We start from the raw sequence: 113863 nt of genomic DNA, 5'->3' as shown, positions 1-113863 counted from the left end.
TGCCAGGGGCGGCGACGAAGCCGTAGCCGTGGGTGTAGACGAGATGCTTGTTGATCCAGTTGTTCTGCTGGGCGGGCGGGCCCGTCAGCTCGCGCACCGCGACGACGTGGTCGCGGGGCACGGGGCCGACGCCCTTGTAGCGGTCGACGTCGAGCTGGGTGGGGAAGTCGTAGAAGCCGCGGATGCGCTGCTTCTGCTGGTAGGTCTTGGCGACCAGGTTGGGGTCGAGCAGCCGGACGCCCGACACGGAGACGTCGCCGTCGGCGGTCACCTTGCTGGGGTCGGACTGCGCGGAGTAGGGGATGACCTCGCTGCCCGCCACGCCGTAGGCGTCGCGGGTGGCCGCGATGTTCCGGCCGATGTAGGTCGCCTCGCGCTGCTGCTGGTTGGGCTTGACCTGGAACTGCTCGACCAGCGCCGGGTAGACGCCGCCGATCAGGATGGCCGACAGGACCAGCAGGCCGAAGGAGACGCCGGGAAGCATGCCGCCGGGCCGTACGACGCCGGCGAAGAACAGCGCGGCGCAGATCAGCGCGATGATCGCGAGGATCGTCTTGGCCGGCAGCACGGCGCTGACGTCGGTGTAGGAGGCGCCGTTGACGAAGCCCCGGTCGGAGAAGACCAGGCCGTAGCGGTCGACCCAGTAGGCGACCGCCTTCAGCAGCACGAAGACGCCCAGCAGCACCGACAGGTGCACGCGGGCGGCGCGCGAGGCGTGGACGCCGGGCGACTGCAGCCGGAACCCGCCGTACAGGTAGTGCGTGATCGCCGCCATGATGATCGCGATGATCACCGCGGTGAACAGGAAGTTCAGCACCATCCTGATGAACGGGTAGTCGAAGGTGAAGAAGGAGATGTCCAGGCCGAACAGCGCGTCCGTCTTGCCGAACCGGGTGCCGTTGGCGTACTGGAGCCACGTCTTCCACTGCCCGGCGAACGACGAGCCCGCGAACAGCGCGAGCACGGCCATGCCGATGATGAAGATCAGCTTGCGGTGGGGGTCGAGCGCCAGCCGGTAGCGGTCAGCGCCGCTGCCCCCGCCGAACATGGCGGGACCGAACATCGGACGCATCCTGAAGGCCAGCAGCATGTTGCCGCCGACGATGCCTGCCATCAGCAGCGCGCCCACCACGAACAGCCCGATCTCGGTCAGCAGCACACCCGAGAACACGGAGGTGGCCTTGACCGAGTCGAACCAGAGGTAGTCGGTGTAGATGCCCGAGAACAGGAAGAAGAACGCCACGATCGCCACCAACGCGATCGCGACGGGAAGAAGCAGTCGCGGTCGGCGGGGCAAACGCATCCCCCGACCGGGTCCTGGGGTCCGGAATGCCAAGGCCAACCCCTCGTCGTGATGAACAAACGGTCCGTGATTGGCAACCTACACCGGCTCGGGAGAGCTGACGAAGGATGCCGTACGGCTAACGCTCGAGGACCCGGGAAAGTTCATCCCGCAGAGCAGGAAGGCACCTCGCCCTTGCCCGACCTGATCGCGTCGAGCGCCTGCATCGCACCGTGGAGCGTCTCCGCCTTCACCAGCCGCAGCCCGTCGGGGGCCGCCTTGACGGCCTCGGCGCAGTTGTCGGCCGGGGTGAGGAAGACCGTCGCGCCGGAGTTCTTGGCGCCGACCATCTTCTGCGCGATGCCGCCGATGCCGCCGACCTTGCCGTCGGGGGTGATGGTGCCGGTGCCGGCGATCGACTTGCCGCCGGTCAGCTCGCCGGGGGTGAGCTTGTCGATGATGCCGAGGGCGAACATCATGCCGGCGCTCGGCCCGCCGACGTCGCCGACGCTGATGCTCACCTTGAACGGGAACTTGTACTTGGCCTGCATGACGATGCCGACCATCGCGGTGCCCTGCTTACCGGCGACGGAGGTGACGGTGACGTCCTGCGGCTTGCCGTCCCTGATGACGCCGAAGACGATCTCGTCGCCCGGCTTGTGCGCCTTGACGGCCGCGGCGACCTGATCGACCGCGGTGACCGGCTTGCCGTCGACGGTGCGGATCTCGTCGGACGGCTTGAGCCTGCCCGCCGCCGGCGCGGTCTTCTCCACCGACAGGACGGTGGGCACCATGGAGTAGTCGATCTTCAACTCGGTCAGGGCCGCGGCGGTCGCGTTGTCCTGCGAGTTGGTCATCTCCGCGGTGTTCTCCTGCTCGACCTCCTCGGCCGTCTGCTCGCGCGGGAAGATCGACTCCTCGGGAACGACGGCGGTGGTGGGGTCGACCCAGCCGCGCAGCGCGGTCAGCAGGTCGGGCCTGGCCTGGGGGCCACCCTGGTAGGAGACCGTGACGAGGCTCAGCGTGCCGCTCGTCGGGTAGGTCTGCCGGTCGCTGATCGTGATGACCGGCTTGTTGTCGACGGAGCCGATCGTGTTCTCGGTGGGCCCCGGGCTCAGCACGACGTACGGCACCGTCACCCAGGCGCCGGAGATGCCGAGTGCGAGCACCAGGAAACCGGCCACCAGCAGGGTGAGTGCGCGTCGTGACATGGCCATGAGCTTATTCGCAGGCGCCGACCCACTCGGCCGACCCGTCGGCGAACACCTGGTGTTTCCAGATGGGCACCTCGGCCTTCAGGTCGTCGATCAGCCTGCGGGACGCCGCGAACGCCTCCGCCCGGTGCGGGCACGCCACCGCGACGATCACCGCGATGTCGCCCAGCTCCAGGTCGCCGACCCGGTGGACGGCCGCGAGCGCCGTCACGGGGAAGTCTGCGGCCACCTTCTCGGCCACGCGCCTCAGCTCGTCGACCGCGCCGGGGTGGGCGGAGTACGACAGCCGCGTCACCGCCTTGCCGTGGTCCTGCTCGCGGACGGTGCCGACGAACAGCGCGGTGCCGCCGGCGGCGTGGGAGCCCACGGCGGTGAACACCTCCTCGACCGACAGCGGGGTGTCGCGAATGTCCAGCAACCGAATCACGCTCAGAGCCTACGCTTCTTTCGCACCTGCCTGACGATGGCCGCGGTGCCGATCACCGCGACGGTGGCGCCGGCCGCGGTGAGCGTGGCCTCCTTGACCGGCAGTCGCCTGCCGACCACGGTGGTCCTGTTCTCGCGCAGCTCCAGCAGTTGCTCCAGGGCGGCCTCGTTGGTCCACGCGGGCTTCCAGCCCGCCTGGCGCAGGCTCGCGCAGTCGACCACCCAGGGGTAGACGACGTAGTGGAGGTCCGTCGCGGGGGCCGGGGTGATGCCGAGGCGGTGCAGGCGCTGCGCCGTACCGAAGGTGATGCCGGCGGGCAGCTCGAAGCCGCGGATGCCGGACAGCTCCTCGACCTTCTCGTGCTCCAGCCAGCCCTCGGAGCCGACGGCGACCACGCCGGTGACCAGACCCCTGGCGGCCAGTTCCAGGGCCGAGACCAGGTCGTCGACGTGGCAGAACTGCCAGCGCGGCGAGCAGCCCTTGACCTTGAGCAGCCGGGGCGACTCGAAGTGCCTGGTGATGACGGTGTCGATGCCGGGCCCGACGATCGCCGCGGGGCGCAGCACGGTCACCTCGAGCCCCGGATGGCTGCGCGAGGCCCTGCGCACCAGCGACTCGATCTCGAGGTGGTCGCCGACCACGCCGGTGTCGGGCTCGGCGGCGACCGCGGCGTCTTCGGCCAGCGGCACCTCGTTGTCGGGCGCCGCGCCGTAGACCATGGCGCTGGTGACCAGCACCACACGGCGCACGCGCGCGGCCGCGCTGGCGGTCAGCACCGTCTGGGCGGCGCGCAGGTTGTAGGCGCGCCGCTCGGCGGGATCGGAGTCGAGCCCGTAGTCACCGGCCAGGTGAACCAGCACGTCGATGTCGGAGATCCGGTTCGCCAAGAGCGGATCTCGCACGTCGATCACCCGCCAGGTGACGTCCTGGACGTCGCCGCGCTCCTCGTCGATGGCCACCACCCTGCGGAAATCCGCGTTGGTGGCGAGCTTCGCGACGAGCTCGCGGCCGATGCCTGAGGACGCGCCGGTGACGGCGACGACTGGTTGGCGCGGGCGTTTCGAGGTAGGCACCAGGTCCTCACTTTGCACTGATCCGCCGCAGGACGACTAACGTGGCGGTTGTGGACTCCTCCATCCTGCACGAGGTAACGCGGTGACTGACCTGCCAGGTCGCGAAAACGACCCCAACGACAACCCGTTCGCCATGTTCGGCAACCCTGAGCAGATGGCTCAGGCGATGCGCCAGTTCGCCGACATGCTCTCGGCGCCGCAGGGCTCAGGCCCTGTAAACTGGGACATGGCCAAGAACATCGCCCGCCACGCGGTGGTCGCGGACGGCGATCCGAGCGTGATGGAGGGTGAACGCCGGCAGATCGTCGACGCTCTCCAGCTCGCCGACCTGTGGCTGAACGAGGCCACCGCGCTGCCCAGCGGGGTGTCCAACCCGCAGGCGTGGAGCCGTTCGGAGTGGATCGAGAACACGATCCCCGTCTGGCGCAAGCTGTGCGAGCCGATCGCCGAGCGCATGGTCGAGACCATGGGCGGCACGATCGGCGGCGCCGACCTGCCGCCGGAGGCCCAGCAGATGGCCGCCCAGCTCGGCCCGCTCATGGGCATGATGAAGCAGATGGGCGGCATGATGGTCGGCCAGCAGATCGGCCAGGCCATCGGCTCGCTGGCGCGCGAGGTGATCGGCACGACCGACATCGGCCTGCCGCTGTCCGACACCGCCGCGCTGCTGCCCGGCGGCATCGCCGCCTTCAGCAGCGGCCTGGAGCTGCCCTCCGACGAGATCAGGCTCTACCTGGCGCTGCGCGAGGCCGCCCACCACCGGCTGTTCCAGCACGTGCCGTGGCTGCGCGCGCACCTGCTCGGCGCGGTCGAGGAGTACGCCAGAGGCATCACGCTCGACACCTCCGCCCTGGAGGAGCAGATCCGCGGCCTCGACATCAGCAACCCGCAGGCCCTCCAGGAGGCGCTGAGCGGCGGCGCGCTGCTCAAGCCCGAGGAGACCGAGCGGCAGAAGGCCGCCGTGGCGCGGCTGGAGACCATGCTGGCGCTGGTCGAGGGCTGGGTCGCGACCGTGGTCGACGCCGCCGCCGAGGGCAAGCTGCCGTCCGCGGGCGCGCTGGCCGAGACGGTACGGCGGCGCCGCGCGACGGGCGGGCCCGCCGAGACGACGTTCGGCACACTCGTCGGCCTGGAGCTGCGGCCCAGGCGGCTGCGCGAGGCCGCGGCGCTGTGGCAGGCCGTGGTCGCCGACCGGGGGATCGACGGGCGCGACGCGATCTGGGCGCACCCCGACCTCATGCCGACGGCCGACGACCTCGACGCTCCCGACACCTTCGTGAAGGGCGAGGCGGCCTGGGACATCTCCAAGCTCGAGGACGGCGACGCTTGACCCTCCACCGCGACGCGGTAGCCGTACTCACGGGCTGGAAGGCCCCCACGGAAGCCGAGGAGGAGCTCAGGCGCGAGTTCCTCGAACACCTGCGGCGGCATCCCGACGCCATGACCCGCGGCTGCGCGCCCGGGCACCTGACGGGCACCACCGCCGTGCTGTCGCACGACGGCGCCCGCGTGCTGCTCACGCTGCACCCGAAGGCGGGCATGTGGCTGCCGATGGGCGGCCACTGCGAGTCCTACGACGGCTCGCTGGCCGGGGTCGCGCTGCGCGAGGCCACGGAGGAGTCGGGGATCGCGGGCCTCCGGTTGCTGCCCGGGCCGCTCGCGCTCGACCGGCACAAGGTGTGGTGCCACCCGCCGCACAGCTGGCACCTCGACGTGGAGTACGCGGCCGTCGCCCCCGAGGGAGCCGAGGCTGTGATGAGCGACGAGTCGCTCGACCTGCGGTGGTTCCCCGTGGACGACATCCCCGAGCTGTCCGACGAGGCCACGAGGCTGCTGGCCAGGCGGGGCCGCGACGTTCTCACGGCGACTTCACGCCCTCTCGGTTAGAGTCCCCTCACACAGGGGGGTTATGTGGACATGGTCGGCGGCTCGATCGTGACGCCCGCGCGTCGCGCCTTCCCGTTCAGGACACTCGCGTGGATCGCGGTCATCCCCTTCCTCCTGTGGGCGGCTGCCCGGGTCGGCGGGCTCGAACAAGGCTCGATCACCACGCAGCTCATGACGGCCACGCCGTACGCGGCCGCGGGTTCCGTGGTCCCGCTCCTGCTCGCGCTGGCCTCCCGCAACCGCGCGGCCTGCGCGGTCGCCCTGGTCACGACGGCCGCCCTGGGCTTCAGCGTGCTGCCCAGGGCTCTCGGTACGGCGGACGCCACCGCGGGCAGGCCGCTCAGGGTACTTACCCTGAACCTGCTGTTCGGCGAGGCGGAGGCGGCACCGGTGGTCGAGCTGGTGCGGCGGCTGAACCCCGACGTCCTGTCCACGCAGGAGCTCACGCCCGACGCGGTCGAGCGGCTCGACGCGGCGGGGTTGAAGGACGTGATGCCGTACCGGGTGCTGGAGGCCGAGTACGGCCCGGGCGGCAGCGGCCTCTACGCGAAGTACCCGCTGACGCAGGTGTGGGACCAGGCTCCGCCGATCGGCAACAACATGCCGCTGGCCGTGCTGGCCTTGCCCGGCGGCAAGCCCGTCCAGCTGATGGCCGTGCATCCCGTTCCGCCGCTCGGCCCGCAGGTCCGGGATTGGAACGCTGCACTGCGGGCACTGCCCGCCGCCTCGGGCGACGTGGTGCGGGTGCTGGCGGGCGACTTCAACGCCAGTCTCGACCACGCGGCGATGCGCGAGCTGCTCGGCCGGGGCTACAAGGACGCGGCCGACGAGGTCGGACAGGGTCTGGTGCCGACGTGGCCGGCCAACAAGCGGATCCCGCCGGTCATCACGATCGACCACGTGCTCGTCGACTCGCGGGCGGGCGTGCGCGAGGTCAGCGTGCACACCATGCCGGGCACCGATCACCGGGCGGTCTTCGCCGGTCTCACCGTGCCGTGAGTGCCCTGGTGTTGTCCCAGCCTTCCAGGGCGGGGTCGAGGCGGTCGAGGTCCGCTCTGGCGCGCAGGCGGTGCCAGCCGGGGGTGGTGGCGACCATGCGGCGGCCGGGGGCCTGGGCGCGCAGCTGCTTCACCGGGTCGTCGGCGTCTAGGTCGGGGTCGGCCCAGCCGGGGAAGGGAAGAGTGGCCGCTACGGCGACGGCGCCGCCCTGCTCGGCGGGACAGACGGTCAGCGCGGCCCGGCCGAGTTCACGGAACAGCTTTCCGATGAGCAGGGGCGGGAGATCGGGGGCGTCTCCACTCACAATCGCCGCTTGATCAGCATTTATCGCCTTGAAGATGTCCTTCAGCGGCGTGTCCTCATTTATCGGGATAATGTCCGTACCGGGCCACAAAAGATGATCCAAAGCGGGAACGCTCGTGACGAGGACCGGTGTGACGAGTTCGAGGCCCGCGACGATCTCGTAGGTGTCCTCGACTATGGCTTCCAGGAACTCGCGAGGATCGCCGGGCGCGGCATTCGCCATGCTTTGCCGTACCAGAACGGCGACGACTCGGGTCAACACTCCTCCGGTGTGGTGCTGGCGGCGGCGGAGAAACCTTCGAGGAAACCGCGCGCCCGCTCAGCCTTGGGATACTGTTCGACCAGTGCCCAGAAATCGGGCCCGTGGCTCGGCACCAGCAGGTGCACGAGTTCGTGGATGATGACGTAGTTGATGACCCACTCGGGCAGCCCCCTGAGCCGGGTCGAGATCCTGATCGTGCCGCTGTCGGGGGTGCACGAGCCCCACCTGTGCTGCTGGTTGTCGACCCAGCGGACGCTCACCGGCTGCGCCTTGCCGTCAAGGTACCTCGCCGACAGCTCGACGGCCTTCTCGAGCAGTCCTTCGTCCGTCGGACGTCGCCGTTGCTCCTTGGCCGCCAGCCGATCGAGCATCCGGCTCACCCATTCGTCCGCGTCCTCGCCGCTCAGCCACGCGGGCAGGAGCACGATCGTCTTGTCGCCGTCGCGGTACGCGGAGACCGTACGCCGGCGACGAGAACTTCGACGGACCTCGACTCTCTCGGGGGACACATATGCACGTTAGCCGACTATGACGAAATTCCACAGGGGGTGAGCCGCTGTTTTCGCTGGTCAGCATGATTAAGAGCCGGTGAATTTGGGCACCCGCCTTTCCCGATGCGCGGCGAGGCCTTCAAGCATGTCGTTCGAGGTCATCGTGACCGGCTGGGCCAGCGCCTCCCATTTGAGCGCTTCATCGAGGTCATTGTGCGCGGTCTTGAGGGCAATTTTGGTCAGCCGCGTCGCGATCGGAGCGTTCGCCGCGACGCTTCTCGCGATCTCGAGAGTTTCCCGGAGAAGATCCGCCTTCGGGAACGCGCGGTTGATGAGCCCTTCGCGCGCGGCCTCCGCGCCGCTGATGGTCCTGCCGGTCAGCAGGAGTTCCCGCGCGAGGTTGAGCCCTCCTCTGCTCGGCAGCAGATACGTGGCGGCCATGCCGGGGTGCAGGCCGAGCGTGGTGAACGGGGCCAGGAGCTTGGCGTCGTCGGCGGCGTAGACGAGATCGCACGCCAGCGCCACGCACAGGCCCGCGCCGACGGCCGGGCCGTTGACCGCGGCGATCGTGGGGATCTCCAGCTGGGCGATCGACAGCCAGGTGCGGTAGAAGGCGAGCATCCGGTCGCGGAGCGCGGGAACCGTCTCGTCGCCCCGCTCGGCCAGCCATGACAGGTCGCCGCCCGAGGAGAAGGCGCTGCCCTCGCCGGTGACCACCACGCAGCGGGCCTCCCTGTCGGCGGCGAGCGCGGCGACCGTCTCGGCCCATGCGGCGGTCATGCCGTCGGTCATGGAGTTGCGGCGGTCGGGGCGGTTGAGGGTGAGCAGGACGACACCGTCGTCGTGCCGGTCGATCAAGAGCTCGTTCATTGGGAGAGAGTATCCACAGCCGTCCGCGGGCCCGGCGCCGGTTATCCACAGGCGGCGGGAAACCCCTCCACGATCATGCTCCCCGGTGGGAATCTTGCGCGCCATGAGGCCACGTGTGAAACCCGTCCTGCGCCGGATCCTCCGCGACGAGCGCACCCTCCAGTTCGGCGTGCATCCGCGCAGCGCCGTCCTGGTGAGCGATCTCGCGCCGTCGGTGAAGCGGTGGCTCGACCGGCTCGACGGGACGAGGGAGATCGAACAGGTGCTGCGGGAGGCGGCCACGGCGGGGCTGTCGCAGGAGGGCGCCCGGTCGCTGCTCGACACGCTCACGGCCAGAGGGGTGCTCGACGACGCGGCCGTGCGGCCGTCGCCGCTGGCGCGGCTCACGCTGGCCGAGCGCGACCGGCTGCGGCCCGACCTCGACGCGCTGGACGTGGCCGCCACGACGCCCGGCGGCGCGCTGGCGACGATGCGGCGGCGGCGTGAGGCGCGCGTGCGGGTCTACGGTGCGGGGCGGGTGGGGGCGCAGATCGTCGCGCTGCTGGCGGCCTCGGGGGTGGGGCAGCTGCGGGTGATCGACCCGGAGCCGGCCCGGCCCGAGGATCTGGTGCCGGGCGGGCTCGGCTGGACGGAGCTGGGGATGTCGCGGGAGGCGGGCGCGGTCGCGGTGGCCAGGCGGATCACCGCCGGGCGTGCCTGTGTCCCCGTGCCTGCGGTGGCTCCCGTCGACTGCGGCTGCGCTTCGGGAGTGATCGCTTCGGGAGTGATCGCTTCGGATGCCGGAGCGATGGCTTCGGATGTGGGGGCGCGCGGCACGGAGGGGCGCGGCACGGGAGCGCCGGGGGCCCCTTCCGGACGCGGACCGAGGGCGGGTGAGTCGGGGAGGCGCGGCCCGGAATCCCCGGCGCAGGCGGGGGCGCATCGGACCGCAGTGTGCGCGTGCGGGCGGGGGTCCTCGGCCGGTGCCCGGGCGCATGAGGCGGAGTCCTCGGCCGGTGCGAGGGCGCGTGGGGCGGAGTCCTCGGCCGGTGCGAGGGCGCGTGGGGCGGAGTCCTCGGTCGGCGCCCGGGCGCGTGGGGCGGAGTCGTCGGTGGGTGTGGGGGTGTGCGAGGCGGAGTCGTCGGTGGATGCCCGCGCGGGCGGGCCGCACCTGTCCGACGGCTCGCAACGGCCGGATCTCGTCGTGCTGGCGCCCGTCGGGCCACTCGACGCGGTGCTGGTGTCCGAACTGGTCGCCATGAGGATCCCGCACCTGCTCGCGGCCGCCTTCGAGGGCCACGGCTCCGTCGGTCCTTTGGTACTGCCGGGCGAGACCTCGTGCCTGCACTGCCTGGACCTCGCGCGGCGCGACCGTGACCCTGCGTGGCCGATCGTCACCGCCCGGCTCGGCGGATTCCCCGCCGGTGAGATCGCCTGCGGTTCCGCACTGTCCTCGCTGGTCGCGGCGGCGGCGACCGGCCATGCGCTTGCTCATGTCGACGGTCGGAGCAGCGCTGTGACAAACGGCACAATGGATGTTTTGCCTGATTGGCGGTGGAAGCGCCGATCCTGGACAGTGCATCCACAATGTCGTTGCTGGCGAAACGACCTAGGTGCGCTAACAATGGTCGAGCCGGGCTCTTGCCATTGACGGGCCACACGCAAGGCCTGGCGCCCCATCAGGCCGGGACCACGAAGGGGGGAAGCGCCGTCCCAACAGGGACGTCGCGCGTCATGGTGAGTGATCTTCCGCGCCGCGCCGTAGCGCGCTCCGCCAAGCTGGCGACCCTTCCGCTCGGGTTCGCCGGCCGTACCGTCATGGGCCTCGGCAAGCGGATCGGCGGACGGCCCGCCGAGCTGGTCGCCCAGGAGATCCAGCAGCGCACCGCCGAGCAGATCTTCAAGGTGCTGGGGGAGCTCAAGGGCGGGGCGATGAAGCTCGGCCAGGCGCTGTCCATCTTCGAGGCGGCGCTGCCGCCCGAGATCGTCGGCCCCTACCGCGCGACCCTCACCAAGCTGCAGGACTCCGCTCCCCCGCTGCCCGCCGCCACCGTCCACCAGGTGCTGACCGAGCAGCTGGGCGACGACTGGCGCGACCACTTCCGGTCCTTCGACGACCGGCCGACCGCCGCCGCCTCGATCGGGCAGGTCCACAAGGCGGTCTGGCACGACGGCAGGACGGTCGCCGTCAAGATCCAGTATCCCGGTGCGGGCAAGGCGCTGCTCGGCGACTTCGCCCAGATGGCCCGCCTCGGCAAGCTGTTCGGGGCGCTGCTGCCCGGGCTCGACATCAAGGCCGTCCTGGCCGAGCTGCGCGAACGCATCGCCGAGGAGCTCGACTACCTGCGCGAGGCCGAGGCGCAGCACGCCTTCGCGCAGGCGTTCGCCGACGACTCCGACTTCTACGTGCCCGACGTCGTGGCGGCCAACGAGCAGGTGCTGGTCACCGAGTGGATGGACGGCACGCCGCTGTCACGCATCATCACCGACGGCACCAAGGAGGAGCGCGACAAGGCGGGACTGCTGTTCGTGCGGTTCCTGTTCTGCTCCCCCGCCCGCGTCGCCATGCTCCACGCCGACCCGCACCCCGGCAACTTCCGCATGCTGCCGGACGGCAGGCTCGGCGTCCTCGACTTCGGCGCGGTCAACCGGATGCCCGACGGCTACCCCACGGTGTTCGGGCAGCTGACCCGCATCTTCAACCAGGGCGACATGGACGCCGTGGTCACCGGGCTGCGTGACGAGGGCTTCATCCAGGAGCACATCGAGATCGATGTCGAGGCGCTGCGCGGCTTCCTGGCCCCCTACGTGGAGCCGACAGCGGTCGAGGAGTTCACGTTCAGCAGGGAGTGGCTGCAGGCGCAGGCGGCCAGTGCCACCGACCTGCGCCCGACGAACGTGATCAGGCAGCTCAACCTGCCGGTCTCGTACGTGTTGATTCACCGGGTGCACGCGGCGGGGGTGGGGGTGCTGTGCCAGCTCGGCACGACGGCCCGCTTTCGAGACGAGGTCATCAGGTGGGTCCCGGGCTTCGCCGACGAGGCCGTCAGCTGACACCTGCCCGCCGTACTGGCCTGCCAGGTTTCACCCGCACCCGCCGCACCCAAGTCCCCCTGCCCGCGCGGGGAGCGGCCGGGATGCCCGGAGGTCCGATGGGTGAGGGCCCGGGACAGCCGAAAGGCCGGGTGCATCGTGTGCACCCGGCCTTTCACGTGAGGTCAGACCGTGAGATCCTCCGCCGGCGGCAGGATCTCACGACCTAGCCCTGGGCGATGAGAGCCTTGCGCAGCCGGTCGTTGGCCCGCTGCAGGTCACGCCGCGCGCGCTGGACGCGCTTGAAGCGGGACACCATCCGGTACTCCTCGGCCTCCTTGTGGAGGGTTTGTATTCGGTCATTGACCAGTTCTTGATAGATATACGGCATTTCAAAGCTCCTGCCAGGGATGATGCTCATCGGATGTCTCGGCTTTCTGTGGTGCGGTGGATGTGAGGTTTCAGGCAGCGACCGGGTGCTTGCGCGGACGCCCGCGAGGCCGCTTACGGGGAACGATCGTTCCCCGGAGGATGAGCTCGCCGCCCCAGACGCCCCACGGCTCCTCGCGCTCGAGCGCGCGGGCCAGGCAGGCCTTCTGGATGGGGCAGCCGCCGCAGAGCGTCTTCGCGAACTCGACGTCTTCGGGCGACTCGGCGAACCACAGGTCGGGGTCGGTACGACAGGGGATCTTGGCTTCGTCGATCAGGTCCATGATCGTCTGGGCCCCCATCTGCTGTCTCCTTCGGTTGTTCTTGGTCTGGTACCTCGTGGGTCGGGGGATCACGGACAAACAAGAAGGCCGCGGATCCTGTCTGCGGATCCGCGGCCTGGGGGCTTGACTGCCGGTCAGGTTATGACCGGGTCATCCCTCCAGGGTTGCGGACCGCGCAGTCCACCCTTGGTGATCTGAGGGGTCGGCACGTCGGCGCCCGCGACGTAGGCGGGGGCGCCCTGGGCAACGGCTGCGCCGTAGCCTGCGTGGAACACGAGCTGGCTACGGGCAGACTTGTCCCGTCGGACCTTGGCCAGGCCACTGGCGAGCCTGACCGAGTCACGGCATGCGGAAGCGAGCCACTGCGTGGCCGACATTTCAGTCATGTTCCTCACCGGGGCTCACCTCCATCTGTGATCGTCGGACAGGACCGTCCGACTCGCTTGACCATGACCCTAAACCGGAAAGCCGGGAAGGGGCAACACATTTTCCACCTGCGGTGTTACGAGTCTGCCACGCGAATCATGCACTCCTGAACCACCGACACCGCCAGGTCTCCCGACGAGGTGAACATCTGACCCCGCGCCAGGCCGCGCGCCCCTCCCGACCATGGGGACTCCTGAGCGTAGAGCAGCCACTCGTCGGCCCTGAAGGGACGGTGGAACCACATGGCGTGGTCGAGCGAGGCGCCGCTGACGTTCGAGGCACCCCAGGCGAGTCCGTGAGCCAGGAGGACGGTGTCGACGAGCGTGAAGTCGGAGGCGTACGCGGCCAGGACGACGTGCAGCAGCGGGTCGTCAGGAAGGTCGGCGTCGTAGCGGAACCACACGTTGTTCTCGGCGCTGCGCAGCGACGGATCCTTGTAGGCCTCCCAGGTCAGCGGCGAGACGTAGCGGGCGTCGACCGGCCGGGGGCGGGCCAGCCACTCCTTCCACTGCGAGTCGTCGCCCACGAGCTCCAGCATGCGCGACTGGAACGTCGGCAACGTCTCAGGCGCCTGGACCTGCGGCATCACCGCGGCCTGATGGTGGACGCCCTCCTCATGGATGTGGAACGAGGCGGACATCGTGAAGATCGCCTTGCCGTGCTGGACGGCGACGACCCGGCGGGTAGTGAAGGACCTGCCGTCCCTGACCCGCTCGACGTTGTAGACGATCGGGATCGACGGGTCGCCGGGGCGGATGAAGTAGGCGTGCAGGGAGTGCACGTTGCGGTCCTTGGGGACGGTACGGCCCGCGGCGACGAGCGCCTGCGCCGCGACCTGGCCGCCGAAGACCCGTTGGATGCGCTCTTCGGGGCTCCGCCCGCGGAAGATGTCGAGCTCGATCTGCTCCAGGTCGAGCAGGTCGAGCAGCTCCTTGAGCGCTTCGTTCACGATGGGTCCCTCCTATGGCTGAAGCCATCCCAACCTAGTGTGACGAGACCGGTGCCGTGGCAGTGCCCCGGGGCATCCCCATCCCAACCCCATGCCTCGAACCGGCCTTCGCGACCGGACGGCGCCTTGGAGGCGCGGGACCGGCCTTCTCCTGTGGCGAGCCGTTTCCCCGTGGCGAGCCCTTCCGTGGTACGCCCTTCCGTGGTGAAGGGTGTGGTGAGCGTGCCGTCCTGACGTCGAAACGCGGGTCTGTGGACGTGCGTGACCGGTCTCCCGGAGGGAGGGAGGGGCCAGTCACCTCCTGCGGTGCAGGTCCGGCCCTGTGGGCGTCCCAAGGGCGGAGGTGCGTGGCTCTCGGCGGGTGAGCGGCCTCCTGCGGGCGAGCCACTGACCGTCTTGTGTGGGGAAGGTCACGGGACCGTCCGGGCGATGAGGTCAGGCGGGGTCAGCGGGGTCAGGTGTGGGTGCGGCAGATGTCGAGGACGGCGGCGCCGTACCGGTCGAGTTTGACCTTCCCGATCCCCGCGATCGACAGCAGTTCCTGCTCGCTGCGCGGCGCCCGTTCGGCGATGGCCTGAAGGGTGACGTCGGTGAACACCACGTACGGCGGCACCTTCCCCTCCTTGGCCGTCGCCGTGCGCCACGCCTTCAGCGCCTCCAGCAGCGCCTCGTCGTAGTCGGACGGGCAGGTGGCGCACCGGCCCAGCTTCTGCTCGGCCGCGGCCACCAGCGTCTTGCCGCACACCCGGCAGTTGACCGGCGCGGCGACCGAGCGCCGGGGCCCGGCGGTAGCCGTACCGGGGGATGAGGAGGAGCGAGGGGGCCGCCCGGTGAGGCCGTCGAGGAAACGGGAGGGGCGGCGGCCCTTGCGCCCGCCGGGTGCCCGGGCCAGGGCCCAGGACAGGCCGAGGTGCTCGCGGGCGCGGGTGATGCCGACGTAGAGGAGGCGGCGTTCCTCCTCGATCTGTTCGGGTGTCTCGGCGTAGATGATCGGCATCATCCCGTCGGTCAGCCCGACGAGGAACACCGCGTCCCATTCCAGACCCTTGGCCGCGTGGAGGGAGGCGAGGGTGACGCCCTCGACCGGCGGCGCGTGCTGTTCGGTGGCGCGGCGTTCGAGTTCGGTGACGAGGGCGGGCAGGTCGCCGCCCTCGGCGGCCATGTCCTCGGCCAGGTCGGCGAGGGCGCGCAGCGACTCCCACTCCTCGCGGGCCTTGCCGCCGCCGGGCGGGACGGGGGTGAGGCCGATGCCGCCCAGGATGCTGTGAACCTCCTGCGCCAGGGGCTCGCCCGAGGCGGAGCGGGCCGCGCCGCGCAGCAGGACCACCGCCCGCCGTACCTCGGGACGCTCGAAGAAGCGGTCGGCGCCGCGCACGAGGTACGGGATGCCGGCCTTGGCGAGGGCTTCCTCGTAGGCCTCGGACTGGGCGTTGACGCGGAACAGGACGGCGATCTCCCTGGGCGGCACCCCCTTGTCGATCAGTTTCCTGATCGCGCGGGCGATGCCGGCGGCCTCGGCGGGCTCGTCGTCGTGCTCGGTGAACGTGGGCGCGGGACCCTGGGGGCGCTGGGCGACGAGATCGAGGCGGTGGGGGCTCCTGGCCTTGGCGATCACGAGGTTGGCCAGGCCGACGACCTCGGGCGTGGAGCGGTAGTCGCGGACGAGCTTGATCACCGAGGCGTTCGGGTACTCCACGGCGAACCCGGTGAGATAGCGGGGGGTCGCGCCGGTGAAGGAGTAGATCGTCTGGTTCGGGTCGCCGACCACGCACAGGTCGTCGCGCCCGCCGAGCCAGGTGTCGAGCAGGAGCTTCTGCAGCGGGTTGACGTCCTGGTACTCGTCGACGACGAAGTAGCGGTACTGCTGGCGGATCTGGTGGGCGACGTCGGCGTGCTCGGTCATCACCGCGGCGGTCAGCTCGAGGATCGTCTCGAAGTCGACCAGGTGACGCTCGCGGCGCAGCCGTTCGTAGGCCTCGTAGAGGGCGGCGATCTCGTCGGCGGGGGCGGGCGGTGAGCGGTGGGCCTTGGCCGCGGCGGCGACGTAGTCCTCGGGGCCGATCTGGGTGACCTTGGCCCACTCGATCTCCGATGCGATGTCGCGCAGCTCCGAGCGGTCGCGGCCACGGCGGATCTGCCGGGAGGCCTCGACGAGCAGCGGCAGCTTCGACTCGATCACCGCCGGCGCGGATCCGCCGATCACCTTGGGCCAGAAGTAGGTGAGCTGGCGCAGCGCGGCGGCGTGGAAGGTGCGCGCCTGCACGCCCGGCGCGCCGAGCCGGCGCAGCCGCTGCCGCAGCTCGCCTGCCGCCCGTGTGGTGAAGGTCACCGCGAGCACGCCCTGCGCGTCGACCACCCCGGTGTGCACGGCGTGGGCGATGCGGTGGGTGATCGCTCTGGTCTTGCCGGTGCCGGCCCCGGCGAGCACGCAGACCGGGCCGCGGACGGCCTCGGCCACGGCGCGCTGCTCAGGGTCGAGCCCGGCCAGAACGTCGTCGCCTGTCATCACATGAAACATCCTCGCAGCAGGTGGCGGGGGCCTGCGCCATTCTGGCAACATGCCGCCGTCACCTGTTTCTTCATCGCTGAGATGCGAAAAGTAGGTCATTTCCCCCACAATGGGGCCCGACCGAATCATGGGGAAAGGAAGGCCCGTGCGAGCTGCGGTGATCGCGAGTGTTCTCGCTGCCGTCGCGTTGATCCCAGGAGCGGCGCACGCGTCGAAGGATCCGTCCCCCTCGTACGGCGACGCGCTGGGCGGCACGACGTTCGAGACCGTCTCGTACGGCCCCGGCAAGCGCCAGGCCATGGACATCTGGTGGACGCCTGACTACTCCAAGCACCCCGCGGTCTTCCTCATCCACGGCGGCTGGTGGTCGGGCGGCGACAAGAAGTACATGACCGAGATCACCCGCAGCTACGTCGAGCTCGGCTACACGGTCTTCAACCTCAACTACCGGCTGTCCACCGAGGCGCCCTGGCCGGCGCAGCGCACCGACGCCTTCGACGCCATCGCCACCGCCCGCAGGCACGCCGAGCGCTGGAACTTCGACCCCAACAACTACGTGGTCGTCGGCTTCTCCGCGGGCGGCCACATCGCCGCCGCCGTCGGCACGTACGGCGACGGCACCCTCCAGGGCCTCAAGGGCGTCGTCGGCGTCTCGCCCGTGATCTCGCCGCTGCGCGCCTACACCGACGGCGCCGACTCCACCGACCCCAACCGCGTCAAGCTGCGCGACGCCGCCATCAGGCTGGCGGGCGGCTGCGAGCCCAAGGGCAAGTGCTCGCGCGTGTGGGCCTCGATGGAGGTGCCGTGGCACGCCAGCAAGAAGGACGCGCCGATGCTGACCGTGCACTCCGACGACGAGTTCGTGCCCGCGGCGCAGAGCCTGCTGCTGAAGGACATGCTCGGCCAGGTCGGGGTGGAGATGACGGTCTTCACCGAGCCCGGCATCTCGCACAGCGCGCCGCTGTACCGGGAGCCGGGGGTCGCCGAGCGCGTGCAGAAGTGGATCGAGGAGCGACTGTCGAGCTGACCCGGGGATTACCCGCGCCCTCCAGGTTGTTGCGCTTTTTGGCCTTCATTTGAACCCGGAAGGATTGCTTCATGGCGCTCACCGTCTACACCACCACCTGGTGCGGTCCCTGCAAGCGGCTCAAGAGCCAGCTCACCCGCGAGGGCATCGCTTACGAAACGGTCGACATCGAGCGCGACCCCGCCGCGGCGGAGTTCGTGATGAGCGTCAACAACGGCAACCAGACCGTTCCGACTGTGGTTTTTCCCGACGGGACGGCGGTCACCAACCCCTCGGTGAACGAGGTGAAGGCCCGCCTCGCGGCGATGGTCTGAGCAGGTACGGCGGGCCCCGCCCCGAGCGGGGCCCATCCGAGATTCCTAGAGCGGCGTGAGAGGCGCGGGATAAGCGCCGGTCCGTCCATCGGTCAGCAGCCACGGCTCGTGGACGAGCGTCGCGGGCAGGCCGGCCAGCTCGGGCACGTACCGGCGGACGTACTCCCCTTCGGGGTCGAACCGCCTGGCCTGCCGCAGCGGGTTGAACGTGCGGTTGGGTCGCGTGTCGTTGCCGGTGCCCGCGACCCACTGCCAGTTGCCCGCGTTGTTGGCCACGTCGCCGTCCAGGAGCAGCTCGAAGAAGTGCTCGTAGCCCACCCGCCAGTCGACGCGCAGGTGTTTGACGAGGTAGGCGGCCGTGATCAGGCGGGCGCGGTTGTGCATCCAGCCCTCGGCGAGCAGCTGTCGCATGCCCGCGTCGACGATCGGCACTCCCGTCATGCCCTCGCGCCAGGCCTGCTCGGCGTCCTTGTCGGAGCGCCACGCCGTGCCGCGCGGCCGGTAGTCGCGCCGGTTCAGGTCGGGGAAGGCGCAGGCCACCTGGTGGTGGAAGTCTCGCCAGCACAGTTGCCGGACGAAGTCCTCGTTGCCGTATCCGGCCAGCTCCAGCGGTGACAGGCAGCCGAACCGCAGGTACGGGCTGAGCCTGGAGGTGCCGTCGCCCGCCAGGTCGTCGTGCAGGCCGGCGTAGTCGTCCAGCGAGCGACGCGTCCAGGCGCGCATCCTCTCCCTCGCCGCCGTCTCGCCGCCCTTGATCCCCCCGTACGGCACGCCGCGCGGGATCGGGCCCGCCGGCAGCCCCTCGGGGGTCGGGACGGCGCGGGGTGTCTGGGCCGCCTGCCGTCGTGGCGCCTGCGACCAGGCCCGCCAGTAGGGGGTGAAGACGCGGTAGTGGTCGCCGTCACCCGAGGGGCGCAGCAGGCCGGGCGGCACGACGGTCACGCCGGGGAAGTGCCTGACCTCGATCGGTTCCCTCGCGAACCGCTCGCGCCTGCGGCGGGCGAGCGAGCTGACGTCGGCGCTCATGAAGACGGCTGTGGCCGACGTCTCGCGGGCCAGGCGCATGGTTTCGGCGACGGTGTCGCCCTGCCGTACGAGGAGGTCGCCGCCGCGGGCGCGCAGCGAGTCGCGCAGGTCCCGCAGGCAGTCGGACAGGAAGGCGGCGCGGCGGCCCGAGGGCACGGCGGGGTCGCGCACGAACAGCGGCACCACCCGCCGGGCCTGCGCGCAGGCGGCGGCCAGCGCCGGGTGGTCGCGGACCCTGAGGTCCCTGGTGAAGAGCACGATGACGGTGTCCATCGCCCAGGTATTCGAGGGCCGCCGCCCCGTGGTTGCGACCGGGGGGCGGCCGATCCGCCACAATGTCGGGATCGGCGCGCATGAGCGGGGCGAACTGCCCGAGGAGGAGCCTGGGTACGGCATCGGCGCCGTCTCCAGGCGGCTCGGCGTGCCCGCGCCCACCCTGCGAACCTGGAACCTGCGGTACGGCATCGGCCCCAGCAGGCGCAGTCCGGGCGGCCATCGCCGCTACGACGCGGGGGACCTGCTGCGGCTGGCGGAGATGAGCCGGCTGATCCGCGAGGGCGTCGCACCCGCCGACGCCGCCCGCCAGGCCCTCCGCCTCACCGTCACGCCGGGCGACGTGGCCGGCCCGCCTGCCGTACCGGAGGCTGGTACGCCGCGGGCCGAGAGCCCTGGCACTCCGGTGGCGGCCCCTGGGCCGGTGCCCACGGCGGCGATGCTGGCGCGGGCGGCCCAGGCGCTCGACGGGCGGGCCGTGGCCGAGGGCGTCGGGACCGCGCTGGCCCGGCACGGGGTGGTGTGGACCTGGGAACGGCTGGTCCGCCCCGTCTTCACGGCGATCTCCCGCAGGCAGGCGGAGACGGGCGCGGGCATCGACGTCGAGCACCTGTTCTCCGACCGGCTGCTGGCCGCTCTCTCCCCGCTGGTCGAGCGTCCCGCCCGGCCCGTGAACGCGCGGCCGGTGCTGCTGGCCTGCGCGGCGGAGGAGCAGCACAGCCTGCCCGTCTACGTGCTGGCCGCCGCGCTCACCGTCGACCGGCGGGTGGAGACGCGGGTGCTGGGCGCCCGCACGCCGTATCCCGCGCTGGGGGACGCGATGCGCCGCCTCGGTCCTTCGGTGGTCTTCGTCTGGTCGCAGCAGTCCTCGACCGGTGACCCCGCCCCGCTGGCGGGGTTGCCGGCGGTCCGCCCGCCCCCCGGGATCGTCGTCGGCGGGCCGGGGTGGGGCGGGGCGCTGCCCGCCAGGGTCACCAGGGTGACCTCGCTGGAGGAGGCCATCACGGTGATCGCCGGCGCCGCCGGCTGATCTCCCTCCGCTTGGTTGCACGGCCGCCCGCGGCGGAGGTTGAATGAGTTTTGAATAAGTTATCTCTCAGGGAGGCTTTCTCATGGAGGCGCTCGCCGAGTGCTACCGAACCCATGCCTCACTGGTCCGCTGCTACCTGCGCCGCCTCGTGCCGGCGCAGGACATCGACGACGTCACCCAGGTGGTGTTCACCGAGGTGTGGCGGTCCAGGCACCGATACGACCCGGCCAGGAGCCTGACGACGTGGGTCCTCGGCATCGCCCACAAGCGGGCCGTCGACCACCTGCGCGCCCGGCGCGTCCCCACGGTCTCGCTGGAGGCCGTCGGCGAGCCCGAGGGGTCCGACGGCAGGGCCGACGGCGACTCCCTCGCCGACCGCGACCTGGTCCGCCGGGCGCTGGCCGAACTGCCCGCGCCGCAGCGCGAGGCCATCGAACTGGCCTACTACGGCGACCTGAGCCAGCGGGAGATCGCCGAACGGCTGCGCGTCCCGCTCGGCACCGTCAAGGCCCGTACGGCACGCGGCCTGCACCGCCTCTCGACCCTCCTGGCGGCGGCATGACGACCGTCAGGCCCAGGATCGCCGTCTCCAGCTGCCTGCTGGGCGATCCCGTCAGGTTCAACGGCGGGCACAGCCGCGACCGGTTCCTGTCGGGCGCCCTCGACCCCTTCGTGGACTGGGTGCGGATCTGCCCGGAGATGGAAGCCGGGCTCGGCGCCCCGCGCGAGACGCTCAGGCTGGAGCGCTCACCGGACGGCCCGCGGCTGGTGACCCGGACGACCGGCGTCGACCTCACCGACCGCATGACCGCCCTGGCCAGGGCCCGCAGCGCCGGGCTCGACGTCGACGGGTACGTCTTCAAGTCCAGGAGCCCCAGCTGCGGCGTCCACGGCATCCCGCTGTACCCCGAGGGCGGCGGGAAGCCCGTCGGCAAGCGCAACCGGGGCCTCTTCGCCGCCGTCGTGATGGACTCCCGTCCCGAGCTGCCCGTCGAGGACGAGGGGCGGCTGAACGACGACCTGCTCAGGGAGAGCTTCGTGGAACGCGTCTTCGCCCACGCCAGGCTGCGCGAGCTGCTGGAGGGCGGCTGGCGGCCCGCCGACCTGGTCGCCTTCCACGCCAGGCACAAGATGCAGATACTCGCCCACGACCCGGCCCGGTACCGGGAGGCGGGGCGTCTGGTGGCGGGAGCGGGCGTGCGGCCCAGGGAGGAGCTGGGCGCCGCCTACGCCGCGGCCTTCCGCGCGGCGCTGGCCACGAAGGCCACCGTGGGCAGGAACGTCAACGTGCTGCAGCACTGCATGGGGATGGTCGAGCTGGACCGGGCCAGGCGTGCGGACCTGGTCGAGGTCATCGGGTCGTACCAGGCGGGCAGGGTGCCGCTGAGCGTCCCCGCGACGCTGCTGCGGCATCACGCGCGCGGCGAGCCGGCCGCCTCCTACGTCAGGGAGCAGACCTACTTCCTGCCGTTCCCCGAGGAACTGCGCCTGCGCAACCACGTGCCCGCGTGACGCGGCGGCCGGCGCCGGGCTCGCCCGGACCGCCGGGCCAGGTCACCAGTCGCCGGTCAGGTGGTCGCCGTACCAGGTCTCGATCAGGCGGCGGGCGATGGAGACGGGCGGCGGGAGCCGTACCTCGCCACTTCGCAGGGCGGCCAGCAGTTCGGCGCGGGAGAACCAGCGGGCCTCGGCGATCTCGTCGGCGTCGCAGACCACCTCGGTGCCGATGGCCCTGGCGAAGAAGCCCAGCATGAGGCTGCGGGGGAAGGGCCACGGCTGGCTGCCCAGGTAGCGCGGGTCGACGACGGTGATGCCGACCTCCTCGGCCACCTCGCGGACGACCGCGTGCTCCAGCGACTCCCCGGGCTCCACGAACCCGGCCAGGATCGACAGCCGCCCCTCCGGCCACTGCGGGCCGCGGGCGAGCAGGCAGCGGTCGTGCTCGTCGCGGACCAGCATGATGACCGCCGGGTCCACCCTCGGGAAGTGCTGGCTGCCGTCCTCGGGGCAGACGCGGATGTGCCCGCCCGCCTCGACCTTCGTACGGCTGCCGCACCGCGGACAGAACTCGTGCGTGGTGTGCCAGGCCTCCAGCGCGACCGCGTAGACGAGCAGGCCCGCGTCACGGTCGCCCAGAAGCGCCCCGGCCTGGCGCAGGCCCGCGGGGAACGGCTCACCCTCGGGGGTGTCGCCCAGGCCCAGCGGGCTCACGACGCGGCCGTTGGTGTCGGCCGTGGCGAACCCCGGCAGCGGCGCGGCGACCGCGAAGTAGGCGACGCCGTGCTCGACGCCGAGCAGGTAGCGCTCGCCCTCGGGCGCCTCCCGCGTGGTGTACAGGATCACCTCGACCTGGTCACCCGCGCGCCTGACGAGGGTGTGGCCGTCGCTGACGAGCAGCACCCTGCTCGTCGGGTCCGCCCACGCCTTGGCGAGCCAGTCGGCGTCGCCACGCAGCAGGGCCGACCTGTCGATCGTGCCGCGCGCGAGGAGCAGGGGCCCCAGCAGCTGCTCTTCTGCGGTCGTCTCCACGCGCCACTTCCTCCCCGGAATTCGATGCCATCTTATGACGGTCGGTTGACCGTGACAGGACGCGGGGCGCCCGGCGCGTGAACGTCCGGAGGCCCTTGTGTCAGGCAGCGTAGACCACCAGGTTGTCGCGGTGGCCGCGGCTCTTCTCGTCGAACACGAGCGAGTAGGAGCGGAGATGACTCTCATACAGGGCGATTACGCTGTCCGTGCCGCATCATGATCTCCACCACGCTAGGATCTGCCGAGTTAGGTTAGCCTTACCTGAGCCCGGGGGTGCCACGCGTTGCGGCTCTACATGACCGCTGCCAAACCGACCGACTCGGTGACCGACGGTTTCCTGCCCGCGGCCCGCGCGCTGGGCTGCGACGTCACGATCCTCACCGACCGGCCGGAGCAACACCCTGACGCCATCGCGTGCGACGTGTGGGATCCACGGGCGGTGATCGACACGATCGCCCACCACCACCGGCCGGACGCGATCTTCTCCAACTCCGATCACCTGCAGATGGAGACCGCGCTGGCGGCGGAGTACTTCGGCCTGCCGGGCAAGGACTGGCGGGCGTGCCTGGCGGCCAAGAACAAGGCGCTGACCCGCCGCAGGCTCGCCCAGGCGGGAGTGGAGAAGGTCTGGTCCGTACGGCTGGCCCCCGGCGACCCCGTGCCGGGCCGCGTGCCGTACCCGGTGGTGGTGAAGCCGCGCGAGGGGGTGGCCAGCGAGAACGTCATGCTGGTCGAGCGCGACCTGGAGCGGGCGATCGCCGGGCTGAGAGACCTCCCGCTGGTCGTCGAGGAGTACCTGGAGGGGCCGCTGCGCACGCTGGAGACGCTCGGCGACGGCGCCACGACGCGGGTGCTCGGCGGGTTCGCGACCACGCTCGGGCCGCTGCCGCACTTCGTGGAGGAGCGGCTGGACTGGGCGCCGGAGGCCGACCCGCACGTGCTGCGGGCGCTGGAGGCGCTGGGCGTCGGGTTCGGGGCGTGCCACACCGAGTACGTGGTCACCGCGCGGGGTCCCAGGATCGTCGAGGTGAACTACCGGGTCATCGGCGACCACTGCGACTTCCTGCTGGCCGACATCCTCGGCGTGCCGCTGTTCGAGTGGATCCTGCGGGTGCACCTGGGTGAGCCGGTTCCCGAGGTTCCGGCCGCCGCCGGTCACGGGTGCGCGGTCAGCGTGGTGGCCGACAGATCGGGCGTGGTCGTCGAGGCGCCGCCCGCCTTCGAAGGGGACGGGTTGTGGCACAGGCCGCTCAGAAGCGTGGGCGACAGGGTGGAGCTCACCAACACCAACCGCGACTACCTGGGCGTGATCAGGGCGGTCGGGCCCTCGGCGGAGAAGGTCGAGGCGGCCGTCGGGTCGTTCATGGAACGGCACCCGTGGGTGATCGGATGAGGCGGCGCGAGCCGTACCTGGCCAGGAGGATCCTCGACGCGCTGCTGCGGGAGGACTACGGCGACCTGGCCAAGCGGGTCACCAGGAGCAAGGAGGGCGTGGCGCTGCTGCTGGCCGACGGCAGGCGGGTACGGCTGGCGCCCGGCCTGCTCTTCCAGGACTTCGTGGTCGCCGACGACGAGCTGCTCGGTCTCGAGCAGGTGCTCAACACGCTCCAGGAGATCGCCGACCCCGCCGACGCCGAGGGTGTGGCGGCCTTCTTCGACGAGTGCGTGGAGGCCCTGCACGCGCTCGAACTGCACGACGAGCACCGGCCGCGCATCACGGGCAGGCGGCTGGCCGACTACGAGGCGCTCGCCGCCTTCGTCGACCATCCCGTCTACCCGACGGCGCGGGCGCGGGCCGGCCTGTCGGACGAGGAACTGCTGGCCTACGCCCCCGAGTTCGCGCCCTCCTTCGAGCTGCGCTGGGCGTGGGTGCCGCGGTCCGATGTGACGGGCGCGGCCACGCAGTGGGGGCCGCAGGAGGGCGGCGCGGTGCTGATGCCCGTCCATCCGCTGAGCGTGGGCGCCCTGCCGCCGCGGGCCCGCCTGGCGCACGGCGGCCCGCGGATCACGGTCAGGCCGACGCTGTCGATGCGGACCGTGCAGCTCGACGACCGCACCCAGCTGAAGCTGCCGCTGCCCACCAGCACGCTCGGCCGCCGCAACCGCCGCTCGATCAAGCCGTCGACGCTGGCCGACGGCGCGTCCGCCGAACGGCTGCTGCGCGCCCTGGCCGACCCCGGCATCCTGCTCGCCGACGAGCAGACCTACGCCCACGCGGGCCACGAGTACCTCGGCTGGATGCTGCGCCGCCTGCCGGAGGGCAGGATCATCCCGGTCGCCGCGCTGAACGTCCCCGAGGTACGCGAGGAGCTTGGCGACGTGGAGGACCTGCTGACCCGCTACCTCACGACGCTGCTGCGCTGGAACGTGCGGCTGTTCGTCCGGTACGGCGTGGCCCTGGAGGCCCACCAGCAGAACCTGGCGCTCGTCATCGACGGCGGCGCCGACCTCAAGCTCCTCGTCAAGGACAACGACGGCCTGCTGGTCTCCCCCGCCAGGCTGGCCGCCGCGGGAGTGACCCCGCCGTCCTTCACCGACGAGCGGATGCTCACCGACGACCCGCACGCGCTGGCCGACGTGTTCGTCACCATCACCCTGCACCTGGCGGCGGCCTCGATCGCCTTCGGCGCGCTGCCCGCCGACCGGGCCGCCATGCTGGTGCGCGGCTGCCTGGAGGAGGCGCTGGCCGAGCACGGCGACGACCCGATGGCCAGGCTGCTGCGCGCCCGCACGCTCGACGCGGTCAGGCTGACCGGCAAGTCGATGATCACCGCGGGCACGCTCGTGGCCAAGGAGCGCTCGGGGGCGCGCGACGTCAACAAGTTCTACGGCACCAGCGGGCCCAACTACCTGCGGGCCCTGTCCCTAACGGGAAACCTGCTCGTCGGCCTGCCACCCCACCGTCGTGCCGGGTCAGGACCGTAGTGGCAGTCCACTTGGCACCTTTCCCATTAGTCCCTCCTGAGGAGTGCTTGATCATGGAAGGCCTGGTCCTCGACCCGCCCGCGGCGATCGCCGAGCAGGCCACGCTGGCGGCGCTGCTGCGCTGCTGCGTGCGGGAGGTGGCGGGGCCGCGAGGGCACGTGTGGCCCGCTTCGCCGTACCTGCTGCTGACGGTGGCCGACACGCTCATCAGGGCGCGCGCGGGCGGCGGCGCCGCCCTGCGGTTCGAGGGGCCGGTGGAGCGCCTGGAGTTCGGCGCGTGGGTGCCGCTGACCGCCGACGAGCTGGTCCGGCTGGCCGAGGCCGAGCTCGACGGGCACAACCCCGAGTTCGCCGCGCAGGTGGCGGCCAGCAGGGACGCGCTGGCGGCGATCCTGCGGGCCCGCGCCGCCGCGCCGCCGCCGAACGACCCCTGGCTGGCCTCGGAGCAGGCGCTGGTGCTCGGGCACCCGTTCCATCCCTCGCCGAAGGCACGAGCGGGCGACGACTGGCTGAGGTACGCCCCTGAAGCCCACGCCGCCTTCCCGCTGCGGCTGCTGGGCGTGCGCGAGGACGTGCTGGCGGAGGAGGGCGACGCCGCCGCCCTCGACCTGGCCGGGGTCGCGCCGCCCGGCTACGCGCTGCTGCCCGCGCACCCGTGGCAGCTCGACCTGATCGGGCCCGCGTTCGACGACCGGCTGATCGACCTCGGTCCCGGCCCGCTCGTCGCCCCGACCTCCTCGGTCCGCACGGTGTACGACCCGGTGAGCGGCACCTGCCTGAAGTTCAGCCTGGACGTGCGGATCACCAACTGCGTCAGGAAGAACGCCTGGTACGAGCTGTCGGGCGCGGTCGCGCTGACCGAGCGGCTGGCCCCGGTCTTCGCCGAGCTGTCCGCGAAGTACCCCGGCACGCGGTGGCTGCCCGAGCCCGGCTACCGCTCGGCGGCCCTCGGCGGCAGGCTGCTGGAAGGGCTGGGGGTGATCGTGCGGGCCGGCCCGTGGTCGGTGTGCTCGCCGGGCCTGACCCCCGTGCTGGCGGGGGCGCTGGCCTGCGCGGCGCCGCCGGCCGACCCGGTCTCCTGGTGGGCCGCCTACGTGCGCGTCGTCGCGCTGCCGGTGCTCGACGCGTTCTTCACCCACGGCGTCGTCCTCGAACCCCACCTGCAGAACGTCCTCGTCTGCCTCGACCCCGCCGGCCGTCCCGTCGAGGTGATCTTCCGCGACCTGGAGGGCACGAAGCTCGTCGGGCACGACCTGGCCGGCATGCACCCGCGGGTGGCCCAGGCCCTCACCTACGACGCCGCGCGCGGCTGGGCCCGGGTGGTCTACTGCCTGATGGTCAACCACCTCACCGAGATCGCCGCCACGCTGGCCACGACGGACGCCGGGCTGCGCCAGCTGTGGGCGGTGGCCAGGGACGTCCTCGCCGGGTACGGCGACGCGGCGGGCCGGCCGCTGCCGCTGTCGGACCTGCTGGCGGGCGCCCCGCTGCCCGCCAAGGCCAACCTGACCGTCAGGTGGGCCCGCGGCGCCGACAGGAGCGCCGGGTACGTGCCGATCGGGAACCCCTTCGCATGATCGACTTCCGTGATCGACTTCGCATGATCGACGAGATCGCTCCGACGCTGGACGCCCCCGCCTTCGTCTACGACCTGGCGGGGCTCGACGCGCACGCCGCCGCCGTACGGGCCGCCCTCCCCGGGGTCGAGCTGTACTACGCGGTCAAGGCCAACCCGGACCCCGCGCTGCTGCGGGTGCTCGCCCCCCACGTCGACGGCTTCGAGGTGTCGTCGGCGGGCGAGCACGCGCACGTCGGCGCCGTCCTGCCGAAGGCGCGGCTGGCGCTGGGCGGGCCCGGCAAGACGGACGCCGAGCTGCGCCTGCCCGCGCACCGGGTGCACGTCGAGTCGCCCTTCGAGCTGCGGCGGCTGGTCGCGGCGGGCGTGCCCGCCGACGTGCTGCTGCGGCTGAACCTGCGGGTGGAGACCACCGGCGCGGCGCTGACCATGAGCGGGCCGTTCGGCATGGACGCCGACGGGCTGGCCGCCTGCCTGCCGCTGTTCACCGACACGGTACGGCTGCGCGGCGTCCACGCCCACCTGGCCAGCGGCCTGGACGCCCCCGCGCTGCTGGATCTGGCGGCGGCCGTCCTGGCGCGGCACGACGAGGAGGTCAACGTGGGCGGCGGCATGGCCGTCTCCTACACCTCGCCCTCCGCCCGCTTCGACTGGGCCGCCTACGGGGCCGGGCTGGCCGCGCTGCGCCGCCCCGGGCAGGTGGTGCGGATCGAGCCGGGGCGGGCGCTGACCGTCTACTGCGGGTCCTACGTGACCAGGGTGATCGACGTACGGCGGGTGCACGGGGAGGTGTTCGCGATCGTGCACGGCGGCACCCACCACCTGCGGACACCCGCGACGAAGGGGCACTCGCAGCCGTTCACCGTGCTGCCGACGGGATCGGGGCCCGGCGTGGCGGACACGCCGGTGACGATCGTCGGGCAGCTGTGCACGCCGAAGGACGTGCTGGCCAGTGGGGTGCGGACGTCGATCAGGGTGGGCGACACGGTGGTGTTCGCGATGGCGGGGGCCTACGCGTGGAACATCTCCCACCACGACTTCCTGATGCATCCGAAGCCCGGATTCCACTACCTCACCTGACCCGCCCGGGAAGCCGGGCGGGTCAGCGGCGCAGCGGGACCGACTCGATCAGCGCGACCAGGCCGTCGGCGTCCAGCAGGTCGACGGGGCGGACGGTCCTGTTGAAGCGCACGTAGTGGAAGGCGGCGCCCACCCGCTCCAGCGGCACCCCGGCCAGGTGCGACCACGCCAGCCGGTAGGCGGCCAGCTGCACGGCCGCGCCGCGGGCCGCCTTGCCGGAGGGCGGGCGGCCCGTCTTCCAGTCGACCACCTCGTAGGAGCCGTCGTCCCGCTCGAAGACGGCGTCCATGCGGCCGCGCACCAGCCGGTCGGCGATCATGGTCTCGAACGGGACCTCCAGGTCGAGCGGCTCCCTGCCCGCCCACTCGCTCTCCTCGAAGCGTTCCTGCAGCTCCGCCAGCCGGGCGTCGATCTCCTCCGGCTCGTCGTAGGCGCCGGGCAGCTCGAAGTCGTCGATCAGCCGCTGCTGCCCCCACCTGGACTCCAGCCACTTGTGGAAGGAGGTGCCGCGGCGGGCCAGCGGAGCCGGCTGGGTGGGGACGGGCCGGCGGATCCTGCGGGCCAGCGCGCGCGGGTCGGTGGCGAGCGTGACCAGCGAGGAGACGGTCAGCCTGGCGGGCAGCTCCACCACGGTCCGCGTGCGGCGCCCGCCGGAGGCCCGCTCCCTGAGCAGCAGGTCGGTGTCGCGCGCCCAGGCCCGCAGCCGCTCCGCGTCGCCCTCGCCGATCTCCTCCGCGCTCTCCGCGCCCTCCGCGCCTTCCGTGTCGGGCTCGTCGTCGTGCCCGGCCGTCTCCCCCAGGTCGGGCGGCTCCATCAGCGCCCGCAGCACCAGGTCGGCGCCCTCCTCGATGGCCTGCCGGCGGACGCCGCCGGGAGCGAGCGGCCAGGTGGCCTCCGCGGGCTCGGCGAGCAGCGGGTTGGTGGCCCCCTCCGCCGGCTCCGGCGCCCAGCAGGCGACCCTGCCGCAGGTGTCCCTGATCTCCAGCAGGAAGTCGGACGGCTCCAGCGGCTTGGACGCGGTCCCCCACCGGTACCCGGAGGCGATGAGGTGGTAGTGGGCGCGGGTGACCGCCACGTAGGCCAGGCGGCGCTCCTCCATCAGGTCACGGTCGCGGCAGCGCTCGTCGAAGGCGTCCAGCTCGTCCCTGGTGAGCCCGGCCAGCCTGGGCAGGTCGGCGACGTCGCCGCGCAGCGGGTAGGGCAGCTTGCGCGGATTGTCGGTCCAGCGGCTGTTGGTGACCGGGGTCGAGGGGAAGATGCTGCCCTTGGTGATGCCGGTCCTGCCCACCAGCTGCGACAGCCCCGGCACGACGACGATCGGCCACTCCAGGCCCTTCGAGGCGTGGACGGTCATCAGCTTCACGCTGTTGCTCTCGCCGACCCTGCCGGCCTCCAAGCCGAACTCCTCGCTCTCTGCCGCCTCCAGGTAGGCCAGGAAGGCGCCGAGCGTCGGGTCCTCGGCGTCGCCCGCGAAACGGGAGGCGGCGTCGAGGAAGGCGTCCAGATCCGCGCGGGCCGCGACGGCGCCTGCCGTACCGGCTCGGGCCGCCACCTCGATGTCGAGGCCCATGCGGCGCTCGGCCTCGGTGATCAGGTCGGGCAGCGGCTGGTGCGTGTGCGCGCGCAGGTGGCGCAGCTCCTGGGCGAGCGCCACCATCCTGGTCCTGGCCAGCGGCGAGAACGCCTCCAGCCACTCCGGCCGGTCCGGCAGCTCGTCCAGCGCGTCGACCAGGCTGCCGCGCTCCTCGGCGAGGTCCGCGACGGCCTGGTCCAGCGGATCGGCCACGCGCTCGGTGCCCTCGCGCAGCTCACGGTTCAGCTCCCTGGCGAACTCGCCGAGCTGCCGCAGGTCCGCCGGGCCGATCCGCCAGCGCGGGCCCGCCAGCAGCCGGGCCAGCGCGTCGCCCGCGCCCGCGTCGTACAGCACCCTCAGCGTGGCCACGAGGTCGCTGACCTCCGGCACGGTCAGCAGCCCGCCGAGACCCACCACCTCGACCGGGATGTCGCGCTCCTCGAGCGCCCGGCGCAGCACGGGGAACTGCGACCGCTTGCGCGCCAGCACCGCGATGTCCTGGGGCTGGACGGCCGGCGTCTTCTTGCGCTCCCCGCCGCCCCACGGCAGGCCGTCGGGCGCCACCTCATGGCCGAGCGCCTGCCTGACCTGCTCGGCCACCCACCGCGCCTCGTCCTCGGCGGTCTCGTGGAAGGCGCACGTCACGCGGCCCCTGTCGACCCGGTTCGGCCCCGGCACGAGCACCGGCACCTCGCGGGCCTCCATGCGCAGCGGCAGCTGGACGCGCGCGGCCACGTCGAGGACCCGGTCGCCGTTGCGGAAGCTGACGCTCAGCTGCCTGACCGGCGCCGGGTCGCCCTTGTCCGTCGGGAAGTCGGCGACGAAGCGCCGCAGGTTGCCCGACGAGGCGCCGCGCCAGCCGTAGATGGACTGGCAGGGGTCGCCGACGGCGGTGACCGGGTGGCCGGTGCCGTACAGGCTCCTGAGCAGGACGAGCTGGGCGTGACTGGTGTCCTGGTACTCGTCGAGCAGCACCACCGAGTAGCGGGCACGCTCGACGCGGCCCACGTCGGGATGGTTGGCGGCGATGCGGGCCGCCAGCGACATCTGGTCGCCGTAGTCGATCACCTCGCGGGCCCGCTTGAGCCGCTCGTAGGCCTCCACCAGGGGAAGCAACTGCTCGCGGGCGTCGTGCACGCCGATCGGCCGGCGCTGGCGGACGGTGGTCGCCTCGCCCCGCCGCTCGCGCAGCCACTCGCCCACCCTCCTGACGTCCACGCTCGAACGCAGGTGCTCCGACATCTCACCCGCCAGCTCCAGCACGGCGGCCGTGACCGAGGGCGGGCCCAGCTCGATCCGGTCCATCGGCCCGTCGTACATCGCGACCACCCGCGAGGCCAGCTGCCACGAGACGGCGGGCGTGACCAGGCGCATCGTCGGTTCGAGCGCCTCGCGGACGGCGTGGTCGGTGACCAGGCGGGCGGCGTAGGCGTGATAGGTCGAGACGGTCGGCTCGTTGTCGAGCACCTGCGCCGGCACCAGCCCCGCCTCGGCCAGGCCGTTCAGGCGCTCCCGCACGCGGTGGGCCAGCTCGGCGGCGGCCTTGCGGGTGAAGGTGAGACCGAGGACGCGCTCGGGTTTGACCAGGCCGTTGGCCACCAGCCAGACGACCCGGCCCGCCATGGTCTCGCTCTTGCCCGAGCCCGCTCCTGCCATGACGACCATGGGTTCGAGCGGCGCCTCGATGACCGCGGCCTGCTCCGGCGTGGGCGGCAGGATGCCGAGCTTGTCCGCCAGCTCGACGGGGCTCAGCACACCTGCCCCCCGCTGTCGTTGACCGGGCAGCTCCCCTTGGCCGCGCACGTGCGGCAGCCGTCGTTGACCTTCGCCTGGAAGAACGGGCCCGACATGCCGAGGGCGACCGTGTCGACCATGTCCCTGGCCCAGTTGTCGTCCCTGTCGAGCGGGGCCTGCGCCTGCTCCTTGGCCTCCTTGCCGGCGGCCTTGCCGACCTGCACCAGCGCGGCGCCGCCCGGCTCGGCCAGGCCGTGCCGCTTGAACGCGTCGAGCAGCACCGCCAGCTGGTAGACGCCGAGCTGAGGATGCCGGTCGAGCTCCTCGGGCCGCGGCTTCGAACTGCCGGTCTTGAGGTCGATGATGAACGCCCTGCCCTGCTCGTCCATCTCCACCCGGTCGACCCGGCCCTTGATCTGCACGCCCTCCGACACCATCGCCACGAACGACTCCTCCGTGGCGACGACGGTCCTGCCGTTGCGGCGCTGCCACTCCATGAACTTGGCGATCATCTGCTCGGCGACCCTGCGCTGCTTGCGGTTGAACCAGACGCCGCCGAAGTCGAGCTCGGTCCAGATGTCGTCGAGCCGCTTGCCCAACAGCTCCTCGCCGGCCAGATCCTCGGTGGCCAGAACGGCCAGCGCGTGGACGACCGTGCCGAGACCCTGCGCCGAACTCGTGCCCGCCGCGCCCACCGCCGTCTCCAGCAGCCAGCGCAGCCCGCACTTGGTGAAACTCTCCACGGCCGAAGGCGAGATGCGCACGATGCCGTCCGGCCAGCTCAGCGGGCGATCGTCGGACAGCGGGGTGAGCGCGTACCACTCGCTGGGATGCGCGCCCTGCACACCCTGCCTGGCCAGGCGCGCCAGATGCCGCGCCGCCTGCGTGCGCATGCGCTCCGGCTGCGCGGCGTCGGTGACCACACTGCGCAGGTCGGCGACGAGCGCGGCCAGGTTCAGCCACCTGGCGTGGTCGTCGACCGTCGCCTCCTCCACCGCGCCCGGCATCAGCTCCGACAGGAACCTCGACGGACGCTCGTCGGCGTCCTCGCCGCCGATCGCGGTGACGACCAGCTTCTCCCGCGCCCTGGTGGCCGCCACGTAGAACAGGCGCCGCTCCTCGGCCAGCTGCCTGGCGGCCAGCGCGGCGACGGTCGCGTCCGTGGAGTCGAGCGGCGCGCCCTCGGCCAGCTCGACCAGCTCATCGATGCCCAGCAGCGAGCCCTTGAGCCTGATGTCGGGCCACACCCCCTCCTGGACGCCCGCCACGACGACCAGGTCCCACTCCAGGCCCTTGGACCGGTGGGCGGTGAGCACCCTGACCGCGTCGCCGTCCGGGGCCCGCTCGGCGAGCGTGTCGCCGGGGATCTCCTGGGAGGACAGATCCTCCAGGAACACCTCAGGGCCCGCCTTCGGCATCCGGTCAACGAACCTGGCGGCGTAGTCGAAGAGGGCGACCACGGCGTCCAGGTCCCTGTCGGCCTGCGCTCCCCTGGCGCCGCCCGCGAGGCTGAGGTCGGTCCACCGCTCGGCCAGGCCGCTGGCCTGCCACACCGCCCAGATCACGTCCTCCGCCGTGCCCCCGGCCTGTACGGCGTCGCGGGCGGTCTGGATGAGCTTGGCCACGCGTTCGGCGGGATGGGCGATGTGCGGCTCGATCCTGACCAGCTCTCTGACGTCCCTGAGGGCGGCGATGAGCAGCTCGCCCGACGACCGCGGCGGCCCGGACCGGTCCCGGGGCGCGACCTTCCCGGCGTCTTCGGGCGTGTCGGAGCGGGCAGACGCATCAGCGGGTCCGGCGGGCGCGTCGGGACCGGCGGGCGCGTCAGCGGGTCCGGCGGAGGGGCGCGCTTTCCCGGGAGCGGTCAGCCCGGCACCGCCACCCGGACCGGTCGGCTCGGCACCACCCGGACCGGTCGTCCCGGCCGGACCGGACACCCCGGCGCGGTCGGACACCTCGGCGCGGTCGGGTCGGCCGGTCGGCTCGGTGTGGGAGACGGGCTGGACCTGATCGGCCACCTCGGCCGGCCCGCCGTCGCCCGTGAGACCGCTGCTCATTGGTCCGCTCGCGCCCGTGAGACCGCTGCTCCCCGTCGGTCCACTCGCGCCCGTGATGCCGCTGACCCCGGTCATGCCGCCGGCCCCAGTCACGCCGCCGGCCCCAGTCACGCCGCCGACCCCAGTCATGCCGCCGGCCCCGGTCGGGCCGCTGACGCCGACTGGGCCGGAGTCGCCGGGGGCGAGTGGGGCGCCGTCGACGGGGACCTCGTCGACGGCGGGCAGGAGGTGGGTGATCTCGTTCTCGGCGATCTTGAGGGCGCGCCTGAGCCGGCGGACGCCGAGCATGTCGGTGCCTCCCAACGGCCCGGTCAGCAGTTCCTCGGCCGCCGCCTCGTCGAGCGCGCGCGGGTCGAGGACGACGCGGAGCGTGGTGAGCAGCGGACGGACGCCGGGCTCCTGCGCCAGCGGCACCTCGTCGCCCGCCACCATCGTCGGCACACCGGCGCTCACCAGCGCGCGCCTGAGCAGCGGCACCTGCCGGGTGGCCGACCGCACCAGCACCGCCATCCGATGCCACGGCATCCCGTCGATGAGGTGGGCCCGGCGGAGCGTGTCGGCGACCACCGCCGCCTCCTGGCTGACGCTGTCGGCCAGGAGCACCCGGACCTGCCCGGGGTCGACGTCCTCGGGCGCGACCAGGTCCCGGTGACCGCGCGCTTGCCGCCGGTCGGGCCGCTCCCACGCCTTCCCGGCCTCCCCCGGACGCGCCCCGGCCACCGGGGGGACACGAGCGTCCGAGGCGACGGAAGGCCGCCCGCCGGACGCCGCCGAGTAGCCGACGCTGGGAGCGGGAGCGGCGGGCAGGCGGGCGGCGACGCGGCGCGAGGCGGCCAGCAGGTCGGTGCCGCTGCGGCGCGAGACGTGGAGCGCCACCACGGGCGCGGGACGCCCCGCACGGTCGCGGAAGCGTTCGGGGAAGCGCAGGATCCCCTGGACGTCCGCCCCGCGGAAGCCGTAGATCGACTGGTCGGGGTCGCCGACGGCGACGAGGTCGCGCCCGTCGCCCGCCAGCTGGCGCAGCAGGTGCTCCTGCGCGGGATCGGTGTCCTGGTACTCGTCGACGAATACCGCGTCGTACGCCGAGCGCTCGCGGTGCCGTACCGAGGGGTCGGCGAGCAGCGCGGCGGCGGCTCTGACCAGTTCGGCGTAGTCGAGCGACAGCTCGGGGTCGAGGTCGAACCGTTCCTGGTAGCGCTGGGAGAAGCGGCCCGCGGCCGCCCAGTCCGCCCTGCCGTACTGCCGGCCCAGCTCCACCAGGCGCGCCGCGTCGAGGCCGCGCTCGCCCGCGCGGGCCAGGAAGTCGCGTAGCTCCTCGGCGAAGCCGCGCGTCTTGAGCGCCTCGCGCAGCGACTCGGGCCACAGGCGGGCGCCGTCCTCGAGCTCGCCGTGGAGCAGGCGGCGGATCTCCAGCAGCTGTTCGGGACCGGTGAGCAGGCGCGGCGGCTCCCTGCCCTCGAGGACGGCCTCCCTGCGCAGCAGCGCGTAGGCGTAGCTGTGGAAGGTGAGCGCGAGCGGGGTCCTGGTGGTGCGGCGCATGCGGCTGGTCACCCGCTGGCGCAGTTCCTCGGCCGCCTTGCGGCTGAAGGTGAGGATGAGGACGCGTTCGGGGTCGACGCCGCGCCGCTCGACGCGGTCGACGACGGCCTCGACGATCGTGGTGGTCTTGCCGGTGCCGGGGCCCGCGAGGACCAGCAGCGGGCCGCCTGGGTGCTCGACCACGGCGCGCTGGTCACGGTCGAGCGCAGGGGCCGCACCAGGACCACTGCCTCGTCGCCGCACCAACCGCCAGGTCTGAGAACTCACAGCACTAGATTCCACCAGACCACAGGGACAGATCGTGCCGACTTGCCCGGTCTCCCTGCGCGATCCGCCCACCGTACCGGGAGAAATCGCCGCGCCCGTTTTCCGACACGCCCGCTTTCCCGCCGATCTGTACGGCACGCAGGGCTCCATCGGCACTGGTCGAGCCGGCGCCACGCGTCCGGCCAGGCCGGTCCCCCGCCGGACACGAGGGACCGCGCCCGTTCCCCTCCGTTTCCCCTACGTCAGATCTCGCGGAGTGCGGCGCTGAGGTTGCCCAGGCCGATCGGGCCCAGGTTGAGGGCGGCGGTGTGCCACTGCTTCAGGTCGAAGCCCGGCTTGCGGGCGGCCTCGGCACGCGCCTCCAGCCACGCCCGCTCGCCCAGCTTGTAGCTGATCGCCTGCGCGGGCCAGCCGAAGTACCTGACGATCTCGGCGTGGACGCTGTGCGGCAGCGCGCGGCCACGGTCACGCAGCGTCTCGCAGGCCTTCTCGAAGCTCCACCGGGAGCCGTCGGGCAGCGGCAGGTCCAGGTGGACGCCGATGTCGATCACGACGCGCGCGGCCCTGAGGGCCGATTCGGCCAGCATGCCCATGCGGGTGCCCGGCTCGGTGTGCCAGCCCAGCTCGTCGGCCAGCCGCTCGGCGTACAGCGCCCAGCCCTCGCCGTGCCCGCTGACCCAGGAGAACTTCGAGAAGCGCGACATCCGGTCACCCGCCACGGCGACCGCGCCGATCTGCAGGTGGTGTCCGGGGACGCCCTCATGGAAGACGACCGACAGCTCGTTCCACGTGGCGAACCGCTCCCGCCCGCCCACCGGCCACCAGGTGCGGCCGGGGCGCGTCAGGTCCTCGCTCGGCCCCGTGTAGTACGGCGCGCCGGCCGTCGAGCCGGGCAGCAGCTTCACGTCGACCGTGCGCAGCGGCTCGACGATGTCGAAGTGGGTGCCGTGCAGCGCCTCGACGGCGAAGTCGTGCCTGTCCCTGAGCCAGGCGTGGAAGGCCTCGGCGCCCTCGACGTACTGCGTCTCGTTGAGGTGCGCGATCGCCTCGTCGACGCTCGCGCCGGGCAGGATGGCGTGGGCCTCCTCGGCCATCTCCTCTTCGATCCTGCGCAGTTCGGCCCAGCCCCACTCGTAGGCGTCGAGCGGGTCGATGTCGGCGCCGAGGTTCTGCCGGGCGGCGACGGCGTAGCGCTCGGGGCCGACGCCGTCGTGCTCGGCGGCCCGTGGCGCGTACTCCCGCAGGAGGTAGCGGGCCGCGTCCGCGTAGCCCTGGTGTGCCTGGGCGGCGGCCTTGGCCAGCTCGCCGGCCAGGCGACCGTCGCCGTAGGCGGCGACCAGGTCGTCGTGCGTGCCCGCGTACTGCTCGGCCTGGGCCGCGCCCTCCACCGCCTGCCGTCGTGCCGCCACCAGTCCCCTGCGCAGACCTTCGTCGAGCGAGGCCCGCCAGCTCGCCAGCATCTCCGGCACCGCGGCCAGGTGCGCGGCCACCGCGCGCCACTTGTCGTCGTCGCCGGTGGACAGCAGGTCAACGCTGTCCCGCACCGAGGAGAGCATGCCGAAGGGGCTGCGCAGGTCGCGGTACTGCTCGCCGGTCTCGAACCACGCGGCCTGCGCCTGCAGGCGTTCGCGCAGGTGGTCGGCGGCGCGGCGGTCGTCGGCCGAGGTGGGCCTGAGGGTGTCGAGCTCGGCCAGCGTGGACCTGGTCAGCTCGTGCCTGGCGGTGTGTCCCTCGGGGCTGTAGTCGGTGGCCACGGCGAAGTCGCCGGTGATTCCGAGGTAGAGGGCGTCGATGGGGTCGAGCCGGGCCGCTCTGGTGACGTATTCATCGCAAAGCCGGAAAATGGGGGTCATTTCGGCAACCGTACCGACTGGCCCCCTGGTGGGCATGTTCTTTTCAGGCCGCCGGCGCCTCGGCCGCCGCCATCCGCCTCGGGGAGCCGGGAATGAGCGGTACGGCCAGGAGCGGCGCCAGGGCCGCGAGTGCCCAGACGACGGTCCACGACGACGTCGCGGCCAGCACGACCGGGATCAGGACGGGAGTGAGGAAGCCGGCGGCGAAGAGCGTGGTGCCCTCCAGGCCGAGGGCCGCGCCCTCGCGTCCCGGACCCGCCATGACGGCGATCTCGGTGTAGGCGACGCCGTGCCACGCGTTGGCCAGCAACCCGCCCAGCGCGAGGGCGGCGACGGTCAGCGGGGTGGGCGCGTGGGTGAGGACGGCGGCGCCCGCCATGACCACCGCGATGAGCACGCCGATCCCCTTGATCATGGTACGGCGGTCGCCGCCGCGGTCGCTGAGCCGTCCCGTCCACACCCGGGCCGCGCCCCCACCGAGCTGCGCGATCAGCACGACCAGGCCGGCCAGCGCCACGCCCTCGCCCTTGACGTCGTGCAGGAAGATCGCGGAGAAGGCCAGCACGGCGAACTGCGGCACCGTCAGCAGCCCGCCGGCCAGCGCGAAACGCCAGACGTCCCAGCGGCGAAGCGGGGAGGCGGACCGCTCGCGCACGACGGCGGCGACCTCGGCGGCGGGCAGCCAGCGCCACGTGGCGGCCGCGGTGAGCGCGAAGAACCCGGCCAGCACGCCGTAGACCAGCGCGAAGCCGTGGGCCTCGGCCAGCCACGGCAGCAGGGCGACCCCGACCGCGCCGCCGACGGGGATCGCCGTCTGCCGCACGCTCATGGCGAAGCCGCGTTGCCCGTCGGCGAACCAGGTCATGACCGCCCGTCCCGAGGAGCCGTTGACGCTGCCGCCCAGCGCCCCCGCGGCCACCATGCAGGCGGCCAGCGCCGCCACGGAGCGGAGGGGGACCAGCGCCATCACCGTCATGAGCGCCCCCGTCGAGAGGAGGCCGGTGAGCAAGATCCGGCGGTCACCGTACCTGTCGGTCAGCAGTCCCCACCCGATCTCGGAGATCGCCACGCCGAGCCCCAGGCCGCCCAGAACCAGTCCGAGCCGGCCGGTCGAGAGGTGGTAGTCGGCGCGCATCGTGACCCCCGTGACCGGCAGCCCGGAGAACATCGCCGAGAAGCTCGCCTGCGCGGCGACGCCCAGCGACAGGACGATCCATCGGTGGTTGGGTCCTGGCACGATCAACTCCCCTGTAATAACCGGCAAAGGCGGTTATCTGACCGTGGCAGGCCACAAACTAACCTGTCAAGTCGGTTACTATGGCGTTCGTGGAGTTCACCTTCGTCAGCGGGAACCTGGGCCTCGACCTCGCCGGGACGGTCGGCCACCGGCGCAACGAGCGCGTCGACCTGCTGAGCACGCCCGCCGACCTGGCCCGGTGGACGGTCGCCGCCGGGCTGCTGGACGCCCCGCCCGCCGCGGACGCGGACGACCTGGCGCGGGCCTGGGCACTGCGCGAGGCGATCTACCGGCTGGCTTCGGCCGTACGGCTCGGCGCCGGGTTCGAGCCCGCCGACCTCGACCTGGTCAACCAGGCCGCCGGGGGGCGACTCCCGGACGTGCGGCTGCTCCCGTCCGGGGGCGTGGCGCGCGCGGGAGACGTGGCCGCCGCCCTCGCCGCCGCCGCCAGGGCGGCGATCGACCTGCTCGGCGGGGCCCAGGCGGCGAGCGTCAGGGAGTGCGAGGCCGCCCCCTGCACCCGGCTGTACGTGGACACCTCGCACCGGCGCACGCGGCGGTGGTGCGACATGCGCGGATGCGGCAACCGGGCCAAGGCCGCCGCCTTCCGCGCGCGAGCCTCCGGCTGATCGAGCCATGCGCGGTCGTCGCCGGGTCAGGCGGGCGGCGGCACGACCGTGGGCACGCCCGTCTCACCACCGCAAGGCGCGCGGCGTCCTGCTGACCGGCATGCGGCTGCCGCGGGCCTCAACGGACGACGAAACCGCGCCAGACGACGCGACGCCTGTTCTCCACGGGCCACTCGCCGGCGCGGACCCCGGAGTGGACGAGCGCGATCAGCGCGGCGCCCATGCCGCCGACGACCAGCACGCCCACGAGCAGCATCAGGATGTGTCCCATGTTCACGACGAGCCCCGATCTAATTGAAACTTAAACTAGATGCCTCCAACCCGCGGAACGCCCGGCGCATTCCCTGTTGCGCCGGGCGGCGGCAGGCCGGCACCCGCCGGTCGCCGCACGCTCTTCACCCGAGCCGTTTCCCGCATGCCACGTCAGGCGCATCACCGCGCGACCGGCCGCCCGCCGTGGCCCGGTCGCCCGGTCGCCCGGTCGCCCGGTGATCAGTCGCTCGCCGACAGCTGACTGCCGGGCCCCAGCAGGCCGGCGATCGCCTTCCCCAGGCGAACGGCCCGCCCGGCCTGCGTCCTGGCCTTGAGCAGCGGGAGGATCAGCAGGTACCGGCCGGTCTTGTCGAGCGCCTCGAACCGGGCGGCGGCCTCCGGTTGCGCCGCCAGCGCCTCGGCCAGGTCGGGCGGGACGGTGACGTCGCGCTGCGCGGTGTACGCCGCCTCCCAGCGGCCGTCCGCCCGGGCCGTGGCGACCTCCGCGAGACCGGGCGGACGCATGCGCCCCGCGGCGGTCAACCGCTCCACGTGCTCGACGTTCACCCGCGACCAGGGGCTGCCCTTCCTGCGGCGCGAGTACCGCTGCAGGTAGACGTGCTCGTCACAGGACTTGCGCCGGCTGTCGATCCAGCCGTAGCACAGCGCGACCTCCAGCGCCTGCGCGATCGTGACCGAGGCGACGGGCGACCCCTTCTTGGCGATCTTCAGCCAGACCCCGCCACCGGCGTCGTGATGCTCGGCCAGCCACGTCTCCCACCCTGCGGCGTCCGCGAAGAGCATCGCCCGCTCGGGGTCGCCGGCGCTGCTGGTGATGGGTGCTCGCGACATGGGTGGGCCCTTTCCCTCGATCCGTGACAGGTCCCATCCTCCGCCGCAAAGTGCTCACCGAATGAGCACTTTGTCGGGGAAGTTGACGCCCCGAGTCCGCACCGGTCCGTTCCGCTTGCCGAACTGTTAGCAGTGTTATAGTCAAAAACAAACACTTGGAGGTGGCCGGTGTCCCCATCCACGGACTTCGCCGCGCGGCGGCGTCCTCGCCGCCTGATCCTGACGGTGCTCGGTCCACTGCTGGTGTTCATCGTCCCCGTACTCCTCGTCGGTCTGCTCGGCGAGCGCCTGCCCGATCGGGTCACGGTCAACCACTGGAGCTTCGACACCAGGATCGAGTTCACCTGGCGGGACTGGTCCGCGCAGCCGGTCTTCGGCGTGATGGTGTGGATGGAGGCGTTGCTCGTCATCACGTTCCTGCGTTACTGGCGGGTGCCCGTGGTGCAGCGCCTCCTGGTGGCGATCGGCTTCGTGGTCGGTCTCACGATCCCCGTGGCCTTCATGACCTGGTCGCTGGGGCTGGTCGACGTCCTCGGGGACGCGGCGCCGCCGGGCCGGCCCGTGACGGTCGAGATCGCGGGGACCCTGGGGGCCTTCGCGCTCGGATGGATGGCGGCGGGCCCGTCGCCGGCGCACCCCGAGGCCAGGAGCGCCCCGCCCCCGCACGTGAACGCCATGGCGATCGGCCCGTGGCAGCGGGTGATGTTCGTGACCTCCGCCTGGTCGGTCCGCAGCCTGCTGATCGGCGCTCTGCTGGCGGCCGCGGCCGTGTGGGTGGCCGTCCAGGCGTACACCGGGTGGCTCGGCGTGGCCCTGCTGGCGTTGTGGATGGTGGTGGAGACGGCGCAGGCGCGTACCCGTCTGCAGATCGACGGCTCCGGTGTCACGATGACGTTGCCCTGGCTGCGGCTGCGCCGCACCGTCCCGTGGGCGCGGATACGCTTTGCCGAGGCCAGGCCCGAGGCCCCCGCCGGCCGCTACAAGCTGGACGACCGGGAGCATGGCTGGGGGGCCGTCAGCGGTAGAGGGCCGGTGCTGGTGCTCTCGCTCGCCGACGACCGTTCGTTCGTGTACTCCACCCCGGAGGCGGACACGGCGGCCGCGCTGGTCAACGGCTGGCTCACCAGGCAACGACGCGGAGAGACGGGCTCATGCTGATCACGGTGGATTTCTCGTCGGCCCAGCCGCTGGCGGACCAGGTGGCGGGCGCCGTACGCGCGGCGCTGGCCGGCGGTACGGCGGGGCCCGGAGACCGGTTGCCCTCAGCGCGCAACGTGGCCGCCACCCTCGGCATCAACCTGCACACCGTCCTGCGGGGCTATCAGCAGCTACGCGACGAGGGCCTGGTTGAACTGCGGCGCGGCCGTACGGCCGTCATCTCCGGTACGGCGGACCAACTGCGGCTGCGCCTCGCGGCGGCGGCCGAGGAATTCGCGAAGGCCGCCCGGCAGGCGGGGGCCTCTGACGAGGAGGCGCTCGCCGCGGCCCGGCAGGCGCTCCACAACCTGCGGGACTGACGCCGCCGTCGCGCATCCGCGATGTCACACGGTGGAGGAACGCGCGAAGGGCCCGGGCGCGTGCCCAAGGCCCTTCCGCGAGAACCCTACGAGAACAGGTGGTCGACGACGCGGGCCGTGGCCTTGCCGTCGTCGCGGGGGGCGTACGTGGCCCTGAACGCCTCGTACCGGTCAGCGTGCGCCGCCGCCACCGTGTCGATCGACCGCAGCGCCTCCACCACCTCGGCCGACCGCGACAGCACCGGTCCGGGTGCCTGCTCGGCGAGGTCCAGGTACAGCCCGCGCTTCGCCGCGTACTTGTCCAGGTCGTAGGCGAGGAACACGATCGGCCGCCCGGTGGCCACGAAGTCGAACATCGACGAGGAGTAGTCCGTGACCAGCACGTCCGCCACCAGCAGCAGGTCGGACATGTCGGGGTAGGTGGTGACGTCGTGGGCGACGTCCGCGGGCACGACCGGCATGGCCTGCATCGGGTGCGCCCTCACCAGGAGTTCGTGGTCGGCTCCGAGTTCGGCCCTGGCCAGCGACAGGTCCAGCTTGATGGCGCTGTTCTTCCTGTCGTAGTCGCGCCAGGTGGGCGCGTACAGCACGACCTTCTTGCCCTCGGCCAGGCCGAGGCGCCGCCGTATGGCCGCCGCGAGAACCTCCCTGTCGGGTGAGGTGAGGACGTCGTTGCGCGGCAGCCCGCTCTCCAGCACCTCACCCTTGTAGCCGAACGCCTCCCGCAGGACGGGCGTGGCCCACGGCGACTGCGACAGCAGCACGTCCCAGCCGCGGACCTCGGCGGCCTGCCGGTGCCAGACGGGCGGGCGCGGGTCGCGCGACATGTGGGGCAGGTCGTTGCCGATGCGCTTGGCCGGCGTGCCGTGCCAGGTCTGCAGGACCACCTGGTCCTCGCGCGCCCTGAACCAGGCGGGCAGGAAGGCGTTGGTCACGATGTGTCGGGAACGTGCCAGCGCGGCGTGATGCTCCCTGCTGCCCGCGCGGACGACGGTGGCGGGGCCGGGCGGGACGAAGGCGCCGTCCTTGACGATCCAGATGTGCTCGCGGTCGTCGCCGCGGCGCAGCCGCTCCTCGTAGATGGCGCGGACGCTGTCGGCGTAGTGGCGGCCGTCGTTGACGACGTAGACGGTCGCCTCCTGGATCGGCTCGCCGCGCTGGGCCGGGTAGAACACGCGGCGCAGCACGTGGGTGCCTGCCACGCCCTTCTCGTCGGCCGGCCGGGTCTCCTCGGCCATCAGCACGGGCACGTCGAAGCGGGTGGAGACGAACCGGTAGCCGCGTCCGGAGAAGGAGTGCCACGTCTCGTCGAGGGTGGGCAGCGCGCCGTGGGCCATGCGCGCGGGGACGATCTCGCCCGTGGGGTGGCGCACGGACAGGTTCCAGGTGCCGGAGGGCATCGGGATCCGCTCGCCGAACCGCTCCGTCTCCGACGGCGTCAGCCGTACCGTGAACTGGTGGCCCGTGCGGGTCATGTCCGCGTGGAACATCAGCCCCGAGCGGTGCCGCATGGACAGGCGGCGGGGCCCTTCGGCGTCCGGGTACTCGCCGCGCAGTTCGAGGACGGGTCCGTCCCAGGTGGCGGAGGTGATGACGGGCCTGATCCGGTGTGCGGAGACGACGACGCGGTCGCGGCGGTCGCCGAGCACAGTGATCTCCCTGTCGCCGACGGTGGCCCTGGTCTCCTCCAGGGAGTCGCCGAGCATGACCGAGGCCGCCGGGTCGCCCTTGGGCTCGACCCACAGCCGCCGGCCGTCCTTCTCCTGCAGCAGAGCCGGTACGGCCAGCGCCACGGTGACGTTGGTGCCGCCCTCGACGGGGTGGAACTCGGCCGCCATGCGGTGGCCGCCCAGCCTGGCGTGGCCCTTGGTGCAGGTGCGTCCGGGCAGGAAGACGGTCAGTTCGAGACGCTCGCCGTCGAGCCGGACCCCGGTCAGCTCGGCCCGGTTCGGCTGGAGCACGACCTGGAGCGCCCGGTCGGAGGTCCACACGGGACGCACCCACCAGCGCGGCTTGACGCGCAGCCCGGCGGGCCGTTCGGTCCTGCCGAGCGAGGCGCCGCGCAGCAGGCCGGTGGCCCGCGCGCCGCGCGACCAGAAGACGATCTCGGCCCGCCAGGTGGTGGTGTCCTGGACGGCGGGCCGGTGGCGCATCTTGCGCCGCACCGCCGACACGACGGCACGCAGCGAGGCGCGCCAGCGCAGCGGCCACGGGCTGAGGGTGGCGGTGAAGCCGGACCAGTCGTAGTTGCAGCCCGGCTCGCGCGCGGCGTGGGTGGCCTCGGGGGCGAGCGTGCGGCGGGTGCGCATGCGGACGGGCGGCAGCCAGCGGGGACCGCGCAGCACGACGGTGGCCCGGTTGAAGCGGCGGCTGCGCACGGACAGGCCGGCCAGGTAGGCGTAGCCGTCGACGCGCAGCCGGCCGTTCTCCCAGACGATGTCGTCGATCTGGGTGACCGGCACCAGGTCGGAGCGGCGCAGGCGGTAGAGGTCGGCGGGCAGCTCGTCGGCGAACGGCAGGTCGGCGTACCAGCGCAGGCCCCTGCGGATGCGCTTGGACGGCTCGGCGGCGGCCGTGACGACCTTGGTGAGGGTGTCGCCGTCGATCAGCTCCTCGTCGGGACGGTGCTCGACGAGGTGGTAGGCGAGGCGGCGCTCGACGGGCAGTGCGCGCTTGACCTCGGCGTCGACCTCGGCCAGGTAGGGCTTGAACAGGTTGACCAGCTCGCGCCTGCGGGCGGCGCCGCGCTTGACGGCCTGGTCGAAGCGCGGCCCGAGCGAGCCGCTGAGCACCGCGGCGTCGAACGCGCGTCGTTCGGTGGCCGGCAGGCCTCCTGCCCGGACGGTCCGCATGATCGCGTCGAGCGGCTCCCCCCGGTCACAGAGGTCCTGGACAACCTTCAGGCGCTCGGCGACGACATCGCCGGTTGGGGTGGCCATGAAGGGCACCGCCTTTCGGACCCGGGAACGGTGGGCAGTCCCTCGCTATGGTAATGCGCGTCACATACCGTAAATCCGCAAAAAGGGTGTCATGCCAGGTCAGTTGGTTCCTGAAAGTCCTCTGTAGGCAGCCATCGGGCATCGCGCATGTCCACGCGTTCGCCACGCAGCGGCGTGCCCTCCTCCCGCCAGTGCGGCAGTGCCCGGTCGACCAGGCCGGATGCGGCGGTTCCGTCGGCGTGCACGACGCGCCACCACGGCACGCCGCCGCCCCACGTCGACATCACGGTGCCCACCTGCCGCGGCCCGCCCTCACCGAGATACTCGGCGATGTCGCCGTAGGACATGACCTGGCCGGGCGGGATGCGTTCGACGAGGTCGAGCACCCGCTCGCCGTACGGTGTCACCACGCGGCGGGCCCTGCGGCGAGGATCTCGTCGAGTTTGCCGATGGCGTCACCGTCGACCTCGATGACGCCGTCACGCAGGTAGTAGTGCTCGCCGTCCTCGCCGCGCAGCCGGCCGCCGAGGACCGCGGCCAGCCGGACGAGCTGGGCGACGTCCCAGTCGGAGGCGGGCGTGCCGACGACGCGGTCACGCCAGCGCGCGACGGGGTGGTGCTCGTTCCCGGCCAGGATCTCCCCGGGTTCGCGCAGCGAGAACCCGGCGGGCGCTATCGCTCTCGCGAGCTCGGCGAAGGCGAGCGGAGACTCACGCTCCACGTGCAGCTCGTAGCTCATGAGGCGGGAGCATACTCATGATCCCCACAGGTCCTGGGGCACCTTGCGAAATCTATGACAGAAAAGCCCGTTTCATCGTCCTTTGTTGCGCTGGCTCAGCAGCATGACGGCGCCGCCGAAGGCGATGAGCCCGATCACCACGCCCGAGCCGAACAGCCACATCCGCCACGGGCTCGGCCCCGGCGGGGAGGGCAGCGGCGCCTTCTTCCCCGCGCCGAAATGCTTGTCGTCGGGCACGGGCACGCCGCGCTGCCGGCCGGACAGCTCTCCCGCCCGGTCGAGCGCCGCGGCCGCGTCGACCACGCCGAAACCCACCTTGTCGTCGTAGCCGGCGGACGGCCGGGCGCGGGCGCTGCTGGTGATGGCCTGCGTGACCGTGCTGGGCGGCAGGTTCGGGTACCGCGACTTGACCAGCGCGGCGACCCCCGCCACCAGGGCCGCGGCCACGCTGGTGCCCTTGCCGGAGCCGAGCGCGCCGTTCTTCCTGAGCACGGGCACGTCCACGCCCGGCGCCGCGATCATGACGGAGGCGTTGTCGCTGCTGAAGGCGGCCCGCCTGCCCTGCCGGTCGACCGCCGACACGCCGATCACACCCGGGTAGCCGGCCGGGAAGGTCCAGTACGAGGTGCTGTTGGCCCTGGCGTAGGCGGTCTCGCCGTCGTTGCCGACGGCGGCGACGAGCACCACGCCCCTGTCCAGGGCGTAGGCGACGGCCTCGCGCTCGGACCTCTGCACGCCGTACGTGCCGATCGACATGCTGATGACCTTGGCGCCGTGGTCGACGGAGTAACGGATCGCCCTGGCCAGCGGGCTCTCCCTGCTCATCAGCAGATCCTCCTGGGGCGGGACGACGTCGCCGCCCAGCGTCTCGTCCACGGTGATCGGGACCGACAGGATCCGGGCCCGAGGGGCGACCCCGATGAAGCCGCCCCTGTCCCCTGAGGCGGCGATCAGCCCCGCCATCGCGGTGCCGTGCTCGCCGGGGACGGCCGCTGTCGTTTCCAGCGTCGGCGACGACATGTCGGGGGCGACGGTGACCTTGCCCTTGAGGCCGGTCGTGCCGGGCGCGACGGCGCTGTCGATCACCGCCACGGTGACGCCCGCGCCCTTGCTCACCGGCCAGGCCTGCTCGGCGTTGATCGCGGTCAGCACCCAGCGCTGCTGCTCGCGCTCGGGGGGCGCCGCTGTGCCGTACAGGACCAGGATGGCCGCGAGCAGCGACCGCACGACCGTCAGCACGCGTTCCCCTGGGTGCAGCGCGGAACCTTGGGCGGTTCGGCGAGGAAGTAGGCGATCTGGCCGCTCACGGACTTGGCCGCGGACCACAGCTCGCTGTGCAGGATCTCCTCGGCGGGGATGGCGGCGCGGGTGCGGCCGTCGGCGTAGCCGGCGGCGGAGAAGACGATGTACGGCCCCGCGCCCACCCAGCCGTTGCGCTGGCGCTGGTCGAGCCCGAACCGCTCGGCCACGGTGCCGGGGAAGGCGACGGGCAGCACGCCCACGCGGTCGTCGATCGTCAGTTCCTCGGTCGCCGCCGCCCTCGACTCCTCGTCCCGCAGCACCGCGACGCCCACGGTGAAGACGAACATGGCGCTCTGGTCGACGTAGGTGGCGCGCAGCACGGTCAGGCAGCCGTGCTCTTCGAGCACCCTGGCCACGGCCCTGTCGGTCGCCGTCGAGCACCCGGCCTCGGGCGCGATGCCGACCCTTCTGGCGTACTGCTGGGCCTGGTCGAGCCCCTGGTAGGCGACCTCCTCGGGGAAGACTCCCGTGGCAGGCCACGCCTGCCAGCGCCGGGCGACCTCCTCCTGCTTGTAACGGGTCTGCTCGGCGGCGGTCAGCGGGCGCGACCTGGACTCGGCGAACAGGCCCGTGGTGCCGAGCAGGACCACCACGGCGGACAACGTCACGATCGCGCCCAGCAGGCCGAGGAACATCGTGCGGAACCTGACGCCGCGGGCCAGCGCCGCGAGCTCGGCCCGGTCCTTCGCCGCCTGCCCGTCCCTGCGGCCGGTGGCCGAGGGCCACGAGCGCACGCGGGAGCGCCGGGTCACAGAGGCGCCGAGCGGCGATCCGCTCCGCGCCGGCTGTCCCGATCGAGGTAGCCCGGACACGGGCCGCCTGCGTGCCCTCCCTGACGTGTCCCCCACCGCTCCTCACTCATTCTTGGTTCTCGCCCAGGAGAAACGTGAGCTCACCCTGGCGGTGACGGCCCCTTTTGTGCGTTTCTCATAGGTAATTCGTCCCCCTACGGGCGCGGATCATGCCTCTTGGTGATGGTCTGCCCTGCGCGTCCGCTTGACCAGTGCGGCCATCACCAGCACGGCGGCGAGCGCCACCACCGCCGCGGCCGCCGCGATGGAACCGAAGACCACGATCCGGCGATGATCCCGGTGGATCACCTGGACGGGCGCGGCGGCCCTGCCGAGCGGCCGGTCCGGATCGTAGGCGTCCTTCCCCCGGGCCGTGTGCGTGTGCCCGGCCAGCCTGCCCGCCTCGGCGAGCGCTCCGGCCGCGTCGACCACGCCGAAGCCCGTGCCCGTGTCGTAGCCCCCGGACGGGCGCCTGGACGCGCTCAGCGTCATGGCCTGCGACACCAGGGCCGGCGACATCCGCGGATACCTGGCCTTGATCAGCGCGGCGACACCCGAGACCAGGGCGCTGGCCTGCGAGGTGCCCTTGCCCACCCAGTACTCGTTGCCCGGCCCCGCGCCCAGGATGTCGACGCCGGGCGCGGCCAGCAGCACCGAGGGGTTCCAGTTGGAGAACGACGCCCGGCGCAGCCCGCGGTCGGTCGCCGCCACCGAGACCACCCCGGGGAAGGCCGCAGGGTAGGAGTAGGGGGCGTACCCGCTGGCCTCGGGCTTGCGCGCGCCCTCGTTGCCCGCCGCCGCCACCAGCACGACGCCCTTGGAGATCGCGTAGCGGATCGCTTCGCGCTCCTGCTGGGTGGCGAGTTCCTTGGAGATCGACATGTTGACCACCTGCGCGCCCTGGTCGACGGCGTAGCGGATGCCCTTGGCCACCACGTCCTCGTAGCGCTTGGCGGTGTTGAACTCGCCGAACCCCGGCTCCTCGTCCTCGAGGATCACCCTGACCGACAGGATCCTGGCGCGCGGGGCGACGCCGATGACGCCGTCGCCGTTGCCCTGCCCGTGGCCGTGCCCCGCGATGAGGGAGGCCATGTAGGTGCCGTGCAGCCGCAGCGGCTGCACGTTCGGAGGGTTGGCGCCCTTGGTGAAGTCGGCGCCGACCGTCACCGAACCGGCCAGGTCGTGGTGGGCGGGATCGACCCCCGAGTCGAGGACGGCCACCAGCACGCCCGCGCCCTTGCTGGTCCGCCACGCCTCCGGCAGCCGCAGCGTGTCGATCACCTGCCGCTGGCTGTCTCGCACGCTGTCGGCGTGCGCGGCCGGCGCCACCAGCAGGGCCAGCGCCACGGCGACGCCCAGCCGCCTCAGCATCGCCACCCCTTGGCCCCGCACTGCGGCACCCGCGGCGTGCTCAGCTCGGCGAGCACGCGCTCGCCGAGGTCGGCGGCGAAGGCGAACACGGCGGGCCGCTGCTCGCCGACGGCTCGCGCGGGCCTGCCGTCCACCTGGCCCGCGGTCGTCAGCACGAGGTAGGGGCCGGCCTGCCGTACGGAGCCTGCCTGGCGTCCCTGCGCGGTGAACCGGTCGGTCACGGTTCCCTCGAACGCCACGGGCCGCAGCCCCGGCACCGGCCGCCCCGAGATGGGAAAGACCTTCTTGGCCCGTACGGCACGCAGCTCGTCGGGCAGCGCGACCACGCCCACGGTCACCACGACGCCCTGCAGCGCGTCGAGGTAGGTGGCCCTGAGCACGCCCCTGCATCCGGCCTTGCGCAGCGCGGCGGCCGCCTTCGCGTCGACCGCGCCGGCGCAGCCGGTCGAGCGGGCGATGCCCACGCGGCGCGCTCGCTCCTGGCCGCCCTGCTCGGCGATGTAGGGCAGGGTGGCCGGGAAGATCTTGCCTGCCGGCCAGCTGTGCCACCGTTCGGCGACCTCGCGTTTGGCGGCGTTCTCGAGTTCGGCCTGCGTGGGCCCTCTGGTGAGCTCCGCGCCGGACGCGCTCGCCGCGACGCCCGCGGTGATTGCGCAGATCAGCGCCAACGCGGACGTCACGACCAGCGACGGCCATGCTCGTCGGTTGCTCACAACTCGACCTTAATGCGGAGCGCCCGGCGACATCCCCTCAACCCTGTCATACGCGTCCCCGCGAGACTGCGGATCGTCTCGCTGCCCGCGGCCTCGCAGGAGGCGGAGTTCTCCTTCGTGCGCCATCAGGTGGGGGTGAGCGACCTGGTGCTGTCGAAGCACGCGAGCGCGCTCGAGGCCGCTCGCCCAGTCGGGCCGCACCGTGCCGTGAACGGGATCGGGGACACCGCGGCGCGGTGTCCCCGATCGCGCGGCCCGGCCGCTAGTACGTGGGAAGGCTGGGGTCGACGGTCTTGACCCAGCTCAGCACACCGCCGCCGACGTGCACCGCGTCGGAGAAGCCGGCGTTCTTCACGACGGCCAGCGCCTCGGCCGAGCGGGCGCCCGACTTGCAGTGCAGGACGATGCGCTTGTCCTGGGGCAGCTTCTCCAGGGCAGACCCGTTCAGGAACTCGCCCTTGGGGATCAGCGTCGCGCCCGGGATGGAGACGATCTCGTACTCGTTCGGCTCGCGGACGTCGATGAGGAAGATGCTCTCCCCGCCGTCCTGCATCGCCTTGAGCTCCTGCGCGGTGATCGTTGAGCCCGAGGCCGCCTCGGCCGCCTCGTCGGAGATCGTGCCGCAGAACGCCTCGTAGTCGTCGAGCAGCGCGGTGACCGTCGGGTTCTTGCCGCACAGCACGCACTCGGGGTCCTTGCGGACCTTGACGTCGCGGTACTTCATCTCCAGGGCGTCGTAGATCATCAGCCGCCCGACGAGCGGGTCGCCGATGCCGGTGAGCAGCTTGATGGCCTCGTTGACCTGGATCGAGCCGATCGACGCGCACAGCACGCCGAGCACGCCGCCCTCGGCGCACGAGGGCACCATGCCGGGGGGCGGGGGCTCGGGGTAGAGGCAGCGGTAGCACGGGCCGTGCTCGGCCCAGAACACGCTGGCCTGGCCGTCGAAGCGGTAGATCGAGCCCCAGACGTACGGCTTGCCCAGCAGCACCGCCGCGTCGTTGACCATGTACCGCGTGGCGAAGTTGTCGGTGCCGTCGACGATGAGGTCGTAGCCGGAGAAGATCTCCATCACGTTCTCGGTCGACAGCGCGGTGTTGTGGATGACGACCTCGACGAGCGGGTTGATCTCGCGGACCGTCGCCGCGGCGCTCTCGGCCTTGGGCCGGCCCACGTCGGACTGACCGTGGATGATCTGACGCTGGAGATTGGACTCGTCGACGACGTCGAAGTCGATGATGCCCAGCGTGCCGACGCCCGCTGCGGCGAGGTACATCAGCGCCGGCGAGCCGAGGCCGCCCGCGCCCACACACAGCACCTTGGCGTTCTTCAGCCGCTTCTGCCCGGCCATGCCCACGTCGGGAATGATCAGGTGGCGCGAGTAGCGGCGCACTTCATCGACGGTCAGCTCGGCGGCCGGCTCGACCAGAGGTGGCAACGACACAGTTCTACGCTCCCGATTAGGGGTCCTATCTCCACTGAAACCTAGCTCGGCAGTGGGGCATTCCCCAATCGCGTCTCACGGATCAGACGGCGGGCCTCCACGGCGACCGCCCCGGGCGCCTCCATCTGGGCGACGTGCCCGGCGTCACGCAGCAGGACGAGCCTGACCTGAGGGAACGCCCTGAGCGCCCGCCTGGCCATGGCGGGCCGGACGAGCCGGTCCTTGCGGCCGTGGATGATCAGGGTGGGCGCGGTCACCCCCTCCGCCAGCCGCCACAGGTTCCGCTCCCCGCGCCTGAAGTACTCCGTGACGATGCCGCGCGCCGAGCCGATCAGCGCGCTGCCCGCGTACGGCAGGCCGTCCCGCCTGCGCAGCTCCTCGACCGCTTCCCGGAGCCTGACCGGGTGCACCAGGGAGATGTCGGCGTAGCACATGGTCAGCGAGGCGTTGACGCGCTGCTCGGCGGGCACGAAGCGCAGCCGGTCGGCCACCCATTCGCCGAGCCGCGGGGTCGCCGAGGCGGCCACGCGCGCAGGGCCGTACCGGGGGACCAGGTCGGGCAGCGCGGGCGAGATGAGGGTGAGCGAGCGAACCAGGTCGGGACGGGTGGCGGCCACGGTCACCGAGACGGCCCCGCCGAGCGAGTTGCCGAACAGGTGGGCGGGGCCGGTCCGCTCCATGAGACCGATCACCGCCGCGGCGTGGGCGGCGACGCTGTAGTCGCCGTCGGCGGGCGCGGGCGAGTAGCCGGCGCCGGGCAGGTCGATGGCGTGGCCGGTGACCAGGTCGCGCAGCTCTCCCATGAGGTCGGTCCAGTTGGTGGCCGAGCCAGCCAGGCCGTGCACGAAGACGGCCTGCTCGGAGCCGCCCTCAGGCGTGGAGCGCACGTGCACGTCGCCGACCATCCTGCCGGGCCAGCGCGCGATGGGTTCGGTCACCGCTCGTCCCCCTTCCGTTTCCTCGACGATAACCCGCTTGTCGCGTGGTCAGCCCGAAACGGACATGGAGTGCCCTAGGCGGACTTGCGTGCCTTCTTCTTCGGCTCCTTCTTCGTGGTGGCGCCGCGCTCCTTCTTCGCCGCCTCGACGCTGGCCCGCAGCGCGGCCATGAGGTCGACGGCCGGGCCCGCCTCCTCCTCGCCCTCGGGAGCGGCGATGACCTCCTTGCCCGCCACCTTGGCCTCGATCACCTGCTGCAGCGCCTCGCGGTAGGCGTCGCGGTACTCGCCGGGATCGAAGTCGGCCACCATCGTGGCGATCAGCGACTCGGCCATCTTCAGCTCCTGGGGGCGGACGTCCACGTCCTCCTCCAGGAAGCCGAAGTCGGTCTTGCGGATCTCGTCGGGCCACAGCATCGTCTCGAGGACGAACACCCCCTCGCGCACCCGGAGCGTGGCCAGCGACTCGCGCTGCCGCAGCGCCACCTTGACCACCGCGACCTGTCCGGAGTTCTCCAGCGCGTCGCGCAGCAGCACGTACGGCTTGGCGCCCTGCGCGTCGGGCTCCAGGTAGTAGGACTTGGCGAAGTAGATCGGGTCGATCTGGTCGGCCGGGGTGAACTGCAGCACGTCGATCCGCCGCGAGGTGCTGAGCGGCAGGTCCTCGAAGTCCTCGTCGGTGAGCACGACGATCTCGCCGGTGGGCAGCTCGTACCCTTTGGCGATGTCGGAGTAGGGCACCTCCTCACCGTCGACCGTGCACACGCGCTTGTAACGGATCCTGCCGCCGTCCTCGCGGTGCACCTGGTGGAAGGTGACGTCTTTCTGCTCCGTCGCCGAGTAGAGCTTGACCGGGATCGTCACCAGCCCGAAGGAGATCGCACCTTTCCAGATGCTGCGCATGGGGCACTCCAGGAGAAATAGCGGGCTGTCCTCATGGGCACATACCCCTCATGGGCGATCCGATGCCATATCCGATCGAACCAATGCTCGCCGTACCAGGGCCGTTGCCGGCCGACCGCGAGGAGTACGGGCTGGAGGTGAAGTGGGACGGCATCAGGGCCCTCGTCCATCTGGCGGCGGGCGGATGCAGGGTGACGGGCCGGCACGGTACCGACTACACCAGCAGGTATCCCGAGGTGTGCCGGGCGGCGGCGGGCTTCGGGCTCGGCCAGGCCGTCGTCGACGGCGAGCTGGTGGCGCTCGGCCCCGACGGGCGGCCGTGGTTCTCCCGGTTACAGCGGCGGATGCACCTCAGCGATCCGAGCCCGGCGCTGGTGCACCGGGTGCCGGTCACCTTCTTACCCTTCGACCTGCTCCACCTCGGCGGCCGGCCGCTGTTCGATGTGCCGTACAGGGATCGGAGGGCGCTGCTCGACGAGCTGGACATCGGCGCGCCGCCCTGCTTCCCGGGTGACTCCGACCTGCTGGCCGCGACGCTGGAGCAGGGGCTCGAAGGCGTGATCGCCAAGCGGCTCGACTCGCCGTACCGCGCGGGGGTGCGCTCCCCGTGGTGGATCAAGGTGAAGCACCACGAGAGCGCCGAGGTGGTGATCGGCGGGTGGAAACCGGGCAAGGGACGGCGCGCCGGCGGCATCGGGTCGCTGCTGCTGGGGATGTTCGGCGCCGAGGGCTTCGGCTACGTCGGCCACGTGGGCACCGGGTTCACCGACGCGGCGCTGGCGCGCCTGCTGGCGCTCCTCGAACCGCTCGAGGTGCCCCACAGCCCCTTCTCCGGCGAGGTACCGGGACGCGCCAGATGGGTTAGACCCGAGCTGGTCGGGGAGGTGGCCTACACGATGTGGACCCACGACCGCAGGCTGCGGCACCCGGTGTGGCGCGGCCTGCGACCCGACAAGCTTCCGGCAGAGGTGACCCTGTGAAGGTTCCCGTCAAGGTCGACGGACGCCGGCTGACGCTCAGCAACCTGGACAAGGTGCTCTACCCCGAGACCGGCTTCACCAAGGCCGAGGTCATCGACTACTACACCAGGATCGCCCCCGTCCTGCTGCCGCATCTGCGGGACAGGCCGCTGACCGTGAAGCGCTATCCGAACGGCGTCGACGACGGCTTCTTCTTCGAGAAGAACGCGCCCCAGCACTCCCCCTCGTGGCTGCGCGTCGTGACGCTGCCCGTGCCGGGCAGCACCAAGAACCGCGAGACCATCGACTTCGCCGTCATCGAGGACCTCCCCTCGCTCGCCTACTACGCCAACCTGGCCGCGCTCGAACTGCACGTGCCGCAGTGGAAGGTCGGCGAGAACGGCAAGCCGCTCCCGCCCGACCTGCTGGTGCTCGACCTCGACCCGGGACCGCCCGCCACGATCGTCGACTGCTGCCGGGTCGCCGTGCTGCTGCGCGAGGCGCTGGCCGCCGACGGGCTGACCGCCTGGCCGAAGACGAGCGGCAACAAGGGCATGCAGCTGTACGCCGCGTGGGACAACCGGGTCGAGCCCTCCCACTACGCCCGCGAGCTCGCCCAGCGCCTGGAGAAGGAACATCCCCGCCAGGTCGTCAGCGTGATGACCAAGAAGCTCAGGCCCGGCAAGGTCTTCATCGACTGGAGCCAGAACAACCCGGCCAAGACCACCGTCGCCCCTTACTCGCTGCGCGCCAGACCGCAGCCGACGGTCTCCACCCCGCTGCTCTGGACGGAGGTCGAGGACTGCGAGAGCCCCGACGAGCTGGTCTTCACCGCGCCCGATGCGCTGGCCAGGGTGGAGCAACACGGCGACCTGTTCGGCCAGGCGTAAGGTGGAACCCGTCCGGTAACGAGAGGGGGATGGGAATGTCGCAGAACGAGGCCGAGCTCTCCAACGAGGTACCTCCCACGCTGTCGATCGAGGTGCCCGAAGCCGACGCGGCCGAACAGCTCAGGACGCTTCGCGAGGAGGATCTCGACTTCCGTCACGAACATCCCTTCGACGTGGACCCGGCCGACGCCTTCGAACAGGACCGCACCGTCGGCGACGATGACGACGATGACTACCGTTGACCTGGTTACCCGTGCGTAGGATGTGCGGGCACACAGCATCCGTCCCCTAGGAGACCCGCGTGACAGCAACCCCGGACGCCAAGCCCCGGGGCACCCGGCTGCCCCGACTCGCCCGCCGGCGCCAGCTGCTGAACGCCGCGCAGGAAGTGTTCGTGGAGAACGGCTACCACGCGGCGGCCATGGACGAGATCGCCGACCGTGCCGGGGTCAGCAAGCCGGTGCTCTACCAGCACTTCCCCGGCAAGCTGGAGCTGTACCTCGCCCTGCTCGACCTCCACGTCGACGACATGGTCAACAGGGTGCGCGATGCCCTGGCCTCCACCAACGAGAACAAACTCCGCGTCCAGGCCACCTTCCGCGCCTTCTTCGACTTCGTCTCCAGCCAGGGTGAGGCCTTCAGGCTCGTCTTCGAGTCCGACCTGCGCAACGTCGCCCCCGTACGGCAGCGCGTCGAGCGGTCGCTGCGCGAGTGCGCCGAGATGGTCAGCCAGGTGATCCAGGAGGACACCGGCTGCTCCAGCGAGGAGGCGCACCTGCTCGGCGTCGGGCTCGTGGGCATGGCCGAGGTCAGCGCCCGCTACTGGATCACCCAGCACGGCTCCATCCCCAAGGACGCCGCCGAACAGCTCATGGCCAGGCTCGCCTGGCGCGGCATCAGCGGTTTTCCGCGTACGGCTTAACCGCGTTCGCTCGGGGCGATCAGTGCTTCCCGTTCCCCCGTGACGGGTGACGATGGGATGAGCTGGCCCGTCTGAAGAGGAGCACGATGGAAATCAAGATCGGCGTACGCTCCGTACACCGCGAAATCGTTGTGGAGACCGACCTGTCGGCCGATCAGGTCGAGGAGGAGATCCGGAACGCGCTCGCCGCCGACCGGGGCGTCTTCGCCATCAGCGACGTCAAGGGCAGGCGTGTCATCGTCCCGGTGATCTCGATCGGGTTCGTCGAGATCGGCGAGGACGAGACGAGGCCGGTGGGCTTCGGCGGCACCATGTAGGGCGGCCCCATGACAGTCGGGGTACGGCGGGCGCCGCCGTACCCCTGGGCGGTCCCCTTCCTACGTCAGGGCCTTACATCAGAGGCGCGGACGGGGCTCCCGGGCCTGAAGGCCGAGACGGCATCGGGGTGGCCACCGCCGCCGGGGAACGTGCTCCCGCCTCGGCTCTCCGGTGGGGCAGCCCGCGCTCTCCCGCCGGAGTACGGCGCGCGAGGCCCAGCGATTCGGTCCACATCTGGTCATAGAGCTGCTGTAGCGGCGCGAGGCCCTCATATCTGGCACGGTACAACCGTCCGCGTTCTCGCGCCGCCCGATGCGCGCACCCGGTCAGCTCTCTCACCGCGAAGCCCGGCGCCCAGGGCGCTCCCGCCCCGCGAGGCCGTCAGATGCCCAGCGCCGCCATCCGCTTGCCGTGCTCCTCGGTCAGCCGCGCGAACAGCCTGGAGATCTCCGCCTGGTCGTCGGGCACCGCCTCGACCAGGAGCAGGGCCAGCTCGGGACGCGCCGCCGCCACCCGCTGCCCCTGGCTGAGCGCCTCGCCGACCAGCCGGCGCGCCCACAGCGCCAGCCGTCCCGCCAGCGCGGGGTCGGCCTCGACCGCCGACCGCACCCGCTCCACCGCGAACGCCGACCGGCCCTGGTCGGCCAGCACCTCGTCGACCAGCCCGGCGATGGACGGGTCGAGGTGCCTGGCCGCCTCACGGTAGAAGTCGAGCGCGATCCCCGTGCCGACATACGCCTTGACCAGCGCCTCCAGCCAGTCGCCCGGGGCGGTGTTGGCGTGCCAGTCGTCCAGCGCGTCCACGAACGGCGACATCGCCTTGTCAGGATCGACCCCGAGGGAGACCAGTTTGTCGCGCAGGAGCTGGAAGTGCGCGTACTCGGCCACCGCCAGCTCGCCCAGCACGGCCCGGTCGGTCAGCGTGGGGGCCAGTTGGGCCGCGTCCTCGGCCAGCCGGAGGAAGGCGGTGAGCTCGGCGTAGGCCAGCACGCCGAGAAGATCGACGACACCCGGGGAATCTGTCATGGAGGCAGCGTACTTCGGGAACATAATGAATCTCGGCCTGCGTTGTGGTATCGAGTACACTGCTCTGTGAAAGTGCGACCGCACTGTGTTAATCCGGGAGATTCGCTCCCGCTAACCCCCACTTCCGGGCCTGCGGTCGCTGATGACGCGAGAGGGCAGGCTCTACCGCGAGGACCCAGGCACGGGGATGTTTTCGGCCCGATGGTCCCGGCAGGCCCGCCTTCATTTGAGACTGAGGCAGGCCACGCTGACGACTTTCCGAGACCTCGGAGTCACACCAGAGATCGCTGATGCCCTCGAGACCGAGGGCATCGTCGCGCCGTTCCCCATTCAGGAGATGGCGCTCCCACTCGCCCTCGCCGGTCAGGACCTCATCGGTCAGGCCCGCACCGGCACGGGCAAGACCTACGCGTTCGGCATCGCGATGCTGCAGAGCATCGGCAAGCCGCGCAAGAACCGCAAGAAGCCCCGCGGGCTGGTCGTCGTACCCACCCGCGAACTGGCCGTCCAGGTCTCCGAGGACCTGGTCACCGCCGCGGGCAAGCTCGGCTCCCGCGTGCTCACCGTGTACGGCGGGCGCGCCTACGAGCCGCAGATCGAGGCGCTGAAGGTGGGCGTCGACGTCATCGTCGGCACCCCCGGCCGGCTCCTCGACCTGGTCAAGCAGAAGCACCTCGACCTGTCGCAGATCACCACACTGGTTCTCGACGAGGCCGACCGCATGCTCGACCTGGGCTTCCTTCCCGACATCGAGCGGATCTTCAAGCTGATCCCCGACCAGCGGCAGACGATGCTGTTCTCGGCGACCATGCCGGGTGAGATCGTCGCGCTGTCGCGCAAGTACCTCAACCGCCCCACCCACGTGCGCGCCGAGATGGACAGCGGCGAGGGTGAGGCCACGCCGCAGGTGCGCCAGCTCGTCTGGCGTACCCACCGGATGGACAAGATCGAGATCGTGGGCCGCCTGCTGCAGGCCGACGGCCGCGGCCTCACGATGGTGTTCTGCGAGACCAAGCGTGCCTGCGACATGGTCGCCGAGCAGCTCGACACCCGCGGCTTCGCGGTGGCGGCCGTCCACGGCGACCTCGGGCAGGGCCAGCGCGAGCAGGCGCTGCGCGCCTTCCGCAACGGCAAGATCGACGTGCTGGTCGCCACCGACGTGGCGGCGCGCGGCATCGACATCGACGACGTCACCCACGTGGTCAACTACGACGCCCCCACCGACGACAAGACCTATGTGCACCGCATCGGGCGCACGGGCAGGGCCGGACGCACCGGCACCGCGGTCACCTTCGTCGAGTGGGAGGAGCTGACCCGCTGGAAGATGATCAACAACATGCTCGGCCTCGACTTCATGGAGCCGGAGGAGACCTACTCCACCTCGCCCCACGTCTACAGCGAGCTGGGCATCCCCGAAGGCACCAAGGGCGTGCTGCCGCGTGCCGCCCGCTCCAGGGCGGGTCTGGCGGCCGAGGAGCTCGAGGACCTCGGCGAGACGGGGCGCTCGCGCTCGCGCGGCCGCAAGGACAGGGAGGAGCGCGAGACGCGCCCCGCCCGCACGCCCCGCCAGCGTCGCCGCACCAGGGGCGGCCGCTCCACGGAGGCCGGTGCCGACGAACTCGTCCCGACCGTGCCGGACGACGCCGCGCTTGTCACCGAGGCGGTCGCCACCGCTCCGGCCGGCGCGCCCGCGACCGGGCTGATCGAGGACACCGAAAGCACCGCATCGACGATCGCGCCAGAGGAGAAGCCCATGCGCAGGCGCTCCCGCAGGAACGACGACACCCCTGCCATCGTCTCCACCGAGGAGATCGAGGCCGCCGCCGACCAGCCGTCCAGGCGGACCAGGACCCGCAGGGGCGCCTCCTCGGAGGCGCTGGAAGGAGCACTCGCCTCCGTGGCCGAGCAGCAGGCGGCTCCGCCCGTCGAGGAGCCGAGCTTCCTCACCACCCCGCCGCCGCCCCCTGCGCGCAGGGAGCCCGAGCGGATCGTGCCGCCGAACGCGTTCACGGTCATCTTCCAGTCGCCCGACCTGGCGACCGACGACGACGAGATCGCCCCGTCGGCCGCGTCCGAGCGCCAGCAGCAGCGGCGTCGGCCGCGTAGCACCGGTGGCGGCTCGGGCGGCCCCAGGCGCCGCTGACGCCACGAAGGCCGGGGCGCCCCACCACGGGAGCGTCCCGGCCTTCGCGCTTTCCCGCGTGTGCCTTTTGGCAGGTCAAGCTGGGTAGATGCGCCATTTCGGGGTGTTCCCACCCTGCGCTCTGGGTATTGTTGCCTTACGTGAGTACGCCGCGCTTCCTGTCCTTGCCGCCCGGGGTCACCCCCGTGCAGATCGACACGCCCCTCGGCTCGTTCGCCGCCCTGGAGGCCACCCCGATCAGCGGCGTCATCGAGCGGCTACCCGCCTTGCTCGTGCCGGGCCTGACCGGCAGCAAGGAAGACTTCATCGCCGTCCTGCAGACGCTGGCCGCCGCCAACCGCAAGGTCGTCGCGATCGACATGCGCGGGCAGTACGAGACACCCGGCCCGGACGACGCCGCCGCCTACACCTGCCCCGCGCTCGGCAACGACGTCGACGCGGTCGCGACGGCCGTCGGCGGGGGCGGTCTCGTCCACCTGGTCGGCCACTCCTTCGGCGGCCTGGTGGCCAGGGAGGCGGTCATCGACGGCCGCACGAAGTTCGCCTCCTTCACGCTGATGAGCTCCGGGCCCTCGGGCATCGTCGGACCGCGCGAGCGGGTGGGCCGGGCGATCATGCGCGAGCTGCCCGAGCTGGGCCTCGAACACGTGTGGACCACCCGCTACGAACCCGAGGCGCTCGGCGGCGGCGTGCCCGACGAGATCGTGGCCTTCCTGCGCAAGCGGCTGTTCGCCAACAACCCCACGGCGCTGACGACGATGGCCGAGCAGGTGCTCGACCAGCCCGACCGCACCGAAGAGCTCAAGCAGATCGAGGTGGCCACCCTCGTGCTGTTCGGCGAGCACGACGACGGCTGGCCGCCCAGCGCGCAGGCCGCGATGGCCACACGGCTCGGCGCCGAGACCGTGGTGGTGCCGGGCGCCGTCCACTCCCCCGCCGTCGAGGCGCCGGAGACGACGGCGGCCGCGCTGACGAGATTCTGGAACACCGCCGAGGCCAACCGGCGCCCAGCCGTGTAATTATTTACTTACTATGGCGAGCATCGAAGAGATCGTCGTCCAGCCGCCCCAGGCTGTGACGTGGCTCGTGCACCTCGACCGCTCCATGTGGGTGGGCGGCGTGCGCGGCCTCATGCTCCAGGCGCTCCATCCCCTGGCCATGCGCGGCGTCTGGCAGAACTCCAACTTCCAGGACGACCCGTTCGGGCGGCTCCGCCGTACCGCGGACTTCGTGGGCAGGGTCACGTTCGGCAGCCCGCAGGAGGCCGACGAGATCGGGCGCAAGGTGCGCGGCATCCACCGGATGCTACGCATCAGCGACGGCGGCAGGACCTACCGCGTCGACGACCCCGAGCTCCTGCTGTGGGTGCACTGCGCCGAGGTGTCGTCCTACCTGGAGGTGGCCAGGAGGGGCGGTCTCGGGCTGACCGACCGGCAGGCCGACCGCTACCTCCACGAGCAGCGCAAGAGCGCCGCCTACGTCGGCCTGCACCCGGACGACGTGCCAGGCTCGCAGGCCGAGATGGCCGCCTACTTCGCGGAGATGCGTCCCAAGCTGCGGGTCATCGACGAGTCGGCGGCGACCGTGCGCTTCCTGCTGTGGCCGCGGCTGCCGCAGGAACTGCGCAGGCTCTCACCCGGCAAGCCGGTCTACTTCCCCTTCGGCGCGCTGTGCTACTACACGCTGCCCGGCTGGGCCAGGCGGATGTACGGCACGCTGCCGGAGGTGCCCCGCTCGACGGTCACGGCGGCGCTGAGGGCGTTCCGGCTCGGCGCCAACTCGCTGCCCGAGCACGTGCACGACCTGGCCTTCGCCGAACCGACCCGGCAGATGCTGGCCGCCTCGCGGGAGCGCCTGGCCAAGGCCGGCTACGACGTGAGCAAGGGACTCAAGGGCCTGACCGACCCGCGCAGGTGGCCGGGCACCACCCTGGCCGCCTGACCCGCCCCCGGTCCTGACTCTCAGGCGAGAGCGCCCCGGTCACCGACACACGTGAGAGCACGCCGGTCCGCCGGCCGTGCCGGGCCAGGACCGACCGGTCAGGCCCCGGGAGCTCAGGCGAGGGCGTCCCACGGCAGCTTGTCGGGCGCCGCCGTACGACCCTCGGGGCAGTGGCGGCGGAAGTCGCACCAGGAGCACAGCGGGCCGGGGTTCGGCGGGAACGGCTCCTCCGTCTCGCCCGCGCGGTAACGCTCGTCGGCCTCGCCGGCCTCCTCCGCGATCTCCTCGGCCCTGCGCAGGTGGCGGCCCAGCGACTCGTCGGTGTGCCGCCATTCGACGACCTCACCGGTCGGCAGGTGGTGCAGCTCGACGGTGGCGCACGGGGTCCGCAGCACCCGCGAGGCGGCGATCGCGTAGATCGCCAGGGCGAGCGAGCCCCGGGCGTCGTCCTCGGTCAGCGGGCGCCGGCCGGTCTTGTAGTCGACCACGACCAGCTCGTCGCCACGCCTGTCGAGCCGGTCGATACGCCCGGAGACGGCGATGGCCTTCGTCCGTGTGGCGACCGTCCGCTCCACACCGACCGGCTCGTCGGCGGGGTCGAGCGTCTCGACGTACCCCGAGACCAGGCCGCGGGCGCGATCACGCCACTGCGTGGACTGCTCGGCGTCCCTGAAGCCCTCGGAGATCCACCCGTTGGTCAGCAGGATCGCCGCCATCGCCGGGGTCCTGCGCTCGTACGGCTGCCGCCACCACGCCGCCAGCGCGTTGTGCACGCTGGCGCCCACGCTGTTGTGCGCCCATGCCGGGCCCTTGGGCGGCTGCGGCCGGTCGAGGTAGGAGAACCTGTAGCGCCTGCGGCAGTCGAGCCACGAGTTGAGCCGCGACGGCGTGCACGAGTAGAGCCGTCGCGGCATGCCCTCGAGCGGGAGCTGCTCCAGCACCTACCGGTCGCCCAGGTTCAGCCTGATCCCGGCGGCGTTCGTGCCGTCGGTCAGCGGGCCCTCGGCGGGCGCCTCGCGGGTCAGCGACCCGGACACCCAGTCGTCGAAGTGCGGCTCCAGGTCGCCGATCGTGGTCTCCTCGCCCTGGTTGGGCAGCACCCTGGTGGCGCCGGGCAGCGTGAAGAGCCTGCCGCCGATCGAGGTCAGCTGGTCGGCCAGCGCAGGGTACTCGCCGCCGAGCTTGCCGGGACCGTCGGCCTGCAGCGACTTGCCCGTGAAGACGGCGCCGAGTTCTTCGGAGTAGAGGGAGACGCCGCCCATCGTGATGCCGGGGGTCTCCAGCACCTCGAGACGGACGTCGCCGACGCCGAACACGCCCTCGTCCTCCATCTCGATGTCGGGCCAGGTCTCCGACCAGGTCTCCCGCCAGAACGGCTTGTCCTTGGGGTGCAGGGCGATCACCGACTCGTCTCTGCTGGCCACCTCGATGGCGGCGCCGACGTGGTCGGGAAGGCCGTGCGTGCAGATGACGGCGAGCACTTCGCGCTCACCGATCCGGTCGAGGATCTTGTCGGCGTCACGCGCCGGGTCGATGACGATGACCTCCTCGTCGTCGCCCACGATCCAGGTGTTGTTCTCGACCTTGTGCTCGGCACCGTCGATCTCGACGACGCCCTCGGTCACCACTCGCTCGATACGCGCTCCCACGCTGCCACCCTATCGCCAACCGGGGCCCGGATCCCGCCTTGCGAGCCGTCGAGCGGCGCGGGGTCGCGGGGCGGGGCCCGTCGAGCGGCCCGTAGCCACTGGCCAGGGCCCGTCGAGCGGCGCGGGGTCGCGGGGGCGGGAGCCGTCGGGCGGCGCGGGGTCGCGGGCCGGGGCCTGTCGGGCGGGGTGGGGTCGCGGGGGCGGGTCAGGCGACGAGGGCGCGGACGGCGGTGATGATCAGTTGAACGGCCAGCGCCGCCAGCAGCAGACCTGCGATCCGCGTGACCAGCTCCACCCCGTTCTCCTTGATCACCCGGATGATCCCCACCGAGAACCGCATGAACAACCACAGCACCACGTGCACCGCCGCGATCGCCAGCCCCAGCGTCAGGATGCCGCCCCGCACCGCCCCCGCCTGCTGCGCGAAGACGATCGTGGCCACGATCGCGCCGGGACCGGCCAGCAACGGCGTGCCCAGCGGCACCAGCGCCACGTTGACATTCGACTTGACCGTGCCCGCCTGCGGCTCCGTCGTCCCGCGCAACAGTTCCAGGGCGACCAGCAGCAGGAGCAGGCCGCCCGCGATCTGCATGGCGGGCACCTCGACGTGCAGGTAGCCCAGGATGACCTGCCCGAAGACCGCGAACACCACGATCAGGCAGAACGCCGTGACCGCCGCCTGCCTGGCGATGCGCCTGCGTTCGGCGGGAGTGCGCCCACCGGTGTAGGCGAGGAAGAGGGGGATGATGCCGGGCGGGTCCATGATGACGAACATCGTGACGAACGCCTCGACGAAGAACCTGACGTCGAACACCGTGCCCCCCAGATCCGTCAGGGGGGACCGTGCCCGAGCCTAGCCCTCCAGCCTCGGCGAGAACGCGCCGAACGGCAGGTCCAGCTCCTGGTCGTGTTCGCGCAGGTCGCGCAGGCTCAGCTGGTCGAGCACGAGAAGGCAGCCCGCCTCGGCCGGCCACACGATGGTCCACAGCCAGTTGCCGAGCGCCTCGCCCGCGTAGACGGCCCTGTCGTCGGGCGCCGCGACGCACCACAGCGGCGTCGGGTGGCCGAGCACCTCGATCTTGGCGTTGGGCGGCCCCTCGCCGAAACCCCTGCCAGGGTCGGGGCCGTCGATGCCCGCGTAGGCCGCGCCCAGCCCGACGCCCGGCTCCTCCGCGATGACGACCAGGTCGGCGGGGCCGTGCGTGACCGACGGGCCGGTCAGCGCGACCAGGCTGGCCCGCGCACCCGTGCGCTCGTCGCCCGCCACGCCGAAGCCGGTCACCAGCCAGCCGGGTGGCAGCGGCCAGGGCAGCCACACCGGCACGACCGCGCCGAGCCGGATCGCGTCGCGGGCCGTGTTGGCCGGCTGCAGCGTCTGGAAGGGCAGGACATCGCCATGCGCGCCACAGCGCCACGCGCTCGACCACGCACTCGGTGCGTGAAGCGGGCCGAAACACCGTGGGCAGGTTGGTGCCGCTCTCACAGCTACTCACGGTGCGTCCCCGGGCACCGATCCGTCAAGGGCGGAGCTCGTTATGCCGCCGTAATCTTGACCATGTGCGCGTAAATTGTGTGGGCGCGATCATCGTCGCGGATTCGGAGATACTCCTGGTCAGACGCGGGCACCCGCCCGGTGAGGGGCTGTGGTCGATCCCGGGCGGCCGGGTCGAGGTGGGCGAGAGCGACGAGGCGGCGCTGCGCAGGGAGGTCCTGGAGGAGACGGGGCTGCGGGTGGCGGTCGGCGCACTGGCGGGCGTGGTCGAGCGGCCGGGGCCCAACGGGGTGGTCTACGTGATCCGCGACTACGTGGCCACGGTGGTCGCGGGGTCGCTCGCGCCGGGCGACGACGCGGCGGACGCGCGCTGGTGCTCGCGCGCGGAGCTGGACGCCCTGCCGCTGACCGACGGCCTCCTCGCCGCCCTGCAGGCGTGGCACGTCCTGCCCCCCGACCACCCAACCTAGGAACGTCCTGCCCTCCCGACCGCCCCCGCCGAGGAACGTCCTGCCCCTGGGCCCTCCCCCCTTCCCGTACGGCAAGCCGGGCCGGCCCCACCGTGGGCGCGTGGCGGGCGCCCGTCCATCACGCCACTCCAGCGCGACTTCGGCGGGCCGCCGTGACGTCGCCCGTCACCGGTCGGACGACAGCGTGGAGGTCCACAGGACGAGGTGGTCGGAGTTGTACGTCGTGGAGCGGCCGAGCGCGACCACGTTGGAGCCGGAGACCGTGACGGCGCCGAGCCACTGCGTGCCCTCCCCGCCCAGCCGGTCCCTGGTCAGGTCCTGGCGGTGCCATGCCAGCCCGTCCTCGGAGGTCCAGGCCGCGCTGTCGCCGCTGCCGGGAACGCCGTGCCAGCCCACCGCGACCAGCCCCTGGGGTGCGGCGGCCAGGTCGTGGACGGCGGCGGCCCGTTCGGCGGGCAGCCAGGCGTAGTCCCAGGTGGCGCCCTCGTCGTCGGACACGGCGGCGAACGCCTTGCGCGAGCCCGACACCTGGGCGGTCCCGATGGCGACGACCCGCTCGCCGTACCAGGCGACCTGGCGCAGGCCGGCGGAGGTGGCGTCGGGCGGCAGGAGCCGGCCGCGTGCCTTCCAGGCGAGCCCGTCGGCGGAGGTCCACACGACGCCGCTCTCGCGTTCGGCGCCGCCGGAGCCGCCGACCGCCACGTAGCCGCCCTGCCCTGCGGCGACGTCGTGGATGCGGACGCCCGCGCCGTCACGCGGCAGCTTGGCCACGCGGCTGAACTTCCGCAGGTCGGTCGAGTACCAGAGGGCGGCAGCAGCCGTACCCGAGGCCGATCGCTCCTCGCCGGCGATCACGTAGCCGCCCTCGCCCGCGGCCACCGACTGCGTGGCCAGGTACGGCTGGCCGTCGCCCCGGGCGGGCCCTTCGATCTTCTTCCACGAGCGGCCGTCCGCCGACGTGACGAGCAACGGCTCGGTGGAGGAGGCGTCCGGCATGGTGGTGCCGACGGCGAGCCAGCCCTTGCGGCCGTGCGCGAGGTCGGACAGCTGCTGCCGGCGGGGTGCGGCGAGCGTGACGGACTTCCAGTCGACGGCGTTCGTGCTGGTCCAGATGCCCGCGTCGGCCGACGCGGAGCCGACGGCGACGAAGCGGCCGTCGGCCGCCGCGACCCTGGCGGTCTCGCGGGCCACCCTGGTCAGGCCCCTGATGTCGGCCAGCCGTACCGTGGCGGGCCGTTCGCCGTCCTTGACCGTCATCAGCACGAGCCGGTTGTCGACGTCGGCGGCGGCCTGGTCGCCGCCGACGACCAGCGTGCCCGAGTCGGCCAGGGCCAGCCCGCGCACGGTCGCGCCCGGCATGCTGCCGAGGTCGGCGCGCTTGGTCCAGGTGGCCGCGTCGGCGCTGGTGTGAACGGTGTAGCTGTCGAGACCCGACTGGCTGACGGCGGCCAGGCCGGCGCTGTGGGCGACGACCGCGTTGACGCCGGTGCTCTGGGCGCCGAGGCCGCCGATCGCGCCGCACCTGGTCCACTCCGCGCCGGTGGGCGAGCAGTACACGTGCACGTCGCCGCCGGGCTCGCGGTGCCTGGTCGGGATCAGCACGAAACGCTCGGGGAGCACGGCGAGCGTGCCCGGCCGCGGCGCGATGCCGGGCAGTTGGGTGGCGGTGCGCACCCAGGTCCGCCCGCCGTCCGTCGACCGCATGACGACCGACCCGCCGCCCTGGGCCGGCTGGGCGAGGACGACGACCTGATCCGCCCTGGCCACGACGGTCCTGAACTCGCGGACCTTGTCGGGCGTGCCGATGTCGCGGCTGTCGACCCGCGTCCACGCGCGGCCGTCCGGCGAGTGCCAGGCGACGGGGCCCGGCGTGCCGTCCTGCAGGACCGTACGGCCGACGGCGACGAATCCCGACGACGTCCTGGCGATGTCGTGGATGAGGTCGCCCTTCCTGAACGCCTCCAGGCCGCTCTGCTCGACGGCCGCCCACGTGGACCCGTCCGTGCTGGTCCACAGGCCGCGCTCGTCGCCCGTGCCGTCCTGGCCGAAGGCGAGCCACCGGCCGTTCGCGCCGACCACGCGCTGGACGGTGGTGGTCGTGGAGCCGGTGACGTCGGCGAGCTGCCAGGTGGCGCCGCTGTCGGGGGAGAAGAGGAACAGCGGGCGGGGGACGGGGCTGGTGGTGTCGCTGCCGACGGCGACGACCGTCCTGCCGACGGCGGCCAGATCGTTGAGCTTCTGGTTGGAACCGTCACCCGCCGCGGGGACCACGAACAGCTCGTCACCCGAACGGCCGGCGCCCGCCGCCAGGCGGAGGCCCTGCTGCCCGCCGTTCCACCATTGCCAGGCGATGACGCCGGCGGCCACGGTCAGCGCGAGCGTGATCACCACCAGGTAGGGGCCGACGCGGCGCCGCCTGACCGGGCTCGACCTGCGCATCGCGGAGGGCGCGGGACCGCGGTGGTGCCTGCCGGCGGCGCCGCCCGGCGGGGTCGGGCCCGAGGCGACGAGCAGGTCGGGGCGGGTGGGGCGACCGCCCGGCGGGCGACCGACCCTGCGCACGGGCGCGTCCTGCCCGGACTCGTCGCCGGGGCCGCCTTCGGGCTGGCCGGGGGCCTGGTCGCGCGCCCTTTCGGGGTGGGCGGGGGCCTGGTCGTGCTCGTGGGGCTCGGGCTGGGCAGGGGCCTGGGCCTGGGCCTGGCGGTGCGTGCCTTCCGAGTGGGCGGAGGCCTCGCCGCGCGCCCTTTCCGGCTGGGCGGAGGTCTCGCTGGGGGCCTGGTCGTGCTCGTGGATGAGGGGCGGGCCGTCGACGCCTTGCCCCTTGTCTTCGTGCGGCTCGGGGCGCGGCGGCATCCGGTACGGCTCGACGCGGGACGGGGGTGGTCCCGTCCTGATGCCCGGCGGGCGGGAATGCGGAGCGGTCGGCCTGTCGCGCTCGGACAGGCCGGGGTCGGGTGCGCCCGGCTCCTTCCCGCTCCCGGCCGACGCGCCCGGCTGCTCTCCGGTCGCGGCCGACGCGCCCGGCTGCTCACCGCTCCCGGTCGGCGTGCTCGGCTTGTCTCCGCTCCCGGTCGGCGTGCTCGGGGAGACCGGGAGGCGCGGGCGGGGCGGCCCGGTGGCGACCAGCTTGTCGGGGTGCACGATCCTGCGGGGGCGGGACGGCTCGCCCTCGGACGACGCGGATGCGGGAGGTGTGGCCTCCCGGGGGGCTCTCGGCTCCTGGGGTGCGGCCGGTGAGCTGTAAGGTCTGCGCCCCTTCGGCCACGCGGCGGTCTCCTCCTCCGCCTGGTGGTCGTCGGGGGTCGGCGAGGCGAACGGCGGCATCCCCCACGGCGAGGCGACGGGCACCCCACGGGCGCGGTCGTCGCTGGGCCCCGGAGGCGCGTGCCTGATCCTCGGCTCCTCCGGCGTACCGGATCCGCCCGAGGGGCGCGGCGGCTCGCCTTCCCTGTGCGCCGCGTCCTCGGGTGAGCGAGGCTCTGGAGCGCGCGGATCGTCTTCCGGCGGCTGCCGTGGCGAGCGCGGATCGCTGGGGCCCGAGGCCACGCGACGCACCTCCTAGTCAGGAAATATCCGGACCGTCCAGTTATGTACGCCTAAAACGGGAGACGTACGCCGGTACTTCTACCCCATCCCGCCGAAATGATCACCTGCGCGCACCTCCACAGGATCCACACCAGCACGCCCGCGCCGCGCTGACGAGACCTCTCTAGCGAGATTCGTGGAACCCCCGGCGTGGTTTAGGAAGAAACGGTGGCGATCGCCCGCTTTTTGGTCAGCCACAGCACGCCCAGGGCGAACACCGACAGCTGGACGACGGTCCCCGTCAGCGACTGCCACGGCACGGAGCCCTGCCTCATGGCGTCCTCGAGATCTCCGGCAGCCGAGCTGAGCGAGAACGCGAACACGTTGTTCACCACGTGCATGGCGACCGGCGCCTCGATCCCGCCGGTCTTCACCGCCAGCCAGCCCATGACGACCCCGAAGCTGAACACGTCGAGGATGCCCCAGTCGGTGTAGGCGTGCAGCGCGGTGAAACCGGCCGACCCCAGCACGATGCCGGGCCACGGTGAGGTGACGTAGGCGCCGAAGGCCTGCAGGAGCCAGCCCCTGAAGATGTACTCCTCCGCCGCCGCCTGGAACGGCACCAGCAACAGGATCACCACGAACCCCGGCACGAACGCCGCCCAGCCCTTCCAGCCGAACAGGTCCGAGGTGTTCTGGCCGGTGACGGCGTAGGCGACGTAGAGCGCCCCCTGCCCGAGCACCAGCGCCGCCACGGCGACGCCCGTGCACCGCGCCAGCCACCCCCACCGCAGGCGCCCCACGACCGACGACAGCGTGCCGGGCGGCCTGCGCTGGAACAGCGCCACGGCCGCGTAGACCAGCGGGAGCACCCCGGCGATCGACAGCAGCGTGACGGCCAGCGTGAACACGGGGTCACCGAACAGCTGCACCCCCGCCATCGGCACCGGGATGCCGGCGATCACCGCCACGACGGTTCCGGCCACCACCACCAGCACCGCCACCCCGAAGAAGCACGCCGCCACGAACAGCGTGCCGACCACCTGGCGCCACCAGGCGTTCAGCGGGTTCCTCGCCAGGTGGTCGTACCTGGTGCCGGGCGGCGCCGGCACGAACCACGCCGGCTTGGGAGGCGGCGTGCCGTACATGGCCTGGGGGTATGGCCCAGGTTGGTACTGCGGGCCGTATGGCGGCTGCGCGCCGTAGGGAGCCGGAGGCTGGTTGTCGTGCATCCCTTCATTCTGTCCGGCGGATGCGCATTAGTTCACAGACAAGGCGCCAGGCGAGGCGGATTCTCGGAGAGAGACATCCGAATCTGGGGAGCACTCATGTCAAGGCTGGGGCCGTTCATCACCCTGGCGGCGGGCGCCGCGCTCGCCGTCGGCCTGGGGGTGGTCAGTAACGCGGGGGAGCCGGCGGACACGTCGCCCGCGCCGGTCGCCGTGGCGACCGCCGTCTCGACCGCGTCCGCCACCCCCTCACCCTCGAGATCCGTACGGCCGGCGGCCGTCAAGGCCGACTACGCGGGCCGGGTACGGGACAACGGCGGGCTCGTCGCCGTCTCCGTCAGGGACGGCAAGGCCGTCGGATACTTCTGCGACGGCATCACCGAGGCCTGGTTCGCCGGCAAGGCCGTCAACGGCCGGGTCACGCTGAAGGGCTTCAACGACGCCAGCCTCACGGCCGTCGTCGGCGGCGGCAAGGCGAAGGGCGAGCTGCGCTTCGGCGACAGGACGTTGGGCTTCTCCGCGTCCACGGTCAAGAAGCCCTCGGGGCTCTACCGGGCGACCGCCCTGGTGCGCGGCGCGCGCTACCGGGCCGGGTGGATCGTCCTGGCCCTCCCGGACGGCAAGGGCTTCACCCAGGTCGGGGCCATGGTCAGGGACGACCAGCCGGTGCCCGTGCCCACGTTGACACCGGGTCTGCCGGTCGCCATCGACGGCGCTGCCGTCACCCCGAAGGACGTCGACGGATTCATCGAGGAGATGCCATGACCTTCGCCACGGACAAGCGCACCGCCGTGGGCCTGCTGGTGCCGCTGCTGACCGGGGCGCTGGTCGCGGTCGCGCTCGGCGTCTACGGGCGCCTGCACACCCCTACCGGCTACGCGGTCGGGCCCGCCGGGTTCTCGGGGGCCCTGGCGATGAAGTCCTGGCTGACGACGGGCGTCTTCCTGCTGGCGATCGTCCAGGTGGTCTCGGCGCTGTCGATGTGGGGCAAGCTCGGCGTCAGCATCCCCGCCTGGGTGCACCGGTGGTCGGGACGGCTGGCGTTCCTGCTCAGCGTGCCGGTCGCCTTCCACTGCCTGTACGCGCTCGGCCTGCAGTACGACGCGCCCCGCGTGCTGGTCCACTCGCTCCTCGGCTGCTTCTTCTACGGGGTGTTCGTCGCGAAGATGCTGGCGCTGCCGCGCAGGGGACTGCCGGGGTGGAGTCTGCCGGTGCTCGGCGGGACGGCGTTCGCGGCTCTGGTCGGGCTGTGGCTCACCTCGTCGTTCTGGTTCTTCACCGCGGTCGGCGTGACCTTCTGAACCGTTCAGGACCCGGGCGTGAAGGTGGTGGTGCGCCGGAGGCCCGCGGCCCTGCCCTTGGCGGCCACCACCAGCGCCATCTTGCGCGACGCCTCGTCGATCATCTCGTCGCCGAGCATCACCGCGCCCCGCCGCTCCACGGTCGTGTAGTACTCGTACGCCTCCAGGATCAGCTCGGCGTGGTCGTAGTCCTCCTGGGCCGGTGAGAACACCTCGTTGGCGGCCTCCACCTGCGACGGGTGCAGCACCCACTTCCCGTCGAACCCCAGCGCCGCCGCCCTGCGCGCCACCCGCCGGTATCCCTCGACATCCCTGATCTGCAGGTACGGCCCGTCGATCACCTGAAGGTCGTGCGTCCGAGCGGCCATCAGCAGCCGCATCAGGATGTAGTGGTAGGCGTCGCCCTCGGTGTAGCCGGGCGGCTGCTCCCCCACGACCAGCGTCCGCATGTTGATCGAGGCCATGAAGTCGGCGGGCCCGAACACCAGCGTCTCCAGCCGCGGCGACGACCCGGCGATGGCGTCGGCGTTCACCAGGCCGCGTGCGTTCTCGATCTGCGCCTCGATGCCTATCCGGCCCACCTCGAAGCCCATCGTGCGCTCGATCTGGGTGAGCAGGGTGTCGAGCCACAGCACCTGGGTCGGGTCCTGCACCTTCGGCAGCATCACGCAGTCGAGGAACTCCCCCGCGCCCTCCACGACCTCGATCACGTCGCGGTAGGTCCACTGGGTGGTGAGGTCGTTCACCCTGACGACGCGCACCTTGCCGCCCCAGTCGCCCTCGCGCAGGGCCGCCACGACGTTCTTGCGCGCCTCCTCCTTGGCCAGGGGGGCGACCGAGTCCTCGAGATCCAGGAAGACCTCGTCGGCGGGGAGGGTCTGGGCCTTCTCGAGGAAGCGCGGGTTGGATCCCGGGACCGCGAGGCAGGAACGGCGTGAGCGCATGCCCAAACGCTAGCGTCGCGCCACGCGGGAGGGGAGCCTGGGTCGTTCTATCGCGCCCATGCATGGCGCGGGGGTGCGACCGGGTCAGCGGTGGCGGGCGGCGTAGGAGCGGAGCGCCCGGAGGAAGTCGATATGGCGGAACCCGGGCCAGTACACCTCGCAGAAGTGGAGCCGTGCCGCGGCCGCCTGCCAGATCAGGAACCCCGACAGCCGCTGCTCCCCGCTCGTCCTGACGATGAGGTCGGGGTCGGGGCGGCCCGCGGTGTAGAGGTGGGCGGCGATGTCGTCGGCGGTGATCGTGCGGGCGAGCTCGGCGATGGGCACGCCCGCGGCGGCCCGGTCGGTCAGCAGGGACCGCAGCGCGTCGACCACCTCCTGGCGTCCGTCGTAGCCGATGGCGACGGTCAGGTCGAAGCCCGCCCTGTCACGGGTGTGGTCCATGGCGAGCTTGAGCGCGTGGGCGGTGGAGTCGGGCAGCTCGTCGAGCCGTCCCGCCACGTGGAGCCGCCAGCGCGTGGCCGAGTGGATCAGCCGCCCGGCGATGATCTCCTCGATCAGCCGCATGTAGAAGGCGACCTGGCGGGACTCGCGCTTGCGGACGTTGTCCGCGGAGGCGACGTAGATCGTGACATGCCTGATGCCGAGGTCGGCGCACCAGCCGAGCACGGTCTCGATGTGCTCGACGCCGTGGCGGTGCCCGTGGCTCGGGCTCTCGAGGCCCATCTCCTTGGCCCACCTTCTGTTGCCGTCCATCACCAGCGCGACATGGGCGGGGAGCGGACCCTTCAGCACCTGGGAGCGCAGATAGCGGGTATAGGCGGCGTGCAGCACGCCCAGCACCCTAGTCCCGTCGCACGGGCGACGTTGCGGACGCCCGCCACGTCCTGCTGGAGTGGCGTGGTGTGACGGGCGCCGGGCACGTGACCACGGTGGCGCCGGGGCGGCTTGCCGTACGGGCAGGAGCGCGGGCGGCCGGGGGACGAGCGGGCGGGCCGGGGACGAGCGGCGCCGACCGGAGACAGGTACGGCCTGACCAGGAGGGGAGACGGGCATGGGAGCGATCGAGGAGGGCGCGAAGAAGTCCGGAGTGTTGTGGGTGCACCTGGATCGGCCACGCCTGGCATGGCATGTCTGGCACGATGGGGCGATCTATCTAGTTACTGGCAGCGGGGAACAAAATCTGCCCGGACTGGATCAAAAGGACAGCGTGCGAGTAACGCTGAGGAGCAAGGACAACGGGGCGGAGCTGGTGGTGTTCGACGCGCGAGTCGAGGTGGTGGATCAGACACAGGCGGCCGACGCCGTGGCCGCACTGGCGAAGGAGCGGCTCAACGCGCCCGACGCGGCCGGGCTGGCCGACCGATGGGCGGATACCGCCACCGTTCTTCGACTTACCCCATAAGGTGCTATAAGTGCAGGAACTACAGCCCCTCCTGGCCCATGAGGCCGCTCGTGTGGGCGACTACGAGCTGCTCGGCCGGTTGGGCGAAGGCGGCCAGGGGGTCGTCTATCTGGGCAGGTCGTCCTCGGGCGAGCGCGTGGCCGTCAAGATGCTGCATGCCCGGTTCTCGGGCGACGTCACCGCCCGCGACCGTTTCCTGCGGGAGGTGGCCGCGGCCAGGAAGGTCGCGGAGTTCTCCACCGCGAGGGTGCTCGACGCCTCCACCGAGGGCGACCGGCCGTTCATCGTCAGCGAGTACGTGGAAGGCGTCTCCCTCGACCAGCTGGTCAGGGAGAACGGCCCGCGACCCGCGGGAGCCCTCGAACGGCTGGCGGTGGGCACGATGGCGGCCCTGGCCGCCATCCACCGGGCCGACGTCGTGCACCGCGACTTCAAGCCGAGCAACGTGCTGCTCGGTCTCGACGGTGCCAGGGTCATCGACTTCGGCATCGCCAAGGCGCTGGACGCGACGACGGCCAGCGTGAGCGGCCTGATCGGCACCCCCGCCTACATGTCGCCCGAGCAGATCTCGGGCGAGGCCGTCGGCCCCGCCTCGGACCTGTTCGCGTGGGCGGTGACGATGGTGTTCGCGGCGACGGGGCGCCTGGCGTTCGGCGGCGACACCGTGCCGGCGATCTTCCACCGGATCCTCACCAAGGAACCCGAGCTGCCCGAGCTGGACGAGCCGCTCGGCTCGCTGGTCAGGGGCTGCCTGGCGAAGGATCCGTCGGCGCGCCCGACCGCCCAGGAGGCGCTGCTGCGCCTCGTGCGCCACCAGCCCGACGTAGGGCCCGCACCGGCCGCGCAGGCGCCGTTCCCGCCGTCCGCGGGGCCGGCCCCGCGTCCTGAGGGCGTGCTCCCGCGGACGTTGGTCGAGACCGCGACCGAGATGGAGCCGGCACACCCCGGCAGAGCCGCCGAGCGGAGCGCACCGGAACCCGCGAGCGGGACAGCACACCCGAGCGGGACGGCAGGTCCGAGCGGGACGGCCAGGCTCGGCGAGCCCGTACTCCCGGCCGACGCCGCGCACCCGCACGAGGCCGCGCAGCACGAGGCCGCACAGCACGAGGCCGCACAGCATGCGGCCGGGCACCCGCATCAGGCCGCGCACCCGCATGGGGCCACTACCTCGGGTGGGTCCGCGCACCCGAATGAGGCGTCCTCGAACGAGGCCGCGTCCTCGGACCCGGCCGGGCGACCGCCGAGGAAGGCCGAGCCCCCGAGGCGATCCACACCGCCCGGGGAAGCGCCGCACTCCGAGGAGGCCCCGCCCCGCGGCGAGACCGCTTCACCCGGGCACGCGGCACCCGGCGGCTCAGCCGTACCCGGGCACGCGGCACCCGCCGTGGACGCGGCGTCCGGGCCTGCCACCCCGCCCGGGCAGCCGCCCTCCCCCGGCCGGGCGGCTCCGGCGGGCGCCCCGGCGCGCCCCGGGCAGGCAACCCCACCCAACGGTCAGGCCGGCTCCGGGCACGCGACCCCATCCGGCCCCGGACACGGAACGCCACCCCATGGCCCCGCGCCGGCAGCCGGGCACGGAACCCCGCCCGGCGACCCCGAGCACGGAACGCCGCCCGGCGGCTCGGCGTCACCTGGACGCGCGGGGCAGAGGGCCGAGGAGGACTCGGCGCCGAGGAAGGCGGCGGGGACGGTCCGGCGGAAGAGAACCGGGAGCCGCAGGAACACCCCCGACGAAGCGACGGCGGCCCTCCAGGCGGTGGGCGACGCCGCCACCGATCCCGGCATCCCGCCTGCCCGCCGCGCCATGCCCGCGATGCCCGGCAAGCCGGGGAGGACGCGCCGCCGGGAGGACACCGCGCCGGTCGAGCCGGTCGCGACCGCTCTCCTGCCCGAGCTGAACGCCGCGCGTCCGACGCTCACCCGGAAGCGGCGGCGGCTGCGCCCCGCCCTCCTGATGGCCACCGGCGCCGTCCTCGCCGGGCTGTCCGCGGTGGTGATCATGCCGAACCTCATGTCGAGCTCGGGGAACGGCGGCGGCTCATCCGTGCGGCAGCAGTACGTCGATCCCGGCCCGATCACCGGCCAGGTCGAGGATCCGCCCGTCAAGCAGACCACCAAGGCCAAGGCGAGGGCGACCGTGACCCTTCCCGCGCTGGAGGGCTGGCACATCGACGACGCCGTCGCGGAGCTGGAGGGCCTCGGCCTGGCGGTCAGGCTGAAGAGTGTGCCCGACGAGGAGGCGGCGATGGACATCGTGATCTCGACATCGCCCGCCTCGGGCCGCCGCCTGGCCAAGGGCAGCACCGTGACGATCGTCGTGTCGGCCGGCCCGGAAGGGGAGCAGGCCGTCGACCCGTCGCAGAGCCCCACCACCGACCCCGGCGATTCGGGCGAGCAGGAGCCGGAGCCGACGGAGGAGTCGACGCCCGAGCCGCAGAATCCGACGCCCACGACGGCTGAGGAGTCCCCCAGCCCCGAGCCCGAGCTGACCGAGCTCAAGGGCGGCTGAGCCCTGCCCCTGCCCGCGCTCCCGCGGGCGGGGACCCGCCCCAGCCGTCCCAGGAGCTGACGGAGCTCGGCCGCCCCGGGAGCGGCCGAGCGCCCGTGGGACGGCCCGTCCACAGCCGCCGGGAGCGGCCGCCCGCCGTAAGCCCCGTCCACACCCGGGGAGCGGCCGGACGCCCCGTCCACAGCCCCCTGGAGCCGGGGAAGGCCCTGGCAGGGCCGGCCGAGCGTCGGGGAAGCTCAGACGTGGCTGAGCTCGCGCACCGGCTCGACGACGGGCTGGGCGGTCGCGGTCTGCGCCAGCAGCGCGCCGCTGATCACGATGAGGCCGCCGACGATCTGGTAACCGCCGAGCGACTCTCCCACCAGCGCCCACGCCACCACGGCACCGCCGATCACCTCCAGCGAGGCGACGGTCGCGCCCACGGCGGCCGACAGCCGGCGCACCGCGTTGACGCCGAGGATGTAGGCGACGACGGTCGCCACGACGACCATCCACAGGTAGGCGCCGAGCACGGGCAGCGTGTGCCCGCCGAGGGTGGCCTCGGTCGTGAACACCTCCCACGGGATGTTCCAGGGCCGCGAGAACGGCAGCAGCACGACGGCCGCCCCGATCATGCCCCAGGCGATCAGCCCGAGCGGGTCGACGTCGTCTCCGAAGCTGTCGCTCATCAGGAAGTAGCCGGCGCAGCAGGCGCCCGCCGCGAGGCCCAGCAGCAGCCCGACGGCGTCGATCCGCATGCCCTGCCACGCCTCGACCACGATGGCCAGCCCGGCGACCGCGACCACCGCGCCGACGAACGCGGCCCGCGGCAGCCGTACTTTGCGGACGAACCGCACCCACAGCACCACCATCACCGGCGCCATGAACTCCAGCAGCAACGCGATCCCCACCGGCAGCCTCGTGATGGCCACGAAGTACAGCGACTGCACGCCCGCCACCGCCATGACCGCGTAGGCGCCGAAGAACGGCAGCCTGGAACGCGGGATGCGCAGCGCCCGCGGTTTGACCACCGCGAGTACGGCCAGCAACAACAGCCCCGCGCCCGCCATGCGGGCCCACACGGCCTCCAGCGGCGCCAGTCCCGCGGCGCCCAGGAACTTGGCCATCGGCCCTGAGAAGGCAAAACACCATGAGGAGACGAACGCGATCGCCAGTCCTGCATGCTTCATCTGTCACCACCAATAGTAGGTTTTGATACTTACATGCCGGTCGCAGCGGAGGCAATGCCTCGGGCCCGGATACCCTGAGTAACGTGAGGATCTTCGTTGCCCGGCTGTCGGGCACCGCGGTCTTCGATCCGGCCGGCGACCAGATCGGCCGCATCAGGGACGTCGTCGCGGGGGTGCGCCCCGGGCAGCCGCCACGCGTCCACGGCATGGTGGTGGAGATCCAGCCCCGCCGCCGGGTGTTCCTGCCCATCACCCGGGTCCGCGGCATCGAGGCCGGCGCGGTGATCTTCACGGGCCGGCTGAACATGCGCAGGTTCGAGCAGCGCCCCACCGAGACCCTCGTCCTCGGCGAGATGCTCGACCTGCGGGTCGAGGTGGACGGCGAGCCGATGACCGTCCACGACCTCGCCATGGAGGAGGTACGGCCGGCCATCTGGGAGATCACCAAGGTGGCGGTCGTCGGGCGGAAGCGGCGCGACGCCAGGGTCGTCGACTGGCGAGACGTGTCCGGCTTCGACACCCTCCAGCACGACCAGGGCGCGGCGCGCCTCATCGCCGCCTTCGAGTCCATGCGGGCCGCCGACCTCGCCAACGCCCTGCACTCACTGCCCGGCAAGCGGCGCATCGAGGTCGCCGCGGCGCTCGACGACGAGCGTCTCGCCGACGTCCTGGAGGAGCTGCCGCTGCGGGACCAGATGGGCATCCTGGGCACCCTCGCGCCCGAACGGGCCGCCGACGTCCTGGAGGAGATGGACCCTGACGACGCCGCCGACCTGCTGCAGGACCTGCCGGAGGGGCAGTCCGCGCGGCTGCTGGCACTGATGGAACCGCAGGACGCGGCGCCGGTGCGCAGGCTGCTGTCCTACGGCGAGAACACGGCGGGCGGCATGATGACCACCGATCCGGTGATCCTGCCGCCCAGCGCCACCATCGCCGAGGCGCTGGCGCAGATCAGGCAGAAGGACCTGTCCCCCGCGGTGGCCGCGCAGGTCTTCGTCACGCGCGCGCCGAACGAGACGCCCACCGGCACCTACCTGGGTGTCACCCACTTCCAGCGGCTGCTGCGCGACCCGCCGTCCACGCTGCTCGGCGCGGTCATCGACGCCTCGCTCGACCCGATCAGGCCCGACCTGCCGCTGCCCGAGGTCACCTCCTACCTGGCCACCTACAACCTCGTGGCGGCGCCGGTCGTCGACGAGCTCGGCCAGCTCGTGGGCGCGGTCACCGTCGACGACGTTCTTGACCACCTGCTGCCAGAGGACTGGCGCTACACCGAGGACTGGCGCGATGGCGATTGACCGGCTCGACCAACCGCGGGAGTTCAGACGCCGCTTCCGCCCCCACTACGATCCCGAGGCGTTCGGCAGGCTGTCGGAGGAGATCGCCCGCTTCATCGGCACCGCCCGGTTCCTCGTCTACATGACGGTCTTCGTGGTGCTGTGGGTGGGCTGGAACGTCCTGGCCCCTGACGAGCTGGTGTTCGACTCCTACCCGTTCATCTTCCTGACGCTGATGCTCTCGCTCCAGGCCTCCTACGCGGCGCCGCTGATCCTGCTGGCGCAGAACCGCCAGGACGACCGCGACCGCGTTCAGTACGAGCAGGACCGGATGGCCGACGAGCGCACCCAGGCCGACCTGGAGTACCTGACCCGCGAGATCGCGGGACTGCGCATGGCCATGGGCGAGGTCGTCACCCGCGACTTCCTCCGCTCGGAGCTGCAGCGCCTCAGCGAGGAGCGACCAGGATCTTCGTGAGCATGGCCGTGCACTGGGCGAGCTCCTCGGGCTCCAGCACGTCGAGGAACTCGGCGCGGATGCCGCCCAGGTAGGTGGGCGTGGCCTCGGCCAGCCGTACGGCACCGGCCTCGGTCAGCACCGCGAACAGGCCGCGCGCGTCGTCGGCGCACGCCTCGCGCTGGACCAGCCCCTCGCGCTGCAGCCGGTCGATGAGGCGGGTCAGGCCGCTGCGCGACAGCAGGACCCGGTCGGCCAGGTCGTTCATCCGCAGCCGCCGTCCCGCCGCCTCGGAGAGCTGGAGCAGCACGTCGTAGGAGGCCAGCGGCAGGTCGTGGGCGGCGAGCAGCTCGGTCTCCAGGCGGCGGGTGATGCGCACCTGGGCCCGCTGCATCATGCGCCAGACGGCCGACTCCTGCGGCGAGATCCCCACCATGGCGGCATCCTACTGAGAAGAGCGGCGGCGATCGGGGACCCAGATCGGCCCCTTCGTTCGGCATACCCTGTCTGGGTTCATACCATGGACTCATGGCACCTTCCCCGGAACAGGTGACAGCCGCGCTCGCCACGGTCAACGACCCCGAGATCCGCCGGCCGATCACCGACCTCGACATGGTCAAGAGCATCGACATCTCCCCCACGGGCGAGGTCGTCGTGGGCATCTACCTGACGGTGGCGGGGTGTCCGTTGAAAGACACGATCACCCGCGACGTCACCGCCGCCGTCTCCCGGCTCGACGGCGTCTCCGCCGTGCGCGTCGACCTCGACGTGATGAGCCAGCAGCAGCGCAAGGACCTGCAGACCAAGCTGCGCGGCAACCGGGCTCCCGAGAAGGAGATCCCGTTCAACCAGCCGGGCTCGCTGACCCGCGTGTTCGCGGTGGCCAGCGGCAAGGGCGGCGTCGGCAAGTCGTCGGTGACCGTCAACCTGGCGGCCGCGATGACCGCCCAGGGCCTCAAGGTGGGCATCGTCGACGCCGACATCTACGGCCACAGCATCCCGCGCATGCTCGGCGCGTCGGAGCGGCCCACCAAGGTCGAGGACATGATCATGCCGCCGGTGGCGCATGACATCAAGGTCATCTCGGTCGGGATGTTCAAGCCCGAGGGCAACTCGCCGGTGGTCTGGCGCGGGCCGATGCTCGACCGCGCGCTGCACCAGTTCCTGGCCGACGTCTACTGGGGCGACCTCGACGTCCTGCTGCTCGACCTGCCGCCGGGCACCGGCGACATCGCGATCTCGGTCGCGCAGCGCCTGCCCGGCGCGGAGATCCTGGTCGTCACGACGCCGCAGATGGCCGCGGCCGAGGTGGCCGAGCGCGCCGGCAGCATCGCCGCGCAGACGCACCAGCAGATCGCCGGCGTCATCGAGAACATGGCGTGGCTGCCCTGCCCCCACTGCGACGAGAAGATCAACGTCTTCGGTGAGGGCGGCGGACAGATCGTCGCCGACGCGCTGACGCGCACGCTGGGCGCGAGGGTGCCGCTGCTCGGTCAGGTGCCGCTCGACACGCGGCTGCGCGAGGGCGGCGACGAGGGCAAGCCGCTGGTGCTGACCGACCCCGACGCTCCCGCGGCGGCCGAGCTGCGCCGCATCGCCGCGCAGCTGTCGAAGCGCTCCTCCAGCATCAAGGGCTTGCAGTTGGGCCTGTCACCCTCGGGTCGCTGACCCCCGCCCGTACGGCACGCCCACGACAGCCCACCGTGGTCACCGCTCGCCGCCCGTCCTTCACGGCACTCGGGCGGCGACGGTGACCACCGAGACGTGACGGCCGCCGCAGGTGGCCCCAAAGTCTCAAGGTGGCCCCGAAGCGGCCCCGGAGCCTCAAGTGGCCCCGCAGTCTCAGGCGGCCCGGAGTCTCAGGCGGCCCGGAGTCTCAGGCGGCCCGGAGTCTCAGGCGGCCCGGAGTCTCAGGTGGCCTCGGAGTCGTAGGGGGGCAGTTCGCCGTACCCGAGCTCGGAGACGGGCTCGACGGTGACGGACACGGGCTCGATCGCGGCGGGCCGGTCCTTCCACGCGTCCTCGACGTCGTCCAGCAGATGCTTGCGGACGAAGTTCTTCGGGTTGAGGTCGGCGGGGTCGAAGTCCGCGAACTCCGGGCCGAGGCCGGATCTCAGGTCGTCGCGCGCGCTGGTGGCCATGCGCCGCAGGTTGCGCAGCGTCTTGCCGGCCTGCGCGGCCGCCTGCGGCAGCTTGTCAGGACCGAAGACCAGGAGCGCGATCACGACGAGCGCTCCGACCTCCATCCAACCGAGTCCGAACACGCAAGCTCCTACACTGTGCAACCGGGGCCAGGGGACGATCCGGGCCAGTTCCAGACTAAGGGCTCGCCCGGGCGATGGAGCACCCGAGCCCGGGCGAGGTCACCGTCAGGAGGGTCGCGGCGTGGGCTCCGGCTCGGCGGTGACGACGAGGGTGGCCATCCGTTCCTCGCCGCCGCGCTTGTACTTGATGGAGATCTTCGAGTTCGGGGCCTTGCCGCGGATCAGCGAGATGAGCTCGGTGCTGTCCTGGATGCGCAGGCCGTCGATCTCGAGGATGACGTCGCCGGCCTTCAGGCCCGCCTTGCCCGCGGGACCGTCGGCCTCGACCGGCTGGCGGCCCTGGGTGGGCTGGGAGGCGATGCGCACGCCCTCGCCGCGGTAGCCCGAGTCGACCACGATGCCGATCTTGACCCGCTTGGCCGAGCCGGTGGTGATGATCTCCTGGGCGACGCGCCTGGCCTGGTTGATCGGGATCGCGAAGCCGAGGCCGATGCTGCCGCTCTGGCTGGAGACCGCCCGGCTGAGCGTGGCGATCGCGGAGTTGACGCCGACGACCTCGCCCTTGGCGTTCACCAGCGGCCCGCCCGAGTTGCCGGGGTTGATGGCGGCGTCGGTCTGGATGGCGCTGATGTAGGCGGGGTCGGGGTCGTTGTCCTCGCCGGCCACGACGGGCCGGTTGAGCGAGCTCACGATGCCGGTGGTGACGGTGCCGGTGAGGCCGAGCGGCGAGCCGATGGCGATGACGGGGTCGCCGACGACGACCTGGTCGGAGTTGCCGAGCGTGATCTCCGGCGTGCCGAAAGTCTCCTCGGGCTTGACCACGGCCAGGTCGGAGCCGGGGTCACGGCCGACGATGCGCCCGCTGGTGCTCTTGCGGTTGTTGAACACGATCTTGATGGCGCCGCCCTGGGCGGCCACCGCGACGACGTGGTTGTTGGTGACCACGTAACCGCCCTTGATCAGGAAGCCGGAGCCGGTTCCCGCGTCGCTGTTGCCCTCGACCTCGAGGGAGACCACGCTGGGCAGCACCCGCGAGGCCACCCCCGCGATCGAGTCGGCCGCCCTGCTGGTGTCGCCGGACGGCGCGGGCCCGAGCGAGTAGGACGGGTCGGTGCCCGAGCTGCCCTGCCTGGTGAGCAGGTAGGTGCCGACGCTGCCCATGATCGAGGCGAGCAGCGCGATCACCACGGCCAGCGCGACCAGCACTCCGATGCCCGGCCCCCGGCGCGCGGCGGCGGCCCCGCCGTCGGCGGGCGTGGGCGGCGGCCCCCATCCGTGACCCATGCCGACCGCCTGCGTGGGCGGGGGCGGCAGCGAAGGACCGTGATCGGGGGCGCCGAACACGGCCGTGTCGTTGGCGGCCGGTCGTCCCGACGGATCGCCCCAGCCCGTGCCGTACGGCTGGGCGGGCTGCTCGGCGTGCTCCCAGCCGAGCTGCTCCGTCCTCGCGCTGTCCCATCCCTCCTGGGCGGGCAGGAAGTCGGGCCGTCCCTGGGGCTCGGCGAGGTCCGACGGCGTGCGTCCGTCCATGGGGCGCGTCTCGTCGGTCATCTAGTCTCACCACTCCTTGTTCGGACACCGTCATCTTCCCGCTTACGGTGTACGAGAGTTGTTACGCGAGCGTCAAGCGAACGGGTTGACCCAGGAAAGCACACGGTGGGCGCCCCGGGCGAACCGCTGCCAGAAGCCAGGCTCCGCCTCGTGCGGCAGCCCCCGGACGGCGGCCTCGACCACGTCCGCGGGAGCGTCGGCGACGACGGTGTAGACATGGCCTCCACTCGCCCAGATCATCTCCCGTCCTGCAGCGTCCCGGATCCAGATCGTATTCCCGTCGCGAGACCGGCTACGCCAGCCCGCCAGCCGCTCCTCGTCCAGGGTGCCCCGCTGCACGAACACCGAGACAACGGACACCCCATCCGAGTATCCCAGCTTCAGGTAGCCGTCGTTCTCGGCGGCATGGGCGAGCTCGAAACCGCCGGGCAGAACGCTGGGCAGGCTCCAGCCCCGCGCCCTCAGGGCGGTGAGCGTCCCGGAGCCGAGCGCCGTCCGGGCGAGCGGGGCGGACTGCGCCAGGGGAAGCGGCGCGGCGATCGTCACGTCGACGAACGCCTCGGCCATCGCCACCCTGCCGTGGCCGTCGAGCACCTCGCGCCGCAGCGGGACACCGCTGGCCGCGTCGACCCAGTACCGCGCGGCCGGGCGCCCGTCGTGCCGGAGCGCCTGGATCACGCGGGCCGTCCTGCCGCACGCACTCCCGGCCGGCGCCTCGACCACCCGGTAGTTGGCGGCGAGCGCGCGCAGCATCCCGTCGGAGGGGGCCAGCAGGCCGCCCGCGGGTGTCCCAGGGTCGGCGGCGCGCCGGTCGACCGTCATCCCCGTCCCGGGGCTGTTGCGTACGGCGAGCACCGCGCCGGACGTGCTGACCAGCGTCCCCTCGTACGGCTGGCCCCTCGCGGCCATCGCCGACCGTCTGAGCAGCGACAGACCCGTGTCCTCGTTCTCGGACCCGTCGGGCACGGCGTGGACCGCGCCCGGCAGGCCGACTGCCATCGGCAGCGCCAGGGTGAGGACGGCGGGCAGCCGTCTCACGGGGTGGCGGAGGGCGGGTTGCCGTAGGGGGCCGTGGTCTTGTGGACCTGCTTGAACACCTCGACCGGAGGGGAGACGGACGGGCCCTGGTCCTGGCCCGCGACCACGAACAGGGTGCCGAGCGCGACCGCCGCGGAGACGACGCCTACGGCCACGTAGGCCGGACGCCTGCGGGACCGTCCGGGCCGCGACGAAGCGCCCGAGGCGCCGCGAGGCCTGTTGTCGGGCGGAGCGATGCTGCGCGGGCCGGGAAGCGGAACACCGCCGAAGGTGGGAAAGGGCCGCTCCCTGGGCGGCACCGGGTCGCCAGGCTCACCCATTCTCAGCAGAGACATCGTGAGGTCGGCTGGCATCGGAGGGCCTTCGAGCGACCGCAGGCGCGACTTCAGCGCCCGCATCGACTCGACCTCCCTCCTGCAGTCGGCGCAGAAGGCCAGGTGAGCAAGGGCGCGTTCACGCTCGGCGTGGCGCAGCTCGCCGTCCACCAGCGCGGATACGCGCTCTCCAAGGTGCGACATATCAGACTTCCTCCCCACGGGTCACGGTCGGGGGGAGTTCAGAACCACGGGGCGCCCTGTGCTCCAGAGCCTCCCGCAGCTGTGCCCGGCCACGGTGAATCCTGCTTCTGACCGTGCCAAGCTTCACGCCGAGCGTGGCCGCGATCTCCTCGTACGACAGGCCTTCGATGTCACACAGCACGACCGCCGCCCTGAACTCCGGGGCCAGGGAGTCGAGCGCCGCCTGGATGTCCGGCTCCATGTGGGCGTCGTCCCACGCCTGGGCGGGTGAGGGCTCGCGACCCTGCAGCCGCTCGGCCGCGTCGTCGCCCAGCCCCTCGAAGCGGATCCGCTGCCTCCTGCGCGCCATGTCGAGGAACAGGTTCGTGGTGATCCTGTGCAACCAGCCCTCGAAAGTGCCGGGTGTGTAGCTCGACAGCGACCTGAAGACCCGGACGAAGACCTCTTGGGTGAGGTCTTCCGCGTCGTGCACGTTGCCGGTCAACCTGTACGCAAGCCGGTACACGCGCGCGGAGTGCGTCCGCACCACTTCCTCCCAGGTGGGAGGAGTCCACTCAGACACATCTGACACGTGAGGACCGGCCTGGTGGTCGCTTCCGTCCACCAGCACTCCTCTCTCTGGGACCACCGCTACCGTCATAGTGCCTGGTTTCGTCCCTTCGTGCGCACTGCCTGCCTTCAGGACCGGCAAAGCCCGTTTAAACCTGCAACGCGTTGGGCGCGACCAGAGTTCCCGTCCTGGCGTGTCTCCCCTAGGCTGCGATCGGTGACCAATTGCACGGAAGTGGGGAGGAGAGGCCGATGACCAGCCCGGTAGAGGCCACTCTGGCCTATGCGGAGCAGTTCCATCAGGAAGACGAGATTCTGCACGCGGCGCGGCAGCGCGGCCATGAGATGGGTGCGCCGCCCGTCCTTCCCGGAGGCGGTGCCGCGCTGTGCTTCCTGGCCACCGTGCTCAACGCGCGCGCCGTGGTGGAGATCGGCACCGGATGCGGGGTGTCGGGGCTGTGGCTGCTGCGCGGCATGCGCGCCGACGGCACCCTCACGAGCGTGGACGTCGAGCCCGAGCACCAGCGCCTGGCCCGGCAGAGTTTCGCCGACGCCGGATTCTCCGGCGGCCGGATCAGATTGATCGCCGGGCGCGCGCTCGACGTGCTGCCCAGGCTGTCGGACGGCGGCTATGACATGGTGTTCGCCGACGCGGCCAAGCAGGAGTACGCCGACTATCTGGCCGAGGCGGTGCGGCTGCTGCGGGTGGGCGGGATCGTGGCCTTCGACAACGCGCTGTGGCACAACAGGGTCGCCGACCCCTCCCAGCGCGACCCCGACACGGTCGCGGTACGCGAGCTGGGCAAGCTCGTGCAGGGCGACGACCGGCTGCGGTCGGTGATGATCCCGCTCGGCGACGGCCTGCTGGCCGCCGTCAAGGTCTCCGCCTGACCGGCCGGCCACCGCCGGTCCCGGACAACGATCCGGTGGACGTCACCGCCCACCGGATCGGCGCGCGGCGGCTCAGGAGCCGGTGAGCCAGTCGAGCAGAACGCGGACGCCGAAGCCCGTGGCGCCCTTCGTCAGCGTGCCTTCATCGACCGTGCTGCGACCCACGCCCGCGATGTCCAGATGCGCCCACGGACGCTTGCCGGTGAACTCCCGCAGGAACAGCGCCGCGGTGATCGAGCCGGCGCCGTAGCGCCCGCCCACGTCGGCGTTCTGCATGTCCGCGATGGGCGAGTCGAGGGCCGGGCGGTAGTCCTCGATCAGCGGCATCCGCCACAACCGGTCGTCGCTCCTGGCGCCCGCCTCGACCAGCTCGTCGGCCAGCTCGTCGGCGGAGGAGTAGACGGCGCCGATGCTCCGCCCGAGGGCGACGCTGATCGCCCCGGTGAGGGTGGCGATGTCGACCATCGCGTCGGGATCGAGCACGGCGTCGGCGTAGGCGAGCGCGTCGGCGAGCACCAGTCGCCCCTCGGCGTCGGTGTTGGTCACCTCGACGGTCGTGCCGCCGTAGTGCGTGATGACGTCGCCGGGCCGCTGGGCGGTGCCGGACGGCATGTTCTCGGCCGCGGCGATCAGGCCGGTGACCCGCACACGCGAGCCCATGGCGGCCAGCGCGCCCATGACCGCGATGACCACCGCGCCACCGGCCATGTCGGTCTTCTGGGTCTTCATGTTGTCGGTCGGCTTGAGCGACAGGCCGCCCGAGTCGAACGTGATGCCCTTGCCGACCAGCACGACGTGCCGCTCGGCGCCCTCGGGGGTGTAGGAGAGCTGGATCAGCCGGGGCGGGTGGACCGAGCCCTGGCCGACGGCCAGGATGCCGCCGAAACCGTCGGCGCGCAGCGCGTCCTCTTCCCAGACCTTGGCCTCCAGGCCGGTGGCGGCGGCCTGCTCGGCCAGCCAGGCGGGGTTCTTGGTCGAGGAGGGGGTGTTGGTCAGGTCGCGGGCCAGCGCGACGGCCTGCGCCACGGCCTCGCCGCGCCGTACGGCCGGCTCGTCGGCGCCGGCCAGGGTGAGGGCGGCGACGGGCGGGGTGCCCTGGCCGCCGATCTTGAAGGTGTAGGCCGCCAGCAGGGCGGCCTCGGCGAAGACGGCGGCGTCGCCGGGCGGGAGCACGACGGTCAGCTCCTGCTTGCCCCTGGCCCTGCGCGTCAGGCCGGCGGCCGCCTTGCGCAGGGCACGCGGCGAGCCGTCGCCGACGCCGTACAGAAGGACCCTTCCCACCGCGTCGCCGCGCGTGACCGGGACCTCGACGATCTCTCCCGCCTCACCCTTGGCCTCGTAGTGCGCCAGCAGCGCGGCCACCGGCACGGGCAGCTCGACCTTGGGGTTCAGCTCCGCGTCGTAGGGGAGGGCGAGCAGTGCGGCGTCGGCGGGCGCTTCGGGGAGCACGGACACCGTCGTCTGGATGGGCACGGGATAGTCTCCAAACGTGATCGGCCCCGGCGGAGGGTACGCCAGGGCCGTTCGATCAGGTGGTTGAGCCGGCGTCAGCCGACCACGTTCTTCAGCGCTTCGCCGAGCGCCTTCGCCTCGTCGGCCGAAATCTCCACGACGAGCCGGCCGCCACCTTCGAGCGGGACCCGCATGACAATGCCGCGCCCTTCCTTGGTGACCTCCAGCGGACCATCGCCGGTCCGCGGCTTCATCGCCGCCATGCGTGTATCCCTTCCTGCCATGGACTCCGCGGTTGCGATCAACGACCGCCCCGGTGGGTGGCCGACGCATTCACGTCTTCTGTGATGTCCTATTCTCCCGCATCGGAGTGCCAAATGGGTAACGATCTCCTCCCAGCATCCGTTGTCCAGGGTCGCGAAGCCGTCCAAACTGGTGCTCGTGAACGCACGCGCGGCGCTGTTCGATCTGTACGGGGACCACCTGCGTTCCCGTGGTGGGAAGGCGTCGGTCGCCGCCCTGGTCAGGCTGCTCGCGCCGCTGGAAATCGCGGCTCCTGCCGTCAGGACGGCGGTTTCGCGCATGGTGCGGCAGGGCTGGCTCGACCGGGTCAGGCTGCCGCAGGGGCCCGGCTACGAGGTCACCGCCAAGTGCGTCAGGCGCTTGGACGAGGCGGCGCTGAGAATTTACCGACCCGGAACGATCAGCTGGCAGGGGCACTGGCACCTGGTCGTGCTGGAGCCGGTCAGGGACCGGGCCAAGCGCGAACGCTTCCGCGCCGACCTGGCCTTCCTCGGCTACGCGCCGCTGTCGGAGACGACCTGGGTGGGCCCTCGCCGCTCCCCCGAGCTCGATCCGCTGCTGGCCAACGAGGGCGTCCGCGCCGACATGTTCGACGCCGTCCTCGACGGCGACCCGCGCGCGCTGGTCGCGAGCGCGTGGGACCTGGCGGCCATCGGAAGGGCCTACGAGGAGTGGCTGTCCGAGGCGCAGGAGCTGATCGCGGGGCTGCCGGGCGGCGCGCCGAACTCCCGCGTCTTCGCCACCAGGAGCAGACTGGTGCACGGCTGGCGCAACTTCCTGTTCCGCGACCCCGGGCTGCCCGCCGAGCTGCTGCCGTCCGGCTGGCAGGGCGAGAAGGCGCGGGCGTACTTCGAACAGGAGGCCGCCAGGTTGCTGCCTGCGGCCGCCGCTTTCGTCGACAAGGAGCTGTTGTGATCCGTTACGAGGTCGCCGACGCCGTCGCCACCGTCACGCTCGACCGTCCCGACGCGATGAACTCGCTGACCGCCGAGCTCAAGGCCGCCCTGCTCGAAGCGCTGCGCGAGGCGGCCGCGTCCGGCGCCGTGCGGGCCGTACTGATCACCGGGGCGGGCAGGGCCTTCTGCGCCGGGCAGGACCTGCGCGAGCACGCGGACAACCTGGCGGCCGGCAGGGGCCTGGCCGACACCGTCCGCGAGCACTACAACCCGCTGGTCGAGGTGATCACCGGCATGGCCAAGCCGGTGGTCGCCGCGGTGAACGGCGTGGCCGCGGGCGCGGGCGCCTCCCTCGCCTACGCCTGCGACCTGCGCGTGGCCTCGGAGCGGGCCAAGTTCGCGATGGCGTTCACCGGCATCGGACTGGCTCCCGACTCGGGCGCCTCGTGGACGCTGCAGCGGCTGGTCGGCCAGGGACGCGCGGCCGAGCTGCTGCTGCTCGGCGAGCCGCTGGACGCCGCCCGCGCGCTCGAGCTCGGCCTGGTCGCGCGCGTGGTGCCCGACGACGAGTTGCTGAAGACCGCCCACGAGCTCGCGGTACGGCTGGCCGCCGGCCCGACGAAGGCGTTCGCGGCCACCAAACGCGCCCTGGCGTTCGCCGCCACGCACACGCTGGGCGAGTCGCTGGCGCTGGAGGCCGACCTGCAGGACGAGCTCGCCGCCACGGAGGACCACCAGGGCGCGACCCGCGCCTTCCTGGCCAAGCAGCGCCCGACCTTCACCGGCCGCTGACCGCCGGCACCGGCTCCTCGGCACCCTCCCGCCGGCCCGGCTTGGCCCGAACCCGCGGGCTCGCGCGGTCAGAGGAAGAGCTCGATCACGGGGACGGTCACGTCGGGCCTGGTCACGGGCAGCTGCAGGGTGAGGGTGTCCTCGGGCACGCCGCGCAGGTAGGCGTGGCCAGGCTCGTGCGGATCGACGCGGAGCACGCGCACCTCGGAGGCGTCGTGCAGGAACTGCGCGTACTTCACCCTGCCGGCCAGGCCGTCCAGGTGCACGTACTTCATCGGCCAGTTCAGCAGGTGCAGGTAGAGCCGGTCGCCGCGCTGGGTGTAGCGGCAGTCCTGCGGCGGGGTGAAGGCCGCGGCGCCCGCGCCGTGGACGGCCCTGCCGTGCAGCCTGGTCCACCTGCCGATCGCGCGCAGCCGCTCGACCGCGCGCGGCTCGAACTCGCCGCGCGCGTTCGGGCCCACGTTCAGCAGCATGTTGCCGCCCTTGGAGACGGTGTCGACGAGCATGCTCAGCAGCAGCTCGGGCGACTTCCAGTCGAGGTTGTCGCGGTCGTAGCCCCAGCTGCCGTTGAGCGTCTGGCACGCCTCCCACGGCACGTGGCCGGGCACTCCGCCGGGCGGCATGACCTGCTCGGGGGTCATGAAGTCGCCGCTGCCCAGGTCGAGCCGGTTGTTGATCATGATGTCCGGCTGGAGCTCGCGGACCATCGCCTCCAGCTCGGCCGAGCGCCACTCGTCCCTGCCCTTGGCGCCCATGCCGCGTCCCGGGTAGCTGAAGTCAAACCACATGGTGTCGATCCGCCCGTAGCCGGTGAGCAGCTCGCGGACCTGCCCGTGCAGGTAGTCGGCATATTTCCGGATATCGCGGTTGGGGTCTTCGCCGAGGTCACGCTGCGGGTGATACAGGTCGACGGGGAACTCCGGATGGTGCCAGTCGATCAGCGAGTGGTAGAGCCCGACGCGCATCCCCCTGGCCCGGAAGGCGTCGAGCATCGGCCGCAGCAGGTCCCTGCCGTACGGCGTGGCCGTGGCCTTGTAGTCGGTGAGCGCGGAGTCCCACAGGCAGAACCCGTCGTGGTGCTTGGTCGTGACGACCAGGTAGCGCATGCCCGCGTTCCACGCCTCCTCCGCCCAGACCTCGGGGTCGTACAGGTCGGGGTCGAAGTGGTCGAAGTAACGCCGGTAGTGCGCGTCGTCCAGCTTCTCGTAGGACTTCACCCACTCGTGGCGGGCCGCGGCGGCGTAGATGCCCCAGTGGACGAAGAGGCCGAACCGCGCCTCGGTGAACCAGCTCATCTGCTCTCCAAGCGGGGAAGGGGTACGGCCGCGCCGTACCCCTTCCGGGTGCGTTGATTACGGGTGGACCGAAACTCCGGAGAGCCCGATCCTGCCAGTGCCCGCGCGCTGGACGCGGACGTAGCGGGCATCGGCCGCGATCTCCACCAGCGAGGGACGGAGCACCTTGCCCGGCAGGCTCACCCGCTTCGCGTCCGACAGGTCGGCCGCGTTGGCGGCGACCGCCGTGCCGTCGGTGGAGGACTGGGCGGCGGGCCCGCCGCGGGCCAGGTCGGGGGTGAGCAGGCGTCTCATGGGATCTCCAGCGGGGGGTTGTTCTCGCCGAAGAGCCAGGCGCGCAGGAACGCGTCCAGGCCGGGGCGGTGGGTCGTCTTCACGGCGTGCGTGATGAAGTCCTCGGTGGAGGCGTTGCCGTCCTTGTTGCGCTGGACCCAGCGGCGCATGACACGGTCGAAGTCGCGCTCGCCGATCTCCTGGCGGAGCGCGTAGAGGACCAGCGCGCCGCCGTCGTAGATGTTGTAGCCGCCGAGGCCCTTGGGCCTGCCGGGCGGGCCGTCCTTGGCGCGGACCTCGTCGAGCTTGCCGTACACCGTCCGCATCTTGTCGGCGAGCGGCTGCCCGCCCTGCTCCTCGGCCCACACGGCGGCGTAGAAGACGGCCGGGCCCTCGTTCAGCCAGGCGTCCTGCCAGGTGGCGGGCGTGACCGAGTCGCCGAACCACTGGTGCACCAGTTCGTGGACCATGGTGTTGGAGTACGTCGGCCTGGTGAACCAGCCGGTGCCGAACAGGGACAGGGTCTGGTTCTCCAGCGCGTCGGTGTAGCCGGGGTAGATGTGCACGCCGTAGGTCGAGAAGGGGAAGCGGCCGAACCTGGCCTCGGCCCACTCGAGCTGCCCGGCCGTCTCGGCGGCGATCGGGGCGTAGGTGCCCTCCTGCCCCTGCGGGACGACGTGGCGCAGGGGCAGGCCGTGGGGGCCGGTGCCGTACAGGTAGGTGCCCTTGACCACGGCGAGCCCGAGCAGCTCGGGCGGCATCGGCTCGCGCTCCTCGAACCGCCAGACGTCGCCCTCCTTCGCGGCGAGTTCGCCGTTGGCGGTGGCGACGTAGCCGTCGGGGACCTTGACGCGGAAGGTCCAGGTGGCCTTGTCGGAGGGGTGGTCGTTGACGGGGAAGAAGGTGTCGGCCCTGCTGGCCTGCGCGGCGGCGGCGAACCCGCCGTCGGGGCCGAACCGCCACCCGGTGAGGCCGGAGCGCGGGGCCTTGCCGTTGCCGTGCAGGGTCAGCGTCGCCGTGAAGGGGCGATGCTCCTTCACGGGCTCGGCGGGGGTGACGGTCAGTTCCTGACCCGTACGGCCCTGGGCGAGCGCCCACGTCGCTGGCCGGCCGTCGACGGTGACGGAGTCGATGACGTGGCCGTCGGTGTCCAGGTTGAAGGACGACAGGTCCTGGACGGCGGTGGCGCTGATCGTCACCGTGGCGGTGAAGTCGTAGGTGACCGGGGTGAAGTCGAAGGAGACGTCGTAGTGGCGGACGTCGTAGCCGCCGTTGCCGAGATCGGGGAAGAGCGGGTCGCCCAGGCCCGGCGAACCGGGGGCGGGGGTGGCGGCGGCGGGTGGGGCGAGGGCGCCCGCCGCCAGGGCGGCGAGGGCCAGGGTGGCGATGGTTCGCTTCATGGGGGGTGTCACACCTGTCGTCGGGGACGGCTCAGCTGGTGCCGCCGCTCTTCTGGATGACGCTCTCGAACTCGGCGCGGATCTTGTCGCCGCCCTGTGCCTTCCAGTCCTTGATGAGCTGGTCGAGGTCGGACAGCGGGGCGCGGCCCGCGATGATCGAGGTGAGCCGGTCGGTGCGCATGGTCGACAGCGCCTCGAACCGGTTCTCGCTGGTCGGCGAGAACAGGCCCGTGGTCGGGTCCTCGACACCGACGGCGATCATCTTGGCCAGCGCGTCGTGGGTGAGCTTGACGGCCTCGACGGAGGAGGCGTCGAAGACCGGCTGGGTCGGCGCCCCGAGATACTTCCACGGCACCGTCGTGTCCTTGGCGCCCTGCTCGGTGAGGACCGGGTTGCCCTTGTCGTCGCGGGTGTGGTCGGTGCCCTCGACGCCGTACTGGATGAGGGTGTACTCCTCGCTGCCGAAGGGGGCGGCGAAGAAGTCGGCGACGCGCAGGACCTCCTTCACCTTGGTGGCGTCGGCCTTCTTCACGAAGTTGACGGCGAAGACGATGTTGTTGAGGAAGGCCGCGGTCGTGCTCCCGATCGGGAGCAGCGGCCGGGGATCGGCCTTCGGGTCGATCTTCTTCTGGGTCTGCAGGTAGCCGGCGGGCCCAAGGAAGGCGGGCATGCCGTCGTAGGTCAGCGCGGCGCGTCCGGCGTTGAACTCGTTCTTGCGCTTGAGCGAGTCGAAGCCCTCGGAGCCCGGGTAGATGACGCCCGCTTCGCGCAGCTTGCGGGTGTACTCGACGGCGGCGCGGTACTCCTCGGTCTCGAACCCGGCCACCAGCTTGCCGCTCGGCTCCAGGCGCCAGCCGTTGGGCGCGCCGAACAGCTGGGCGAAGATGGACAGGCCGAACAGGCCACCGGTGGCCGTGACCAGGCCCCAGCGCTTCTCCTTGGGGTTGGTCACCGCCTTGAGCAGCTCGGCCAGCCGTTCGGTGTCGCCGATCTGGGCCAGGTCGGTCACGCCCGCGGCGGCGAAGAGGTCGGCCCGGTAGAAGCCGAGCCCGCCGACCATGTTGCGCGGGATCGGGATGCCGTACAGCTTGCCGGCCACGATGCCCTGCTTCCAGAACACCTCAGGGATGGCCGCCAGGTTCGGGTACTCCTTGACGGCGTCGCCGCTGAGGAACGGCGTCAGGTCGCTGCACTGGCTGGCCACGAAGGCGGGCAGGTTGTTGACGCCCTGCGTGGACACGTACGGGAACAGGTCGGGCAGGTTGCCGCCGGCGACCATGGTGTTGAACTTGGTCGGCCAGTCGGCCTCCGGCACGATCATCAGCTCGGCCCGGCCGCCGAGCCGCTTCTCGATCTCCTGCCACGCGGCGTTCTGCTCGCGGGGCGGCGGCGGCGGCAGGAAGGTCTTCGACGCCATCGTCACCGTGCCGCCCGACATCGGCGGCCTGGCCACCGCCTTGAACAGCTCCTTCGGGTAGGTGAAGTAGCCCTCGGGCACGCCCGCGGGGGTGCCGGGCAGGTCCGGCCGTGCCGCGCCGGGAAGCGGCACGTATGTCGGCAGCTTGATGGTCAGGCCCTGCGCCTTGGTCGCGGGGGCGGGGCCGGCGGCGCCGCCGCAGGCGGCCAGCAGCGGGGAGAGAGCGGCGCCCGCGGTCGCGGTCGCGCCGAGGCGGAGGAGTCCGCGCCTGGACAGGTTCATGGTCTTCCTTCGGGGGTGGGGGGGCGGGCTCAGCCCTTGATGGCGCCGGTGAGCACGCCCTTGGTGAAGTAGCGCTGCAGGAAGGGATAGACGAGCAGGATCGGGACGATGGCCACGACGAGCACGGCCATCTGGATCGCCTGCACGGGGGCCGGGGCCTCGGTGCCCACGGCGCTCTCCAGCGTCCTGCCCTGCAGGATGAAGGTGCGCAGGATGTTCGGCAGCGGATGGCGCTCGGAGTCGTCGATGTAGAGCAGGGCGTTGAAGAAGTTGTTCCAGTAGGCGACGGCGTAGAACAGCGACACCACCGCGATCACCGCCTTCGACAGCGGGAGCACGATACGCGCGAGGATCCGCAGGTCGCCGGCGCCGTCCATGCGGGCGCTCTCCAGCAGCTCGCCCGGCAGGTTCATGAAGAAGGAGCGCAGCACCACCAGGTTGAACGCGCTGACCAGGCTGGGCAGGACGAGCGCGCCGAAGCTGTTGAGCAGGCCGAGCTGGTTGACGAGCAGGAAGTTGGCGATGATGCCGGGGTTGAAAAGCATGGTGAACAGCGCGACCATCAGGATCCACTTCGATCCGGTGACCTCGCGGCGGCTCAGGCCGTAGGCCATGCAGACCGTGACCGTGACGCCGGCCAGCGTGCCGATGCTCGTGACCAGCACGCTGACGAGCAGCGCGCGGGTGACCGTGCCGCCGTCGAAGACCGCCCGGTAGGCGTCGAGCTGTGGCGAGGTGGGCAGCAGGACGAACCCGCCACTTCTGGCGATCTCCGACTCCGAGGACAGGCTGGTGCCGAGGACGCCGACGAAGGGGTAGATCACCAGCAGCGTGATCGCGGTGATGACGATCGCCTTGAGGCCCGCGCCGAGCCTGGACGGCTTCTCCATCCACGCGGGACGGTCACCTGCCCGCATTGCGGTACACCCCCTCGTGGCCCAGCAGGTGCGCCACCTTGTTCGCGCCGAGGACGAGGACCGCGCCGACGACGGCCTTCACCAGGCCGACGGCCGCCGCGGGGCCCCACTGGCCGTCCTGGACGCCGTTGAAGTAGACGAAGGTGTCGAGCACCTCCCCTGACTCGGGCCCGACCGCGTCACGCTGGAGCAGGATCTGCTCGAAGCCGACCGACAGGATGCTGCCGAGGTTGAGGATGAGCAGCAGGATGACGATCGGGGTGATCCCGGGCAGCGTGACGTGCCAGAGCCTGCGCCAGCGGCCGGCCCCGTCCATCGCCGCCGCCTCGTACAGCTCGGAGGGGATGGACAGCAGCGCGGCCAGGAAGATGATCGTGCCCCAGCCGCAGTCCTTCCAGATGACCTGCAGGGTGACCAGCAGCGGGAAGGCGTCGGGGTCGGTCATCATGTCGTAGCGCGGCAGGCCGGCGCTCTCCAGCACGTCGGGGAGCACGCCGGCGCCGCCGACGACCTGCTGGAAGATCGAGACGATGATCACCCAGCCGATGAAGTGCGGCAGGTAGACCACGCTCTGCACGAACCTGCGCAGCTTCTCGCTGACGACGCTGTTGAGCAGCAGCGCCAGCGCGATCGGCGCGGGGAAGAAGAGCACCAGCTGGGTGAGCGTGATGCGCAGCGTGTTGCCCACCGCGTCCCAGAACCGGGGGTCGCCCAGCATGGTCGCGAAGTTCTGCAGCCCGACCCACTGGCTGTCCAGGAAGCCGATGTACGGCTGGTAGTCCTGGAAGGCCGCCACGTAGCCGAAGAGCGGGACGTAGTGGAAGACCAGGAAGTACAGCAGGCCGGGCAGGGTGAGGGCGAGCATGACCCGGTCCCGCCAGAGGCGTTTCCTGAGCGGTAGGCGCTGGGGCGTGACCGCGGGGGATTCGGCCCCGGTACGGCGGCGTGCCGTACCGGGGCCGACGGCTTCGAGGGGAGTCGTCATGCGTGGTCCTTCCAGTTGGCGTGACCGTAGTAAGCGCTTTCCTCATTCGTCAAGGGCTTCTTGACGGTTTCCCAGGAAGGGCCTAGCGTGCGGCGCACGTTCTCCATAGAACGCGCTTACTATGGCCTTGGGTCTTCAACCGCGGGGAGTGATGTGACGGTCATGGAGGTGCGGCTCAGACCGCGCACGGTTCTGGCCATGGCGCCGGGTGTGCGCGAGGAGGTCTTCGCCAAGGGCGCCCTCGACCGGCTCGCCGAGCTGGCCGACCTTCACGACGACGTCCTGCACGACCTGTCGACCGGCGCCGCGCGGCGCGCGCTGGCCGGCGCCGAGGTGCTGGTCACCGGGTGGGGATGCCCGCCGCTCGGGTCCGAGCTGCTGGAGCGGGCGCCCGGGCTGCGGTTCATCGCCCACGCGGCCGGCACGGTGAAGACCTTCCTCGACCCCGCGGTGCTGGCCCGCGGCGTGCGCGTGTCGAGCGCGGCCGAGGCCAACGCCGTACCGGTGGCCGAGTTCACCTACGCCGCCATCGTCTTCGGCGCGAAACGCGCTTTCACCCTGGCGCACCGGTATCGGGAGCACGGCACCAAACGCGACTTCAGCGGCATTCCGTGGCTGGGCGCGCGGCGCATCACGGTCGGCGTCGTGGGACTGTCGCGGATCGGGCGGCGGGTCGTCGAGCTGCTGCGCGGCCTGGAGGCCGAGATCCTGGTCTACGACCCGTACGCCGACCCCGCCGAGGTGGCGGGCCTGGGCGCGGTCCCGGTCGACCTCGACACGCTGGCGCGCCGCTCGCACGTGGTGAGCCTGCACGCGCCGAGCACCCCCGAGACCCACCGGATGCTCGACCGCCCCCTGCTGGCCAGGCTCATGGACGGCGCGGTCGTGGTCAACACCGCCAGAGGCACGCTCATCGACACCGAGGCCCTGCTCGAAGAGGTCGCGAGCGGCCGGCTGGACGCGATACTTGATGTCAGCGACCCCGAGCCGCTGCCCGCCGGGCACCCGCTGTTCGGGCTGCCGAACGTCTTCCTCACCCCGCACCTGGCGGGCGCGCAGGGCAACGAGCTCGGCAGACTGGCCGACTCCACGGTCGAGGAGGTGGCCAGGTACTGCGCGGGGCAGCCGCTGCTGCACGAGATCCATCTCGACGCGCTCGACCGGATGGCATGATCTTCACACGGGCAAGGAGGAGCCGGTGACCGAGATGAGCTCGGCGACCATCGCCGACGTCGCCAGACGGGCCGGCGTCTCCAGCGCGACGGTCTCCAGGGTGATCAACCGCAACTACCCCGTCGCCACGTCGACGAGGGAACGGGTCGAGGCGGCCATCGCCGAGCTGGGCTACGTCGTCAACGCCCACGCCAGGGCGCTGGCCGGAGCCACCAACAGGACCGTCGGCATCATCATCAACGACGTGGTCGACCCGTTCTACGCCTACATCGCCAGGGGCGTCGAGCGCGAGGCGACCAGGCACGGCCGGCTGTGCATGGTGTGCTGCACGGAGGGGAGCCACCAGCAGGAGCTGGCCCTCATCGACCTGCTGCACGAGCAGCGCGCCGACGCGGTGATCCTGGTCGGCGGGGCGCACGAGGACCGCGCCTACGCCGCCGAGGTCGGCCGCAGGGCCCGCGCGCTGCACGCCGCCGGCTCGACACTGGTGCTGTGCGGGCGGCCCTCGCTGGGCGACGACGTGCCGACCAAGGTCGTGGAGTACGACAACGAGGGCGGCGCGTTCGCGATCACCGACTACCTCATCACGCAGGGGCATCGCCGGATCCTGTTCCTCGGCGGGCCGTCCTCGCTGTCCACGACGATCGCCCGCCTGGCGGGACACCGCCGGGCGCTGGAGATGCGCGGGCTGCCGCAGGCCAAGGAGCTGGTGCACACCGGGTCGTTCAGCCGCAGGTTCGGCTACGACAGGATCAGGGAGCTGCTGGCCGAGCGGCTCGACTTCACCGCGGTCTTCGCGGCCAACGACACGGTCGCGGCCGGTGTCATGCAGGCGCTGGAGCTGGCGGGCGTCTCCGTGCCCGGCGAGATCTCCGTCGTGGGCTACGACGACGTGCCGGTGGCCCAGGAGCTGCGCCCGCAGCTGACGACCGTGCGCATCCCGCTGGAGGAGATGGGCCGCCAGGCGGTACGGCTGGCGCTGGGCGTGGCGGGCGAGGGCGACTACCTGGCGCCCGTGCAGACCACCACGCGGGTGGGGACCACGGTCGTCGTGCGCGACTCGGTAGCAAGCGCTTACTGAGCACGGCCGGGCTACCCTGCATAGAAACTCATAGAAAGATTCCGTTGGTCTTGACGCGCTATAGAAAGCGCTTACATGCTGCCGTCATGACCACCACCCCCCTTTCCCGCCGTGGCTTCCTCGGCGCGGCCACCGTCGGCGCCGTCCTGCTCGGCTCGTCCCCCGCGCGCGCGGCCACCGCGTCCGCCCGCCGTACCGTGGTGCTGCGGGCCAGGCCCGGCGCGGAGAGCGAGCGGCTGCGGCTCCAGCAGGCCCTCGGCACCACGAACTTCCACCACACCGGCCTCCACCTGCCCGCCGCCGGCACGCTCACCGTCGAGGTCGAGGCGAAGGACGGCCTGCTGCCCACGCTCCACGTCGGCGCCCCCGACACCCACGCCGACGTCACCTACAAGAACCCACGCGCCTACCCGCTCACCGCGGGCGCCAACACCGTCACCGACCCCGGTGGCGGCATGATCTACCTGTCGCTCGTCGGCGCCGCGAGCGACGACGACAGGAAGGCCAAGGTCAAGTTCGTCAGCGGCGCGAGGCCCGTCCCGACCTTCGTGATGGGGGAGACGACCGAATCGGCCTTCCAGGCGCAGCTCGACACGCTGACCACGGCGCCGCAGGTCGAGCTGGTCTCGCCGTACGGGATCGTCACCGTGACCAGGGACGGCATGCTGGCCTGGCGCGACCAGGACCACCACGCGCTGCTCTCCCTGCTCGAGACGATCATCTCCTCCCACGCGGCCATCTCGGGCATCGACCGGCAGGAGCGCAGCACGCTGCCGTTCCACCTGGTGGAGGCGCCGCGCATGCCCACCGGCGCGGGCGCCTACGCCACCCACGGCTGGACCGCCTACCCGCGCACCTACCTGGACCGGCTGCTCACCGTGGACGGGCTGCGCACCCGGGGGTGGGGCGTCTACCACGAGCTCGGGCACCAGCACCAGCAGATGGCCTACAAGCCGACCGACCTCACCGAGGTCACGGTCAACATCTACTCGCTGGCGGCGCAGCGGACACTCGGGCAGCCGTCGAACCTCACCAAGCCGGACGCGAAGACCGGGCTCACGCCGTACCAGAGCGCGCTGCCGAAGCTGCCCAGCTCGGGATACGTGAAGGGGTTCGGCGCCTTCGAGAAGCTGGTGCCGTTCCGGCAGCTGGAGCTGGCGTTCGGGGACGACTTCTGGCCCCGGCTGCACCGGCTGGTCCGCGACGAACAGCCGCCGTCGGAGTGGACGGAGACGGACAGGCGGTGGGGATACCTGGCGCTCTACACCTCTCGGACGGCGGGGCGGGACCTGCGCGGGTTCTGGGAGCGGTGGGGGGCGCCGGTGACGGCGGAGTACCTGGCACGGGTGGCGGCACTCGGACTGCCCGCACCCGACGTGGACCCGAGCACGCTGGCCGAGTAGGAGCCCGACACCGATGCGCCCCTCTCCCTCCACCCCGAACCCCGAACCCCACCAGACCTCTCCGAACGCCGCACCCGACTCACCCTCCGAGCCCCACCAGACCCCCTCCTTGAACGCCGCGCCCGACACCCCCTCCCCCGCCCCCGAGCCCCACCCGGCACCCTCCCCGAACGCCGCGCCCGACTTCTCCTCCCCCACGTCGACCGACGCCCGCGACGCGCTCCTTCGGGCCGCACCGCCGGATCCGGTGCAGGCCCTTCACCGGCGCGGGTTCCTCGGGCTCGCCGGTGGCCTGGCCGCGTTCCTCCTCCCCGACGGTCCGTTGTCCACAGCCACCCCGGCCGGCCCCACCTTTTCCACAGAACCCCGCTCGGCCCCCACCCCCACCACCCCGACCAGCCAGACTTCCGGCGTGACCGAGTTCGCCACCCTCCGCGCCAAGGCCACCGCGATGCTCACCGGCGCCCCCTTCGACCCCGCCGACCCGGCCTTCGCGGCCCCTCTCGCACGGCTCGACGCCTCGGCCACGACCCTGCGCGACACCCTCGACCGCTCACCCGAGCGCACCTCCCTCTGGCCCGATCTCCCCCTCAGAGGCGCCTCCGGCGACATCTCCAGCAGTCACCAGCGCCTGCGCACGCTGGCCACCGCCTGGGCCACCCCCGGCTCGAAGCTCCACGGCGACACCACGCTCGCGACGGAGCTCCTCAGCGCCCTCGACTTCCTCTACGCCCGCGCCTACAACGAGACCAAGAAGGAAGTCGGCAACTGGTGGCACTGGGAGATCGGCGCCGCCCGATCCCTGATCGACACCTGCCTGCTGATGTACGACGTCATCAGCCCCGACCAGCGCGCCGCCTGGATCCGGGCGGTGGACCGCTTCTGTCCCAACCCGGACCGCCGAACCAACCTCACCAACTTCTCCGAGACCGGCGCCAACCGGGCCGACAAGGCACTGATCGTCGCCCTGCGCGGAATCGTCGGCGACGACGCCGCCAAGATCGCCCTGGCCCGCGACGGGCTGTCCGACGTGCGCGACGCCGGGCGCAACACCCTGTTCGGCTACGTCACCGCACGCGACGGCTTCTACGCCGACGGCTCGTTCATCCAGCACGACACCGTCGCCTACACCGGCTCCTACGGCGTCGTGCTGCTCCAGTCGGTGAGCGCGGTGCTCGGTCTGCTGGGCGGTTCGAGCTGGGAGGTCACCGACCCCAAACGGGCGGTGATCCTCGACGCCGTGGAGCGGACGTTCGCGCCGTGGATCCACGACGGCCTGATGATGGACAGCGTCAGAGGTCGCGCGGTGTCACGCGGCGCCTACCGCGACCACGACGCCGGGCGTGACACGGTCGACGCCGTGCTCCAGCTCGCGACCGGCGCGCCCGAGCCCTACGCGAGCAGGTTCCGGGCGCTGGCCAAGGGCTGGGCGAGCAGGGGCAGGTTCATGGAGCGCGCGGGCATCGCGGCGACGGCCAGGGCGCGTGCCGTACTCGCCGACGCCGCTGTCACCGCCGCGCCCAGACCGGTCGGACATCACGTCTTCGCCGACATGGATCGGGTCGTGCACCGCCGTCCCTCCTGGTCGTTCGCCCTCAGCCTCGACTCCAGGCGGATCGCCGGCTACGAGTGCGGCAACGGGGAGAACTACCGCGCCTGGTACCAGGGCGACGGCGTCACCTACCTTTACACCGACCTCGACCACTACAGCGCCGACTACTGGCCGACCGTCGACTCCTACCGGCTGCCGGGCACCACGGTCGACACGCGGCCCCGCGACCCGGCCGTCTCCGTCAGCGGCACCGGCACCTTCCGCCCGGCGAACGCGTGGGCGGGCGGCGCCGTCCTCGGCGGGTACGGCGTGGCGAGCCTCGAACTCATGGCCATGGGCACCACGCTCACGGCCAGGAAGACCTGGGTCTGCCTCGACGACGCGGTCGTCTGCCTGGGAGCGGGCATCACCAGCACCGACGGCAGGACGATCGAGACCGTCGTCGACAACCGCGGCACCTCCGGGCCGCTGATCGTCGACGGCATGCCCCGGAAGGATGGCGAAAGCTCGTCCACCGCCTCGTGGGCACACCTCGAGGGCGTGGGCGGTTACGTCTTCCCTGGTGGCGCACGGCTGCGCACGCACCGCGAGGTGCGTACCGACACCTGGCGGGCGATCAACGACGGCGCCGACACGGGTGGCACGCCAGGGCCGGTGTCCAGGGAGTACGTCACGCTCTGGTTCGACCACGGCGCCAACCCGTCGGGCGCGGGCTACGCCTACCTGCTGCTCCCCAACGCGACCGCCGCGCAGACCGCCGCCCACTCCGGCGTCGAGATCCTCGCCAACACCGCGCAGGTCCAGGCGATCGCCGCCAAGCAGGGCGACGCCCGGCTGTTCGCCGCCACCTTCTGGTCGGCGGGCGAAGCGAGCGGAGTCACCGCCTCGGCGCCCTGCGCCGTCCTCGTACGGCGCGCGGGCGACCGGGTGTCCCTGGCGGTCTCCGACCCCGGCCGCACGGTCGGCACCGTCACGCTCACCCTCGACCACCCCGCCCACGGCGTGGTCGGCAGCGACGACACCGTGACCGTGCGACCGGGTAAGAACCCCACGATCACCGTCAACCTGGCCGGATCGCGCGGTCACATCCACACGGCCGAGCTCACCGTCGGCCGCCATCGAGAAGGCTGGGCATGATCCCTCCCTACCTGTCCCTGCCGCCCACCGACCGGCTGCTCTCGCCGCGTACCGGCTGGACGCGCGCCCATTGGGAGGCGCTGACCGACCACCTGCTCGACTCGGTCGTGCCGTACGCGTCTCCTGGGTTCGCCCAGTACCGGCTCCCGGGACGCGCCAGCTGGTCGGGCCGGGCACTCGACGGTCTGGAGGGATTCGCCCGCACGTTCCTCGCCGCCGCGTTCCGCATCGCGGGCGCGCGCGGCCAGGTACATCCCGCGCTGATCGAGCGCTACGCGACCGGCCTCGCCAACGGCACCGACCCCGCCAGCGGCGAGGCGTGGCCCGAGCTGACCGACTGCTCCCAGCAGATGGTCGAGGCGGCCTCCATCGCCGTCGGGCTGCACGAGTCGAGGCCATGGCTGTGGGACCGGCTCCCTTCCGAGGTGCGGGAACGGGTCGTCGCCTGGCTGAGCGGCTTCCTCGGCAAGCGGACCTGGGACAACAACTGGATGCTGTTCCAGACCGTGAGCGAGGAGTTCGTGAAGTCGGTCGGCGGGCCTTACGCGCAGGACGAGATCGACAGAGGCCTCGACCGGATCGAGGAGTGGTACGTCGGCGACGGCTGGTACACCGACGGCGGCACCCGCAACTTCGACTACTACGGAGGCTGGGCGCTCCACCTCTACCCGCTGCTGTGGACGCGCATGTCCGGTGACGCCGACCGCGCCAAGCTCTACGGTGCCCGCCTGACGGAGTTCCTCACGACCTACCAGCACTTCTTCGGCGCGGACGGCGCGCCGATCCACCAGGGCCGCTCGCTCTGCTACCGATTCGCCTCACTCGCCCCGGTCTGGCTCGGCGCCCTCGTCGAGGCGACACCTCTCGCTCCCGGCCAGACGAGGAAGCTGGCCTCGTCCGTCGCCCGCCACTTCGCCGAACGCGGTGTCCCCGACCGCCGGGGCCTGCTTTCCCTGGGCTGGTACGACACCTTCCTGCCCACCACGCAGGCGTACTCGGGGCCGGCTTCGCCGTACTGGGCGTCCAAGGGCCTGCTCGGCCTGCTGCTCCCGCCCGAGCATCCGGTGTGGACCGCCCGCGAACAGATGCTCCCCATCGACGAGCACGATGTCACCGTGGCCATCCCCGCCACCGGCCTGCTCCTCCACGGCACCCGCCACGACGGCATCGTCCGTCTGGTCAACCATGGCAGCGACCACGGCGCGCCACCCGACGACCCCCACTACGCCAAGCTCGCCTACTCCACCCGCACCGCCCCCGAAGCCGCCGAACACGCCTGGACCCGGAACGTCGACAACCACCTCGCCCTCGTCTCCCCTGACGGCCTGCCCTCCGCGCGCGGCGCGATCCATCCGCTGACCTGCGAGGGACGCACCGCTTCCTCCTACACGGCAACCCCGGACGGCACCCGCATCACCACGACCTCCGTCGTCCGCGGCCCCTGGGAAGTCCGCATCCACGAGATCGCCACCCCCCAGCCACTCACCCCCACACCTGACCCAGCGGACCTAACCCCCCGCCCCCTGCTCCAGCCAACAACCAGAACCAGAGCCACAACCACAACCACAACCACGCTGACACAACCGCCCACAGGCACCCTCCACCTCACCACCCCCTCGCCGCCCCAAGCCGGAGCACCATCCCAACCCCACGCAACCCCACGCCCTGCCACCGAGCCAGCCACACACTCAGCCACGCCCCAGTTGGACTCGACGACCCGCCTCGACACCGAGCCAGCCACACCCCGAACCGACCCCCCGACCTGCCCGACATGCCCCACCAAGGAGCCGGCCACACCCCGAACAGGCTCGACCGCCGGCTCCACCACTGAGCCGAGTGCACCCCAACCCGCCGAGACCACCGAGCCGGGTTCAGCCCAAACCACCCGGCATGCCGCCACCCCGACCTCATCCAGAGAAGGACCCTCCACGGCAGCGCACACCCCTGGCCCCGGTGACGCGGAATCCCCGCCGCCCCTCGCCCGATCTCCCCACACCGACGAGCGCTCCCCCATCGCCACCCAGACCAGTGACAGGCCTGCCGGACCGGCGGTACGAGAAGGCGGCTACGCCGTGTCCGACACCTCACCCCCCGACATCGCCACCGGTCCAGGGTGGGCGCTGGCCCGCCGTACGGACGGGCTCACCTCCGCGATCATCGGCCTGTACGGCTGGCAACAAGCCGACGTGTCCCGTGACGTGGAGTCGAACGCCTTCGGCCCCCACTCGGCTGTCCCCTGCCTGCACGCCGACACGCCGGGCCTGCACGTCTCGCTCGTCGTGTTGTCAGGCGACACCGTCCACCCGTCCGCGCTCCGCGAGGCGATCACGGTCGACGTGTCACCCCACGCGGTCACCGTCGCCTTCCCCGACGGCGACCGCCAGACGCACCCCCTGACCACCCCACCGACGCACCTGGCCCACTCCCCACACGCCGAACTACCAGCCATGCCCTCATGAACCCGGAAGCCCGCCCCCGACTCCCGTGCCCACCCACCCGCACACCACGTCCCCAGAAGATCGATGTCCTCGACCGCGCGACACCATGCACGCCACCCACACGGGCACCAACGAAAACCCGACCCGCCCGAACGCCATGCTCGACCCCCGGTACTACCACCGAACGTCCGGCACAACCGCCGAACGCCCGGCACAGCCAACGAACCGTCCAGCACGACCGCCGAACCTCCGGGACAACCAGCGAACGTCCAGCACAACCGCCGAACGCCCAGCACGACCACCGAACCTCCGGCACAACCACAAACCTCCGGCACGACCGACTGTTGTCAGTCCTGGAGATGTCCGACCGAGGCGATGTCCACCACGTGCCCATCCAGCGTGGTGATCGCGCACGGCGGCACTCCGTCCACCAGCATGCGGGCGGGGACTGATGCGTCGCCCACCAGCGTGCGCAGGAGATCGACGGTGATGCCGCCATGAGTGCAGACGACGATCGCGGACGACTCGTGTGCGTGATCAGCGAGGAAGGCTTGAAAGCGCTCGGCAGCCCGGTACGACGAGTCGCCGCTGAGAGGAACGAAGTCGCGATGTCGTACTGCTGTCGCCCAATCGGCCAGGAAGTCCTCGAGAGATTGCGTACCGTCCCAGTTCATCCGTTCGCGCAGTCGGGCATCCTCTCGCACGGGGACACCGACCGCCGACGCGATGATGTCGGCGGTCTCGCGGGCCCGCCGCATCGGGCTGCTGAACACGGCGCTCGGATCAACGGTCTGCAACCAACGAGCGGCTCGATGCGCTTGGCTGCGCCCGATCCCGGTCAGACCCGGGTCACCGGCGCGTTGCTCCTTCTCGCCATGCTGAACCACGTAGAAGATCGCCATATTGCCGCAGGATGTCCCATGGTGGCCCATCGCCGCACGCCAATATCGCGGCGCACGGAACCGGGTCGGTCACATGAGAGGGGATTCACACGACCTCTCCAGACGCAGGGGCCGAGCCGCTCACTTGTCGTAGCCGTTCGGCCGCTGTGGACGGCCAAGCACCTTGGCAGCGTCAAGGAAGCCAGACGGCCATGTCGAGTTGATAGTCAGCGAATGACGCACGATGCGGGCGGCCGAGTAGGAGGAGAGAAACATCCTTCGCGACCAAAGCGCGAGTCGATCAGCCAGCGCGAAGGCGCACGATGCAGTCCGCGATGTGGTCGTTCACCAGGCCGATGGCCTGCATGAGCGCGTACGCGGTGGTCGGCCCCACGAACCGGAAACCGTACCCCTTCAGCTCCTTGGCGAGCGCCTTCGACCCGGGCGTGATCGCAGGAACGTCAGCCATCGAGCTGGGAACAGGAGAATCAGGATCAGCATGCCGCCAGACCAGCTCGGACAACCCTCCGGGCACCTCGAGCGCGGCCCGGGCGTTGGCGATGGTGGCCTGGATCTTCGCCCGGTTGCGGATGATGCCCTCGTCGGCGAGCAGCCGGTCGACGTCCGCCTCGGTGTAGGTCGCGACCTTCTCGATGGAGAAGTCGTCGAACGCCTTTCGGAAGTTCTCCCGCTTGCGCAGAATCGTCAGCCACGACAAGCCCGACTGGAACGCCTCCAGGCTCACCCGCTCGAACACCCGGTCATCGCCGTGAACAGGGCGACCCCACTCGTCGTCGTGGTAGGCGATGTAGAGCGGGGTCGTCATGCCGGTCCACTCGCACCGAATGACCTCGCTCACGAACGGCCCTTCTTCTCGCGGCCGATCGAGGCACGCTGCCCGCTGCGGCCGTCGCGGCTCCCGGACGCGCGCTCCGGCCCGGCATGGGAGGAACCCACCACAGGCGAACCGATGTCGCCCCACGAGCGGCTGACCTTCTCGGCGCTCGCCGCATCGCCGTCCTCGCGTTCGGCGTCCGGAGCCGCGTCACCGTCGTCACCGGAGTCGTGCTCACCGGCCAGGGCATCGGCACCCGCCCCGCTGCGGCGGCTGGGCAGAGAATCCTGGTGCGCGGCGGGACGGGCAGGCGAGCCGGCGTCCCCATCCGATCCGACGACCGGCGACGCGCCGTTGTCGCCCTCGTGCTCTTCAGGGGAAGAGACCGCTTCGCTGTCCCGCCACACGCCGGTGGAAGCCATGCCTGCGTCGCGCTCATACTCCCCGAGAGAAGACGCGGGCTCCCCCAAGCGAGAGACGTGGTCGCCATCGCCGGGCGAAGAGAAGCCCGCGTCATCGCTGTGCGCGGCGGAGGAGGACGCCACACCAGAGTCGCCGGCAGCGCCGACCCCGAGGTCGCTGGCCGCGTTGGGCACCGCAGTGCCGGGCGCGAGGTCACGATCGCCAGCTGCCGGGGCGTCCTCGTCATCCCCGTGCGCGAAGGTGTTGGCGAGGGCCGCATCGCCCTTGTCATCCTGATGTGCGGTCGCGAGGGATGCGTCGTCTTCGTCGGTACGGCCGCCGGGCCTGGCCTCGTCGTCGTCAGGCAGCGCGACGGAGGGCGCGGTGGGGCGGTGGTCGGTGCGTGGCGCGGCACCGGGGCTCGCGTAAGCCTCCTGGCGCGCCTGCAGCCGGCTGGCCAGCAGCTCCGACACGCGCTGCTCCAGCACGGCGATGCGGGTGTCGCGGGCCCTGATCGCGTTGGCGGCTCTGCGCAGGCTCTCGTCGACGCTTTGCGTGTGGTAGCCGACCAGGTTCACCGGAAGCTGCAACGCCATGAAATCGACGGCCGTGAGCTGCCCAGCCTCGGGAAGGCCGAGCGGCGGGACATCCGGCGGGAACTCTCCCAGCTCACCGCCCTTGCCAAGGGAGACCACGACGACGCAGGCGAGGATCGCCAGCGCGGCGATGGCGAGTACGACCAGCACATTGGAATCGTACTCGTACGATCGAGACATGAGGCCTGTAGTGCTGACGCCAGGCGCGCCCGAAGAGTCCGGGTGGACGCCCGCCGACACCCCCGACGAGGTGCGGCAGCTCGTGCGGAACGGGGGCACGGCGCTGGTCAGGCTGCCGCGGCAGCTCGACGCCGCCCTCGCCGCCGCGGCCGTCTTCCGATGGGCCGGCGCGGGCGTGTTCGTGACGGAGCACGCCGACCAGGTACGGCTCGCGCTGGACATGACCGACTCCCTCGCAGGCACCCGCGCCCCCGCAGTGACCCGCCGCGGCCTGGCCTGATCGCCCGCCGCGCCTCGACGAGGTGTGCTGTCGCCGGTACGCGAAGGCGTGCGGGAGGCGCTTGGCACGTGGAACCCCGTGGGCGCGGGCACTCTTCCGAGGGTTTGCCGGAAGCCCGAGCGGTGTGCTTCACCCCAGGGGGAGGCAGCCTGGGACACGTGTGGGTTCATCCCCAGGGAACGGTGCGATCCCAGTCCCAGGGGAAGGCGTGCGTTGAGGCCCGGGAATCGGTGTGAGAAGGGTTTCCCGCCGGGCGTGTCGTGATTGAGCGGCCCAGGGGACCATGCGCGTCATGACCGACCCCAGGGGGCCACGCGCGTCATGACCGACCCCAGGGGGCCACGCGCGTCATGACCGACCCCAAGGGGCCACGCGCGTCATGAGGGACCCCCGGGGCCACGCGTGTCGTGAGCGACCCCAGGGGGCCATGCGCGTCATGACCGACCCCAGGGGGCCACGCGCGTCGTGACCGACTCAAGGGATCTGACGTGTCGTGAGCGATCCGAGGGGCAGGAAGCGCAGGCGCCACCCACCCCACGGCCAACGCCGAGCCCCTTGGGATGGGCCGGCCCGCGGGTCCCGTGGACGCCCGCAGGCCGTACCGAACATGGCGGCGTGCCGTAGGAGGTACCGAGCGCGGCGGCGTGCCATGGGTCGGAAACCCGCAGACCGCCCAGCGCGGGGCAGCGTGCCGTGGGCACCGAGCGCGGCGGCGTGCCGTTGCTAGGAAACCCGCAGACCGCCCCCAGCACGGGGCAGCGTGCTGTAGGAGGCGCCGAGCGCGGCGTCGTGCCGTAGGGACGCCCGCAGACCGCATTCAGCGCGGCCGCCTGCCATAGGCACCGAGCGCGCGGCGGCCTGCCGTTGGGCGGGAGCCCGCAGGCCGCACCGAGCGTGGCGGCGTGCCGTGGGAAGCCCGCGCCCATCATCGGGACCCCGCGCCCACGCGCGGGAAGCCGCTACCCGCCGGTCGACTCGCCCAGTTCCTCCACGCTGGGTTCCATCGGCTGTCCCGGCGACTCCAGGAGGTTCAACGCCTCCTCCACCGACGTGGTCCACGTGATCGCGTCGAAGACGTTCGCGCGCGTGAACCCTTCGTCGTACATGTGCTTCACCAGCGCCCGCAGCGGCTCGTACAGCCCCCACGGGTCGAGGATCACCAGCGGCTTGGTGTGGACGCCGAGCACGCGCGCCGTCCAGATCTCGAACAGCTCCTCCAGCGTCCCGATGCCCCCGGGGAGCACCAGGAACGCGTCGGAGCGGGCGTCCATGACGCCCTTGCGTTCGCGCATGTCGGCGGTGATGACCAGTTCGTCCGACTCGGTGTCGGCGACTTCGATGTCGACCAGCACCTGGGGGATCACGCCGATGGTGCGGCCACCGGCGGCTCTGGCTGCGCTGGTCACCGCGCCCATGCAGGAGACCGTGGCCCCGCCGCTCACCAGGGTGTGACCCCTGAGGGCGATTTCGGTGCCGACCTCGGTGGCGAGGTCCACGTACTTGGGGTCGATCTTCTGACTGGATGCACAGAAAACGCAGATGTTCACGGAAACGGAGTCTATTGAGGCTCTGTCCGGTGGCTCGCGACGGCCTCCAACTCCTCGGTGCTGAGGCGGCTGCGGTTGTGCTCGGACTCGACGATGATGTTCACCGCCTCGTCGACGTCGTCGGTGAGGTGGATCAGGTCGAGGTCGGGAGCGGAGATCTTGCCGGTCGACAGCAGCGTTCCCTTGATCCAGTCGAGGAGGCCGCTCCAGTACTCGGTGCCCACGAGCACCACGGGGAACGAGGTGACCTTGTGCGTCTGCACCAGGGTGAGCGCCTCGAAGAGTTCGTCGAGCGTGCCGAACCCGCCGGGCAGCGTGATGAACCCGCACGAGTACTTCACGAACATCGTCTTGCGCACGAAGAAGTAGCGGAATTCGATGCCGAGGTCGACGTAGTCGTTCATGCGCTGCTCGAAGGGGAGCTCGATGCCGAGGCCGACGGAGATGCCGCCCGCCTCGGACGCGCCCTTGTTGGCCGCCTCCATGGCGCCGGGCCCGCCGCCGGTGATGACGGCGTATCCAGCCTTGGCCAGCTTGCTCCCCAGTTCGACGCCCAGCTGGTACTCGGGGGAGTCGACGGTGGTGCGCGCCGAGCCGAACACGGTGACCGCGGTGGGGAGTTCGGCCAGCTGGCCGAAGCCCTCGACGAACTCGGCCTGGATGCGCAGCACCCGCCACGGATCCATGTGAACCCAGTCGGTGGGCCCTTGGCGATCGAGAAGGCGCTGGTCATAGGTGGATTCAGGAACGAGCTGGCCGCGGACGACCGCAAGACCCTGACGACGTTCGGGACGTGTCCGTTTCATACGGAGCACGCTAGCGCGCCCGGTTAAAAAATCTTGAAAAAAGGAGGGAACCGGATTTCGAAGCCGCTGCGTCTAACTGCCGAGGGTGCTGCTCGGGACTGAAAGTGGCTTTCCCCGCCAAATGGCCGGCGAGGAAAGCCACTTTCACGTTGTAGGGGGTTACGCGCCCGGGGAGAGCCAGTTCAGCATCGCGGTCTCGCTGGCCCTGATCTGGCTGAGCGAGGCGTATTCACCCTGCTGGTGGGCGAGGTTGGGGTCGCCGGGTCCGTAGTTGACGGCGGGGACGCCGAGGGCGGAGAAGCGGGCGACGTCGGTCCAGCCCAGCTTGGCGCGGGGTGTGCCGCCGACGGCGGAGACGAACGCGGCGGCCACGGGGTGGGTGAGCCCGGGGCGGGCGGCGGGGGCGCCGTCGGTGATGGCCACCTCGAACCGGTCGAACACCTCCCGCACGTGCTCCTCGGCCTGCGCCAGCGACAGGTCGGGCGCGAAGCGGAAGTTGACGGTGACCACGGCCTGGTCGGGGATGACGTTGCCGGCCACGCCGCCGCGCACCGACACCGCATTGAGCCCTTCGTGGTACTGCAGGCCGTCGACCACGGGCTGCCTGGCCTCGTAGGTGGTGAGCCTGGCCAGGATCGGCTCGAGGGCGTGGATGGCGTTGACGCCGAGCCATGACCTGGCGCTGTGGGCGCGCCTGCCTCGCGTGGTGATGTCCGCGCGGAGCGTGCCCTGGCAGCCGCCCTCGATCACGCCGTCGGTCGGCTCCATGAGGACGGCGAAGTCGGCGGCCAGCCAGTCGGCGTGGTCGCGGCTGACCCTGGTCAGGCCGTTGCGCTCGGCCTCGACCTCCTCGCAGTCGTAGAAGACGTAGGTGACGTCGCGGTTGGGGGCGGGAAGGAGGGCGGCGAGCTTGAGCGCGACGGCGACGCCCGCCTTCATGTCGGAGGTGCCGCACCCGTAGAGGAGGTCGCCCTCGATCCTGCTGGGCAGGTTGCCCGCCGTGGGGACGGTGTCGAGGTGTCCGGCGATGAGCACCCGCTCGGGGCGGCCGAGGTTGGTGCGGGCGACGACGGTCTCGCCGGACCTGTCGACGGTGAGGTGCGGGAGCCGTCTGAGCGCCTCCTCGACCGCGTCGGCGAGCACCTTCTCGTTGCCGCTGACCGATTCGATGTCCACGATGGTGGCGGTCAGCGCGCCTACGTCCTGCGTCAAGTCCAGCATGGCACCCAACCCTAACCTCGGGCGTACGGCCGGCCACAGGCCGGACCGGCAGGCACGGGGGCCGCCGGGGTCAGGCGTTGACGCCGTGCTCCCTCAGCACGTCGTTCAGCGCCGCCTTGTCGTGCCGCTGGCCGGGCTCGAGCCGCTTGAGCACCAGCACGCACGGCAATCCGAACGTCCCCCCGGCGAACTCCTTCGGCCGCGTGCCGCCCACCGCCACGCACCAGTCGGGGATCCGCCCGCGCCCGAGCTCTTCCCCCGTCTCCACGTCGATGACCGGCATCGAGGCGGACAGGATCGTTCCAGCCCCGACGACCGCCCCGCGTCCCACGCGCGCTCCTTCGACCAGCATCGCCCTGCTGCCGATCAGCGCGTCGTCCTCCACGACGACGGGCACCGCGTTGGGCGGTTCGAGGACGCCGCCGATGCCCACCCCGCCGGACAGGTGGACGTTCTCCCCGATCTGCGCGCAGGAGCCCACGGTGGCCCAGGTGTCGACCATGGTGCCGCCGCCGACGTACGCCCCGATGTTGGTGAACGACGGCATGAGCACCACGCCGGGCGCGAGGTAGGAACCCCATCTGGCGATCGCGCCCGGCACCACCCTGACCCCGTCGAACGTGGTCTTCAACGGCAGCCTGTCGTGGTGCTGGAAGTCGCCCACCTGTGACCTGGCCATGCCGAGCACCTTGAAGCTGAGCAGGATGGCCCGCTTGGCCCGTTCGTCGACCACCACCTCACCGTCGGCGGAGATCGTGGCCACCCGCGCCTTGCCGGTGTCGAGCTGGTCGATCGCGCCGACGACGACGCCTCTGGCGGCCGCGTCGGAAGGAGAGAGCGCCTCCCGGTGGGCCCACAGCTCGTCGATGGCCGCCGGCAGCGGACTCGCATGGCTCTTGCTCATGGCCACGGAGCTTATCCGTCCGGGTAGGTTTCTCAGCGTGCGGCATAGCTTCTCCCGAGCCGTCCTGACCATCGCGATCATCGTCGTCGCGCTCGCGGTCGCCATCGCCGTGGGCGTCTTCGTGCTGCTCAGGAAGGCCGATCCGCTGGCCGAGGACATCGAGAGCTGCGTGGTGCGCACCCCGAAGGGCGAGCTGGAGCTCGACATCGAGCAGGCGCGCATCGCCGCCACGATCGCGGCGGTGGCCGAGCGCAGGCGCCTGCCGGAGCAGGCCGTCGTCATCGCGTACGCCACGGCGATCCAGGAGTCGAAGCTCTACAACCTCTCGTACGGCGACCGCGACTCGGTGGGTGTCTTCCAGCAGCGGCCCTCGCAGGGCTGGGGCAGGAAGAAACAGATCATGGACCCGGTCTACGCGACCAACCGCTTCTTCGCCGCGCTGGTGAAGGTGAAGGACTACCGGAAGCTGCCCGTCGCGGAGGCCGCGCAGGCCGTCCAGCGCTCCGCCGCCGGGTACGCCTACGGGCCGCACGAGACGAGCGCGCGCATCCTGGCGGCGGCGTTCACCGGCAGGGTGCCGCGGGCCGTCCACTGCACCTATCCGAAGACGGCGACGCCCGCGCCTTCGCGGCCGGGAGAGGCGAGGCGGGAGCTGACCAGGGCGCTCGGCGCCGTGAGCGTGCCGACGTCGAGGCGCGGGTGGCTGATCGCCGCGTGGTCGGTCGCCCACGCCCAGGAGTACGGCCTGCGCAGCGTCGGCTTCGACGGGATCGTCTGGTCGTCGGAGGGCTGGAAGGCCGGCGGCACGGCGGGAAGGCGCGACGTCGAACTGACCTGAGCCAGACGGCCGACGACGCAGACCGCGCCCGGCGGCACGGCGGAAGGCGCGACGTCGAGCTGGGCTGGGTCAGGCGGCGCGGCTGACGATGGTGATCGAGCCCGGCGGCAGCGGCTGCGCGTAGCTGGCGGTCCAGCCCTGGCCCTGCACCCGCTCGAACGACAGCAACCGCCCGTCGGCGGCCCGGTAGTCGGCGAAGTCGAGCAGGCCGCGCTCGGGCCGCCCGGTCTCGCCCTCCGACCGGAAGGCCGCGGTGCCCCTGTCGACGGGGTGGAACTCCACCCCTTCCATGATCAGCATGGTCTTGGCCGGGATCATGCCCTGCGTGGGCACGTCCGTCCAGAGCAGGACCTCCAGGTGCGGCGGATCGGTGGAGACGAGGCCGTGCCGTACCTGGACCGACAGCCACACCGGCCGCCGGGAGCCGTCGTCGAGCAGATACTCGGTCCACTGCTGGCCCTGGCACGACACGTGGACGGCGCCACGCACCTGGGCGGGCTTGCCGTGGGTCTCGATCTTGTCGCCGACCCTGATCGTGCGCGGGTCGTCGTAGTCGGAGCCGACCGTGCCCTGCCCGGAGGAAGGAAGGGGGGACGCCGCGCCCGCGGCTGGGCGGCCCTTGCGCATGGTGGTGAGCAAGGCGCCCAGCAGGAGGACGATGGTGACGACGCTCAGCCCGATGACGACCATGGAGGTCATGCCGCGGGATCCTACTGGAGGCGACGCACCGCCGCACTGATGCGTTCGTCGGTGGCCGTCACGGCGATCCGGATGTGGCTGCCACCAGCGGTTCCGTAGAAATCCCCGGGTGCGACCAAAATGCCGGTTTCGGAGAGGCGGCGCACCTGATCCCAGCAGTCGGTGCCGTCGGAGGCCCACAGGTAGAGCCCAGCCGTGGAGTGGTCGACGCGCCAGCCGGCCTTCTCCAGCACCGGGCGGAGCAGCCGCCGCCTGGCGGAGTAGCGCTCGCGCTGCTTGTCGGCATGGGCGTCGTCGCCGAGCGCGACCGTCATCGCGGCCTGGACCGGCTCCGGCATGATCATGCCCGCGTGCTTGCGGATCTCCAGCAGCCTGGCGACCAGCGCGGGATCGCCCGCGACGAACCCGGCACGGTATCCGGCCAGGTTGGAGCGCTTGGACAGCGAGTGGACGGCCAGCAACCCCTCGTGGGAGCCGCCGCACACGTCCGGGTGGAGGATGGAGATCGGCTCCTCTTCCCAGCCGAGCTCGATGTAGCACTCGTCGGAGGCGACGATCGCGCCCCGCTCACGCGCCCAGGAGACCACCTTGCGCAGGT

104 protein-coding genes and 1 pseudogene (2 of these 105 cut by a window edge) are annotated in these 113863 nt (G+C 71.8%); 43 read left to right on the top strand and 62 right to left on the bottom strand.

Annotation, left to right across the window (positions count from 1 at the left end):
* The 4 genes from ABZX22_RS04265 to ABZX22_RS04250 form a co-directional block, all read right to left on the bottom strand.
* On the bottom strand, positions 1-1303 hold the 5' portion of the coding sequence (locus ABZX22_RS04265; RefSeq protein ID WP_354905957.1) for a UPF0182 family protein. The gene continues 1607 nt to the left of window position 1, outside the view; 1303 of the gene's 2910 nt are visible here — the first part of the coding sequence; the start codon lies at positions 1301-1303; its stop codon lies beyond the left edge, outside the window.
* A gap of 143 nt (positions 1304-1446) precedes the next feature.
* A complete protein-coding gene (locus tag ABZX22_RS04260) occupies positions 1447-2493 on the bottom strand; it encodes a PDZ domain-containing protein (RefSeq protein WP_354905955.1) in 1047 nt (348 codons plus the stop codon).
* A 10-nt stretch (positions 2494-2503) separates the two neighbouring features.
* Entirely contained in the window at positions 2504-2929 is a 426-nt protein-coding gene (locus ABZX22_RS04255) for a molybdenum cofactor biosynthesis protein MoaE (protein WP_354905988.1), read from the bottom strand.
* Positions 2926-3999, bottom strand: coding sequence for an NAD-dependent epimerase/dehydratase family protein (locus ABZX22_RS04250; protein WP_354905986.1), 1074 nt, complete (start codon positions 3997-3999; stop codon positions 2926-2928). The genes ABZX22_RS04255 and ABZX22_RS04250 overlap by 4 nt, the downstream gene beginning before the upstream one ends.
* A gap of 79 nt (positions 4000-4078) precedes the next feature.
* Here ABZX22_RS04250 and ABZX22_RS04245 point away from each other — a divergent pair, with 79 nt between their 5' ends.
* From ABZX22_RS04245 to ABZX22_RS04235, 3 genes are read left to right on the top strand one after another with little or no spacing between them, the layout of a single operon-like run.
* Positions 4079-5326: a zinc-dependent metalloprotease gene (locus tag ABZX22_RS04245; protein WP_354905953.1), complete on the top strand. Its 1248-nt coding sequence runs from the start codon at positions 4079-4081 to the stop codon at positions 5324-5326.
* On the top strand, positions 5323-5883 hold the full coding sequence (locus ABZX22_RS04240; protein ID WP_354905952.1) for an NUDIX hydrolase: 561 nt from the start codon (positions 5323-5325) through the stop codon (positions 5881-5883). Before ABZX22_RS04245 ends, ABZX22_RS04240 begins: the two co-directional genes overlap by 4 nt.
* A gap of 30 nt (positions 5884-5913) precedes the next feature.
* On the top strand, positions 5914-6882 hold the full coding sequence (locus tag ABZX22_RS04235; RefSeq protein WP_354905984.1) for an endonuclease/exonuclease/phosphatase family protein: 969 nt from the start codon (positions 5914-5916) through the stop codon (positions 6880-6882).
* Here the strand turns inward: ABZX22_RS04235 and ABZX22_RS04230 are convergent.
* The 3 genes from ABZX22_RS04230 to ABZX22_RS04220 form a co-directional block, all read right to left on the bottom strand.
* On the bottom strand, positions 6869-7444 hold the full coding sequence (locus ABZX22_RS04230) for a hypothetical protein (RefSeq protein WP_354905950.1): 576 nt from the start codon (positions 7442-7444) through the stop codon (positions 6869-6871). The two genes, ABZX22_RS04235 and ABZX22_RS04230, sit on opposite strands and share 14 nt — an antisense overlap.
* Positions 7441-7956 (bottom strand): M48 family metallopeptidase, encoded by a 516-nt coding sequence (locus ABZX22_RS04225; RefSeq protein ID WP_354905949.1) that lies wholly within the window; start codon positions 7954-7956, stop codon positions 7441-7443. The genes ABZX22_RS04230 and ABZX22_RS04225 overlap by 4 nt, the downstream gene beginning before the upstream one ends.
* A 69-nt stretch (positions 7957-8025) precedes the next feature.
* Positions 8026-8808, bottom strand: a complete 783-nt coding sequence (locus ABZX22_RS04220; RefSeq protein ID WP_354905947.1) for an enoyl-CoA hydratase-related protein — start codon at positions 8806-8808, stop codon at positions 8026-8028.
* Between the two features lie 103 nt (positions 8809-8911).
* On the opposite strand from ABZX22_RS04220, the gene ABZX22_RS04215 reads away from it, so the two are divergent.
* A complete protein-coding gene (locus ABZX22_RS04215) occupies positions 8912-10438 on the top strand; it encodes a hypothetical protein (protein WP_354905946.1) in 1527 nt (508 codons plus the stop codon).
* An 86-nt stretch (positions 10439-10524) separates the two neighbouring features.
* On the top strand, positions 10525-11841 hold the full coding sequence (locus ABZX22_RS04210) for an AarF/UbiB family protein (RefSeq protein WP_354905983.1): 1317 nt from the start codon (positions 10525-10527) through the stop codon (positions 11839-11841).
* Positions 11842-12046: 205 nt separating this feature from the next.
* Here the strand turns inward: ABZX22_RS04210 and ABZX22_RS04205 are convergent, their stop codons facing one another.
* The 4 genes from ABZX22_RS04205 to ABZX22_RS04190 all read right to left on the bottom strand — a co-directional run bounded on the left by ABZX22_RS04205 (position 12047) and on the right by ABZX22_RS04190 (position 16414).
* The gene (locus ABZX22_RS04205; protein WP_354905944.1) at positions 12047-12211 is read right to left on the bottom strand and encodes a hypothetical protein; all 165 of its coding nucleotides are present in this window, start codon (positions 12209-12211) and stop codon (positions 12047-12049) included.
* Positions 12212-12281: 70 nt separating this feature from the next.
* A complete protein-coding gene (locus ABZX22_RS04200; RefSeq protein ID WP_354905942.1) occupies positions 12282-12551 on the bottom strand; it encodes a WhiB family transcriptional regulator in 270 nt (89 codons plus the stop codon).
* A gap of 484 nt (positions 12552-13035) precedes the next feature.
* Entirely contained in the window at positions 13036-13908 is an 873-nt protein-coding gene (locus ABZX22_RS04195) for an acyl-CoA thioesterase II (RefSeq protein ID WP_354905941.1), read from the bottom strand.
* Between the two features lie 454 nt (positions 13909-14362).
* Positions 14363-16414, bottom strand: a complete 2052-nt coding sequence (locus tag ABZX22_RS04190) for an ATP-dependent DNA helicase UvrD2 (protein WP_354905939.1) — start codon at positions 16412-16414, stop codon at positions 14363-14365.
* 148 nt (positions 16415-16562) lie between these two features.
* Between ABZX22_RS04190 and ABZX22_RS04185 the strand changes: the two genes are divergently transcribed.
* Entirely contained in the window at positions 16563-17444 is an 882-nt protein-coding gene (locus ABZX22_RS04185) for an alpha/beta hydrolase (protein WP_354905938.1), read from the top strand.
* A 71-nt stretch (positions 17445-17515) separates the two neighbouring features.
* Positions 17516-17758, top strand: a complete 243-nt coding sequence (locus tag ABZX22_RS04180; RefSeq protein WP_354905937.1) for a mycoredoxin — start codon at positions 17516-17518, stop codon at positions 17756-17758.
* Positions 17759-17803: 45 nt separating this feature from the next.
* Here the strand turns inward: ABZX22_RS04180 and ABZX22_RS04175 are convergent, their stop codons facing one another.
* Positions 17804-19057 (bottom strand): deoxyribodipyrimidine photo-lyase, encoded by a 1254-nt coding sequence (locus tag ABZX22_RS04175; RefSeq protein ID WP_354905936.1) that lies wholly within the window; start codon positions 19055-19057, stop codon positions 17804-17806.
* On the opposite strand from ABZX22_RS04175, the gene ABZX22_RS04170 reads away from it, so the two are divergent.
* The 3 genes from ABZX22_RS04170 to ABZX22_RS04160 all read left to right on the top strand — a co-directional run bounded on the left by ABZX22_RS04170 (position 19044) and on the right by ABZX22_RS04160 (position 21599).
* Positions 19044-20087 carry a MerR family transcriptional regulator gene (locus tag ABZX22_RS04170; RefSeq protein WP_354905934.1) on the top strand — a complete coding sequence of 348 codons (1044 nt, stop codon included), beginning with the start codon at positions 19044-19046 and terminating at the stop codon, positions 20085-20087. The genes ABZX22_RS04175 and ABZX22_RS04170 overlap by 14 nt on opposite strands.
* Positions 20088-20169: 82 nt before the next feature.
* Positions 20170-20649 carry a sigma-70 family RNA polymerase sigma factor gene (locus tag ABZX22_RS04165; protein ID WP_354905932.1) on the top strand — a complete coding sequence of 160 codons (480 nt, stop codon included), beginning with the start codon at positions 20170-20172 and terminating at the stop codon, positions 20647-20649.
* Complete coding sequence (locus ABZX22_RS04160) at positions 20646-21599, top strand: DUF523 and DUF1722 domain-containing protein (protein WP_354905931.1); 954 nt, start codon at positions 20646-20648, stop codon at positions 21597-21599. The genes ABZX22_RS04165 and ABZX22_RS04160 overlap by 4 nt, the downstream gene beginning before the upstream one ends.
* A gap of 42 nt (positions 21600-21641) precedes the next feature.
* Here the strand turns inward: ABZX22_RS04160 and nudC are convergent, their stop codons facing one another.
* Positions 21642-22616: an NAD(+) diphosphatase gene (gene nudC, locus ABZX22_RS04155; RefSeq protein ID WP_354905930.1), complete on the bottom strand. Its 975-nt coding sequence runs from the start codon at positions 22614-22616 to the stop codon at positions 21642-21644.
* Between the two features lie 283 nt (positions 22617-22899).
* On the opposite strand from nudC, the gene ABZX22_RS04150 reads away from it, so the two are divergent.
* The 4 genes from ABZX22_RS04150 to ABZX22_RS04135 are packed head-to-tail and all read left to right on the top strand — an operon-like array spanning position 22900 to position 28197.
* Positions 22900-24009, top strand: a complete 1110-nt coding sequence (locus ABZX22_RS04150; RefSeq protein WP_354905929.1) for a siderophore biosynthesis protein — start codon at positions 22900-22902, stop codon at positions 24007-24009.
* A complete protein-coding gene (locus ABZX22_RS04145) occupies positions 23994-25541 on the top strand; it encodes an IucA/IucC family protein (RefSeq protein WP_354905927.1) in 1548 nt (515 codons plus the stop codon). The genes ABZX22_RS04150 and ABZX22_RS04145 overlap by 16 nt, the downstream gene beginning before the upstream one ends.
* Positions 25542-25594: 53 nt before the next feature.
* Positions 25595-27118 carry an IucA/IucC family protein gene (locus ABZX22_RS04140; RefSeq protein WP_354905926.1) on the top strand — a complete coding sequence of 508 codons (1524 nt, stop codon included), beginning with the start codon at positions 25595-25597 and terminating at the stop codon, positions 27116-27118.
* 23 nt (positions 27119-27141) lie between these two features.
* Positions 27142-28197 carry a type III PLP-dependent enzyme gene (locus ABZX22_RS04135; protein ID WP_354905924.1) on the top strand — a complete coding sequence of 352 codons (1056 nt, stop codon included), beginning with the start codon at positions 27142-27144 and terminating at the stop codon, positions 28195-28197.
* A gap of 22 nt (positions 28198-28219) precedes the next feature.
* Here the strand turns inward: ABZX22_RS04135 and ABZX22_RS04130 are convergent, their stop codons facing one another.
* The 4 genes from ABZX22_RS04130 to ABZX22_RS04115 form a co-directional block, all read right to left on the bottom strand.
* Positions 28220-31525 (bottom strand): ATP-dependent DNA helicase, encoded by a 3306-nt coding sequence (locus ABZX22_RS04130; protein WP_354905923.1) that lies wholly within the window; start codon positions 31523-31525, stop codon positions 28220-28222.
* The gene (locus ABZX22_RS04125; protein WP_354905922.1) at positions 31519-35367 is read right to left on the bottom strand and encodes a UvrD-helicase domain-containing protein; all 3849 of its coding nucleotides are present in this window, start codon (positions 35365-35367) and stop codon (positions 31519-31521) included. The genes ABZX22_RS04130 and ABZX22_RS04125 overlap by 7 nt, the downstream gene beginning before the upstream one ends.
* Positions 35368-35609: 242 nt before the next feature.
* The gene (locus ABZX22_RS04120; protein ID WP_354905920.1) at positions 35610-37220 is read right to left on the bottom strand and encodes a DUF885 domain-containing protein; all 1611 of its coding nucleotides are present in this window, start codon (positions 37218-37220) and stop codon (positions 35610-35612) included.
* 43 nt (positions 37221-37263) lie between these two features.
* A complete protein-coding gene (locus ABZX22_RS04115) occupies positions 37264-38457 on the bottom strand; it encodes an MFS transporter (protein ID WP_354905919.1) in 1194 nt (397 codons plus the stop codon).
* A gap of 89 nt (positions 38458-38546) precedes the next feature.
* Here ABZX22_RS04115 and ABZX22_RS04110 point away from each other — a divergent pair, with 89 nt between their 5' ends.
* Entirely contained in the window at positions 38547-39086 is a 540-nt protein-coding gene (locus tag ABZX22_RS04110) for an ABATE domain-containing protein (protein ID WP_354905918.1), read from the top strand.
* Between the two features lie 118 nt (positions 39087-39204).
* Here ABZX22_RS04110 and ABZX22_RS04105 read toward each other — a convergent pair whose 3' ends face one another.
* Together ABZX22_RS04105 and ABZX22_RS04100 are read right to left on the bottom strand one after the other, a co-directional pair.
* Positions 39205-39357, bottom strand: coding sequence for a hypothetical protein (locus tag ABZX22_RS04105; protein ID WP_354905916.1), 153 nt, complete (start codon positions 39355-39357; stop codon positions 39205-39207).
* A 221-nt stretch (positions 39358-39578) separates the two neighbouring features.
* The gene (locus tag ABZX22_RS04100; RefSeq protein WP_354905915.1) at positions 39579-40190 is read right to left on the bottom strand and encodes a YdeI/OmpD-associated family protein; all 612 of its coding nucleotides are present in this window, start codon (positions 40188-40190) and stop codon (positions 39579-39581) included.
* A gap of 168 nt (positions 40191-40358) precedes the next feature.
* Between ABZX22_RS04100 and ABZX22_RS04095 the strand changes: the two genes are divergently transcribed.
* On the top strand, positions 40359-41348 hold the full coding sequence (locus ABZX22_RS04095) for a hypothetical protein (RefSeq protein ID WP_354905914.1): 990 nt from the start codon (positions 40359-40361) through the stop codon (positions 41346-41348).
* Entirely contained in the window at positions 41342-41707 is a 366-nt protein-coding gene (locus ABZX22_RS04090; protein ID WP_354905913.1) for a GntR family transcriptional regulator, read from the top strand. Before ABZX22_RS04095 ends, ABZX22_RS04090 begins: the two co-directional genes overlap by 7 nt.
* A gap of 86 nt (positions 41708-41793) precedes the next feature.
* On the opposite strand, the gene ABZX22_RS04085 is transcribed toward ABZX22_RS04090, so the two are convergent.
* The 10 genes from ABZX22_RS04085 to ABZX22_RS04040 form a co-directional block, all read right to left on the bottom strand.
* The gene (locus tag ABZX22_RS04085) at positions 41794-44646 is read right to left on the bottom strand and encodes a CDP-glycerol glycerophosphotransferase family protein (protein WP_354905912.1); all 2853 of its coding nucleotides are present in this window, start codon (positions 44644-44646) and stop codon (positions 41794-41796) included.
* Between the two features lie 89 nt (positions 44647-44735).
* Positions 44736-45056 carry an MGMT family protein gene (locus ABZX22_RS04080; protein ID WP_354905911.1) on the bottom strand — a complete coding sequence of 107 codons (321 nt, stop codon included), beginning with the start codon at positions 45054-45056 and terminating at the stop codon, positions 44736-44738.
* A complete protein-coding gene (locus tag ABZX22_RS04075) occupies positions 45050-45385 on the bottom strand; it encodes a hypothetical protein (RefSeq protein WP_354905909.1) in 336 nt (111 codons plus the stop codon). Before ABZX22_RS04075 ends, ABZX22_RS04080 begins: the two co-directional genes overlap by 7 nt.
* A gap of 72 nt (positions 45386-45457) precedes the next feature.
* A complete protein-coding gene (locus ABZX22_RS04070) occupies positions 45458-46624 on the bottom strand; it encodes a S8 family serine peptidase (RefSeq protein ID WP_354905907.1) in 1167 nt (388 codons plus the stop codon).
* Positions 46618-47439, bottom strand: coding sequence for a hypothetical protein (locus ABZX22_RS04065; RefSeq protein ID WP_354905906.1), 822 nt, complete (start codon positions 47437-47439; stop codon positions 46618-46620). The genes ABZX22_RS04070 and ABZX22_RS04065 overlap by 7 nt, the downstream gene beginning before the upstream one ends.
* 207 nt (positions 47440-47646) lie before the next feature.
* Entirely contained in the window at positions 47647-48849 is a 1203-nt protein-coding gene (locus ABZX22_RS04060) for a S8 family serine peptidase (RefSeq protein ID WP_354905904.1), read from the bottom strand.
* Positions 48843-49562, bottom strand: coding sequence for a hypothetical protein (locus ABZX22_RS04055; protein ID WP_354905903.1), 720 nt, complete (start codon positions 49560-49562; stop codon positions 48843-48845). Before ABZX22_RS04055 ends, ABZX22_RS04060 begins: the two co-directional genes overlap by 7 nt.
* Positions 49563-49824: 262 nt before the next feature.
* A complete protein-coding gene (moeZ, locus tag ABZX22_RS04050; protein WP_354905902.1) occupies positions 49825-51006 on the bottom strand; it encodes an adenylyltransferase/sulfurtransferase MoeZ in 1182 nt (393 codons plus the stop codon).
* 41 nt (positions 51007-51047) lie between these two features.
* Positions 51048-51944: an alpha/beta fold hydrolase gene (locus ABZX22_RS04045; RefSeq protein ID WP_354905901.1), complete on the bottom strand. Its 897-nt coding sequence runs from the start codon at positions 51942-51944 to the stop codon at positions 51048-51050.
* A 74-nt stretch (positions 51945-52018) separates the two neighbouring features.
* Entirely contained in the window at positions 52019-52846 is an 828-nt protein-coding gene (locus tag ABZX22_RS04040; RefSeq protein WP_354905900.1) for a Ku protein, read from the bottom strand.
* An 83-nt stretch (positions 52847-52929) separates the two neighbouring features.
* On the opposite strand from ABZX22_RS04040, the gene ligD (ABZX22_RS04035) reads away from it, so the two are divergent.
* The 5 genes from ligD (ABZX22_RS04035) to ABZX22_RS04015 all read left to right on the top strand — a co-directional run bounded on the left by ligD (ABZX22_RS04035) (position 52930) and on the right by ABZX22_RS04015 (position 55934).
* On the top strand, positions 52930-53826 hold the full coding sequence (gene ligD / locus ABZX22_RS04035; protein ID WP_354905899.1) for a non-homologous end-joining DNA ligase: 897 nt from the start codon (positions 52930-52932) through the stop codon (positions 53824-53826).
* Entirely contained in the window at positions 53823-54695 is an 873-nt protein-coding gene (gene ligD / locus ABZX22_RS04030; RefSeq protein WP_354905897.1) for a non-homologous end-joining DNA ligase, read from the top strand. Before ligD (ABZX22_RS04035) ends, ligD (ABZX22_RS04030) begins: the two co-directional genes overlap by 4 nt.
* A gap of 29 nt (positions 54696-54724) precedes the next feature.
* Positions 54725-54937, top strand: a complete 213-nt coding sequence (locus tag ABZX22_RS04025) for a hypothetical protein (RefSeq protein WP_354905895.1) — start codon at positions 54725-54727, stop codon at positions 54935-54937.
* A gap of 59 nt (positions 54938-54996) precedes the next feature.
* Positions 54997-55617 (top strand): TetR/AcrR family transcriptional regulator, encoded by a 621-nt coding sequence (locus ABZX22_RS04020; RefSeq protein ID WP_354905894.1) that lies wholly within the window; start codon positions 54997-54999, stop codon positions 55615-55617.
* An 86-nt stretch (positions 55618-55703) separates the two neighbouring features.
* Positions 55704-55934, top strand: coding sequence for a DUF3107 domain-containing protein (locus tag ABZX22_RS04015; protein WP_354905892.1), 231 nt, complete (start codon positions 55704-55706; stop codon positions 55932-55934).
* Positions 55935-56316: 382 nt separating this feature from the next.
* On the opposite strand, the gene ABZX22_RS04010 is transcribed toward ABZX22_RS04015, so the two are convergent.
* On the bottom strand, positions 56317-56961 hold the full coding sequence (locus tag ABZX22_RS04010; protein ID WP_354905890.1) for a ferritin-like fold-containing protein: 645 nt from the start codon (positions 56959-56961) through the stop codon (positions 56317-56319).
* A 337-nt stretch (positions 56962-57298) separates the two neighbouring features.
* On the opposite strand from ABZX22_RS04010, the pseudogene ABZX22_RS04005 reads away from it, so the two are divergent.
* From ABZX22_RS04005 to ABZX22_RS03995, 3 genes and pseudogenes are all read left to right on the top strand, one after another.
* Positions 57299-58570: pseudogene (locus ABZX22_RS04005) on the top strand (DEAD/DEAH box helicase); the annotation flags it as partial.
* Positions 58571-59244: 674 nt separating this feature from the next.
* Positions 59245-60123 (top strand): alpha/beta hydrolase, encoded by an 879-nt coding sequence (locus tag ABZX22_RS04000; protein ID WP_354905889.1) that lies wholly within the window; start codon positions 59245-59247, stop codon positions 60121-60123.
* A gap of 13 nt (positions 60124-60136) precedes the next feature.
* Positions 60137-61045: an oxygenase MpaB family protein gene (locus ABZX22_RS03995; RefSeq protein WP_354905887.1), complete on the top strand. Its 909-nt coding sequence runs from the start codon at positions 60137-60139 to the stop codon at positions 61043-61045.
* A 113-nt stretch (positions 61046-61158) separates the two neighbouring features.
* Here ABZX22_RS03995 and ABZX22_RS03990 read toward each other — a convergent pair whose 3' ends face one another.
* The 4 genes from ABZX22_RS03990 to ABZX22_RS03975 all read right to left on the bottom strand — a co-directional run bounded on the left by ABZX22_RS03990 (position 61159) and on the right by ABZX22_RS03975 (position 64177).
* A complete protein-coding gene (locus tag ABZX22_RS03990; RefSeq protein ID WP_354905885.1) occupies positions 61159-61986 on the bottom strand; it encodes a PD-(D/E)XK nuclease family protein in 828 nt (275 codons plus the stop codon).
* Complete coding sequence (locus tag ABZX22_RS03985; protein WP_354905883.1) at positions 61987-62694, bottom strand: MBL fold metallo-hydrolase; 708 nt, start codon at positions 62692-62694, stop codon at positions 61987-61989.
* A 205-nt stretch (positions 62695-62899) separates the two neighbouring features.
* Positions 62900-63508 carry a MarC family protein gene (locus tag ABZX22_RS03980; protein WP_354905881.1) on the bottom strand — a complete coding sequence of 203 codons (609 nt, stop codon included), beginning with the start codon at positions 63506-63508 and terminating at the stop codon, positions 62900-62902.
* A gap of 39 nt (positions 63509-63547) precedes the next feature.
* On the bottom strand, positions 63548-64177 hold the full coding sequence (locus tag ABZX22_RS03975; protein ID WP_354905880.1) for a DUF6758 family protein: 630 nt from the start codon (positions 64175-64177) through the stop codon (positions 63548-63550).
* A gap of 74 nt (positions 64178-64251) precedes the next feature.
* Between ABZX22_RS03975 and ABZX22_RS03970 the strand changes: the two genes are divergently transcribed.
* Positions 64252-64656, top strand: coding sequence for an NUDIX hydrolase (locus ABZX22_RS03970; protein WP_354905879.1), 405 nt, complete (start codon positions 64252-64254; stop codon positions 64654-64656).
* 165 nt (positions 64657-64821) lie between these two features.
* On the opposite strand, the gene ABZX22_RS03965 is transcribed toward ABZX22_RS03970, so the two are convergent.
* Together ABZX22_RS03965 and ABZX22_RS03960 are read right to left on the bottom strand one after the other, a co-directional pair.
* A complete protein-coding gene (locus tag ABZX22_RS03965; RefSeq protein WP_354905877.1) occupies positions 64822-68202 on the bottom strand; it encodes a hypothetical protein in 3381 nt (1126 codons plus the stop codon).
* Positions 68203-68396: 194 nt separating this feature from the next.
* Positions 68397-69413 carry a CPBP family glutamic-type intramembrane protease gene (locus ABZX22_RS03960; RefSeq protein WP_354905876.1) on the bottom strand — a complete coding sequence of 339 codons (1017 nt, stop codon included), beginning with the start codon at positions 69411-69413 and terminating at the stop codon, positions 68397-68399.
* A 96-nt stretch (positions 69414-69509) separates the two neighbouring features.
* Here ABZX22_RS03960 and ABZX22_RS03955 point away from each other — a divergent pair, with 96 nt between their 5' ends.
* Both ABZX22_RS03955 and ABZX22_RS03950 read left to right on the top strand, forming a co-directional pair.
* Positions 69510-70175: a hypothetical protein gene (locus tag ABZX22_RS03955; RefSeq protein WP_354905874.1), complete on the top strand. Its 666-nt coding sequence runs from the start codon at positions 69510-69512 to the stop codon at positions 70173-70175.
* Entirely contained in the window at positions 70172-70711 is a 540-nt protein-coding gene (locus tag ABZX22_RS03950) for a DUF6529 family protein (protein WP_354905873.1), read from the top strand. The genes ABZX22_RS03955 and ABZX22_RS03950 overlap by 4 nt, the downstream gene beginning before the upstream one ends.
* A gap of 5 nt (positions 70712-70716) precedes the next feature.
* Here the strand turns inward: ABZX22_RS03950 and ABZX22_RS03945 are convergent, their stop codons facing one another.
* Complete coding sequence (locus ABZX22_RS03945) at positions 70717-71655, bottom strand: CoA ester lyase (protein ID WP_354905872.1); 939 nt, start codon at positions 71653-71655, stop codon at positions 70717-70719.
* 84 nt (positions 71656-71739) lie between these two features.
* Entirely contained in the window at positions 71740-72486 is a 747-nt protein-coding gene (uppS, locus tag ABZX22_RS03940) for a polyprenyl diphosphate synthase (RefSeq protein ID WP_354905871.1), read from the bottom strand.
* Between the two features lie 220 nt (positions 72487-72706).
* Between uppS and ABZX22_RS03935 the strand changes: the two genes are divergently transcribed.
* Both ABZX22_RS03935 and ABZX22_RS03930 read left to right on the top strand, forming a co-directional pair.
* Positions 72707-73057, top strand: a complete 351-nt coding sequence (locus ABZX22_RS03935; protein WP_354905869.1) for a hypothetical protein — start codon at positions 72707-72709, stop codon at positions 73055-73057.
* A gap of 10 nt (positions 73058-73067) precedes the next feature.
* Entirely contained in the window at positions 73068-75566 is a 2499-nt protein-coding gene (locus ABZX22_RS03930; protein ID WP_354905868.1) for a protein kinase, read from the top strand.
* A gap of 236 nt (positions 75567-75802) precedes the next feature.
* Here the strand turns inward: ABZX22_RS03930 and ABZX22_RS03925 are convergent, their stop codons facing one another.
* Complete coding sequence (locus ABZX22_RS03925) at positions 75803-76735, bottom strand: EamA family transporter (protein ID WP_354905867.1); 933 nt, start codon at positions 76733-76735, stop codon at positions 75803-75805.
* 83 nt (positions 76736-76818) lie between these two features.
* On the opposite strand from ABZX22_RS03925, the gene ABZX22_RS03920 reads away from it, so the two are divergent.
* A complete protein-coding gene (locus ABZX22_RS03920) occupies positions 76819-78033 on the top strand; it encodes a CBS domain-containing protein (protein ID WP_354905865.1) in 1215 nt (404 codons plus the stop codon).
* Positions 78023-78490, top strand: a complete 468-nt coding sequence (locus ABZX22_RS03915; protein ID WP_354905863.1) for a DUF1003 domain-containing protein — start codon at positions 78023-78025, stop codon at positions 78488-78490. The genes ABZX22_RS03920 and ABZX22_RS03915 overlap by 11 nt, the downstream gene beginning before the upstream one ends.
* Here the strand turns inward: ABZX22_RS03915 and ABZX22_RS03910 are convergent.
* Positions 78462-78905 (bottom strand): MarR family transcriptional regulator, encoded by a 444-nt coding sequence (locus tag ABZX22_RS03910; RefSeq protein WP_354905861.1) that lies wholly within the window; start codon positions 78903-78905, stop codon positions 78462-78464. The genes ABZX22_RS03915 and ABZX22_RS03910 overlap by 29 nt on opposite strands.
* A 92-nt stretch (positions 78906-78997) precedes the next feature.
* Here ABZX22_RS03910 and ABZX22_RS03905 point away from each other — a divergent pair, with 92 nt between their 5' ends.
* Positions 78998-80137 carry a P-loop NTPase gene (locus ABZX22_RS03905; protein WP_354905859.1) on the top strand — a complete coding sequence of 380 codons (1140 nt, stop codon included), beginning with the start codon at positions 78998-79000 and terminating at the stop codon, positions 80135-80137.
* Between the two features lie 242 nt (positions 80138-80379).
* Here ABZX22_RS03905 and ABZX22_RS03900 read toward each other — a convergent pair whose 3' ends face one another.
* The 5 genes from ABZX22_RS03900 to sigE all read right to left on the bottom strand — a co-directional run bounded on the left by ABZX22_RS03900 (position 80380) and on the right by sigE (position 84480).
* Entirely contained in the window at positions 80380-80733 is a 354-nt protein-coding gene (locus ABZX22_RS03900; RefSeq protein WP_354905858.1) for a sec-independent translocase, read from the bottom strand.
* Between the two features lie 105 nt (positions 80734-80838).
* A complete protein-coding gene (locus tag ABZX22_RS03895) occupies positions 80839-82284 on the bottom strand; it encodes a trypsin-like peptidase domain-containing protein (RefSeq protein ID WP_354905857.1) in 1446 nt (481 codons plus the stop codon).
* Positions 82285-82356: 72 nt separating this feature from the next.
* A complete protein-coding gene (locus tag ABZX22_RS03890; RefSeq protein WP_354905856.1) occupies positions 82357-83322 on the bottom strand; it encodes a sigma-E factor regulatory protein RseB domain-containing protein in 966 nt (321 codons plus the stop codon).
* Positions 83319-83840, bottom strand: a complete 522-nt coding sequence (locus tag ABZX22_RS03885; RefSeq protein ID WP_354905855.1) for a zf-HC2 domain-containing protein — start codon at positions 83838-83840, stop codon at positions 83319-83321. Before ABZX22_RS03885 ends, ABZX22_RS03890 begins: the two co-directional genes overlap by 4 nt.
* Position 83841: 1 nt before the next feature.
* Positions 83842-84480, bottom strand: a complete 639-nt coding sequence (sigE, locus tag ABZX22_RS03880; protein ID WP_354905982.1) for an RNA polymerase sigma factor SigE — start codon at positions 84478-84480, stop codon at positions 83842-83844.
* A 161-nt stretch (positions 84481-84641) separates the two neighbouring features.
* Here sigE and ABZX22_RS03875 point away from each other — a divergent pair, with 161 nt between their 5' ends.
* Positions 84642-85280, top strand: coding sequence for an O-methyltransferase (locus tag ABZX22_RS03875; RefSeq protein WP_354905853.1), 639 nt, complete (start codon positions 84642-84644; stop codon positions 85278-85280).
* A 72-nt stretch (positions 85281-85352) separates the two neighbouring features.
* On the opposite strand, the gene ABZX22_RS03870 is transcribed toward ABZX22_RS03875, so the two are convergent.
* Together ABZX22_RS03870 and ABZX22_RS03865 are read right to left on the bottom strand one after the other, a co-directional pair.
* A complete protein-coding gene (locus tag ABZX22_RS03870; protein WP_354905852.1) occupies positions 85353-86753 on the bottom strand; it encodes a leucyl aminopeptidase in 1401 nt (466 codons plus the stop codon).
* A 74-nt stretch (positions 86754-86827) separates the two neighbouring features.
* Entirely contained in the window at positions 86828-86995 is a 168-nt protein-coding gene (locus ABZX22_RS03865; protein WP_020545024.1) for a DUF3117 domain-containing protein, read from the bottom strand.
* Between the two features lie 178 nt (positions 86996-87173).
* On the opposite strand from ABZX22_RS03865, the gene ABZX22_RS03860 reads away from it, so the two are divergent.
* Both ABZX22_RS03860 and ABZX22_RS03855 read left to right on the top strand, forming a co-directional pair.
* Positions 87174-87950: a PaaX family transcriptional regulator C-terminal domain-containing protein gene (locus ABZX22_RS03860; RefSeq protein WP_354905849.1), complete on the top strand. Its 777-nt coding sequence runs from the start codon at positions 87174-87176 to the stop codon at positions 87948-87950.
* A complete protein-coding gene (locus tag ABZX22_RS03855) occupies positions 87947-88723 on the top strand; it encodes an enoyl-CoA hydratase-related protein (RefSeq protein ID WP_354905847.1) in 777 nt (258 codons plus the stop codon). Before ABZX22_RS03860 ends, ABZX22_RS03855 begins: the two co-directional genes overlap by 4 nt.
* A gap of 68 nt (positions 88724-88791) precedes the next feature.
* On the opposite strand, the gene ABZX22_RS03850 is transcribed toward ABZX22_RS03855, so the two are convergent.
* Genes ABZX22_RS03850 through ABZX22_RS03825 form a run of 6 tightly spaced genes read right to left on the bottom strand, consistent with a single transcriptional unit; the run spans position 88792 to position 95292 of the window.
* Positions 88792-90018 (bottom strand): alpha-L-fucosidase, encoded by a 1227-nt coding sequence (locus tag ABZX22_RS03850; RefSeq protein ID WP_354905846.1) that lies wholly within the window; start codon positions 90016-90018, stop codon positions 88792-88794.
* Positions 90019-90075: 57 nt separating this feature from the next.
* The gene (locus ABZX22_RS03845) at positions 90076-90312 is read right to left on the bottom strand and encodes a hypothetical protein (protein WP_354905845.1); all 237 of its coding nucleotides are present in this window, start codon (positions 90310-90312) and stop codon (positions 90076-90078) included.
* Positions 90309-91691 (bottom strand): M1 family metallopeptidase, encoded by a 1383-nt coding sequence (locus tag ABZX22_RS03840; protein ID WP_354905843.1) that lies wholly within the window; start codon positions 91689-91691, stop codon positions 90309-90311. The genes ABZX22_RS03845 and ABZX22_RS03840 overlap by 4 nt, the downstream gene beginning before the upstream one ends.
* Before the next feature lie 31 nt (positions 91692-91722).
* Positions 91723-93390 (bottom strand): hypothetical protein, encoded by a 1668-nt coding sequence (locus ABZX22_RS03835; protein ID WP_354905842.1) that lies wholly within the window; start codon positions 93388-93390, stop codon positions 91723-91725.
* Positions 93391-93419: 29 nt separating this feature from the next.
* Positions 93420-94307, bottom strand: coding sequence for a carbohydrate ABC transporter permease (locus tag ABZX22_RS03830; protein WP_354905841.1), 888 nt, complete (start codon positions 94305-94307; stop codon positions 93420-93422).
* Entirely contained in the window at positions 94294-95292 is a 999-nt protein-coding gene (locus ABZX22_RS03825) for an ABC transporter permease subunit (RefSeq protein ID WP_354905840.1), read from the bottom strand. The genes ABZX22_RS03830 and ABZX22_RS03825 overlap by 14 nt, the downstream gene beginning before the upstream one ends.
* A gap of 162 nt (positions 95293-95454) precedes the next feature.
* On the opposite strand from ABZX22_RS03825, the gene ABZX22_RS03820 reads away from it, so the two are divergent.
* The 5 genes from ABZX22_RS03820 (at position 95455) to ABZX22_RS03800 (ending at position 104097) form a co-directional block, all read left to right on the top strand.
* A complete protein-coding gene (locus ABZX22_RS03820) occupies positions 95455-96465 on the top strand; it encodes a hydroxyacid dehydrogenase (RefSeq protein ID WP_354905981.1) in 1011 nt (336 codons plus the stop codon).
* A 34-nt stretch (positions 96466-96499) separates the two neighbouring features.
* Complete coding sequence (locus tag ABZX22_RS03815; protein WP_354905980.1) at positions 96500-97546, top strand: LacI family DNA-binding transcriptional regulator; 1047 nt, start codon at positions 96500-96502, stop codon at positions 97544-97546.
* A gap of 86 nt (positions 97547-97632) precedes the next feature.
* Entirely contained in the window at positions 97633-98949 is a 1317-nt protein-coding gene (locus ABZX22_RS03810) for a M60 family metallopeptidase (protein ID WP_354905838.1), read from the top strand.
* A gap of 13 nt (positions 98950-98962) precedes the next feature.
* Positions 98963-101638, top strand: coding sequence for a polysaccharide lyase family 8 super-sandwich domain-containing protein (locus tag ABZX22_RS03805; RefSeq protein WP_354905837.1), 2676 nt, complete (start codon positions 98963-98965; stop codon positions 101636-101638).
* Positions 101635-104097 carry a DUF2264 domain-containing protein gene (locus tag ABZX22_RS03800; RefSeq protein WP_354905835.1) on the top strand — a complete coding sequence of 821 codons (2463 nt, stop codon included), beginning with the start codon at positions 101635-101637 and terminating at the stop codon, positions 104095-104097. Before ABZX22_RS03805 ends, ABZX22_RS03800 begins: the two co-directional genes overlap by 4 nt.
* 326 nt (positions 104098-104423) lie before the next feature.
* On the opposite strand, the gene ABZX22_RS03795 is transcribed toward ABZX22_RS03800, so the two are convergent.
* The 3 genes from ABZX22_RS03795 to ABZX22_RS03785 form a co-directional block, all read right to left on the bottom strand.
* Entirely contained in the window at positions 104424-104978 is a 555-nt protein-coding gene (locus tag ABZX22_RS03795; protein WP_354905834.1) for a histidine phosphatase family protein, read from the bottom strand.
* 280 nt (positions 104979-105258) lie between these two features.
* Positions 105259-105816 (bottom strand): DNA-3-methyladenine glycosylase I, encoded by a 558-nt coding sequence (locus tag ABZX22_RS03790; RefSeq protein ID WP_354905832.1) that lies wholly within the window; start codon positions 105814-105816, stop codon positions 105259-105261.
* Positions 105813-106940 (bottom strand): hypothetical protein, encoded by a 1128-nt coding sequence (locus tag ABZX22_RS03785; RefSeq protein ID WP_354905830.1) that lies wholly within the window; start codon positions 106938-106940, stop codon positions 105813-105815. The genes ABZX22_RS03790 and ABZX22_RS03785 overlap by 4 nt, the downstream gene beginning before the upstream one ends.
* A gap of 28 nt (positions 106941-106968) precedes the next feature.
* On the opposite strand from ABZX22_RS03785, the gene ABZX22_RS03780 reads away from it, so the two are divergent.
* On the top strand, positions 106969-107250 hold the full coding sequence (locus tag ABZX22_RS03780) for a hypothetical protein (RefSeq protein WP_354905829.1): 282 nt from the start codon (positions 106969-106971) through the stop codon (positions 107248-107250).
* Positions 107251-108209: 959 nt separating this feature from the next.
* Here ABZX22_RS03780 and ABZX22_RS03775 read toward each other — a convergent pair.
* From ABZX22_RS03775 to ABZX22_RS03760, 4 genes are all read right to left on the bottom strand, one after another.
* Positions 108210-108797: a TIGR00730 family Rossman fold protein gene (locus ABZX22_RS03775; protein WP_354905827.1), complete on the bottom strand. Its 588-nt coding sequence runs from the start codon at positions 108795-108797 to the stop codon at positions 108210-108212.
* Between the two features lie 11 nt (positions 108798-108808).
* Entirely contained in the window at positions 108809-109603 is a 795-nt protein-coding gene (locus ABZX22_RS03770; RefSeq protein ID WP_354905826.1) for a TIGR00730 family Rossman fold protein, read from the bottom strand.
* A gap of 159 nt (positions 109604-109762) precedes the next feature.
* Entirely contained in the window at positions 109763-110824 is a 1062-nt protein-coding gene (gene dapE / locus ABZX22_RS03765) for a succinyl-diaminopimelate desuccinylase (protein ID WP_354905825.1), read from the bottom strand.
* Between the two features lie 70 nt (positions 110825-110894).
* Positions 110895-111728, bottom strand: a complete 834-nt coding sequence (locus tag ABZX22_RS03760; protein ID WP_354905824.1) for a 2,3,4,5-tetrahydropyridine-2,6-dicarboxylate N-succinyltransferase — start codon at positions 111726-111728, stop codon at positions 110895-110897.
* A gap of 37 nt (positions 111729-111765) precedes the next feature.
* On the opposite strand from ABZX22_RS03760, the gene ABZX22_RS03755 reads away from it, so the two are divergent.
* Positions 111766-112566: a hypothetical protein gene (locus ABZX22_RS03755; RefSeq protein WP_354905822.1), complete on the top strand. Its 801-nt coding sequence runs from the start codon at positions 111766-111768 to the stop codon at positions 112564-112566.
* Positions 112567-112635: 69 nt separating this feature from the next.
* Here the strand turns inward: ABZX22_RS03755 and ABZX22_RS03750 are convergent, their stop codons facing one another.
* Together ABZX22_RS03750 and dapC are read right to left on the bottom strand one after the other, a co-directional pair.
* Positions 112636-113265, bottom strand: a complete 630-nt coding sequence (locus ABZX22_RS03750) for a DUF4178 domain-containing protein (RefSeq protein ID WP_354905821.1) — start codon at positions 113263-113265, stop codon at positions 112636-112638.
* Between the two features lie 11 nt (positions 113266-113276).
* Positions 113277-113863, bottom strand: partial view of a succinyldiaminopimelate transaminase gene (gene dapC / locus ABZX22_RS03745; RefSeq protein ID WP_354905820.1) — the 3' portion only. It continues 484 nt past the right edge of the window; only the last 587 of its 1071 coding nucleotides appear in the window; its start codon lies off the right edge, out of view; it ends in the stop codon at positions 113277-113279.

The sequence above is a fragment of the Nonomuraea sp. NPDC003804 genome (assembly GCF_040610675.1).
Taxonomy (GTDB): domain Bacteria; phylum Actinomycetota; class Actinomycetes; order Streptosporangiales; family Streptosporangiaceae; genus Nonomuraea.
This window is presented reverse-complemented; position numbering and strand designations above follow the sequence as displayed.

What these genes read in the sequence shown, in the direction of transcription:
- ABZX22_RS04260 (WP_354905955.1), bottom strand. Translation starts at nt 2,493, where the DNA reads ATGTCACGACGCGCACTCACCCTGCTGGTGGCCGGTTTCCTGGTGCTC.
- ABZX22_RS04235 (WP_354905984.1), top strand. Translation starts at nt 5,914, where the DNA reads ATGGTCGGCGGCTCGATCGTGACGCCCGCGCGTCGCGCCTTCCCGTTC.
- ABZX22_RS04220 (WP_354905947.1), bottom strand. Translation starts at nt 8,808, where the DNA reads ATGAACGAGCTCTTGATCGACCGGCACGACGACGGTGTCGTCCTGCTC.
- ABZX22_RS04215 (WP_354905946.1), top strand. Translation starts at nt 8,912, where the DNA reads ATGAGGCCACGTGTGAAACCCGTCCTGCGCCGGATCCTCCGCGACGAG.
- ABZX22_RS04205 (WP_354905944.1), bottom strand. Translation starts at nt 12,211, where the DNA reads ATGCCGTATATCTATCAAGAACTGGTCAATGACCGAATACAAACCCTC.
- ABZX22_RS04200 (WP_354905942.1), bottom strand. Translation starts at nt 12,551, where the DNA reads ATGGGGGCCCAGACGATCATGGACCTGATCGACGAAGCCAAGATCCCC.
- ABZX22_RS04190 (WP_354905939.1), bottom strand. Translation starts at nt 16,414, where the DNA reads ATGACAGGCGACGACGTTCTGGCCGGGCTCGACCCTGAGCAGCGCGCC.
- ABZX22_RS04180 (WP_354905937.1), top strand. Translation starts at nt 17,516, where the DNA reads ATGGCGCTCACCGTCTACACCACCACCTGGTGCGGTCCCTGCAAGCGG.
- ABZX22_RS04170 (WP_354905934.1), top strand. Translation starts at nt 19,044, where the DNA reads ATGACGGTGTCCATCGCCCAGGTATTCGAGGGCCGCCGCCCCGTGGTT.
- ABZX22_RS04175 (WP_354905936.1), bottom strand. Translation starts at nt 19,057, where the DNA reads ATGGACACCGTCATCGTGCTCTTCACCAGGGACCTCAGGGTCCGCGAC.
- ABZX22_RS04165 (WP_354905932.1), top strand. Translation starts at nt 20,170, where the DNA reads ATGGAGGCGCTCGCCGAGTGCTACCGAACCCATGCCTCACTGGTCCGC.
- ABZX22_RS04160 (WP_354905931.1), top strand. Translation starts at nt 20,646, where the DNA reads ATGACGACCGTCAGGCCCAGGATCGCCGTCTCCAGCTGCCTGCTGGGC.
- ABZX22_RS04140 (WP_354905926.1), top strand. Translation starts at nt 25,595, where the DNA reads ATGGAAGGCCTGGTCCTCGACCCGCCCGCGGCGATCGCCGAGCAGGCC.
- ABZX22_RS04135 (WP_354905924.1), top strand. Translation starts at nt 27,142, where the DNA reads ATGATCGACGAGATCGCTCCGACGCTGGACGCCCCCGCCTTCGTCTAC.
- ABZX22_RS04120 (WP_354905920.1), bottom strand. Translation starts at nt 37,220, where the DNA reads ATGACCCCCATTTTCCGGCTTTGCGATGAATACGTCACCAGAGCGGCC.
- ABZX22_RS04105 (WP_354905916.1), bottom strand. Translation starts at nt 39,357, where the DNA reads ATGGGACACATCCTGATGCTGCTCGTGGGCGTGCTGGTCGTCGGCGGC.
- ABZX22_RS04100 (WP_354905915.1), bottom strand. Translation starts at nt 40,190, where the DNA reads ATGTCGCGAGCACCCATCACCAGCAGCGCCGGCGACCCCGAGCGGGCG.
- ABZX22_RS04090 (WP_354905913.1), top strand. Translation starts at nt 41,342, where the DNA reads ATGCTGATCACGGTGGATTTCTCGTCGGCCCAGCCGCTGGCGGACCAG.
- ABZX22_RS04085 (WP_354905912.1), bottom strand. Translation starts at nt 44,646, where the DNA reads ATGGCCACCCCAACCGGCGATGTCGTCGCCGAGCGCCTGAAGGTTGTC.
- ABZX22_RS04075 (WP_354905909.1), bottom strand. Translation starts at nt 45,385, where the DNA reads ATGAGCTACGAGCTGCACGTGGAGCGTGAGTCTCCGCTCGCCTTCGCC.
- ABZX22_RS04060 (WP_354905904.1), bottom strand. Translation starts at nt 48,849, where the DNA reads ATGCTGAGGCGGCTGGGCGTCGCCGTGGCGCTGGCCCTGCTGGTGGCG.
- ABZX22_RS04040 (WP_354905900.1), bottom strand. Translation starts at nt 52,846, where the DNA reads ATGCGCAGCATCTGGAAAGGTGCGATCTCCTTCGGGCTGGTGACGATC.
- ligD (WP_354905899.1), top strand. Translation starts at nt 52,930, where the DNA reads ATGCTCGCCGTACCAGGGCCGTTGCCGGCCGACCGCGAGGAGTACGGG.
- ABZX22_RS04025 (WP_354905895.1), top strand. Translation starts at nt 54,725, where the DNA reads ATGGGAATGTCGCAGAACGAGGCCGAGCTCTCCAACGAGGTACCTCCC.
- ABZX22_RS04015 (WP_354905892.1), top strand. Translation starts at nt 55,704, where the DNA reads ATGGAAATCAAGATCGGCGTACGCTCCGTACACCGCGAAATCGTTGTG.
- ABZX22_RS04010 (WP_354905890.1), bottom strand. Translation starts at nt 56,961, where the DNA reads ATGACAGATTCCCCGGGTGTCGTCGATCTTCTCGGCGTGCTGGCCTAC.
- ABZX22_RS03995 (WP_354905887.1), top strand. Translation starts at nt 60,137, where the DNA reads ATGGCGAGCATCGAAGAGATCGTCGTCCAGCCGCCCCAGGCTGTGACG.
- ABZX22_RS03960 (WP_354905876.1), bottom strand. Translation starts at nt 69,413, where the DNA reads ATGCACGACAACCAGCCTCCGGCTCCCTACGGCGCGCAGCCGCCATAC.
- ABZX22_RS03955 (WP_354905874.1), top strand. Translation starts at nt 69,510, where the DNA reads ATGTCAAGGCTGGGGCCGTTCATCACCCTGGCGGCGGGCGCCGCGCTC.
- ABZX22_RS03950 (WP_354905873.1), top strand. Translation starts at nt 70,172, where the DNA reads ATGACCTTCGCCACGGACAAGCGCACCGCCGTGGGCCTGCTGGTGCCG.
- ABZX22_RS03945 (WP_354905872.1), bottom strand. Translation starts at nt 71,655, where the DNA reads ATGCGCTCACGCCGTTCCTGCCTCGCGGTCCCGGGATCCAACCCGCGC.
- ABZX22_RS03935 (WP_354905869.1), top strand. Translation starts at nt 72,707, where the DNA reads ATGGGAGCGATCGAGGAGGGCGCGAAGAAGTCCGGAGTGTTGTGGGTG.
- ABZX22_RS03925 (WP_354905867.1), bottom strand. Translation starts at nt 76,735, where the DNA reads ATGAAGCATGCAGGACTGGCGATCGCGTTCGTCTCCTCATGGTGTTTT.
- ABZX22_RS03915 (WP_354905863.1), top strand. Translation starts at nt 78,023, where the DNA reads ATGGCGATTGACCGGCTCGACCAACCGCGGGAGTTCAGACGCCGCTTC.
- ABZX22_RS03910 (WP_354905861.1), bottom strand. Translation starts at nt 78,905, where the DNA reads ATGGTGGGGATCTCGCCGCAGGAGTCGGCCGTCTGGCGCATGATGCAG.
- ABZX22_RS03905 (WP_354905859.1), top strand. Translation starts at nt 78,998, where the DNA reads ATGGCACCTTCCCCGGAACAGGTGACAGCCGCGCTCGCCACGGTCAAC.
- ABZX22_RS03895 (WP_354905857.1), bottom strand. Translation starts at nt 82,284, where the DNA reads ATGACCGACGAGACGCGCCCCATGGACGGACGCACGCCGTCGGACCTC.
- ABZX22_RS03885 (WP_354905855.1), bottom strand. Translation starts at nt 83,840, where the DNA reads ATGTCGCACCTTGGAGAGCGCGTATCCGCGCTGGTGGACGGCGAGCTG.
- sigE (WP_354905982.1), bottom strand. Translation starts at nt 84,480, where the DNA reads ATGACGGTAGCGGTGGTCCCAGAGAGAGGAGTGCTGGTGGACGGAAGC.
- ABZX22_RS03875 (WP_354905853.1), top strand. Translation starts at nt 84,642, where the DNA reads ATGACCAGCCCGGTAGAGGCCACTCTGGCCTATGCGGAGCAGTTCCAT.
- ABZX22_RS03865 (WP_020545024.1), bottom strand. Translation starts at nt 86,995, where the DNA reads ATGGCGGCGATGAAGCCGCGGACCGGCGATGGTCCGCTGGAGGTCACC.
- ABZX22_RS03850 (WP_354905846.1), bottom strand. Translation starts at nt 90,018, where the DNA reads ATGAGCTGGTTCACCGAGGCGCGGTTCGGCCTCTTCGTCCACTGGGGC.
- ABZX22_RS03845 (WP_354905845.1), bottom strand. Translation starts at nt 90,312, where the DNA reads ATGAGACGCCTGCTCACCCCCGACCTGGCCCGCGGCGGGCCCGCCGCC.
- ABZX22_RS03840 (WP_354905843.1), bottom strand. Translation starts at nt 91,691, where the DNA reads ATGAAGCGAACCATCGCCACCCTGGCCCTCGCCGCCCTGGCGGCGGGC.
- ABZX22_RS03835 (WP_354905842.1), bottom strand. Translation starts at nt 93,390, where the DNA reads ATGAACCTGTCCAGGCGCGGACTCCTCCGCCTCGGCGCGACCGCGACC.
- ABZX22_RS03830 (WP_354905841.1), bottom strand. Translation starts at nt 94,307, where the DNA reads ATGCGGGCAGGTGACCGTCCCGCGTGGATGGAGAAGCCGTCCAGGCTC.
- ABZX22_RS03825 (WP_354905840.1), bottom strand. Translation starts at nt 95,292, where the DNA reads ATGACGACTCCCCTCGAAGCCGTCGGCCCCGGTACGGCACGCCGCCGT.
- ABZX22_RS03820 (WP_354905981.1), top strand. Translation starts at nt 95,455, where the DNA reads ATGGAGGTGCGGCTCAGACCGCGCACGGTTCTGGCCATGGCGCCGGGT.
- ABZX22_RS03815 (WP_354905980.1), top strand. Translation starts at nt 96,500, where the DNA reads ATGAGCTCGGCGACCATCGCCGACGTCGCCAGACGGGCCGGCGTCTCC.
- ABZX22_RS03810 (WP_354905838.1), top strand. Translation starts at nt 97,633, where the DNA reads ATGACCACCACCCCCCTTTCCCGCCGTGGCTTCCTCGGCGCGGCCACC.
- ABZX22_RS03805 (WP_354905837.1), top strand. Translation starts at nt 98,963, where the DNA reads ATGCGCCCCTCTCCCTCCACCCCGAACCCCGAACCCCACCAGACCTCT.
- ABZX22_RS03800 (WP_354905835.1), top strand. Translation starts at nt 101,635, where the DNA reads ATGATCCCTCCCTACCTGTCCCTGCCGCCCACCGACCGGCTGCTCTCG.
- ABZX22_RS03795 (WP_354905834.1), bottom strand. Translation starts at nt 104,978, where the DNA reads ATGGCGATCTTCTACGTGGTTCAGCATGGCGAGAAGGAGCAACGCGCC.
- ABZX22_RS03780 (WP_354905829.1), top strand. Translation starts at nt 106,969, where the DNA reads ATGAGGCCTGTAGTGCTGACGCCAGGCGCGCCCGAAGAGTCCGGGTGG.
- ABZX22_RS03770 (WP_354905826.1), bottom strand. Translation starts at nt 109,603, where the DNA reads ATGAAACGGACACGTCCCGAACGTCGTCAGGGTCTTGCGGTCGTCCGC.
- dapE (WP_354905825.1), bottom strand. Translation starts at nt 110,824, where the DNA reads ATGCTGGACTTGACGCAGGACGTAGGCGCGCTGACCGCCACCATCGTG.
- ABZX22_RS03760 (WP_354905824.1), bottom strand. Translation starts at nt 111,728, where the DNA reads ATGAGCAAGAGCCATGCGAGTCCGCTGCCGGCGGCCATCGACGAGCTG.
- ABZX22_RS03750 (WP_354905821.1), bottom strand. Translation starts at nt 113,265, where the DNA reads ATGACCTCCATGGTCGTCATCGGGCTGAGCGTCGTCACCATCGTCCTC.